Source organism: Streptococcus zalophi, from assembly GCF_016481285.1.
In the GTDB taxonomy this organism is placed as follows: Bacteria; Bacillota; Bacilli; order Lactobacillales; family Streptococcaceae; genus Streptococcus; species Streptococcus zalophi.
This window is the reverse complement of sequence record NZ_JAENBP010000006.1, coordinates 1-92,214: the sequence shown is the minus strand read 5'-3', so window position 1 is coordinate 92,214 and position 92,214 is coordinate 1. Positions and strand designations below refer to the sequence as shown.

Genomic DNA, 92,214 nt, shown 5'->3' with positions numbered 1-92,214 from the left:
TTTTTTGACCAGCTTTAAATTCTGGAAGATCTGTAAATTCATATGCCCAGTTAGTTGCTTCTGTTACTGTCGCTTTTTGTCCAGTTGGCTGACCATCTGCCAAGAGGTTAACAATGACTTCTGTTGGGCGTTTACCATCTTGGTTATTCGCATCATCCCAGATTTTTTTACCTGAGATATTTACAGTGCTTGGTGTGTGGGTATTGGTAATATCATAACCAGAAACAACAGCAACATATTCTGGAACAGCTTCTTCAGCCACAGAATATTGAATTGGTGTCCCTTGTGCATCTCTTGTATCAAGATCATCAAAGGTATAAGCCCAACCTTGTGCTTCATCTGTTGTGACCGTTTTTCCTGTATCAACACCATTAGCTAATAATTTAACAACGATTTGTGTAGGACGTTTACCGTCTTGGTTGTTGTTATCATTCCATGTTTTTTGACCACTGATAGAAGTCTTAGCTAATTTGTTAGTAACAGTCATCATAGCAACTTTACTACCATCAAAATCATTTGGTGTGATTTCAATATCATCAGTTAAAAGTTCATAACCTGCTGGAGCAGTTACTTCTCTAAGGATATAATCTGTTTTTAGAAGACCACCAACTGTTGCATTACCATCCGCCCCAGTTGTCAAAGTACCTACAACTTGATCATTTGCTTTACGAATAACATTAAAGACAGCACCTTGAAGAGGTGTTCCATCTTCAGAAACTTTATGAACACCAACAGTGTAGACATAACCTTCAGCACTACCACCAGCTTCTAAATAGCGATAAGCAGCTCTAGTTGTAACTGTGTCGTGCTGTTCCGCATCTAATTGGGCAACATTTTCAAAAATCTCTCCATCTGTTGGAACATAGGAAATATCTGCTTGATAATCTATTTTAAAATTATCCGTGGCTTCAATATCACCAAGTTCAACTGAAAACGATTGTTGGGGATCATTAAATGTGATGTTATAGTTTTGTGTCACATCTTGTTGACCAGTTAGTTGCCAATCGCCTTGAACAAAATTCCACTCACCTTTATAGATACGTAATGAATCTTTTTTGTATGATACTCCAGGATTTTGTAGAGTGTCTGTGATTACAACTTTCTTTAATTCTTCCTTAGTACGATTAATAGAAATAGAATAATTAGTTCGTTGAGGATTACCGTTCTCTGCCCAACTTGATTTTTGTAATAAATACGCAGTTGGTGCCCCGACACCTTCATAGTGAATTGTTCCAGCATTAAATGTTTTTGTTCCAACTTTAACATTAATATCAAAAGTTTGTTCAGTATCAATTACAGTAAAATCAACACGTACATAGAAAAAAAGTTTTCCAGTAATATTTGAGTGAGTTTCTACATAATCGGTATAGGTCAAAACCACTTGTTTAGTATCAGGATGGATAACAGCATTAGCCACTAAATTACCATCTGCATCCTTCACTTCAAATGCTGTTGTTTGTGGAAAGGTTAATTCAGGTGGTAATTGTATTGTAGTAGTGTCACCTGCTACGACGGTATTATCGGGTAGTGCAAAATCTGCATTGATTCGAAAGTTAGTCCATTGTTCAATAGGATCTGGTAATGGTCCTCCCGATTCACTTGTTAGCGACATACTTGTAATAACATTATCATGATCAGCAGCATCTACATGAGTCCCCCTGATAAATGAAAAAGTTGTTACCACTAGAGCCATTAAGGCAAAAACTTTCAATAGTTTTGTCTTCATTGTTTTTCCTTTCTTTCTATCTTATACACATTAAAAATAGTTAGTAACAAAATGATATTATTTACTTTTTTTAAAATATTATAAAATACACTAATTGTTTTTATGAGTCCATTTCCATTCTAATACTTTTTTAAAGAAATGACAATACATTTATGAGATTATTTAGAACATTGTACCTTTTAATCTTATAATATTATTTTTACGCTTATTATATCGTAAGTATTGCCAATACAAAAAAGGAAAAGAAAGACTTTGTTTATTTTTTATTATTAAATATTAAATTTATATTTCAAAAATTTTATGTTATCACCCATTAAAAAATGGAGTACTTGACTTTTATCCGGAATAGCCTAGAATAGAAAAAGAATAAGGAGGCTATCATGAAATTTTTAATCCCAACTGCAAAAGAGATGTCAAAACAACTAGATAAGGTTGCTCCTAATCCGTTCAATCCAAAAACAACTGCTATCCTCACAGAATTGGCAAAAATGGGACCAGAAGAACTAGCTCATTTTTATAAAATAAAGCCAGAAGCCGCCCAAAAAGAATGGGACAGAATTCAAACTATTCAAAACAAGGAGGCTAATTATTACCCCGCCATTTTTCTCTTTAATGGTTTGATGTATCGCTATATCAATCGTCTTGAATTTTCTCCTTGCGAACTTAAGCGTGTGAATACCGATGTTTTAATTACCTCTTCCTTATACGGCGTTATCCCAGCACTGACACCAATTGCCCCTCATCGTCTTGATTTCTCACAAAAACTCATAATTGATGGAAAATCTCTCAAACAGTATTGGCAAAAAGATTTTGATGCTAGTTTTAACACTGAAGACATTTTTATCTCTCTATTATCAAGTGAATTTGAAGATATATTCTCCAAACCCATCCGAGAACAGTTGATTAAAGTGGTCTTCATGGAAGCTAAAAAAGGACAATTAAAAACGCACTCTACCATCTCTAAAAAAGGGCGTGGTGCCTTTTTAGCAGCAGCCATTAAACAAGAAGCTAGAGAACTTTCAGACCTTAAAAAACTGACCTTTGATGGTTTTTCATATCACGAAGACTTATCGAAACCTAACAAGCTCACTTTTGTTAAAGAAATATAAAAAAGGCTAGGACAACAAGTCCTAGCCTTTAAATGTTTGTAATGTTCTTTCAAAAAATATTAAATTGAGTACTAACCTCTTTTTATATTAAATGATCTCTGGACACTTGTTCATAGGTGGCTTTACCATCATTGAGTTTTTCCCAAATTACGACTGAATTGGTGGCCAAGGATTTTTTGACATCAATGATGCGTTGGTTAGAAGACCCTCTAAATTGGAGCATTAAATTTTTCTTGGTGATGTCAAAACGACCATCAACTAAAATATCAACATAACTTAGTAATTCCAATTTATCAGGTGTTTCAAGCATCATTTCTTCCCATGTATAGCCTGTCCAAGACCAAATATCTTTTTCAGGCAACTCTTTTTTGATTCGTTTGACCAAAGGTAATAAAATACCTGTATTCAAGAAGGGCTCCCCTCCCAACAAAGTAAGACCTTGCACATAAGGTTGAGCCAAATCAGCCATAATCTGTTCTTCTAGTTCTTTTGTGTAGGGCACACCATTTCGAAAATTCCAAGTGGCTTGATTGTAGCATCCTTTACAATGAAAGAGACAACCGCTCACATAAAGTGAATTTCGCACGCCCTCACCATCTACAAAATTAAAAGCTTTATAATCAGAAATATAACCTTGACTATAATCTTCGCTCTTCCATTCTTTAGGTTTAGGATTATTCATCTTATCCCTCCAAATCAATCCAATAACGTTCTACATTGTCACGTGTGTCTTCATAACGCCCACCACAGGCCAAAATTGTTTTTCGACTAGCAAGATTATCCTTATGACAAGTCAATAAAACCGATTTAATGTTTTTTTCTTTGGCTAACTGCAAACCTTGTCTCAGTTGCTCTTTAGCGTAACCCTTGCCACGCTCAGTTGGTCTAATACTATAACCAATATGACCACCTTTTTGTAACAAAACATCATTCAACCGAAGGCGTAGATTTAAAAAGCCTAGCGCTCTATTATTAGCATCAAAAGACACTAACTGAATAGAAGGCACAAAGTGACTAGGAATATTAATTCCCATTTCATATTCGCAATTTTGTTGCAACCAATCATTATAGGAAAACTCACGAGGATTCCAAAAGCCACCGTCATGCTGGCTGTTATGGTCTTCAAATTCAGTAATCATCTCTAAAATAGTCGCTTCATCATCAAATCTTGGTCTTCTTAATAGCATGATATCTCCTATTTTGGCAACTGTAGTGATAATTCGCCCCAATCTTTTTGAGTGTCTACTAGCTGTTGACAAAGGTAGTGACTCAACAAACTCGACTCGGGAGAAACTGGATTGAGACCTGTTTTAACAGCATCGATAAATGCTAAAACAATGGATTCAAATCCTCTTTTATATAAAGTTCTATCCCAAGCACCATAATTTTTCTTCGTTTGACTACTTTCTTCATAAATAGTTAAATCAGACAAATCCTCAACGTGAAGAGTCTTTTTGGGCAATTGAATTTCAACGATTTCTCGTCTTGAACCAGACTGCAAATTCATGCCTACAATAACAGTTTCTGTGTTTGAAACTAGAGTTACTGTCACTTGACTTAGTAGGCCATCGGTTTTGTGATAATGAAACCAGCTTTGTTTAGGAGGATTATCCATAAGAAAAAGAGCCGTGTCTAATGGATGGATAAAGAAGTCGAAGAATTTAAACACCAAGTCTCCTGGGCGATTAATATCATTTTTTTCAACATAAATCTTTGTCTTATTGGTCTCTTCTTTTAAAGCAGCCACTCGTGGTGCAAATCGGCGATTAAAACCAACCATCAAGAAAGTCTGATGAACTCTAGCTAAATCGTAAAGAGCCTTGGTTTCTTCATAATTTTGTGTGACAGGTTTGTCCACATAAACTGGTATACCACGGCTTAGAAACAAGGCAACAATATCATGATGAGAAACAGTTGCCGTGTGAACAAAGACGCCATCCAAGGTAGCATCAGCAAGCTCTTCTAGTGATGAATATGTGTGGACATGTGAAAATAAATGTGCTGTCTGACTTAAAACCTCTTGATTTCTAGTGAATAGATGCCATTCAATCTCAGCCAACTGACGCATATAGGGCAAATAAGCTTTTTGAGCAATGGACCCTAAACCAACAATCCCTATTTTAAGCATACCTAACCTCCGACTAATCTTTTTTAATCTTTTTCCCTAAAAAACATTCTTTTAAAGCATTGACACGCGCCTTTTGATCACCTTTCGTACGAGAATGTTTCTCGTGGAAACGCTCCACCTGCTTTTGCCCCTTGTAATCCAGTTGATATTTTCCCATTAGTTTCTCTTTTCTGTCAAAATAGGTTGCTAAATAGCAACCTATTTATTATTTTTTAGTTTAGCTTGATTGTTGAACCATTCATGTGTTTCACACGTGAAGCAATTTCTTTATGGCGACCATTAACCATTGGTCTTGCTTGTGGATTTCCTAGATAACCACAAGTACGTTTCACCACATCTACTGTTTTTGGATCGGTGTTACCACAATTAGGGCATTTAAAACCACGTTCGGTTGGTTCAAAATCACCTTCAAAACCACATTCATAACAACGATCAATCGGTGTGTTAGTTCCTAAGTAACCAACACGATCATAAGCATAGTCCCAAACAGCCTCTAAAGCTTTAGGATTTTGTTGTAAAACAGGATACTCACAATAATGGATGAAACCACCACTTGCACCAGTTTCTGGATAGATTTTTTCAAAATCTAATTTTTCAAATGGTGAAGGGTTTTTACGAACATCATAATGGAAGCTATTAGTATAGTATTCTTTGTCTGTAATATTTTCAACAATACCAAATTTTTCAGTATCTAGACGACAAAAACGGTCTGTCAAGCTTTCTGATGGTGTTGAGTAAACTGAGAAATGATAACCAAACTCATCTGACCAGTCTTCACAAAGACTCTTCATTTGATGAATGATATCAATCGTAAAGTCTTTCGCTGCTGGATTCGTTTCCCACTCACCGCCATAAAAGACTGTTGCCACTTCATATAAGCCGATATAACCTAGAGAAATAGTGGCACGACGATTCTTAAAGAGGTCATCAACGTTGCCATCTTTAGGAAGACGTTTTCCAAAAGCACCATATTGATATAAAATAGGAGCATTTGCTGGTGTTGCTTCTTTAACGCGTTCTACACGATAAACAAGTGCGTCTTTAGCAATTGACATACGTTCGCTAAAGATATCCCAGAATTTTTCAATATCACCTTGAGATTCTAGGGCAATACGAGGAAGGTTAACTGTAACAACACCGAGATTCATACGACCAGATGTGACATCATTGCCATTTTCATCTTTCCATCCTTGAAGGAAACTACGACATCCCATAGGAACTTTAAATGAACCTGTTAACTCAACGATCTTATCATAAGATAACATATCTGGATACATGCGTTTTGTAGCACATTCAAGAGCTAATTGCTTAATGTCATAGTTTGGAGAATCAGGATCTAGGTTAAGACCACGTTTAACAGTGAAAATCAATTTAGGGAAGATTGCTGTGCGTTTTTCTTTCCCAAGCCCTTCAATACGAATTTTTAAAATAGCTTTTTGAATTTCACGCTCAAACCATCCTTCTCCTAAACCAAAACCAAGAGAAGTAAAGGGTGTTTGACCATTTGAAGTGAAAAGGGTATTGATTTCATACTCAAGACTTTGCATGGCATCATAGATGTCTTTCAAGGTTTTTTCACGAACATAGTCTTCTCTTTTATCTTCATCCAACCATTTTTTAGCATCCTTCATATGCTTGTCATAATTTAGTTTAGCATAAGGTGCTAAAACTTCATCAATACGATCAGCAGAACAGCCACCATATTGACTAGAAGCAACATTAGCAATGATTTGTGAGATTTGAGCAGTTGCTGTTTGAATCGATTTTGGACTTTCAACATCAGCGTTTCCAATTCTAAAACCTGTCTTTAACATGCCTTCAAAATCAATCAAACAACAGTTGGTCATTGGTGTATAAGGGCTATAATCCAAATCATGGAAATGAATATCACCTTTTTGATGAGCGTTTGCCACATGTGGTGGTAACATTTTAAGACCAATGGATTTCCCAACAATACCAGCGGTTAAATCGCGTTGGGTATTAAAGACATTACTATCTTTGTTAGCGTTTTCATTGACCACACTTTGATCCTTGTTGATTAATTTATCAATCGTATAATTAATGTCTGTTGCTTTAGAGCGGTCAAAATCACGCTGCGTTCGGTAGTTGATATAAGCTTTTGCAATCGCATATTCGTTTGCTTCTAACAGTTGGTGTTCCACAATGTTTTGAATTTCATAGATTTTAACGTCTTTATTAAAGCGTTCAAAAATTTCTGTCACAACATTCTCAGTAACTTCTTTTAGCTTTTCTTCTACAAATGGTGTTAGTGGTGTTACTTGATTGCTGGCTTTTAAAATGGCTTGAAAAATCTTATCTGGTTCAAAAGCCACCTTTCTACCATCACGCTTAATAACTGTAATGAGTGATTTGACCATTTCCTTGTCCTCTTTCCTAAATCTTAGTACAAGAAATATTATAGCATAAGCAAAATAAAAATCAATCGTTTATTGGCAAAAAAATCAATATATTGTGTCTTTTTTTAAAACTAGACACAATATATTGATTTATCAAGGGTTTAACTGATACACAGTCAAATGGTCAATATTTTCAAAAGAAATTGGTTGGTAGTGATTGTCAAGCGTATTTTTTACCAATGGAGGAAGTTCCAGATTGTTATTTAACACGACATAGCGCGCTTTATTTTGTAACATCTCGTCTTCTAATCTCTTTTGGTTTACAGAATCAGAAGTATTGATAAGAGGAAGACTCAGATGAGAACTTGACTGACGTCGACTATCTTGATAGATAGTAGCAACAGTGTCCCAAACATAAATTGAATCATTGTCTGCAGTGTTTGTTGCAATATAAGTGGCAATCATTTCTCTTTCTTGATGAAGGGGCGCATCGATAAGATATTGGTACACCGGTAGACCAAGACCATACCCCATCACCAAAATTGGAACAAGTAAATGTCTTAACATGAAGTCACCAAAACCTTTGATTTCACTATCTTTTGGTAGGTGTTGACGATGACGAAATTGTCCGGATTCTTCAATATTTACTCCATCAGAACGATGGTTTAAAAAAAGAATTGTTAGTATGAGACCAAATGGAACCATTGGTAAAACATGATAGGCTTCAAAACTTTTTGTCAGAACTGTTATAATAAAATACAGAAGAACTGATAAAAAGAATACCCATTTGATAGCATGATCTTTGGTTCCTTTCCCAAGTAATAATGGAAAAACCAAAACACCTAATAGTAGTCCTGAACCTAAGGTCACAACAAGATAAAAACCAAAACTATAAAGTAGTGTCTCTAAACTATTAGTAATAGAAGTTACTGGATAGATAAGAGTTTGTTGTAGATAAGGAACAATAATTTGCATATTAAAGGCGACAAAGCCTACTGAATAAAAAACAAGAAGTAAACCAAAGATTAGACACAATAATTGGTAAAATCCCCTGGCAAAATAATGGTGAGCTAAATTATAAATACTTAAAACAACCAGAGCAACCAAACCAAACAATAGGGCTCTTGAGTCAAATAAAATAGCAAAGGCACATAAAATACCATAAAGGATAAAGCCCTCATCTTTGGCTTGTCCCTTAAAATAGTTTAATAAAAACCACATGGCCGGTAAAAAGAATAAAAAGGAGAATTGAATGGGATAAAGACCACCAAAACCTAAAGTAACATTTAAAAAATAAAAAATAGAACTAACAGAAAGGGCAAGTCCCCTCTTTTGACTCAATGAAAAAATTATTTTATACAGATAAATACCTGAAACATAGAAAGATAGTATTTGGAAAAGTAAAATCCAAAGGTTACTTCCCACTAGATAAGTGAAAGAAATTGTCAAGTAATACAAAAATCCTCCGGTTGCAAAAAGGTCTGTATATGGTAGCTGGCCTTGTGTTATCATGAAACCAGTGTATAGGTTTTGAGTTTGAATCCCGTTAGCAAAATCTGAAAAAAAAGGAATAACAATACTAAACAAAGATATGATTAGACTAAAAACCAGTAAATAAAAATGATGAAAAAACGGCATTCTCACATTTGGGGTTTTCATCCTTGGTTTTTTGGTTGGCGTTTTTTTTGTTCTTCTACTAAGATGAGTTTCTTGATTGATCTCCTCTAAGGTAGACAAATCTGAAAACTCCTCATGATAACTTTCTAATGGGCTTGAAGACATTTATATACTCTTTCCTTCCTGAACATTCTTATTACTTAAGTATAGCAAAAACTTTTGATTAGTCAATTTCTTATTGCTATGTAAAAAGCGCCTTGAAATTTGTCAAGGCGCTTTTATAAGACTAGTATCGTCTCTGTTATTCTTCCATGAAAGTATTAAAGACTTCTTCAATCATATCCCATTCTGCTTCAGAATCAGCTGGAATTGGTTCTAGTTCCCCTTCTGTACCGTCTTCATTTTCAGTGAAGGCATAGGCTTGTATTTCAACTTCACCGTCTTCATCTTCTTCTGCACCAGCAGGAACTAATAAGACATAATTTTTACCGAATTCTTCAGTGCCATCAATGGTTAGAAGAATTTCAAACAAAGTTTCATTACCTTGTTCATCAACTAGTGTAATAACATCATGTTCTTGGTGGTTATGTGTTTCTGTCATGTTTTTCCCCTTTAATATGGATTAATCAATAGATACGGTCTAAATAATTTTGCAAAATTAGCTGGGCAGCCAATTTATCAATAACTTTTTTACGTTTGTTTCTACTTATATCTCCCTGTTCGACAAGCATCCTTTCTGCTTCTACTGTTGATAAGCGCTCATCTTGATAGATAATAGGTAAACCAAACAGTTCTTCAAGACGCTTCCCATAAGATTGACTAGCTTCCACTCGAGGGCCGCTAGTATTGTTCATGTTTTTAGGAAGACCAATCACAAATTTTTCTACGTGGTATTCTTTCACCAATTCACTCAAACGATCAAAACCAAACTCTTCTTTTTCTTCATTGATTTTAATGATTTCTAAACCCTGAGCAGTAAAACCAAGTGGATCACTAATCGCCACACCGACTGTTTTAGATCCAACATCTAATCCCATTATTCTCATTTGATATCAATACCATTTCCTTTGAGATAATAACGAACCAATTCTTCTGCTATCTCATCTCTTTCATACTTACGAATTTGATTTCTAGCATTGTTATAACGAGGAATATAAGCAGGGTCACCACTTAATACATACCCAACAATTTGATTGATGGGATTGTAGCCTTTTTCCTCGAGAGAACGATAAACCGATGTCAATGTTTCGCTAATCTCTTTCTTGTTGCTATCATCCAAATTAAAGCGAACAGTTTCGTCTGTAAAGCCCATGCTCACACCTTCTTTCGTTATTAAGTATTATGTTTTATTATACTATATTTCACATTATTAAACAAGAATAAAACACTTGTTAAACACTCATGAACTTAATAAATACCTGTACTATAATATATCATTTCAAGCGACTATTTGTTGCATCTGGGGCTAAAATTTGTGCTAACTGGTCTTCTGTAATTTCTATTGCTCCAAATGACTTTATAAAAATAGAATAGTCCTCTGAAGTCATCTGTCTAATTTCTCTATAGTCCCAAACAGGAAAAGCTCTCATAGCACTCGATGCTGCATAAGAATCCATATTAACATAAACATAGAAAGCAGTATAGTACCTTTCAACGATTACTTCCATCTTAGCACCTTCATGTTTTTGGCTTTCTTGCATTAGTTCATGAGTTTCAATTTCTTCTTTTAGTTTTCTTCTATCTTCTTCTAACTGTTGTTCACTTCTCATAGCATAGTAATCCTGTTCTTCTTTAGGATAGGCTTCAGCATAGATAATGAGATAAGCTTCGTGAATTTTTATTTTATCACCTTCAAAAGTAATTTTTTCAACTATCGTTGCATCATAACCTTCATATTCTGTATCATACTTAAAGATAGTTGACCCCACCTTTGGTATTTCAGTGGTTTCTGTTGTTTCTGTTGTTTCTGTTGTTTGAGTTTGCGTTTGGACCTGAGGCTTTTCTTTTTGTGAACAAGAACCTAATAGTAATGCAATACTGATTATAATAATAAACCAAATTTTTCTTTTTTTAAACATATTGTTCCTAACTTGTTAATCTTAACTAATTTAATAAATTTATTCTTTAAATCATCTCATAATTATGTGATATTATCAACACTTATAACTGATAATTACCGATTAATATTATTTTAAAGTCTAATTGATATAAAAAATCCATTCTTATATAGAATAAGAATGGATTTTTTATAAAATTCATTTATTTGTAGTAAGAATATTCCTTTACTTAAACTATAATGCAGCGCGTAACCGTGCTTGCTCGTTTTCGATATTACGAATAGAGCGAGGAAGAAAAGCTCTAATATCGTCTTCTTTATAACCAACTTGAAGACGTTTATCATCAATCAAGATAGGACTTTTTAGTATTCTTGGATTGGCTTGAATCACTTTAATCACCTCATTGATACTCAAGTCATCAATATTAAAATTGAGGGCTTTGGCGTATCTATTTTTAGCGGAGATAATACTTTCAACACCATCTTCAGTTTTTGATAGAATTGCTAAAATTTCTTCTTTAGTTAAAGGCTCTTTCCCTAAATTTTGTTCTTTATAGGGTAATTTGTGGGCATTTAGCCACGTTTTTGCCTTTTTACAACTTGTACAACTTGAAATCGTATAAATTTTGATCATGTCTATTCTCGCTTTCTACCACATGATACTAACATTGTATCACAAAAGACTCTAATTGAAAGTCGGTCTTTAGACTGATTTTATTCTTCTATCTCAATACTATCAAACTCTAAGGCAATATCCTCATTTACTTCTTCTTTACTTTCTGATACTTCCTCTTTAGGGGTATCATCTTCGATCAAACCAAATTTAATTCGTACTTTACGATCAATTTCATCAAATACTTCTGGATTATCAGCAAGATATTTCTTAGCATTTTCTGATCCTTGACCAATTTTAACACCTTCGTAAGAATACCAAGCACCAGCTTTTTGGATGATATCAAGTTCACTAGCGATTTTAACCAACTCACCAGTTCGTGAAATGCCTTCACCATACATGATTTCAACAAGAGCCACTTGAAATGGTGGCGCAACCTTGTTTTTAACCACTTTAATTTTAGTTTCCTTACCAATATTACTATCTTTTTGGTCTCCAGATCCTTTAATTTGTGTATTCCCTCTCACATCTAAACGAATAGAAGAATAAAATTTAAGAGCACGACCACCAGGAGTTGTTTCAGGATTACCAAACATAACACCTACTTTTTCACGTAACTGGTTGATGAAGATAGCAATCGTTTTTGTTTTATTGATTGATGCTGATAATTTTCTCATGGCTTGACTCATCATACGAGCTTGTAAACCAACATGACTATCACCAATATCACCATCAATTTCTGCACGTGGAACTAATGCTGCAACCGAGTCGATAACAACGATATCAACGGCTCCTGAATCAATCAATTTTCCAGCAATTTCTAGCCCTTGTTCACCAGAATCTGGTTGTGACAAAAGAAGTTCGTCAATATTAACCCCTAAGGCTTGGGCGTATGCTGGATCAAGAGCATGCTCAGCATCAATAAAGGCTGCAATCCCACCATCTTTTTGCGCTTGCGCAACAGCATGTAGAGCAACAGTTGTTTTCCCTGAACTTTCTGGTCCAAAAATTTCTACAATTCTGCCTTTAGGATAGCCACCAACACCAAGAGCAATATCTAGTGCTAAACTTCCTGAGCTCATAATTTGAACTTTTTGTTCAGCACGTTCGCCAAGGCGCATTACTGCTCCTTTACCAAAATCTTTTTCAATATCTTTTAGGGCATTGTTAAGCGCTTTTTGTCTTTCATCACCAAATTTTTTAGTAATTTCTTCTGTTTTCTTTGATTTTTTTGCCATTGATTTCTCCTATTTTCTATACTTGTTCCATTATACTAAACTTTAGTGCTTTAATAAAGCTTGACGCACAATATTAAAAGCATGCATGGTTGCAATATGACGAATATCTGAGCGACTGCGCCCTCCTATCATTATTTTTTGAGAAAAGACGGAATCCTTAGTTGCTAAACCGATAAAGACGGTACCTACAGGTTGACCTTCCAAAGTATCTGGGCCAGCAACGCCTGTTAGTGAAACAGCAAAATCTGAATCAGTGAGACGTCGACTATTTTCTGCCATTTTTTCTGCTGTGAAAGCACTGACAACACCATTTTTCTTTAGTTCATCTAAGGGAATACCTAACATCCGTGATTTTTCTTCAAGGCTATAAGTGACAAAACCGCCTTTAAAAACAAAGGAACTACCAGAAAAGTCTGCAAGTTGCGATTGAAATAAGCCAGCTGTCAAACTTTCTGCCGCTGTCATTGTTTTTTTCTTCTGACGAAGACTTTCAAAAACAACTGCAGCCAATGAATTCTCATCACCATAACCATAATGATAAGTTTTGAGGTTAGAGGTGCTAAGAATCTCAGTTTCTAGGACATCCAATTTCTGTTTTGCTTCTTCTTGATTGTTGGCCTTAGTTGATAGTCTAAGAGTCACCTCCCCAACTTTTGCATAAGGTGCTATTGTTGGATCAGTTTGGTGTGTAATAATATCAGCCAACTCGGTTACTAAACGACTCTCACCAATACCAAAAAACCTCAAAACACGAGAATAAAGTTTGGTATCACTTTTTAATAGAGGCAATAAAAACTGATTAACCATTGGTTTTAATTCGCTAGGAGGTCCTGGTAAAACAACATAGGTGACGCCATCAACCTCAATCATACTACCTACTGCTAAACCTGTCGGATTTTGAATCGCTTTAGCCCCCTCAATAATCTGAGCTTGGCGATCATTGTTTGCTGTTCTTGAACTATTTGGTCGATTAGCAAAAAAAGCATCTAATTTGGTCATCGCTTCTTGATTGACAATTAAAGATTTTTTCAAAAATTTAGCTAGAACTTGCTTGGTTAAATCATCTTCTGTTGGTCCTAGGCCACCACATAAAACAATTAAATCGCTACGTTTTTTGGCGATAGATAAAACCGATAATAACCGCTCTTCATTATCCCCAACGGCTGTTTGAAAATAAACGTCAATACCATTTTCAGCAAATTTTTCCGATAAAAATTGGGCATTGGTATTAACAATCTGCCCAGTTAGAATTTCTGTACCAACAGCAATAATTTCAGCTTTCATGACGAGTTGCCTCACTCTCTTATTCGTAAACTATTATGGTTTTTACAACGTATGATTAGGATTAAAAGAACACTCCACTTCATGGTCATTGACAAGACCAGCTGCCTGCATGAAAGAATAAATCATGGTAGGTCCTATATATTTGAAGCCTCGTTTTTTCAATTCTTTAGCAATTTGTTCTGATAAAGCTGTTTGACTAGGAGCGTCCTTATAATGATTAATTTTATGGTTGATAGGGTGATGTTTGACAAAAGACCAAATATAGTTATCAAAAGAACCAAATTCTTTTTGAATCTGTAAAAATTGTTGAGCGTTATTTCTTGTCGCAAAGAGCTTTCCGCGATGTCTAATAATAGCTTCATCAGATAATAAGAACTCAAGCTCTTTATCAGTCATAGCGGCTACTTTAGCAATGTCATATTGTTTAAAAACGTGATTGAAGGCTTGTCTTTTGTGTAAGACGGTTAACCATGACACGCCAGATTGATAACTTTCTAGACAAAATAATTCAAAAAGAGCTTGTTCATCATGTAATGGTCGTCCCCACTCGGTATCATGGTACATCCTGTCTAAATCATCTTGTTTTTTTACCCAACCACAACGTTTCATAGTCATCTCCTATTTAATCAGCATTTTAAGTGACGCTTTAATATAGTCTTGTGTCGTCTCACTTGTTCCTTCAAAGAAGGCACGAATTTTTTTCAATTCGCTAGCTTTATAGCCAAGAGCATTAAGGGCTTCCATTGCTTCATCTAAAGCATGGTTAGTAGTTGTTCCTTTTGTATCTCTTTTTTCCTTGTTAGTTGTTGTGTTATCAACAAATTTTCCTGCTAAATCAAGAATCATTTGTTGGGCTGTTTTTTTACCAATTTTAGGGAATTTCATCAGATAAGTAATATCTTTGTTGTCAATGGCCGCGACTAAGCCTTCATTATCATCGGCTGCAATGATGGCTAAGGCAGACGTTGGTCCAATCCCTGTCACTGAAATAAGATTTAAGAAAATCGTTTTTTCTTCTTCACTGTGAAAGCCATAAAGGAGCTGAGCATCTTCTCGAACAACTTGGTAGAGATAAATTTTTATCGTCTGATTGACCTGATTTGAAAAGCTGTATGGATTTGCCACATGAATGATGTAGCCAATACCTGATACTTCAACCACAATGTATTTAGCGGTTATTTTTGAAAGGGTTCCTTTGATATATTCGTACATTATTTCTCTCTTCTAATATTTGCCTTGTTCTCTTAAACTTTTATGATTTTCTTGAATGCGACGGAACATTTTTTCCATGTCTGAATTGGTAAAACTCACTAAAACAGGTCGTCCATGAGGACAGTTGTATGGATTTTTGCACTGTGACAATTGATTGATGAGATGTCTCGCTGAGTAATCATCTAAAGTATGGTTGGCTTTGATGCTACGTTTACAACTCATCATAATGGCTAATTCAGCACGGTAAGTCTTGATTGAGACATGATTTGTCAACAACAACATATCACACATCTCATAGACGCCAGATTCAATTTCTTCTTCCTTAAACCAGATAGGATGTTCGCGTAAAATAAAGGTGTTTTCCCCATAAGGTTCCAAGTAAATACCGACTTGATTAAGAAGAGGCATTTTTTCTTGTAGATTAAGAAAATCATCTGTTGGAAACTCGAATAGGTAAGGCATTAACAACTGCTGTAAACCTGTGTTGACATCTGCTATTTTATCACGATAATATTCGTATTTGATTCTTTCTTGGGCAGCATGTTGATCAATGATATAAAGGCCTTCTTTGCCTTGAGCAAAGAGATAAGTACCATGCATCTGACCAAAATATTCTAATTCAGGAAAAACAGATGTCTCCTCATTTTCAAGATTATCTAAGAGGGATTTTAGTTTACCACTGTTTGTTACATCAATTTCAGGATGCTCACTATTAAAATCATGCCAATGAGTGCGATTAGCAAACTTAACAGATGGAGTTGCCTTGACAGAGTTGTCAAGTGAGTTGTCAACTTTATTTTCTTGTTGAGAAAACTGGTTTTCTTCTACATAGCTATCCTTTTCTTCACCAGGACGAACAAAGAAATCTTGTTTCTCATTATCATAATAGAAATTGGTTTGTTTTAAAGAAAGACTAGTTTGAACTGGTTTAGGAAAACCTCTTGTACTTGATTTTGCTAAATTTTCAAGCGCATCTGGAATCAAATCATGTTCTTGTAAACTCTCAAAGATAGCTGTCTTAATGAGAGACATCAAATCCCCTTCTTTAGAGATGCGAACTTCTTGTTTAGTCGGATGAACATTGACATCTGCTAAATAAGGATCTATTTGAATATCAATGACAGCAATTGGAAAACGACCAACCATTAATTTACTACCGTAGCCATCTATAATCGCTCTATTGAGTAAGAAATTTTTGATGTAGCGACCATTAATTAAAATGGTTATATAGTTACGATTTGCTCTTGTTAATTCAGGCAAACTAACATAGCCTGACACTTCAAAATCAAGATTGGAGGCTGAAATGGGCACCATTTTTTTAGCAGTGCTAACACCATAAATACCTGCAATAGCTTGATGTAAATCCCCGCTCCCAGCAGTTCTAATCAATTCTCTGCCATCACTAAATAAGACAAAGGATACTTCTGGATGAGCAAGACTCAAACGATTGACCATATTAACGATATGAGCTAGTTCCGCCTGCAAACTTTTCATATATTTTAATCTAGCCGGTGTATTGAAAAAAAGATTTTCAACAATAATCTTAGTCCCAACCGGTGTTGAAATTACTTCTTCTTGTTCAATTTGGCCACCATTAGCAATCAATAAGGTGCCACCTTCTTCAGAAGCTGTCGCTGTTTTAATAGTCATTAAACAAATTGATGCAATTGAAGGAAGAGCTTCACCTCGAAATCCCAATGTTCTAATCCGAAACAAATCAGACTGGCTTTTAATTTTACTTGTGGCGTGACGTTTGATACTTAAAGCCACATCTTCTTTAGAAATCCCTTCACCATTATCGGTGACTTGGATTTTTTTCAATCCTGACTCTTCGATTTCAATGGTAATTTGGCTACTTCCGGCATCAATAGCATTTTCTATCAGTTCTTTCACAACACTACTTGGACGTTCAATCACTTCACCAGCTGCTATTTGGTTGGCGAGTGTTTCTGGTAATTCGATAATTTTAGGCATAATACTCTTCACCTTTTCTAAGACGTTTGTCATTGTTATGTTATCAAGACAAGGTTATTCATTTGTCTATAACTCTTCTTCTAGGATTTTTGCCACTCGTTTATCTGGTATAAACCACATGAGTGCTGCTATAACAAAGATAATTTCAGAGCCCGTGGTAAAAAATGGACTCATTAAAATAGAGATAATATAGAGTAAAACAGTGAATTTTCCTTTTAAATCTTTCCCAATTATTTTTTTAAGTAGGGCACTTCTTTCACTATATCTAACAACCTGATGTTGTAAAAAGAAGTAAGAGAGAGCCGTCACCAATAAAATCAAACCATAAGTCATAACTGGCACATGACTGGAATAAAAACGACTAATCCATCCTGTTCCAAAGGGAATGAGAGACATAAAAAATAGCCATAGAGAATTTGCCCATAGGATTTTGGCATTGACTCTATTAGTACTTGATAATAACTGATGGTGATTGTTCCAATAAATAGCCACATAGGTAAAACTCAGAATATAAGAAGCTATATTAGGAATTAGTCTAAACACCGCTTGAAGTGAATCTATCTCGGGACTTTTTAAATCGATCACCATGACAGTAATGATAATCGCTAAAACGCCATCACTAAAAGCTTCTAATCTTGATTTTGTCATCACTTCAACCTCCTTTAATGATTTTGGTAGGGATGATTTTAGTCTTGTTGTTGTTTTTCTATTATACCACACAAAGAAAAGAAAGAAATTGAAAGACTTGGACTATCTAATGATAATCAATAAGTCACAAAACAAGAAAAGAGAACATTCTATTTTGTGACTTATCTTCATTATTCAGTTATTACCTCTTCAATGCCTTTTGTAAATCCAGCAATTCATTTAAGGCCTCTATTGGTGTCATATTCATCACATCAAGCGAGCTTAATCGTTCTAAAACAGTTTGTTGTTCTTCCTCGAAAAGAGTTAATGGTTTAGTTTGAGCGTTTATTGTTTTTTCAGTTGATACAGGCATAACAGCATGAGACTCAAACTGGGTCAAGAGAGTATCCGCCCGTTTGAGTAGTGTTATTGGTAAACCAGCTATTTTTGCCACATGAATCCCATAAGATTTATCAGCAGGACCTTCTGCAATCTTGTGTAAGAAAGTCACTTCACCATTTTGTTCTAACGTTGAGACATGAACATTAACAAGTTGTGTCAAGTTTGTTGACAGACTTGTCAACTCGTGATAGTGAGTCGCAAACATTGTTTTAGCGCCAATATGGTTATGAATGTGTTCAATAATGGCTTGGGCAAGAGCCATCCCATCATAAGTGGCTGTCCCTCTGCCTAACTCATCAAATAAAATAAGGGAATTTTTGCTCGCTCTTTTGATAGCATGGTTAGCCTCCATCATCTCCACCATAAAGGTTGACTGTCCTGAAATTAAATCGTCTGCTGCACCAATTCTAGTGAAAATGGCATCAAAAAGTGGAATGTCAGCCGATTGAGCGGCTACAAATGAACCCATCTGAGCCAAGACAATAGTTAAAGCGAGTTGTCTCATATAAGTTGACTTCCCACTCATATTTGGGCCAGTAATCAATTGGATATTTGTTGTGGCATCAAACACAATACTATTTGGAATATATTCTTGTGTTCCCATAACTTTTTCCACAACAGCATGTCGTCCTTGCTCAATTTGAATCTGGCCTGTTTGATTAAATGTCGGACGGACATAACGATTGTTTTCAGCTACTTGAGCTAAACTCTGCAAAACATCAACTGTGGCAATTTGCTTGGCTAGTTTTTGTAACCTAGTAATATACTTTTCCACTTGACTTCTCACGCGCATGAAAATATCATATTCTAACTGTGCAGAATAATCACGCGCTTCAAGCATTTCTCCTTCAATTTTAGCCAGTTCTGCTGTGCCAAAACGCTCAGAATTTTTTAGGGTTGCTTTTCTGAAAAAATAATCAGGAACAAGGCTAAGGTTGGAATTAGTCACATGGAAATAATAACCATCTTTTTTATTGTAATCAATTTTTAGCGTTGAAATACCTGTTGCTTGTTTTTCCTTAGCTTCAATATCAGCAATCCAGCTAGTTCCTTCACGCATGATTTTACGATAATGGTCTAGCCTATCATCAAATCCTGTTCTAATAATATTGCCTTCAGTGATGGTTGCAGAAGCATTGGTATCTATCGCTAAACGAATCAATTCTTCCAACTCTGACAAAGGATCCATCGCGTTGACAAGATCTTCTAAACTAGAATGAGAAAAACTTTCTAAAATGGCTTTAATGTAGGGAACTTGAGCCAGCGTGTGCCCTAGTTGGATTAAATCTTTCGGGTTAGCTTTCCCAAAAGAAACGCGACTGGCTAATCGTTCAATATCATAGACCCCTTTGAGACTTTCTGTCAAATCACTACGCTCAATAAATTGTTCTAGAAACACTTGAATAATGTCTTGTCTTCGAACAATCTTTTGTTGATTGATGAGTGGTCGATCAATCCATTGACGCAACAAACGCATTCCCATGGCTGTTTTTGTGTTGTCAAGCAACCAAAAAAGACTGCCATTTTTTTTATTAGTTCTAGCATTTTCTAACAAATCCAAACTACTTTTTGTGGTATAGGTCATCTGAAGGTAATCTTTAATCTCATAATGGACTAACTTTTGGAGATGACTCAATTCGCGCATTTGCGTTGTTTTAATATAGTAAAGTAATTTAGACGCTGCTGATACTTCTATTGGATTAAGGTCTACATTAAGTAAAGGGTGATTTTCTTCTTGCGGTTGATAAGAAACAATCACGTTCATTTTCTTTTCAAGAAGATCTTGATTCTCCTCATCAAGTTCATAACCTACCACCACTTCTTTGGCTTTTAGGTTCAAAATTTCACTGCAGACGCTTGAAAAATCAGGTAAAACGGTCGCATAAAATTCACCTGTCGATAAATCCATATAGGATAAGCCAAAAAGATTTTGGTTGGTGTCAATAGCAATCAGATAATTGTTATTAGCATCTGGTTTTGATGAGTCAACTGCTGTTCCTGGTGTCACCACTTGAACAACTTCTCTTTTAACCACTCCCACTGCTTGCTTTGGGTCCTCCATTTGTTCAGCAATAGCCACCTTATAACCCAAATCAATTAAAACATCAATATATTGTTGCGCTGAATGATAAGGAACCCCTGCCATTGGAATAGGATTTTCAGCATTTTTATTACGACTGGTTAAACTGATTTCAAGAATTTGAGCGGCTTTAACGGCATCATCATAAAATAGTTCATAAAAATCACCCATGCGAAAGAGTAAAAAGGCATCAGGGTAATTTTTTTTGATGTCGAGATACTGCTGCATCCCTGGAGAAATTTTTTCTTTTGTCATAATAAGTCCTCATCCATCTTCTAAACAAATACTATTATTAATATGTTTCATTTTATCATAAATCAAACGTGTCATAAACTGTTAAAATGAAATCTACTTATAAAACAAAGTTTAGCAGTTACAATTTAAAAAAAAAGATATTTTATAGCTAAAATAAAGATATACTTATCATCAGGCCTTTTTTATGTTAAAATATAAGAAACAATTAACAGTTTAGGAGTCAAAGATGGATACAAAACAACTTATTGCTAAAAAAATTACCGCTGTTGCTGATTTAGAGTTTGAAACAGTCCTCAACTTACTTGAAGTTCCCAAAAATTCGAACATGGGAGACCTTGCCTTTCCAGCTTTTTCTTTAGCTAAAGTATTAAGAAAAGCACCACAAATGATTGCTCAAGAAATCGTAGAGAAAATCGATAAAGACGGATTTGAAAAAGTAGAGGCTGTTGGCCCTTATATCAACTTTTTCTTAGATAAAGAAAAATTATCTCATCAGATTTTGATGAGTGTCATTGAAAAAGGTGATAATTACGGTCAACAACACATTGGTGAAAATAAAAATATTGTTATCGATATGTCAAGTCCAAACATTGCTAAGCCATTTTCAATTGGTCATTTACGCTCAACAGTTATTGGTGATGCCTTATCTAACATCTTCCAAAAAATGGGGTACAAAACAATTAAAGTTAACCATTTAGGAGACTGGGGCAAACAATTTGGAATGCTGATTGTCGCTTATAAAAAATGGGGTGACAAAGAAGCTGTTGAAAAAGACCCGATTAATGAGTTATTAAAACTCTATGTCCGTATCAACGCTGAAGTTAAAGACCATCCAGAGTTGGACGATGAAGCAAGAGATTGGTTCCTAAGGCTTGAAAACGGAGATGAAGAAGCGCTTGAGTTGTGGCAATGGTTCCGCGATGAAAGTCTAATTGAGTTTAACCGTATTTATGATTTGATGAAAGTTTCTTTTGACAGTTATAATGGTGAAGCATTTTATAATGATAAAATGCAAGAAATTCTTGACTTACTAGCTGAAAAGAATCTCTTACAAGAGTCTAAAGGCGCACAAGTCGTTAATTTGGAAAAATACGGCATTGAACATCCAGCACTCATTAAAAAATCAGATGGTGCCACACTCTACATCACTCGTGACTTAGCAGCTGCACTATACCGTCATCGTCATTACGATTTTGCTAAAGCTGTCTATGTTGTTGGTCAAGAACAAGCGTCTCACTTCAAACAATTAAAAGCCGTCTTATCTGAAATGTCTTATGACTGGAGTGATGATATTAGCCATGTTTCCTTTGGTCTTGTGACAAGTAACGGTACTAAGTTCTCAACACGTAAAGGAAATGTTATCCTACTTGAGCCGACTATTAATGAAGCTATCAATCGTGCATTGACACAAATTGAAGCTAAAAATCCTAACCTTGAAAATAAAGAAGATGTTGCCCAAGCAGTTGGTGTTGGAGCGATTAAATTCTATGATTTGAAAACTGACCGAACAAATGGTTATGATTTCAACTTAGAAACAATGGTATCGTTTGAAGGAGAAACTGGTCCTTATGTACAGTACGCTCATGCACGTATCCAATCAATCCTTAAAAAAGCCGACTTTACACCAAGTACTAACGGCGATTACAAGTTAAATGACTCTGATAGTTGGGAAATTGTGAAATTACTGCAAGATTTCCCACGCATTATTGCAAGAAGTTCTGATAACTTTGAACCATCAGTTATTGCCAAATTTGCCATCAACTTGGCACAAAGCTTTAATCGCTTCTATGCTCATACCCGCATTTTGGACGATAGCCCAGAGCGTGATAGTCGTTTGGCCCTATCTTATGCAACAGGAGTTGTATTAAAAGAAGCCCTTCGCTTACTAGGTGTTGAAGCACCAAATGAAATGTAACAACGAGAAAAACTTCAGTCAATGACTGAAGTTTTTTTATTTCTTGGGTAATTTTAACATTGGCCGGCGATTGACAATGAAATCTGGACTGACGACCTCTTCAATAGCCATAATGGAAATGAAGGCCCTAGGATCTATCTCTTCCATTACTTTTTTAACTTCCCGAATCTCTGTCGGTGACATGGCTACATAGATAACTTTTTTCTCATGTCCAGAATAAGCACCTTCTCCTTGAAGGTAGGTAACTCCTCTTCCGATATCTTCAATGATAAATTTTGCAATTTCAGCTGATTTATCAGAAATGATAAACATGCCACGAACCGAATACCCACCATTTTCAACCAGATGAACGACCTGACTAAACATAAAACTAGCAATTAAAGCATACATCATCCGTGGAACAGAAACATAGGTTAATGATAACAACATGACAAAAATATCAAAACCAAGAAGTGCTTGGCTGAGTTGGATACCAAACTTATCTTCGATAATCCTTGCAATAATATCTGAGCCACCTGTTGTTCCGCCGTAGCGAAAGACAATTCCGCTTCCAAGGCCTGCACCAATTCCTGCTATCAAGGAAATAACAAGATAATCATGTTGCAAATCAAGATTGAGTGGTATTTTTTGGAAGATATAAACAAACAAATACATGGTACTAATCCCATAAACGGTATAAGCCATTGCTCTCTTACCAAAAATATAAGCTCCCCACAAAACAAGTGGTAAATTCAGGAGATAACCTGAATAAGAAGGGTTAATATTAAACAAATGGTGAAAAACCAAGGTTAAACCAGCCAATCCCCCTTCAGCAATTTTGTTTTGCATGTTCAAATTAACAAAACCAAAAGCATAAATAGCAGTACCAAGGGTGATAAAGAAAAAATTTTTGGGATGAAAAACATATTTTTGTTTCATTTATTCTCCTATACTATAGTAAGATTATCGATCATCTTCTGTAAAACGACCAATGATGTGAACATTTTCTGCAACTGACACAAATGCTGTTGGATCGGTTTTTTGCATAATTGTTCTGAATTCATTGTACTCAGCACGTGAAATAATCGTTATGAGCACAGATTTTTTTTCGTGTTTATAAGTGCCTTCTGCTTCATTAATCGAAGTGACACCTCGATGAAGTTTTTTGTGAATCATTCGAATCACTTTTTCAGGTTTATCAGTAATAATCATCGCTTGCATTTTACGTTGTTTCGTAAAAACAGCATCTGTCACCCGGCTAGAAACAAAGATGGCAACCATAGAATAAAGGGCATATTGCCAACCAAAAAGAATTCCTGCAAATAGCATGATAAAACCATTCACAATCATGGAAATATTACCAACTTCTCTACCAGTTCTTTTTCTAATGGTGACACTAACAATATCTGTACCACCACTAGAAATATTGGCTCTAAAACCAAGACCTATACCAACCCCCATAAAAAGACCACCAAAAATAGCATTAACAAGAGGATCGGTTGTTAAAGTAATCTGTGGCATAAAATGCACAAAGAGCGAACTTAAAGTAACTGATATAAAAGTAAAAACAGTAAACTTTCTACCAATTCGATACCAAGCTAAGATAAGTAGGGGAACATTTAAAAAGTAATAGAAAAAAGCAATAGACAATCTCAATCCAGTTGTCCTAAATATGACGGCTGAAATGATTTGAGATAGACCTGTCACACCACTTGAATAGACGTGTCCAGGTTGGAAAAAGAAATTGACAGCAATACTAAACAATAAACCAGTTAGGACTGCTGCTGAAATCTTTTCTGCATATTTTTCTTTAGAAATACTTCTTAGTGTATTAAGAAGTCCTACTTTTTTTGCCCAACGATTAATAACAAATCTAATACGTTTGCTTAAAGGTGATTTTTTAATCATGTTTTTTTACTGTTAACGATAATTCTTCTAATTGTTTCTTAGAAACAATGCTTGGTGCTTGCGTCATTGGATCAATGGCGCGATTATTTTTTGGAAAGGCAATGACCTCTCTAATATTTTCTTTTCCGGCTAAAAGCATCACAAAGCGATCAAGCCCAAGAGCTAAACCACCGTGTGGTGGGAAACCATAATCCATGGCATCTAATAAGAAGCCAAATTGTTCATAGGCGTCTTCTGTCTTAAAGCCTAAAGCTTTCAACATTCTTTCTTGAATGTCTTTTTCATTAATCCGTAAACTACCGCCACCTAGTTCATAACCATTTAAAACAATGTCATAAGCAACAGCCTTCACTTTACTCAAGTCGCCTTCTAATTCAGCAACGGTTTCTTTTTGTGGTAAGGTAAAGGGATGGTGAGCACTGGTGTAACGTTCTTCTTCTTTTGACCATTCAAACATCGGCCAATCAACCACCCATAAAAAGTTGAATTGTGATTCATCAATGAGGTTGAGTTCTTTGGCAATACGTGTTCTAAGAGCCCCTAGTGTGTCATTCACAATAGCAAGATCATCTGCAACAAATAAAACCAAATCATTATTGGTCAACTGTAAAGTAACCGTCAACTTGTCTGTTATTTCTGTTAAAAATTTTGCAATTGGACCTGTCAAGTTGTTGTCAACATACTTCACCCATGCTAATCCCTTAGCGCCATACTGTTTAGCAATCTCTGTCAACTTGTCAATGTCTTTGCGCGAATAGTTGCTTGCAGCATCTTTAACCACAATGGCTTTAACACTTGGCGCTTCAGAAAATACCTTGAAATCTGTCATACGAACAAGTTCTGACACATCTTGTAGCAGCATATCATATCTTGTGTCTGGCTTATCACTACCGTATAAATTCATAGCATCGTCATAAGACATTCTTGGTAATGGTAGTGTAAGGTCAATGCCTTTAACTTCTTTCATCACCTTAGCAATCAAACCTTCAACAATGGTTTGAATTTCTTCCTCTGATAAAAATGAGGTTTCAAGGTCGACCTGTGTAAACTCAGGTTGACGGTCTCCTCTTAAATCTTCATCACGGAAACATTTAACAATCTGATAATAGCGATCAAAACCTGAGGCCATTAATAATTGCTTGGTGATTTGAGGACTTTGTGGCAGTGCATAGAAATGCCCTTCACTAATACGACTAGGAACGAGATAATCACGCGCACCTTCTGGCGTTGATTTTGAAAGCATTGGTGTTTCAACATCAATAAATTCAAGATTATCTAGATAGTTTCTCATGATATGAGTCACTTTGGCACGTAGTTTAAAGTTTTCTAACATGCTAGGGCGTCGTAAATCAAGATAGCGATAACGAAGGCGAATATCATCATTTACTTCGATGTGGTCTCTAATTTCAAAAGGTGTCGTTTTTGCCTTATTTAAAATATTTAAACCTGTCACATGAACTTCAATCTTACCTGTCGCTAGCTTGGGATTTTCTTGATCTCTTTTTTCAACCTTACCTACAACTTCAATAACATATTCATTTCTTAAACTATCAGCAATAGACATGATTTCTTGACTAGCAATCTCTGGATTGATTACTAGTTGAACAATCCCTTCACGGTCTCTAAGGTCAATAAAGATGAGGCCACCCAAATCTCTACGTCTATCTACCCATCCTTTTAGGACGACGTCACTTCCTGCATGTTCTAGTCGAACACGTCCTGCATACATTGATCGCTTCATAAATTTCTCCATTATTTTCCTTGTGTTAATTCTTTATAAATACTTGCAAAATTCTCTTCTAGTTCATTGAGAGCCACTTCTTTTTCCTGTCTCGTCTGATTATTTTTGACAACAACTTTGTTTGATGCTAATTCTGACTCACCTAAAGTGATAACTATTTTAGCATTAAACGTATCAGCTGACTTGAATTGTGCTTTAAGTTTTCTGTCGAGGTAGTCTCTTTCGACTGAAAAACCTTGTTTTCTCAGTGATTGAACAAGAGTGAGTGCCGCTTCGTTAACAACATCACCTAAAACAACGACATAAACGTCAAGAACATTTGTAACAGGAAGATTAACCCCTTGCTTTTCTAAAATCATGAGTAATCTTTCAACTCCAAGAGCAAAACCAAAACCAGGCGTTTCAGGTCCGTTGAAGTACTCAACCAATCCATCATAACGACCACCCGCACAGATTGTCAATTCTGTCTTATCGATAGTTGTGATAAATTCAAAAATCGTGTGATTATAATAATCTAACCCACGCACCATATTAGTGTCAATCACAAAAGGAATGTTGAGCGCCTTTAGTAGCTGACAAACAGTATCAAAGTGTTGTTGACTCTCTTCATCGAGATAATCAAGAATAGAAGGGGCACCCTCTACAACTTGCTTGTCGTCTTTTTCTTTGGAATCCAACACTCGAAGAGGATTTTCTTCTAATCGACGTTGGCTATCCTTTGAAAGCTTATCTCGTAAAGGGGTGAGATAATCAATCAAGGCCTGACGATAATTTTTTCGACTCTCAGGATTGCCTAAGCTATTTAGATGAAGTGTCACATCAGAAATCCCAAGAGTTTCAAACAGTTGATAAGCCATAGCAATCGTTTCAACATCCGTCGCGGGATTTTTTGAGCCAAATGCTTCTACTCCAATCTGATGAAACTCACGAAGGCGTCCTGCTTGAGGGCGTTCATAACGAAACATAGAACCCATGTAATATAGCTTCACTGGTTTTTGCACTTCGGGAGCAAATAATTTATTTTCTACATAAGAACGCACCACTGGAGCTGTTCCTTCTGGACGAAGAGTAATATGGCGATTTCCCTTATCGTAAAAATCATACATTTCTTTAGTGACGATGTCTGTCGTGTCACCAACCGAACGACTAATCACTTCGTAGTGTTCAAACAAAGGCGTTCTAATTTCTTCGTAACGATAATTTTGAAAGGTTTCACGTGACACCTTTTCAAGATATTGCCATTTGACTGAGTCTTTAGGCAAGATATCCTGTGTGCCTTTTGGTTTTTGTAATTTCATAAGAGTCCTCTTCCATGACGTATTCCTATCTATTTTAACATAAAAAGAAAGGTTTTTTAGGGATATTGATAGCTATTTTTAAAAAAAGTTGAAAAAAACTGTCAAGTAACTTTACTTTACAAAAAAGGTATGCTATTATAGTGAAGTTGATATAAAATCAAATATAAGTATTAAAAGGAGATAAACATGGCAGTACCAGCACGTCGCACCTCAAAAGCGAAAAAGAATAAACGTCGTACACACTATAAATTAGCAGCTCCAACTGTTAAATTTGATGAAACAACTGGAGATTACTCACGTTCTCACCGCGTATCACTTAAAGGATACTACAAAGGACGTCAAATCGCCAAAGCTGCTTCAGCAGAATAATAGGAGGGAGATCACATGCGCGTAAATATCACACTTGAACATAAAGAATCTGGTGAACGCTTGTACCTTACTTCAAAAAACAAACGTAACACACCAGACCGTATCAAATTGAAAAAATACTCACCAAAATTACGTAAACACGTTATTTTCACTGAGGTTAAATAATTGAATGAAAGAAAAGCCTATGGAATCAATGTTCCAAAGGCTTTTTTGTTTTATTTTTAGCTAAATAACTGAATTTTAACTGATTTTTGTTCCACTAATTTTAAAATCATATAAAGATTTCTTAAATTTTCTTAAGAACATTTTTCAGAAAACAAACTTGCATTTTTAAGGTATAATATATTATATCTTAGAAAGGAGTTAAAAATGAAGGATTTTATTTATTTAAATACTAAATTAATTAATTCAATGTTAGCTCAACTAGACCAAGGAATCATATTAAAAAATATCTCAGATAATACTCAATCACAATCTAATCAAGAAGAGGGAGGAACTGAGAAGTCTACTGAGGTAAATATAGGTGTTAATTTACCTCTAACCGCTAGTACGAGTCATGGTGAAACGGAGATTGATAAATATTCTGTTATTTATTCTACATCAAACACTCAATTAGTAGAAACTGCTTTTGATGACTATGCTTTTGAATTGTTGTGTAAAAAACTAGAAAAAAATATAAAAATAGATTCAAAGGTAGAAGAAGGAGACTTTATTCAAAGAACTGCAAAAATTACAACCTATGATTTTTCTAAACTTAAAGAATCAATTGATGTGAATTTCATCAAAAAATTAAATCCAGAAATTTTTAATAACTACGAGAATATAAAAAAAGAGCTAAAAAAAATTTCAAAAGTAAATGCTATAAAACATAAATCGAAAATTTCTGAATTAGAAAATAAACTTTCACAAACACTCCCGTATCTATTTGAACAAATAAATAGCTTTTCCACTTATATGAATACCTTATTCGATAATTCTAAAATAATAAAAATTGGAGATTCACTTAGTATTTGTGAAAACGATTATATTAGAATTACGCCTAGTTTATTATCAATTATGAATATGGGAAATAAACATGCAACTATATTAGGAACTGTTATTGCAAAAGTAAATGAGGAGCCAAAAATCGAATTACTAGCAAAGATGGAAGCCTCAACCATTCTATCAGATACCTCTAATTCATTTATGGATTTATCAATGCAAACCTTCAAAATAATAAAACCCAACGATTACTATGTAAGACCCATTGCTATTTATTTTGAGTAAAAGACATTAATCATAAAATTGAAAAAAAGCCTATGAAATTAATATTTAACAGGCTTTTTTGTTGCGTTTTTAATGATATAATAGACTTAAACAACTAACAGTTAGGAGACAACCATGACAAGAGAAGAATTATATCAAGAGTGGAAAAAAGAGGAAGAAATGGCTCACATCAAAGGCTGGGATTTTTCACATATCAGTGATCGCTATGCTGAAGAAGATGATTTACCTTGGGATTTTTCTCACGTCATTAAAAAATATTTAACGGATGACTTGAGTCTCTTAGACATGGAAACTGGCGGCGGTGAGTTTTTACTGTCATTAAAACATCCCTATCACAAAACTGCTGCTATTGAAGGCTATCCACCTAATGTTGACTATTGTAAAGAGGTTCTACTACCCTTAGGTATTGATTTTAAAGAGGCAGATGGCACAGATCCCTTACCATTTAAGGATGACAGTTTTGATGTGATCACTAATCGTCATGGGGATTATAGACCAACAGAACTAAAAAGAGTGTTAAAACAAGACGGTTATTTTATCACCCAACAAGTTGGGGCTAAAAATGATAGAGAACTGGTTGAATTACTGTTACCAGAACTTAAAGACTTACCTTATTCGAATCATTTTTTAAAATTTAGAGAAAAAGAATTAATAGCAAATGGCTTTGACATTCTGGAAAGTGGTGAAGTCTATCAACCAATACGTTTCTTTGATATTGGTGCCTTAGTTTGGTTTGCAAGAATCATCGAATGGGAATTTGTTGGCTTTTCTGTGGATAAACATTTTGATCATTTATTAAAAGCACAAGAAATGATTGATAGAGATGGCTTTGTGGAAGGTCGTATCCACCGTTTTTATTTGGTGGCAAAAAAGAAATAGATATAGATATACAATATTTTCTTGAAGTTGTTGCATTTTTATATAATCTTATGTAAAATGTATATTAAAATAAGATTAGGAGAATAAAGATGCCCACTAATTCTGATAATGGTTATGAGATTTTAATCCAGACAATCACTGCTGCAAGTCGACTACCTTTTGTAAAAGTTGATAGAGATGAATTCCTTAAGAATGAATTTAAAAATGATAAATATCTAAAAATTATCTTAGAAAAAGGTCCACAAGCTGTCTACTCTCCAAAAGCTTTAAAGAAAAGAGCATATCGTATTGTTGATAAAACGACCAAATCAACATCAACAGTTTCATTTCTTAGTGGTTTACCATCTAATCCACTAACATCAACTATTGCTGCTGGTGCTGACATCAGTCAATATTTTGGTTTTGCTCTTAATTTATCACAACAAATCGCTTATTTATTTGGTGAAGAAAATTTATTTTCTGAAGATGAAAAAGAGCTTCCTGAAGAAATTAAAATTAGAATAATAGCCTATTTAGGCGCCATGTTTGGTGCAACAGGTTCAACGAAACTCATCACTAAAGTTTCTGAAATGGCCGGAAAAAATGTAGGGAAAAAAGTGGCTCAACAAGCATTAACAAAGACTGCATGGTATCCTTTAGTTAAAAGAGTTGGAAGTGTTTTAGGAGCAAAAATAACCAAAAAAACGGTTGAATCAGTAATTTCTAAAAGTATTCCAATCATTGGAGGTGTTATTTCTGGAAGTATCACCTATGTAACATTTAAACCAATGGGAGAGAGACTAACAGATACATTTGTTTCTTATTTAAATGGTGAGTTTGATAAAGAGGAAACAGAATTCGAACTGAATGAAGAATTTGCACAAGAGATAGAAAATAAACCTATTATTGATGCTGAATTTATTGAAAATAATTAAATAACAACCCTAGAAATAACTTTTTCTAGGGTTTTATTGTTTCAAGGGTGTTTTGTCTACTCTTATCTTTTTAGCTGATGTTTTCTATCTTTAAGCCATTTGTCAACGTCTTCTTTGTAATGATAATCATCAATAATCTTTTGTAGATAAGGACGGTCTTTGTCCTTGTTGACGCCTGTGTTTAACAGTTCCTGATATAATTCTAAAAAAGGAAGGTGAGCCGTTTCTGCAGATGAGAGCTCTTGTTCTTTATTATAATTAACCTTTCTAAAAAGAATATCAGAGTAGCCTTGTTCATCGATGGTCAGTATGGCATACTGCGCTCGCAAATCATTTCTCAATTCTTTTCTTGGGTAATAAGGTTGTCCAATGCTACCTGGATTGATGATGATTTGGTTTTTGCTGCTATATCTTAAAAGAGGTTGATGGACATGCGCAAAAATAGCGATGTCATCTTGATGAGATAAAAATAAATCATCAAACGCTTTCGTACTATTGGTCACCATTAACTCTCTGCCCCAATTTTTGGTTGGTAAATGGTGAGAGATAGAAATTCTTAAACCATTAATCGTTTTTTGAACGTTTAGTGGCATCTCTCGTATATCCTTGATGCGTTGAGGGGGTAATTTGTTTTCCAAATATTGCGCCAATCTTGATAGATAAATTTCGTCGGTAGAGTTGGTTGTATACTCTCCATCAAGAGCTTCTATCAAACAATCATCCCAGTTGCCTCTAATCTTGACTGTTACTGGTAATTGGTCTAACAGAGCTAAAATATTTTCTCCACCCGGACCAGGCATTAAAATATCTCCTAATAACCAATAGTCTGTCACTTTATTTTTCTTGGCATCTTCAATCACAGCTTTTAAAGCCTCATAATTACCGTGGATATCCGCTAGTAATGCAATTTTAAATATCATCTGTTTTCTCCATTATTATTATTTTCTCAATTATTGCTACTTTTAGCAAGTAAAATTAACCTCTAACGACTTCTTCAAACACTTTTAAAGAGAGAATCTTGTACGATAACCACAAAAGATGATACAATAAAACAACAATCAAAAAGGAGGATAGGTCTATGATATTAAGCAAACAAAAAACGCCAATTTGTGAGGATGGCGTTAAAAATTAGTCTCACAAAATCTGATATCGGAGTGTGACGAAGACATGACCATTGATTTTTACTTGGAGACAAAACGATTAATCATTAGACCTTTACAGGTTTCTGACTATCCCTCTTGGTTTGAAGGTTTCTCAAACCGTCTACCCTCTCAGCATGCATTTGATGAGGGACTTTTAGAGATGTCGATAGCGACATCAGAGTGGTTTAGCCAGTTGGTAGATCACCACCATCAGCTATGGCAAAAGGACGACACTTACATTCTTGCCATTTTTGATAAGAATAATCGTCATTTAGGAATGATTAATATTGCTACTTTGGCGCGTGCCAATTTCAATTGGGGAGAACTAGGCTATGCAGTGCATAATTACCTTTGGCGTCAAGGCATTGCTTATGAAGCCCTTTCTAATCTACTGCCTCATCTTGAAGACCACTTCAACTTTCATCGAATAGAAGCTCATATTAACCCAACAAATCACCCATCACAACAATTAATCCAAAAATTGGATTTTCGCTTTGAAGTGACCAGAGAAAAATTCAGCTTTGAAAATGGCAAATGGACTGATAAAGATATCTTCTTTCTCAACTTGCATGACAAAGAACTATAGAGAAACCCCCAAAGGAAAGAAAAATTCCTTTGGGGGTTTTTTCAAATAATAACTCTCTTAACTATTTATCAATCTTTCAACTGAAAAAGATGTTCAATCGTCGTATCAAAAACACGCGCAATTTTTAACGCCATTTCTAAAGAAGGGTTGTAGCGATTATTTTCAAGATGAATAATCGTTTCTCGTCTGACACCAACCAGATCAGCCAATTCTTGCTGAGTCATACCAACTGATTCTCTAACGGCTTTTAAATTAGTCCTAATCTGACTTTCTTTCGCCATTTTTATCCCCACTTTTCAAAGAAGAAAAAGATAGCAGCAAATAGTAGCACAAGTAAACCAACAAGTACAAAAAGATAGCCAGAAAAAACAGTGATAGAGCCTGTTAAAGCAAGAACCATAGCTAGAGTAAATAGAACAATTAGACTAATCACAAACATGATAGTTGCGGTTTTGGCTAAATTGCTGATAAAACGCTCATCTGGTTTCTCTTTGGTCTTTTTAAAGACAAAAAAGAGTAAAAAAACAAACTGTACCAGAAGTCCTAATCCTAAAAAAATTTCTTTAACATAATGTGTACCGATACTTGGTGTTGAGGCCCAAACACCAATAGTGTAGATAATGGTTGACAGTATCACCAAAATAGAATGTAATTTTTCAGCAATGCCAAACTCTCTTTTTCGACCAACATCATTTGACGTCATCATGAGAATCGTTGCGATGGAAACCCCTTCACCGATACTTATTATCCCAACAATCAACCACTTCGTAAGCCAACTTAACGCATTTTGACCAAAAAAGATTTGATAATCAATCACTAAAAAAATAATGAGCATGATTAAAATAAGGGCGGTTTTAAATTTTTTCATATTGCTTCTTTCTATCTTGTCATCAATAGTTAGTTTTGATGTTATAAATATATCACATAGATAGAGTTAAAACAAGTTTTTTTCTGTTAGTTAAAGTATAAAAGAGCTCACTTGATGAGCTCTTTTATAGTTGTAACATTTAATTAGTCTCGTTTCTCTCTCAAATAAACAATTTGCGTTTGATAGGTAAAGCCTAGTTTTTCATAGAGTCTTCTTGCGCCAACATTATCATCATCTACAGCAATTTGGAAAGAGTTTGCACCTTTTTGAATCAAGTCGTTAATCATCATCTTAACCAAGTAAGAACCAATACCTTTTCCTCGGTAGGCTTCTATGACAGCTAAGCCATAAAGATAGTAATCCTCAGAACTGATATTCACCGTACACGAGGCAAGAACCTTGTTCTCTTCTGAAAGGATATAAAGTAGGCTATCTTTATCATCATTTGCTTCTGTGACGTACTGATAGTGAACCTCTCTAGTCTCATCATCAAAAGCAGACATTTTGACAGCCACAATCGCATCAACATCACTAAGAGCTGCTTGTTTAACCTGCCATTCTTCCCTTGGTGTTACATCAAAAGGGTCACTGTTTCGTCCAAGTAAATTTTCTGTGTCTTCCAGTCGGTGTAACTGCAAATTGGTGAGAAAATCAGGATTTGAAGTCAAAAATTGGTCTTCTGTGATAAAAAGAGGTGGATCTAACTGATAGTTCTTTGTTTCTTTTTTAAACGTATCATACAAAACTGTTGCATAGCCTTGTCTTCTATGATCTGGATCCACCAAAACACTAAGCTCTGCCTCTTTACTATCAGCATAAACACCAAGAAAAGCAATTAATTTTTCTTTTTCATATCCTAAAAAGAAGCTCGGTAATTGGCTGTCAAAATTTAACATATTTGACAAGTAAGGTTCCTTAAAAGTCTTATCATAGGCTTGGCATTTTTTAATCAGGGTTTTGACGTCTTTTAATTCTTGGTCATTTAAGACTGTTCTAATCACTTGTTTCATCTGTTTCTCCTTGTTCTAGCTAGAAAGGTCTTCATTTCCATTTTCTACTAGCTTTCTTATGAGGATTATCGTCATTATTATAGCAAATTTTTTGCGGAAAAAAAGAGCTCTTAGATTACTAAGAACTCTCGATGTGATTATTTGACAAATTGTGCTGATTGTTGCCCTGCTTGACGACCAAAAATGATGATGTCTGCAACCGCGTTACCACCAATACGGTTTTGCCCATGAATACCACCAGTAACTTCGCCAGCCGCGTAAAGACCTGGGATAGGTTTTCCATCTTTATTTAGAACTTGAGCTTCGGTATTGATTTTTAGACCACCCATTGTGTGATGGATTCCTGGTGCAATTTTAATCGCATAAAATGGTCCAGTGCTTAAGTCATTTTCCATTCCAGTGGTACGACCAAAATCAGTGTCTGAAGCATCTGCCACCGCTTGATTCCATTTTTCTAAGGTGTTTTTCAATGTTTCTGGCTCTGTACCAATTTCTTTAGCTAATCCTTCTATGCTATCTGATTTAGCTACTAAGCCTTTTTCATCATACTTATCAATAGCAGGAACACGTCCTTTAAGGGCATCATCAAAGATGACAAACGCATGGTTTGGCTCTAATTGATTAATGGCTGCTGAAACCTTGTCTCTTGTTTCTAACTCATTGATGAAACGATTTCCTTTGCTATCAACCAAGATTGCCCCTTCACCACGAACAGCTTCTGTTATCAAGTAAGATGATTCTTGTTCAACTGTTGGGTGAATTTGAATTTGATCCATATCAACAGTTTGTGCTCCTTCATCTTCAGCAAGGGCAATTCCATCTCCTGTTGAGCCTTTTTGGTTGGTTGTCACATAGCCTTTCAATTCTGGTTTAAACTTCGTTACCATGTCCATATTAGCACCAAAACCACCTGTTGCTAACACGACAGCTTTAGATGAAATAGTCATTTCTTTACCATTAACTTTGACAGTAACACCCGCAACTTGTCCATCTTTTTCAATAATATCTGTTACTTCTGCGTTGACAAAGACAGGAATATCACGTTCCATAATATTATCATATAACCCATCAACTAAGTAACCACCAACAGCAGAACCATCTGAAGGACGGTGAGTACGAGTCACACTCATTCCCCCTGTTGTAGTGATGTTGTCAAGTGTAATACCCATGCTGTCAAGCCAATCAATAGCAGACGCTGAATTATCTACCAGATAGTGAAGAAGCGCTTCATCGTTAGTGCCTTTACCACCATTAAGTGTTTCTTCAAAGAATTTCTCATTGGAATCTTCAATCCCTTGTTCTTTTTGGAATTTAGTCTCTGAAGCATTCATTCCTGCAGAAGATTTAGCAGTGTTACCACCGATATATGGCATTTTTTCCAAAATAACCACATTGGCACCAGCATCTTTTGCAGCAATAGCAGCAGACATCCCCGCACCACCAGAACCGACAATAATAACATCATAGCTCTCTTCTAATTTTGAAGGATCGGTGTATGTTTTTTCTGTCGCACTAGAAACAACTTCTTCTGTTGTTGTTTCTTTTGGTTCACTCGTTTTTCCACATGCTACTAATAAGAAAAGGACTAACAAAGCAGCTAAGGAAGCAAAAATTTTCTTTTTCATTAGATTCTCCTTTTTAATTTAATATTTTCCAACCATAAATATTGTACATTTTTTCACAATAAAAAGCAATTAACTTGTAAGAATTATCTGATGTAAATTTTATTTGCTATCTTTACAGACCTGTCAACCTTTTGTCTGCTATTTTTATTAGTGAGTCCATTCAATATAATCAGTCATTATTTATCTGATGTTATCTATCAGAAAAAGCTAAATTATGATAAAATATTATTGTAAAATAACGCAATTAACAACTGATGGATAAGGAGCTAATATGACCAAAGAAGAAGTCATTCAACGTTTAAGAAAAGAATTAGGATTGCCTCGCTTCAACGCTTTTTTTGAAGACAAAAACTACAGTGAAGAGGATTACCAAGAACTCAAAAAAGACTTGGAAGACTATTACCGTGACTATGTAGATAACATAGAAGCTGATTTTCAAGGTGGGTTAAAAACAAATGACGGTAGAAAATAAACTTGTTTTAAGAATAAACGTTAGTTACTTGACTAGCGTTTTTTATTAATGCTTATAACTACTTAATAAACAAAAAAAACACTCTAGGAAAACTCCTAAAGTGCTTGGTATCAAGGCTTTTAAGCCTATCACCTGTAATAATATATTACAATTGTTTGTTGTAGTATTCAACGATAAGTGCTTCGTTAATTTCTGGGTTAATTTCATCGCGTTCTGGAAGGCGAGCTAATGACCCTTCTAATTTTTCTGCATCAAATGATACAAATGCTGGACGTCCAAGAGTTGCTTCAACAGCTTCAAGAATTGCTGGAACTTTTTGTGATTTTTCACGAACTGAAATCACTTGTCCAACTTCTACGCTGTAACTTGGAATATCAACACGTTTACCATCAACAAGAATATGACCATGGTTAACAAATTGACGTGCTTGACGACGAGTTGTTGCTAAACCAAGACGGTAAACAACATTATCCAAACGACGTTCTAAAAGAAGCATAAAGTTAAAACCTGAAGTTCCGTCAGCAATTTTTGTTGCTTTCACAAAGAGTGTACGGAATTGTCTTTCACCTAAGCCATAAGTAAAACGAAGTTTTTGTTTTTCTGCCAATTGCAAACCGTATTCAGATAATTTGCTACGGTTGTTTGGTCCATGTTGACCTGGTACATAATTACGGCGAGCAAGCTCTTTACCTGTACCTGTAAGTGATAATCCTAAACGACGCGCTTGTTTCCAAGATGGTCCTGTATAACGTGACATATAAATGTCCTCCTCTATTTATTTAAAATATGAGGAAATAGATGCTTGAAAAATCCTGATTCGTGCAGATGGTTTTCGCCTAAACAGCAAAGGTTACTTTTTAGCTAACCACCTGTTGACGAGCTTCATATTTTTCTGCTGCTATTTCACACAAAGGATAGTATATCATAAAAGCCTAGAGTTGTAAACCCTAAGCTTGCTGAAAATATCTTTATTCTTGAGTTTCTAACGACATTTCTTGGGAGTCTTGCTCGCTATTTTCTTCTTTCTCATCAGAAGTGTTTTCATTGTCGTCATCAAGGTAACGAATAAGTGTTTTTTCTGTTAAAATATCTGAATAAGTGTAGGATTCAACATAAGAGTTCTCCAAAGAGCCATCATCTTGAGGGCGATCATTATATTCAACGATAAATAAAGAAGAATACACTTCAATTAAACGTCCTTGCTTATTTTTTTCTCTTTTACGACCATTTTCTAGGGTTAATTCAACCATTTTCCCTTCATGGGCCTTAATATCTTCTTTGATTTTTTTCATTTTTGCAACATCAGTAAATGCATCACTCATTTAGCCTTCTCCTATCTTTCATCAAACTGGGCTATACTTGAAAACTTATTGTATTCTTTTTGGAACATTAATTTAACTGTACCACGCGCACCACTACGGTTTTTTTCAAGAATAACTTCAACAGTATTATCAACAAGTTTATCGTCTTCATCTTCTTTATTATCACGATTATAATAATCATCACGATATAAAAACGCAACAATATCAGCATCTTGTTCAATAGATCCTGATTCTCTAATATCAGACAAAACGGGACGCTTGTCTTGACGTTGTTCAACACCACGAGAAAGCTGACTCAAGGCTAATACTGGCACCCTTAACTCTTTTGCTAAAATCTTAAGCTGACGAGAAATTTCAGAAACTTCTTGTTGGCGATTTTCTGATTTGGAACCAGAAATCAATTGTAGATAGTCTATGACGATAAGTCCTAGATTGTCATCAACTTCCTTGGCTAACTTTCTTGAACGGGCACGAATCTCAGACATTTTAATGCCTGGTGTGTCATCAATATAAATTGGTGCTTCTGCAAGATTGCCTTGCGCAAGGGTTAAACTTTGCCACTCCTGATCAGATAACTGACCTGTTCTTAAATTATGGGAATCAACCATTCCTTCAGAAGCAAGCATTCTGTCAACCAAACTTTCAGCACCCATTTCTAGTGAAAATACGGCAACTGCTTTTTTCTGCTTGGTACCAATATTTTGTGCAATATTTAGGGCAAAAGCTGTTTTCCCCACACCTGGACGAGCAGCTAAAATAATCAATTGATCTGGGTGAAGACCGGTTGTCATTTTATCAAGATAGGTAAAGCCAGTCGCAAGACCCGTCACGTCTGTTTTGCGTTGGGAACGACTTTCTAAGTTTTCATAGTTAATCTTTAAGACATCAGATATTTTCCGAAAACCATTATGATTATTATGCTCATTAACAGCAATTAGGTCTTGTTCAGCTTTTGCAATCAAATCTTGAGAAGGAAAAGAGCCATCGTATGCTTTATTAACCGTATCTGTTAATCGATTGATAATATTTCTTAACAGTGATTTTTCAGAAACAATTTTAGCATAATACTCAGCATTGGCACTCGTTGGAACACTGTTAACAAGTTCAACTAGGTAGGAAATACCACCAATATTTTGTAAATCTCCTTGACTGTCCAAAATATTTCTAACCGTTGTGGCGTCAATAGCATCATTTTTATCACTGAGTGCAATCATCGCTTTGAAAATAATACGATGAGAATATTTGTAAAAATCTTCTGGTTCAATGTATTCACTGACAACAATTAATTTATCCGGTGATAGGAATATTGAACCTAGGACAGATTGTTCGGCAACTACATCTTGTGGCTGAATTCTCAATTCTTGAGCATCTGTCAAAATACGGTACCTCCTAGTTTACAATAATGTCAATATCATTTACAGTTCTTTAACATGTAATTTTATTTGACCCATTACTTCTTTGTGCAGTTTCACTGGTACTTCAATCAGACCAATAGCTCTAATCGGATGGTCTAGTTGAATATGACGCTTGTCAACTTTTAGACCAAACTGTGCTTCTAATTCTTCTGCTATTTTTTTAGTCGTGATAGAACCAAATGTTCTACCGTCTGGTCCAACATGTTCACCGAAGACAACTAATGTTGCTTCTTTATCAAGATCTTTTTTAAGTTGTTGGGCTGCCTCAAGAATTTCTGCTTGGTGTTTGGCTTCTGATTTTTGTTTTCCTTTTAATTCACTAATAGCTTTTGCTGTTGCTTCTTTTGCTAGGTTCTTTTTAATTAAAAAGTTTTGGGCATAGCCCGTTGGAACCTCTTTAATTTCGCCTTTTTTCCCTTTACCTTTGACATCTTCTAAAAATATAACCTTCATTTTAGTACTCCTCTTGACGACTTCTTTCTTTTTGTATTTTTTCAATCAGCATGTGGTAAACTTCTTTAATAGAATATTCTGGTTTTTGGCAAGCAGCAACATTAAAGTGTCCTCCCCCACCCATTTCTTCCATAATTTTTTGAACGTTTAATTTATTACGACTTCTCGCTGAAATTGCAGTCTGACCTTTAAGATTTTTAAATATCACAAAAGTAGCCTCAATACCTGCCATGGCAAGCATTGTATCAGCAGATTTACTAGCAATCACATTCGAATAACATTTATCTTCATCACCACAAGAAATGATGATATCACGCTTAAAGAGGTCACCTTTTAAAATCAATTCATTGATTTGTCGATACTCTTCAAATTCAGTTGCTGCAATAGTTTGAATTTCAAAACTATCACTCCCTAAAGTGACAAGATAGCTTGCCACATCGAAGGTTCTACTGGTCACTCTATTTGAAAAGTTTTTGGTATCTTGCATGATACCAGCCATTAAAACACTAGCTTGCACTTTGTTCAATTGTTTATTTCGAGCATTTTGAAATTGGATGAGTTCTGTTACCAACTCACAAGCACTGCTGGCACCACTTTCAATGAATGATAAAACAGCATTTTCAGGGAAGTCTTCATTTCGACGATGATGGTCGACAACAATGACCTCAGAAAACTTATCATATAACTCTTTTGAGAGTGTCAAGTTGGTCTTAGAATGATCTACCATGATTAAAATGGAATTCTTAGTGACAAGTTTTTCGGCTTGTTCCAACGTAATTAATGGAAGCATGCTATCTTGTTGTAAACTTGTTACAGCTCTTTTGATATCAGGATTCATGTTTTTATCATCATAGACAGCAAAAGCATCATCAATGATATTACTTGCAAAAAATTGCATACCAATTGAAGCTCCTAAGGCATCCATATCAAGGTTGCGATGGCCCACAACAAAAACAGAATCTGCTGTTTTAATCTTATCGGAGATGGCTGTCATCATGGCCCTTGTACGAGTTCTTGTTCTCTTAACAGTTGAAACACTACCCCCACCAAAGTATTGGAATTCTTTGTGTTCACCATTTTCTCTAATAACAACCTGATCACCGCCTCTAACGAGAGCCATGTTCAAGTTTTTTTGGGCAACATTCCCAATATCATAATAATTTTGGTCGCCATAAGAAATACCCATACTGATGGTTAAGGATAGCTCTTTTTCTTTGGCTACTTCTTTAAATTTTCTAAGAATATCAAATTGAGACTCTATTAGCTTTGATAAAACATTATAATCAGTAAAGAAATAGAAACGGTCCATATCAAAACGACGATAAAAAATGTGTCTTGATTCTGCAAACTCAGTAATAAAATTAGCAATGAAAGTATTAACTTGAGAAACCTCAGCATCTTGCAAACTATCAGTTATGTCATCATAGTTGTCAATTGAAATAATTCCAATAACGGGACTTGTTGAAGGCATAACATTATTATGATAAACAGAAGAGACATTGTCAAAAAAGTAAAAAACACCCTCGTCTAAGTCAACATTAAAGAAATATCTCTTTTCATCAATCATAATGGATTGATCAATTGAGCCATTTTCTTTCTCTTTTATCGCATTTTTGATAATCTTATCATCAAATTTCCCAGACGCATCAGTAAAAACTAACTCAGCATAAGGATTATACCAATCAACAGTATAACTAGATTGATTGAATTTTACGACACCAACAGGCATTTGGTCTAATAAATTTTTAAGACTAACTTCTGTCTGTTTGTTTAAAAGACCAATCTGCTCTGTTTCGGACAATTCATAGGTTGTTTTTTGATAGATAAAGATAGCCACTACAAATGACATGATTAAGAAAAGTGCCAAAAAAAGCATGACTTTTGATGTTAGAAAACTAATAGAAATAGCAACTAAAACTAGTAAAAGTAAGCCAATAATGACAAAGTGAGTATTGGTTAATCGAAATCTTTTCATATTATAAACCTCTTAATACATCATTATAGCATAAAAACACTTTAAAACATAGACATAGCCTAGTTAATTCCACGCATATTCCTATTTCCTTGTAGATCTATTTTTTCCTTCTAAATAAACCATTAAAATACTAATATCAGAAGGATTGACACCTGAAATTCTACTTGCTTGTCCAAGTGTTTCAGGATTAATCTTCTTGAATTTTTGACGAGCTTCAGTTGCAATGGAATCAAGGACATCCCAGTCCATATTTTTAGGAATTCGTTTTTCTTCCATTCGTTTCATCTTGTCAACCTGATCTAAAGCCTTTTTGATATAGCCTTCGTATTTAATTTCAGTTTCTATAAACTCAATCTGCTTGTCATCAAGATCAACATCGCCTGAACCAATAAATTGGGTAATAACGTCATAATTAACTTCAGGACGTCGCATAAACTCTTTGGCTGTCAAGGCATCTGTCAACGGCTTAAATCCTAAAGCAACAATTTTTTCATTGGTTTCTGAAACAGGTTTTAATTTAACACTGTCAAGCCTTGTCAACTCTTTGTCAATGTTATTTTTCTTATTTGAAAATTCTTTATAACGTTCATCATCCACTAATCCAATAGAGCGTCCTAGCTCAGTCAGTCTCATATCAGCATTGTCATGGCGCAAAATCAAACGATATTCTGCGCGACTGGTTAGAAGACGATAGGGTTCTACGGTTCCTTTCGTTACAAGGTCATCAATCATAACACCAATATAACCATCACTACGCTTCAAGATAAATTCAGGTTTATTTTGCACTTTCAAAGCAGCATTGATTCCTGCGATAATCCCTTGTCCTGCTGCTTCTTCATAACCACTTGTCCCATTTGTTTGACCCGCTGTAAATAAGCCTGAAATTTTCTTTGTTTCAAGTGTCGCACGCAATTGATGAGGTAAAACAATATCATACTCAATCGCATAACCTGTTCTCATTAATTCAGCATTTTCAAGTCCTGAAATAGAATGAAGCAACTCTTTTTGCACATCTTCAGGTAAACTAGTTGACAGTCCTTGAACATAAACTTCTTCAGTGTCTCTACCTTCTGGCTCTAGAAAGAGTTGATGACGGTCCTTATCTGAAAAACGAACAATTTTATCTTCAATAGATGGACAATATCTTGGTCCAACACCTTTAACCATACCGGAAAATAGAGGTGCACGATGAAGATTACTATTAATAATTTCATGACTCTCTTCATTAGTATAGGTTAACCAACAAGGTATTTGGTCTTTAAGATAGTCTTCGTCCCTAGAAAGAAATGAAAAATGATTTGGTTTGTCATCTCCCGGTTGTATTTCTGTCTTATCATAGTTAATAGAGTTCGCTTTTACTCTAGGAGGGGTCCCTGTTTTAAATCGGTCAATTTCTAACCCGAGTTCACGTAAGTTGTCAGCCAATTTAACTGAAGCAAGACTATTATTTGGACCAGAAGAATATTTAAGGTCACCAATAATAATTTCTCCTCTAAGAGCTGTTCCTGTTGTGACAATCACAGCCTTAGCCGCATAGGCCTGTTTAGTAGCTGTTTTAACACCAACAACTTTATCTTCTTCTACCAATATCTCATCAATCACTGTTTGGCGAAGAACTAAATTCTCTTGCTTTTCAACGGTTTGTCTCATATTTTTAGAGTAAAGAGCTTTGTCAGCCTGGGCTCTCAGGGCTCTAACCGCCGGTCCTTTCCCAGTGTTTAACATTTTCATCTGAATATAGCTCTTATCAATATTCTTAGCCATCTCACCGCCAAGAGCATCAATTTCTCTTACAACAATCCCTTTGGCAGAACCACCAATAGAAGGATTACAAGGCATAAACGCTAACATATCAATACTTATCGTTGCTAATAAGGTTTTACAACCCATTCTACTGGTAGCAAGAGCTGCCTCAACACCAGCGTGTCCTGCTCCTATTACTATAATGTCATATTCTTCTACAAAATGATGTGTCATATTATCCTCTCAAAATAAAAAAATGATCAAAGCTTTGAAAGTGTAAGCAAAAAGGCTTACAACATCCATGAGCTTTGACCATCATAGTTATTGTTACTGTTATTCTATCAAAATCTTAAAAATTGTCAACAAGAGCTATCATATATTCCTTTACACTACAAACAATATAGTTGACACAATTGTCAATTTTTAAATATATTGACAAACTTCACCGTTCTTATAAGCTTTATCAATAATTCCACCACCAAGGCATTCATCGCCATCATAGAAAACAACTGCTTGACCGGGTGTAATAGCTCTTTGTGGTGATTCAAAAACAACTTCTGCTTTATCACCCTTAACATGGACAGTCACCTTAGAATCAGGTTGACGATAGCGAAACTTGGCTGTACACTCTAGTGTAAACTCATAAGGCATTTCTTTTGTAAAGTGAACACTACTTGCGTCAAGACTAGTTGACATTAGAGAGTCGTGGTAAAATCCTTGTCCAACATATAAAATGTTTTTTGAAATATCTTTACCAACAACAAACCAAGGTTTATTGTCACCACCGTGTTGTCCACCAATACCTAGACCACCTCTTTGACCTATTGTATAGTACATTAAGCCAGCATGTTCGCCCATATCACGACCATCAACTGTCATCATTCTACCTTTTTTAGCAGGTAAATATTGGCTTAAAAATGATTTAAAGTTCTTTTCACCAATAAAACAAATACCCGTTGAATCTTTCTTTTTAGCTGTAGCAAGATGTGCTTTTTCAGCTAATTCTCGGACTTGTTTTTTCTCAAGGTGACCTAGAGGAAACATTGTTTTTTGTAATTGTTCTTGTGATAATTGGCTAAGGAAATAAGTTTGATCCTTACCATTATCAACACCTCTCAACATATGAACAAAGCCATCTTCGTCTCTAGCAACTTGTGCATAGTGGCCTGTGGCCACATAATCTGCACCCAAGTCCATAGCATAATCAAGAAACGCTTTAAATTTGATTTCTTTATTACACATGACATCCGGATTTGGTGTTCTACCAGCCCTATATTCGGCCAAAAAATATTCAAACACACGATCCCAATACTCTTTTTCAAAATTCACCGAGTAATAAGGAATCCCGATTTGATCTGCAACAGCAGCAACATCTTTATAGTCTTCTGTCGCTGTACAGACACCAAATTCATCCGTGTCATCCCAGTTTTTCATGAAGACGCCAACAACATCATACCCTTGCTCTTTTAATAATAGAGCAGTGACTGATGAATCAACACCTCCACTCATACCGACAACGACACGAGTTTTAGAGTTATCTACCATCTTTTCTCCCATCTTTTCCTAGAAATACGGATTTGAAGGTCCATTTTCTGTAATATTTAAAAAACGATTTGAAGGTCGATTTTAAACCCTGTTAAACAGGTAAACATTATTATAGCACTATTTAGAGAGAAGTCAAAATCTTACTTTTTGTCTTGTTAAACTGACTTTTTAAAAATAAACACTATAAATGTCTTATCTTTGGTATAATAAAATGTAGCTCATTTTAGAGGAGAAAATATGAAAACATTAAAATTTCAATCTGTTTTTGATATTATTGGTCCTGTTATGATTGGTCCTTCAAGTAGTCACACTGCTGGAGCAGTTAGAATTGGCCGTGTCGTTGGTTCCATTTTTGGTGAAGAACCGTCAGAAATTACCTTCCATCTCTACCATTCTTTTGCTAAAACCTACAAGGGCCATGGCACCGATTTAGCTTTGGTTGCTGGTATTCTAGGAATGGATACTGATAATCCAGATATTAAAAATTCCCTCGAAATAGCCCATCAAAAAGGGATTAAAATCTATTGGAATGTTTTGAAAGATAGCAACGCCCCTCACCCAAACACCGTTAAAATCATTGTTAAGAAAGATGCAAAAGAAATGAGTATAACAGGTGTTTCTATCGGTGGCGGAAACATTGAAGTGACTGAATTGAATGGCTTTTCTGTTTCTTTAACCATGAACACACCAACACTAATTATTGTCCACAAAGATGTTCCAGGTATGATAGCTCGAGTCACAGATATTCTATCAAGTTTTGATATTAATATTGCCCAAATGAATGTGACCAGGGAAAGAGCTGGAGCAAAGGCCATTATGATTATTGAAATTGATTCTAGAGACTGTCAAGATGCTGTCAAGGTTATTGAAGAGGTTTCTCACATCTACAATGTTAATTATTTTGGCTAGGAGGTTTTGAATGTTTTATAGTATTGCTGAACTTGTTGAACAAGCAACAGAACAATATCATGGTAGTATCGCCGAACTAATGATAGCAACAGAAGAAGAACTCACTGGCAGAAGCCGTGAGGAAATTCTTTCTATTATGACCAAAAATCTTGACGTTATGAAATCTTCTGTCAATGACGGCTTAAATGATAGTAAGTCAATTAGTGGTTTAACAGGAGGAGATGCTTTAAAATTAGATAATTATCTCAAAAAAGGAAAGACTCTCTCTGGCCATTTTGTTTTATCCGCTGCTAGAAATGCCATTGCTGTAAATGAACAAAACGCGAAAATGGGACTTGTTTGTGCCACTCCAACAGCAGGCAGTGCAGGCTGTTTACCCGCTGTTTTAACCACTGCCATTGACAAATTAAAACTAGGGGAAAAAGAACAATTAGATTTTCTCTTTACAGCAGGTGCAATAGGTCTTGTCATTGCTAACAATGCTTCAATTTCTGGAGCAGAAGGAGGTTGTCAAGCAGAGGTCGGATCTGCGTCAGCAATGGGGGCTGCTGCATTAGTCATGGCGGCAGGAGGAACACCTTTACAAGCTAGTCAAGCAACAGCTTTTGTTATTAAAAATTTATTGGGTTTAATTTGTGACCCCGTTGCTGGACTAGTAGAGGTTCCTTGCGTCAAACGAAATGCCATGGGAGCTACATTGGCTCTCGTTTGTGCTGATATGGCTCTTGCTGGTATTACCTCAAAAATTCCTGTTGATGAAGTCATTGATGCCATGTATCAAGTTGGATCTAGTCTGCCTGTAGCGCATAGAGAAACAGCAGAAGGAGGGTTAGCTATAACCCCTACAGGTCGTCGTTACGCTCAAGAAATTTTTGGGGATTTTTAACATGAATGAACAACTGACTACTATTTACTTTATTAGACATGGCCAACCTAATTTTGACAATCATGATGATAGTCTACGCAAACTGACAAGAAAAGGTTTACAAGACAGTAAACTTGTTACAATGTTTTTAAAAGACAAGGCGATTCATAGTATCTATTCAAGTCCGTATAAACGTGCCATAGAAACCATTGAAAACTTTGCTAATCAACAACAAATGACCATCACCACAGAAACACTTTTTCGCGAAAGGAAAATTGACGATGTCTGGATTGAAAATTTCAATCAATTCAGTAAAAGACAGTGGCAGGATTTCAATTATAAGCTTCATAACGGAGAATCTTTAAACGACGTATCAAGACGAATGCTTATTGGTCTTGATAAAATTTTAAAAAATGAAAAAGGAAACACTATCGTTATTGCTTCCCATGGAACAGCTATTTCAAGCCTTATCCATCATTTTTCAAAAGACTTTACTTATCATAGCTTTGAACAGATTAAATCTTTAATGCCTTTTGTCGCTGAATTTATTTTCAAGGACAAAACATGTTTGTCAATTAAAGTTTACAACTTATTTACAGGAGAAATTTATGACTACCCTATTATTTGATTTAGATGGCACACTTGTCAATTCAAGTAAAGGAATTATCAATGCTTTTCAATACACGATTAAAACTCTTGATTTGCCCACACACTCAAATGAACAACTTTTAGATTTTATAGGACCACCTCTTGAAGAAACTTTTAGAAAATTTTACACCACTAGTCAAGATATTGACATTGCTGTCAAGACCTTTCGAGAGTACTACAATGAAAAAGGTGTTTATGAGGCAGAACTTTACAGTGGCATTTTGACAGTATTAAATGATTTAAAAAAATCTACTTACCCAATCTATGTTACAACCAGTAAAAATCAACCCATGGCCTGTCTTATGCTGGAAAATCTTAAGATTAAAGATTACTTTAATGGTATTTATGGTGCTTTGCCAGATCGTTATCATAAAGCTGATGTTATAGATTTTGCGATTAAATCACATAGCCTTGACAAGAAACAAACAATCATTGTTGGTGATACTAAATATGATATGATAGGTGGTAAAGAAACAGGTATAAAAACGATTGGTGTTACATGGGGATATGGTAAAAAAACAGAACTTATTGCTAGTGGAGCAGATATTATTTGTCATCATCCTAAAGACATAAAAAAACACTTGAAAATTTAATTTCAAGTGTTTTTTCTTATTGCATACCCCAAGCTGATAAGCCTTGAGTGTTATATACTTTTATTGCTGTTTCAATTTGTTGATCAACAGTAGCAGTAGAACCCCATCCTGGCATCGTTTGGAATAAACCTGATGCTCCTGATGGATTTGCTGCTGAAGGATTTCCATTTGATTCACGAGCAATAATATATTCCCATGTTTCTTGAGGAACACCCGTTGCTGCTGCCATTTGAGCTGCCGCTTGTGAACCAATTTCTCCAGCTGTATTTCCATTAGGTAATACAACAGGATAAGCTGACGGAGCAGTTTGTTGTACTGGTTGAGTCACAACAGGTTCCTCAACAATTGTTGTTGAAGGTTCAGTAACTAACTGTGTTTCTTCAACCGTAGATTCCTGAGTCGTTGTCTCCTCAGTTGTTTCAACAGTCTTTGTTGTTGTCTTAATTGCTTTTTTGATATTAGCCTTAGAAGTTAAAGTCTGTTTTAATTTTTTCTTTTCGAAATCACTAACAGATAAAAGTTTTTCTTTTTTAACTTCTGTTTTAACCGAATAAGAATCAGTGTTTACAGGTCTACTTGTAAATATAGCTGTCAAGCTAACAACTATAGCAAGCATCACCAATTGTAGCAACTTTCTTCTACGTTTTAACATATTTATCTTACTTCTACTATACACGAAGTTTGTCTCCTTTTTTAGAATACATCTTATCTTACCTTTTTTATGTTACAGTTTGATTAAAAAAAGGTTTCCAAAAAATTATGAATAAAAGTCTAAAGTTTACAGTTTACTTTATTGACAATAACGTTAATTAATCTATTTTTTGTCATTGAAAATAGTTGAAAAATCAGTAATTTTCTATTTTTTTATCCATAATTTATCATATTCTATTTTTAGATAATTGTCAACTATGTCAAATCGTGTCAACAAATTTAATCATTTAATATTAAGTGGATTTTAACAAAAAGAGTGCCAGTGTCAATCCTAGTAAAGCAATCATTAAGAGTGTATCTTTTAACCCCCAGTGTAGAAGACGGTATTTTGTCCTTCCTTCGCCACCTTGATAGCCTCTTGACTCCATAGCGGTCGCTAAAGCGTCTGCTCTTTTTAAACTAGAAGCAAATAATGGGATTAAAATAGGAATAATTGACTTTACTTTTTGAACAATATTGCCTTCTCCAAAATCAACCCCTCTTGCTCTTTGTGCGTTCATAATTCTTGTTGTATCATCCATTAATGTTGGAACAAATCTCAAGCTTAATGAGAGCATCAAACCAATTTCATGAACCGGTACTTTAAAAGGTTTTAAAGGTGTCAATAAAGATTCAACGGCATCTGATAAACTGAGAGGTGTTGTCGTTAGGGTTAATAGGGTAGAGAAAAAAATGATTAGTACAAATCTTACAAAAATCATTGCAGCTTGTCCTAAACTATAGTCTGTGATTTTTAGAAAACCAAACTCAAAAATAATATTACCACCTTGGATGAAAAACATTTGAAAAAAGGTAGTAAACAAGATGAGTCCTATCATTGGTCTCACACCTCTGATAAAAAATCCTATGTTAACTTTTGAAAGTAAAATGGCTACTAATGTAAAGCTAAAAAGAATGACATTGGTAATCACATTATTTGCCCAAAAAATAATCGAGATGAATAGAAACATGGCTAGCAGTTTACTTCTTGGATCCAATTGATGAACAATTGAATTTCCAGGAATGTAGCGTCCTAAAATAAGTTTATCCATTTGTTACTGCCTCCACAAATTCCTCTATCGTGATTGGTAGTTTCTCAAGATTAAGACCTCTTTTCATCAAATTTTGGGCAAATTTGGTGATTTTAGGGACACCTAATTGGATATCTTCTAAAAAATCCACTTGTTGAAAAACATCTGTTGGTTTACCTTTTAAAACAATTTTTCCTTCTTGTAGTACGTAAACATAATCAGCAAAATTAGCAACATCATCCATTAAGTGGGTCACTAAAACAATTGACATACCTGATTCATGTAATTGTTTAAACAAAGTCATTAATTCACGTCGACCCTTTGGATCAAGACCTGCGGTTGGTTCATCTAAAACAAGAACATTAGGTTCCATGGCTAAAATACCTGCAATTGCAACGCGTCTCATTTGTCCACCTGATAGCTCAAAAGGGTTTTTTTCAAATAGGTCTTCAGAAAGGCCAACTAATTCTAGTTTTTCTTTAGCAATCTCTTCAGCTTTTTCTTGTGAAACTCCAAAGTTTTGTGGACCAAAAGCAACATCTTTTAAAACAGTTTCTTCAAACAACTGACTTTCTGGAAATTGAAAGACTAGACCAACTCTTTTTCGAACGGACTTAATATCTTTTGTCTTAGAATCTGGTGATATCGTTGTGTCGTCAACCATAACCACACCTTCTGTTGGAACGTGTAAACCATTCAGTAATTGCATAATGGTTGATTTGCCACTGCCAGTATGACCAATAACAGCTGTAAACTGCTGATTTTCAATGGTTAAATTGATATCAAAAAGAGCCCTTCCTTCAAAAGGGGTTCCTTCTTGATAAGTAAAATTTACATTTTGGAGAGTGATTCCCATAGGTAGTCTTCTAACTCCTTTTCTGTATAATAGGCATCTTGGCACTTGAATCCCTCTATTTTTAGGGCTTTGACAAGAGAAGAAGTGAAGGGAATATCTAATCCAAGTGTTAGTAACTCTTCTCCTCTAGCAAATAATTCTCTTGGTGTTGCTGTTGACTCTATTTGTCCTTGCTTCATCACAAGAACACGGTCACTTAGGGCAACTTCTTCTAAATCATGAGTGATAGAAATAACAGTGACACCATATTGATCTCTGATGTTTTTGATTGTTTTGATTAACTCTAGACGGCCTTTTGGGTCTAACATGCTGGTTGCTTCATCCAAAATAATGATTTCTGGCCTCATGGCAACAGCACCAGCAATGGCTACACGTTGTTTTTGACCACCAGACAATCTGGCTGGTTCTTTAGTTTTAAATTCACTCATGCCGACTAAATGAAGAGCTTCTTCAACACGTTTTGTCATTTCATCATGAGAAACACCCTTGTTTTCAAGTGAAAAAGCAACATCATCTTCCACAGTAGAACCAACAAATTGGTTGTCAGGATTTTGAAAAACCATTCCTATTTTTTGTCTGATATCCCAAATATTGTCCTCCGTTAATTTTTGATTTAACACAAGAATGTCACCGGATTCGGCCTCTAATAAACCATCAATCAATCTCACCATGGTTGATTTCCCACTACCGTTATGACCAATAATAGAAAGCCATTCACCATGTTTCACGTGAAACGATACATTATTTAATGTTAGATTTTCTTGTTCTTTATCATATCTAAATGTCACATTTTTTACTTCAATTATATTAGTCATTATTATTTAAATGTATCCTTAAATAGGAAACTCGCTCCTTTAAAGTAATCATATCCCGAATAGATGGTAAATATGAGAGAAATATATAAGAATATTGTTCCCAAAAACACAAAGTGGCTTAATAAAAAGATAATAGCTAGCATTTGTGTCGCTGTTTTAATTTTTCCTGGAAGAGCAGCAGCTAAAACACTACCACCGTTTTCTATTAACAACAAACGTAAACCCGTGACTGCTAGTTCACGACAGATAATAACAGCAGCTATCCATGCGGGTACTAACTGTAATCCCACCAACATAATAAAGGCACTCATAACCAATATTTTGTCAGCCATAGGATCAGCAAATTTCCCAAAATTTGTCACAACTTTCCACTTCCTTGCCAAATAACCATCAAAATAATCAGTCAAACTAGCTAAAGCAAAGATAATAGCAGCAATTCTATGTGATAAAATACTAGTTGGAAAGCTTGCTAACACTACAAACAAAGGAATTACAAAAATACGTGCTAGCGTTAATAGATTTGGGAGGTTTTCTTTTTTTATCATTTTTTCCTCTTATTCAATCGTAAAAGTAATATAACTTGGACTTCCTTCTAAAAGAGAAGTGTCAAGCTGTTCGCCATTAACAGTGACTGTAACCCCTCGACTAACTCCAAGAGTTAATTCAGCAGAAGTAGCACCCTCTGTTAAAGTTGCGGTATAACTAGTGTTTTGAGCATCAAGCAAAATTCCACCTTCACCTAACGATGAATTAGTGAGAGAAACCCAGCTACTCTCAACACCATCTAAGGAAATAACCACTTCGACAGGTCTTGTCCCATTGGTAACATTAACACTTAACGAGTCTCCTCCACCAGTTACAACTAAGTTGGTTTGAGTAGAGCTATTTGTTGGTTCGTTGCTTGCTTCTGTTGTCGTTGCTTGCTCATTTGTTTCTGTTGTCTCACTAGAACTTGTTTCAGAAACACTGGTTGATGGATTGTTATCAGTGCTTAGAAACGGAATATGTACTTGATTGATGACAAAATAACCAATAAAAACAACAATTCCGATAGCCAAAATGCTTAGTAAAACGATAGGTAAGAAAGAACCAGATTGTTTTTTCGCTTCTCGCTGACTTTTAGAACGATATCTTCTTCTTGATTCTGATGAAATCTTGGTTTTTGCTGTTTCATCGTCCGATGTTTTTGAAAGCACAGGAGGGGCAATCACTGTATCTTGATTGCTTAATGTATCATTTTCAAAAGAATTTTCTTCAATCAAAGGTGTAGAAGGTTCTTCTTCGACAATCAAAGGTGTAACTGTTTCTTCAATAGGATTATTTTCCTCCATGTGATTATTTCTTTGATCGTGATTGTCTTGAACCTGATTATTAAGACTATCTCTAAAAATAGTATATATAGCTTCACTTTCAACAGCAGAAGAGTTATCTTCTTCTGATAAATCGTTACCATTGACATCAGTTGTTTCATCAGGAACACCTGCTACAGGTTCCTCACTTGACAACTCAGTAGTTGTTTGAATCGTTTCTTCTGCAGGTAATTCAGAGATGGTGTCATCAATTTCTTCTTTATTGTAATACTTATTTAATAATGATTTGCCATCCAAATCAACAGCAGTAGCATAACGTGTTAGATACTCTTCTAAGCGATCTGACGGGATTAAACTGAACTGGCTCAATTCCATGATTAATAAATACTGTGCATCAATATCTAAATCTTTAGCAATGTCAACCAATTGCAAACCTTTTTTGACACGAGCCTCTGTTAGAAGGTCACCTATACTTTTTTGCATCATAATTTATTCCAACCTTTCTCTAATACATCTATTATATCAAATTAAAATCAATATTTTTAACTATTTTGGGAATATCATAAATTCTGTTAATTCAGAATGATTTAAAAATTCTTGTCCTGCTTCAATAACCTCATTTAAACCAATTGACATTAAGATATCAGGATAATCAAAATAAAAAGAATCATCAGCTTCAATTAGTTGTTGTGTTAAAACATCTAATGCATCTAAACTTCTAATAAATTCGCCATATCTTTCCTTTTTTAGCCGATCAAGTTGTTGACTTGTAAAATCGGTTTTAGAAGAAACCATTTTTATTTTCTTTTTAATATGACTAGACATCGCTATAGGATGATTTGTATCAAGTGAAATAACAACAAATTGATAACGATTAGATAGTGTGGTCTCAATAGAAAAAGAATCGTCTATCATTCCTTTATCATACCACGTCTGATAGTCTTTAGAAGTCCAACCAAACAGAAGAGAAAAAAACAAATCAATTTTAATTTTTTCTTTCATTGAAAAAATCTTATTGGAAACAGTTCTCCTTATACCAATAGCTAATTTTGAAATAGAAATCGGCATCATGATAGAACTTTTTTTAACCACTGGCTGTAAAGATAGAGGCAATCTGTCAATCGTTTGTTTTTTATCAATCGCCCATTTTTTTTGAGCAGTTGATACACTACTGTAAACCTCATTAATATCAAAATCACCTATGACAACCAACTCTAAATGAGAGGGTTGATAAAAAAAGGAAAAACAATCTTGAAGATGCTTTACAGTAATTTTTTCGATACTGTGGTTTGTTCCAACAATATCTTCAGCTAAGGCTGTCTTGGGATACATATTTTTTAAAACACCTTCGTAAAGACGATTATCAGGATCATCTTGATAAAGAGCTATTTCTTTTTTGATAATCTCTTTTTCTTTTTTAATTGACTCATCTGTAAAGGTATGCTTGCTAACAAGTGTCAACAACAAATCAAGTGAAGCTAAAAGATTGTTGCTGCCTGAAAAATAATAGTGTGTTTTTTCAAAACCAGTAAAGGCATTACTCTCAGAACCTAACTTAGAAAATTGCTGAGCTATATCTTCTTGACTCCCATTATCAAAAAGTTGATGTTCCAAAAAATGAGCTATACCCAGGGGAAAATCTTTTTTCTTGTCATTCACTGTAAAGTGGTTGTCAATAGAACCAAAATGACAAGTCATCATAGCATAAACTTCTTGAAAGTCTTTTTTTGGTATTAAATACAAGCGTAAACCACTTGAAAGTTCTGAGAAGAAAATATCTTCATCAATACTACTATAAGCTATTTTTTTTAAATCACTCATGATGAAGCTCCTCTCATAAAATAAACTGATTTCATTTTTATTGTGCTAGAAACTTCCAGAATGTCTTCTTTACGAATACTGTTAACACTGTCAATAAATGTTGACAGATCTTGGAAAGCTTCTGGTAAAATTTGATTGTAACATTCTTCAATTAACATCTTGGGGTTGTCGGATACAATTTTTCTTTGAGTAATTAAAAATTCCTTAGTTTGATTTAAAAAAGCATGCGAAAATCTACCTAGTTTAATTAAATTTAACTGGCGATTAATCATTGCCATCACTTTATTTCTTTGATGACTATCAATTGCTGCATATATATATAAGGCACCTAAAAAAAGGTCTAACTCACTACCGATACTATAGGCCAACCCCTCTTTTTGTCTAATTTCGGTAAATAATTTTGAATGCGAAAAAGCCCCTAGCATGCTATTTAAAAGAAGTAGTGATGAATTCTCTCTATAGTTTTTTGGTGTTGAAAAAGAATAACCAATTTGTAATATGGACTGGCTAGTATCTCTTTCTTCAATCTTTTCATTGGTAATATTTGAAGCTTTTTGTTGATGGAAAAAAGAGAGATTGTTGTGTCGATTTTTTAAAGGAAATTGATTAAATAAATTAGTTGCTTTAACATCATCAAAGCGACCTAGTAAAAAAATATCAATGTTATCATCACTTAACATCCGTTTAAATTCTTGATAAGTTGTAAAAGCATTTTCTTTTTCTAACATCTCTTTTGAGCCACTTTGAGCTAATTGAAGCTCCTCTTTTTCAAAAAAAAGAGAATCAAGTGCTAATTCGCTGTAATAAAAAGAATCCTCTAAATCAAATTCTAACTGACGAATAGCATTTTGTTTGACGACCTCAAAGGATTTTAACTCAAATTGTTCTACGGTAATCAACGGTTCAAATAGTAATTGCGATAGAAATTGAATAATATCTTCTAAAACAGATTCTTCAGACAGCAAAAAACGGTCTGGTAAAAAAGTAATATCAATATCGATAATATTAACCAGACCTTTCGTCCAAACTGATGTGTTGAGAGTTGCACCGTGCAAATCTGCCAATTTTTCTCTCATCTTTGTGGCATTAGGAAAGTTAGCACTCGCCATCTCAATCATTTTGGCAACTAAAAAACGACTAGCCATATTTTTCTTGTTTAACTGACTTGAAAAACGAAAGGTGAGATGATTGGTTTTAAACTGATTGGTTTTTATAAAATGTAGTGTTACACCATCTGTTATTTTCATGTATTTTCCTTTAAAAGTCATTTATTAACACTCATTATAACACTTTATAACAATATAATCATCCGTAAAATCTCTTATTAAAAATGATTTTAACAAGGGATAATAAAACAAATAAAAATATTTTTTTAAGTTTAAAAGACCTTTACAACTATGTAAACCATTTTTTAATAATTAAAAAATAGAAACAACCGTTTTCAGTCTCTTTTGTGCTATAATATATGAATAGAAAGGTGAAAATCATGGATTACAAATTATTTGATGACTACATTACTTTACAGTCTTTATTAAAAGATCAAGGGATTATTCAAACTGGAGGAGCTGTTAAACAATTTTTAGCTCAGCATACTGTTTTATTAAATGGTACTGAAGAAAATCGCCGCGGTAAAAAATTATATAGAGGAGATGTAATAGAAATCCCTGGCATTAATACCAGTATTTCAATCTCATCACCAAGTGTTGATGAGATGAAAGAGTACCAAAAAGATCTCATTGAAAAAGAACGCCTGGCAAAAAAAATTAAAGAACTTAACAAGGAAAATAAAAAACAGAAAACAGCTATTCGTTTTCCAGGAACCTAACTATGCAACTTGAATCATTGAAACTTCTAAATTTTCGAAATTACACCAATGCTAACCTCGATTTTTCACCTCATCTTAACGTTTTCGTAGGTAAAAACGCACAGGGCAAGACCAATCTCATTGAAGCCATTTATTTTCTCTCATTGACAAGAAGTCATCGTGCTAAATCTGATAAAGAATTAATTGCCTTTTCACAAAATCATTTAAACGTTTCTGGTAATGTCAATCGTCTACAAGGAAAATTAACACTTGATATTAGCTTGTCAGATAAGGGGCGAATCACAAAAGTTAATCATTTAAAGCAATCAAAATTATCTGATTATATTGGTCACCTTCCTGTTGTTTTATTTGCACCTGAGGATTTACAACTGATTAAAGGTTCACCAAGTCTAAGAAGAAAATTCATCGATATCGATCTTGGACAAATTAAACCTCTGTATTTAACAGATTTATCAAATTACAACCATGTTTTAAAACAACGTAATAGTTATCTCAAAACAACGGCTAAAATTGATCCTGTCTTTTTGAGTGTTCTAGACGAACAATTGATAACTTATGGAAGTCAAGTTATCCGTCAACGACTATCATTTATTAAAAAATTGGCAACAAAAGCCAATCAACATCATTTACAGATTTCCAACCAACAAGAACACCTGTCGATGTCTTATCAATCTTCTGTCAAGTTTACAGATGAAAACACTGTTGAAGAAGCCTTTCGTAAACAATTAAAAAAACAGCTTGACAGAGATTTATTTAAAAAGAATACCAGTATAGGCCCGCACAGAGATGATATCTTGTTTTTGATTAATAATATAGAGGCTAACTTTGGCAGTCAAGGCCAACATCGAAGCCTTATATTATCTTTAAAATTGGCAGAAATAGATCTGATTAAAGAAACGATAAATGATTACCCTATTTTACTTTTAGATGATGTTATGAGTGAACTTGACAACCATCGTCAACTTAAATTATTAGAAAACATTCATGAAAGTGTTCAAACATTTATCACGACAACAAGTCTAGATCATCTCCACCAAATTCCTGATGATATCCAACTATTTCTTATCGAAAGTGGTGGGATTAAACAAAAAAAAGCAGTTCATTAATGAACTGCTTTTTAGTATGACTTGACAATACCTAATAAAGTGGCTCCAACTAGAAAACAAAGTATGCCAATAAGAACCCACTTCATTTCTTTCTTGGTTTTCTTTTCACCAAGAACAACAATACCACCAATAATTGAAATAATAGCACCTAATTGTGAAAAACTAAAAGCAATAGCTAAACCAGCAGAAGAAGCAGCCAACAACATAAAAAGATTACCAAACCCCCATAAAATACCCACCAGGGAATTTTTCAAAACAAGAGGTGAAAAATCTAATTGAAATTTTAGAAAATAACTAGAGCCAATAATCATCCCAACAGCCATAGGCAAAATAACAGATAAAACATCAAACGCCATGATATTATTAAATAAAATAGTATAGGCAAGGTAACCAAATGTTGAAAAAGCAAGAGCAATAAAACCTTTATTAAAATTAGTTAACTTACTTTCTTTTTCTTCTCTAGAAGGATCAACTTTACTTAAAAAATAAAAGCCAATGACTAAAAAAAGTAAAGCTAACCCACCTAATGAAAAATGAACACTAGTGGTCCATTCATGAAAGATAAAAGCACCAATTAAACTACCAAAAACAAGTTGACTGCCACTTGACAATGGATTGGCAACAGAAACTCCCATATGTTTCATTGCAGTAAACTGTCTATTTTGACCTAATGACCAAAGAATACCACCTATGATTCCAAACACCCATAGTTGAATAGATAATTGGGGTCTAGCGATTAAATAAACAACAATTCCAAAAAACAAGGAACCAATTGTCATTCCAAAGGTTTGTTGGTTTGCTGTTCCTCCAATTTTATTACTAACAAAACCAATGCTCCCCCAAGCAAACATCGGAACGAGGGCAAATAATATTCCTTCCATTTTTCTCCTTTACAGAAACTTTACATAGTTGTAAATTAAATTTACAACTATGTAAATATATAAAATTAAGAGACACCACTACCATAGACTGATAGTGGTGTCATTTAGTCACTAATTATTTTACTTGACAGAATAGTTTGGTGCCTCATTGGTAATTTGTACATCATGAGGATGACTTTCTATTAAGCCTGCACCTGTCATCTCAATAAATTGAGCTTTTTCATGTAAGTCTGTTAAGTCAGCTGCACCTACATAACCCATACCAGATTTAACTCCACCTAGCATTTGGAAAATGATATCAGCTGCTGCGCCTTTATAAGCGACACGACCTTCAATACCTTCTGGAACAAGCTTGTTGGCTTCATTAACAGCCCCTTGGAAATAACGATCACTAGACCCTTTTTTCATTGCTGCAATACTTCCCATACCACGGTAAGTTTTAAATTTACGACCTTGGAAAATTTCTGTTTCTCCAGGCGCCTCATCTGTTCCAGCAAAGAGTGATCCTAACATAACAGCATCTCCACCAGCAGCTAAAGCTTTTACAATATCACCTGAATACTTGATACCACCATCAGCAATAATCGTTTTTCCATACTCTCTAGCAACACTGGCAGCATCATAGATGGCAGTAATTTGAGGAACACCTACTCCAGCAACAACACGAGTCGTACAAATTGAACCTGGTCCAATTCCAACTTTAACCACATCAACACCTGCTTCAAATAAAGCACGCGCACCTTCTGCTGTAGCAATATTTCCTGCAATTAGAGTTTTATCTGGAAAATGTTTTCTAATTTCTGCGATTTTTCTAAGAACACCCGCAGAGTGACCATGTGCAGTATCAATAACTATCGCATCTGCTCCTTTTTCAAATAAAGCTTCTGCTCTTTCAAAGGTATCAGAAGTGACACCAACTGCACCTGCTACTAGTAATCGACCAAATTCATCTTTAGCAGCATTTGGAAATTCTATCACTTTTTCAATATCTTTAATTGTGATTAAACCTGATAGACGGCCGTTATCATCAACAAGTGGTAATTTTTCAATACGATGTTCTTGAAGAATTTTTTCTGCTGTTTCTAAGTCTGTTCCGATTGGAGCAGTAACAAGATTTTCGCTTGTCATATGATTAGAAATAGGTTGATCAAAGTTTGAAATAAAACGTAAATCACGATTGGTTAAAATCCCAACTAATTTGCGATTTTCTAAGGTTTCAACGATAGGAACACCGCTTATACGGTATCTTCCCATCAACTCATCAGCTTCTGCAATGGTATGTTCTGGTGTTAAGAAGAATGGATCAATAATAACACCATTTTCTGAACGTTTTACTTTTCTAATTTCTTCTGCTTGTTGCTCGATACTCATATTTTTATGAATAACACCCAAGCCCCCTGCACGTGCTACCGCAATTGCCATTTGGCTCTCAGTAACAGTGTCCATAGCCGCTGTAATAATAGGAATGTTCAATGTTAAATTGGGCGCAAGTGTTGTTTTCATACTGACTTCATTTGGCAGTACATGGCTTTCTGCTGGAATTAATAAAACATCATCAAAAGTGTATCCTTTTTTTAAAAATTTCTTTTCCCAATTTGACATGGTTCAGCTCCTCTTTTCTAAATGTAATAATGCTTAAAATGGATTGTTACTATCATATCATGCTAAGATAATTTGTCAATCAATTTAAACTGAAAAATGTTATTTTTCTATAACTTGTTAAAATAGTTGATTCCCATGGCTGATTTTACTTCAGATAGGGTTTGTGCTGCTTTTTCACGCGCTTTTTCACTGCCTTTTTCCAACATGCGATAAACTTCACCCATATCTTTAGCAAATTCGAGACGTCTATTTCTTATTGGTGCTAATTCTCTTTCCATAATATCTAAAAGGAATCGTTTTGTTTTCACATCACCTAGACCACCTTTTTGATACTGTTCTTTCATACGTTCAATTTCTGCTTTATCCTCTTTTTTACCAAAGACATCTAAATAATGAAAGACCATATTGCCTTCAATTTGACCTGGATCTTCCACACGAATATGATTTGGATCAGTATACATGCTCATAATTTTTTTCTTAAGAGTATCTGGATCATCAGCTAAATAAATCCCATTATTTAACGATTTTGACATTTTAGCATTACCATCTAACCCAGGTAAACGTCCAGCAGCTTCATTTTCTGGAAAAAGACCTTCTGGTTCCACCAAAACATCGGTTTTGTATGTGTGGTTAAAAGAGCGAACAATTTCTCTTGTTTGTTCAATCATTGGTTTTTGGTCAGAGCCAGCAGGAACAAGATTGGCTTTAAAGGCAGTAATATCTGCTGCTTGAGAAATTGGATAGACTAAAAAGCCTGTTGGAATGCTTTCGCCAAAACCTTTTTGCGCGATCTCAGTTTTAACGGTTGGATTTCTTTGAAGACGTGCTACAGAAACCAAATTCATGTAATAAACTGTTAATTCTGCTAATTCTGGAATTTGACTTTGAAGAAAAATGGTTGCTTTTTTAGGGTCTAATCCCACTGCTAAATAATCTAGAGCCACTTCTCCAACAGATTCAATAATTTTTTCAGGATTTTTAGCATTATCAGTAAGTGCTTGTTGATCAGCTAAAAAGATAAACATGTCATATTTATTTTCATTTTGTAGAAGCACACGATTTTTAACACTACCAACGTAATGCCCAACATGTAATTTACCTGTTGGTCGGTCTCCTGTCAGAATAATAGGTTTTCCCATTTTGAACTCCTTTGATATAAATTAATAAAATTATAACATATATCTTGACGTTGTGCCTGTTAAATAGGATAATAGAGTTTGTCACTCTTTTGAAAGGAACTAGCAATGAAAAATAGAATTCGTGATTTATTATTTGTTACCGTTGGTGCTTTTATCGCTGCCATTGGTATTAACGCCATGTTTTTAGAAAACCGTATTGTTTCTGGAGGACTAGGAGGTTTATCTATTGCCACCAATGAATTATTTGGCTGGTCCCCAGGTATTTTTGTCATGGTTGCCAATATTCCACTTTTAGCCTTGTGTTACTTTTTTCTAGGAAAAGCAACCTTTTTAAAAACAGTCTACGGCTCTCTCATCTTCCCAGTTTTTATCAGTTTAACAGAAAAACTACCAACAATTACTCACAACCCTCTTTTAGCCTCTATATTTGGTGGTGTCATTATGGGAATTGGTCTTGGTATTGTCTTTTTAGGAAATTCTTCTACTGGTGGAACAAGTATCATTACACAAATCATTTACAATTATTCTTCTCTTTCTTTAGGAGTTGTTATGACTATTGTTGATGGTATTGTGGTTATAATTGGTTTAATCGCCTTTGATGCTGATACTGTGATGTTTTCAATCATTTCACTCATTACGATTGGCTATGTCATAAACATTATGCTTTCTGGTCTAAAAGCTTCTAAAAATGTGATGATTATTTCACGCAAACAAGAACAAATCAAAGAATTAATCACAACAACAATTGAACGTGGGGTAACAGAAATTCCTATCACTGGTGGTTTTACCGGTCAACAACGACACATGATTATGACTACTCTTTCAACCAATGAGATTCCTAGATTACAAAAAGAAATCCAAAACATTGATGAAGCTGCGTTTGTTATCGTCATGCCAGCCTCTCAAGTTATGGGAAGAGGGTTTAGTTTGACAAAAGATCACCATACAATGGATGAAGAAGTTTTATACCCAATGTAATCATTCTCTATAATCGTTGAAAAACGACCAATTTTCGTGTAGAATGAAGAAAACAAGAAAGAGATAATGAGGTAGAAAATTGCTTACAGTTTCAGATGTATCCCTTAGATTTAGTGACCGTAAACTTTTTGATGAGGTCAATATCAAATTTACTGCGGGAAATACTTATGGCTTAATCGGGGCCAATGGTGCAGGAAAGTCAACATTTTTGAAAATACTAGCCGGTGATATCGAACCAACCACTGGAAGTGTCTCGCTTGGACCAGATGAACGCCTCTCTGTTCTTCGTCAAAATCATTATGACTATGAAGATATTAGAGCTATTGATGTTGTGATTATGGGAAATGAAGAGCTCTATCGCATCATGAAAGAAAAAGATGACATCTATATGAAACCAGATTTTTCTGAAGAAGATGGGGTTCGTGCTGCAGAATTAGAAAGTGATTTTGCAGAATTAGGAGGATGGGAAGCTGAAAGTGAAGCTGCTCAACTACTCCAAAACCTTAATATTCCTGAAGAATTACACTATCTTAATTTGAGTGAGTTAACTAATGGTGATAAGGTGAAAGTCTTACTAGCCAAAGCTTTATTTGGTAAACCAGATGTGCTTTTACTTGATGAGCCAACTAACGGTCTTGATATTCAATCCATCAGTTGGTTGGAAGATTTCTTAATTGATTTTGAAAATACCGTTATTGTTGTTTCCCATGACCGTCACTTTTTAAATAAAGTTTGTACTCACATGGCCGATCTTGATTTTGGAAAAATCAAAATCTTTGTGGGGAATTATGATTTCTGGAAAGAATCAAGTGAATTAGCCCTTCGTTTACAATCAGACCGTAATGCTAAGGCAGAAGAAAAAATCAAAGAATTAAAAGAATTCGTAGCCAGATTCTCAGCCAATGCTTCTAAATCCAAACAAGCAACGTCACGTAAAAAAATGCTTGAAAAAATTGAATTGGAAGAAATTGTTCCTTCTAGCCGTAAATATCCCTTCATTAATTTCAAATCTGAACGTGAAACTGGAAAAGAGTTACTAACTGTGGAAAACTTAAAAGTCACCATAGATGGGGAAGTTATTCTAGATAATATCAGCTTCATTCTTTATCCTGGTGATAAAACAGCTATTATTGGTCAAAATGATATTCAAACAACGGCACTTATTCGTGCTTTAATGGGAGATATTGACTATGAAGGAACCATTAAATGGGGAATTACAACCAGCCGTAGCTACCTACCAAAAGATAATTCCCGTGAGTTTGAAAGTAAAGACTCTATTTTAGATTGGCTCCGCCAATTTGCTAGTAAGGAAGAAGACGACAATACTTTCCTTAGAGGTTTCTTAGGACGCATGCTCTTTAGCGGAGAAGAAGTTAACAAGCCTGTTAATGTCCTTTCTGGTGGTGAAAAAGTTCGTGTCATGTTGTCTAAGTTAATGTTATTGAAATCAAATGTTCTTGTTCTTGATGATCCAACTAACCATTTAGATTTGGAGTCAATTTCAAGCCTTAATGATGGTTTGAAAAAATTCAAAGAAAACATTATTTTTGCTAGTCATGACCATGAGTTTATTCAAACACTCGCCAACCATATTGTTATCATTTCAAAAAATGGTGTCATCGATCGCATTGATGAAACCTATGACGACTTCTTAGAAAATCAAGAAATCCAAGAAAAAGTAAAAGCTCTTTGGCAATAAACAAAAGCCCTCTGAAATTCAGAGGGCTTTTCTATTATTTAGAAATAAAAAAATCCTAAGAAAACTTAGGATAAGTCTTATCACTCCGGCAGTAGGACTCGAACCTACGACATCATGATTAACAGTCATGCGCTACTACCAACTGAGCTATGCCGGAATATAACTCATTAGAGTAAAGCTAAAAATAGTCCGTACGGGATTCGAACCCGTGTTACCGCCGTGAAAAGGCGGTGTCTTAACCCCTTGACCAACGGACCAAAAGTCATAAGATTTTTCTTTGACACTCTTAATATTATATCAAATAATTCTGTTTTGTCTACCTTTTTTTCAAAATATGTGATATTTTTTACTGAAAGCATTGATTTGTCATCTTCTTATTGACAAATAGATGGTTTTTTTGATAGAATGAAATGGTTGAAATGGTCTCATAGCTCAGCTGGATAGAGCATTCGCCTTCTAAGCGAACGGTCGCAGGTTCGAATCCTGCTGAGATCATACTTTAAATAAAAGCTCTTGGTAAAAACCAAGAGCTTTTATTTATGATAAGGACTACCTTGTTGAATCATGAAAGAACGATAAATTTGTTCAACTAACACTAAACGTATTAATTGATGTGGAAGTGTGATTCTTCCAAAACTGACTAGTAAATTAGCCCTTTTTTTCAAATAATCACTCAAACCAAGACTACCACCAATAATAAAAGTAATCGTAGAATAGCCGTTAAGTGTGATTTGTGAAAATTTCTGACTCAACTCTTCTGATGAAACTTGTTTTCCTTCTATAGCAAGCGCAATAACATAATCTCTTTCACCAATTTTAGTCAACAAACGTTGTTTTTCTTTTTCTAAAATGTTACGATTTTCGGCTTGACTAGCCTGGTCTGGTGTTTTTTCGTCTGAAACCTCAATGATTTCAACCTTGGTAAAGCGTTCCAGACGCTTCACATACTCTGCAATGCCTTCTTTAAGGTATTTTTCTTTTAGTTTTCCAACAACTAATAATTTAATTTTCATAATGACATTATAGCACAACTTTCAGAAAGAAATAAAAATGACAATGCTAAGTTTTATCAATTTTCATCTTTTTCAAAAAGTTTTCAACAACCTGTGGATTACTTTCTTTTTACTGTGATTTAAGGTATAATTAAGCAAACTCCCTTAGAATGTAAGAAAAGTTTCGGAGGTTACAAAAGTGAAAAAAAAATCTAGCTTTTTCAAAAAAATTATTAATTTCTTATTTATTATCTTATTTGGTTTCCTAGGAGGTTTTGTGGCCACCTTTTTCGTCTTACAAATGAATGGTGGAAACTTATTTTCTAATACCACACCTGTCTCGCAGGTTAAAACAAGCAACACCAAGTATAATACCGTAACATCAACAACAGATGCTGTTAAAACAATTCAAAACACTGTTGTTTCAGTCATTAACTACCAAGTAAATCAAGATGATTTTGGGTATTATGATTATTTCACGTCTGAAAATGAAGATCGTTATGTTGACGACTCAGGACTCACTGTCTTTAGTGAAGGGTCAGGCGTTATCTACAAAAAAGATGGCAAAGATGCCTACTTAGTGACCAATAATCATGTTATCAGTGGGGCTCAAAAAATTGAAATCTTGTTAAGTAACGGTAGTAAAGTTGTTGGTGAACTTGTTGGAGCTGATACTTATTCTGACCTAGCTGTGGTGAAAATCCCTTCAGAAAACGTTGATGTTGTTGCCGAATTTGCCAATTCAGACAATCTCAATGTAGGAGAACCTGCTATCGCTATTGGTAGTCCTCTAGGAAGTGAGTATGCCAATTCTGTTACCGAAGGAATTGTCTCAAGTCTTAGTCGCACTGTCACATCACGAAATGAAAATGGCGAAATTATTTCCACAAATGCTATCCAAACAGATGCTGCGATAAACCCTGGGAATTCAGGCGGACCACTTATTAACATTCAAGGTCAAGTCATTGGTATCAACTCTAGTAAAATTACTGTCAGTGGCGACTACACTAACAGTGTTGCTGTTGAAGGGATGGGATTTGCCATTCCATCAAACGATGTTGTTTCTATTATTAATCAATTAGAAGCAAATGGCTCTGTTAATAGACCAGCTCTTGGTATCTCTATGGCTAGTCTAAATGAAATCCCAACGTCATCATTTAGTAAATTAGATATTCCTGATTCAGTGCTTAGTGGTGTTGTCGTTATTTCAACCCAAGAAGGAATGCCATCAGATGGTGTCTTGGAAAAAAATGATGTTATTGTTTCAATTGATAAAGAAACAATTGAAACAACGAGTGATTTACAAAGTGTTCTTTATAAACATCAAATTAACGATAGCATCGAAGTAACTTTCTATCGTGGTCAAAAGAAAATGACAGAAACAATTCAACTAACAAAAACAACTGAAGATTTAAAGAAAAATGAATAACTAGCTATTACCCCTATTTCTAGGGGTTTTTAGTAGTTTTGAGAGAAAAAATGAAAGAAATATTAAAATTAATTCCAATAAAAGATGTTCATAAAAATCCCTACCAACCAAGAATTCATTTTAATCAACAAGCTCTTGAGGAATTGAGCTTATCAATCAAGGAAAATGGTCTAATTCAGCCAATTATCGTCAGAGAATCTGATATATTAGGTTATGAGTTAATTGCTGGTGAGAGACGCTTAAGGGCGTCTAAATTAGCAGGTCTAGAAAGAATTCCAGCTATTATTAAATCAATTAGTGACGAAGATAGCATTAAACAAGCCATTATCGAAAATCTTCAACGTTCTGATTTAAACCCTATTGAAGAAGCAAAAGCTTATCAAAATGTTATCAATCAACAACAACTCACACATGATGAATTGGCTTTATATATGGGAAAATCTCGTCCTTATATCACTAACATTTTACGTCTCTTAAATCTTCCACAAGAAATCATTACAGCAGTAGAAGAAGGAGTTATTTCTCAAGGTCATGCAAGATTACTAGTTGGCATAAAATCAAAAAACAAGCAATTTTATTGGTTTGAAAAAATTCAAACAGACTCTCTTAGTGTTCGTGAATTAGAAAAAAAAGTTAATGCCACTAAATCTCCCAAAACAAAACGACCCGATATCTTTATCCTTGAAAAAGAAAAAGAATTACAAAAAAGTCTTGGCCTTCCAGTTGCCATAAAATACAAAAATGGCAATGGCTATCTAAAAATAAACTTTTCAACAGAAGAAGATTTCAACAGAGTTATCAACAAATTAAACTAGGGTGTTAAAAAACATTTTTTCCTATCATAATTATCAACAGAAAAAAATACTTTTAAAGTCAGTAATATCAAATAAAATAACACTTATCCACATGTTGTGGATAAGTGTTATTAATATTGTTTATAGTTTATTAACACCTGTGGATAACTTTCCTTCTAACTTGCTATTTTGATGGCTTTCTTTCTGTTTTTGTGTTAAAATAGAAAGAACTGAACAATCTTTTAGGAGGCGCTGTGATGAGCAATGAGCAGATTTTTTGGAACAGACTGATAGAATTAGCTCAAGAAAAATTAAGACAAACTGCTTTTGATTATTATATTGCCGATGCAAAACTAATCAAGGTTGAAAATAATGTAGCCACTATCTTTATCGAAGAAAAAAATAAAAAACTATTTTGGGAAAAAAACTTAAAACCAGCTATTTTAACTGCTGGTTTTGAAATCTATGATGCTGAAATAACAGCAGAATATGTTTTTGAAGACTTTTTAACAAGGACAGAATCTACTAAACAACCCGATTTTTTATCACAACCAACACGTCCTTTACAGGAATTAACGCCTGTTGAAAACGACTTAAATCCTAAATATCGTTTTGATAATTTCATCCAAGGACCAGGTAGTCAATGGGCATTTGCTGCTGCAAGAGCTGTGGCTGAAACACCTGGTATTACCTATAATCCTTTATTTATCTGGGGTGGTCCAGGACTTGGAAAAACACATTTGTTAAATGCGATTGGCAATTTTATTGTTGAAAACGATCCTAAAGCACGAATAAAATATATAACCACCGAGGAATTTATCAGTGAGTATGTGACTCATATTCGTTTAAAAACCATTGATGAGTTGAAAAATCAATTCCGTAATCTAGATGTGCTATTAATCGATGATATTCAATCACTAGCTAAAAAACCTGGTACTCAAGAAGAGTTTTTCCACACCTTCAATGCCCTAAGAGATAAAAATAAACAAATTGTCTTAACAAGTGATCGGTCTCCTGACCAATTAAACGACTTGGAAAATCGTCTTGTTACTAGATTTAGTTGGGGATTAACACAGGACATCACACCTCCAGAATTTGAAACACGTGTGGCTATCTTACAAGAAAAGATAAAAGAATATACCTATGATTTCCCACAAGAAACTATTGAATACCTTGCTGGACAATTTGACTCCAACGTTAGAGAGTTAGAAGGGGCTTTAAAAGACATCAACTTAGTGGCTAGTACGAAAAAAGTATCAACAATCACCATTGAATTAGTCGTAGAAGCCATTCGAGCTAGAAAACAAGAAAAACCAATCATTAAGGTTATCCCGATTGAAATGATTCAAGAACAGGTTGGAAAATTTTATGGTGTCACCACTAAAGAAATCAAGTCGACCAAACGAAATCAAAACATTGTTCTCGCAAGACAAGTTGCCATTTTTTTAGTCAGAGAGATGACTGATAACAGCCTTCCTAAAATCGGTAAGGAATTTGGTGGGAGAGATCATTCTACCGTTCTTTATGCCTACAATAAAATTAAAAATATGTTAGCTCAAGATGATAATCTAATGATTGAAATTAAATCAATTAAAAATACTATCAAACAGAGCTGTGGATAACATCAACATTAATTGGTAACTTTTTCCACAGGTAATCAACATAGGCTAACCTTAGACAAATAAAGAATTAGATGAGTTATCCTCATTATACACAGGCCTTATTACTATTACTATATATAATACTTATAAAATAAAGGAGTTTTCCATGATTCATTTTTCTATCAATAAAGCTTTTTTCCTTCAAGCTTTAAATGCTACTAAAAGAGCCATTAGTTCTAAAAATGCGATTCCTATTCTTTCAAGTTTTAAAATTGAAGTCAATAAAGATGCCATCACCTTAACAGGTTCTAATGGTCAAATTTCGATTGAAACCATTATCTCATCTAACAATGAAGATGCTGGTTTATTAGTTAGCCAAACTGGAGCTATCTTATTAGAAGCTAATTTTTTCACTAATATTGTATCAAGTTTGCCTGATATTATTTTTGAATTTAAAGAAATTGAACAGCAACAAGTCTTGCTTGTTAGCGGTAAGTCTGAAATCACCCTAAAAGGAAAAGATGTTTCTCACTATCCAAGATTACAAGAGATGGAAACGTCTCAACCTCTTGTTTTAAAGACAGAATTGTTTAAAACCCTAATCAGTGAGACAGCTTTTGCTGCTAGCCATCAAGAAAGTCGTCCTATTTTAACAGGTGTTCATTTCACATTAACCAACAACAATGAGTTGAAGGCTGTAGCTACCGATTCACATAGGCTTAGCCAACGAAAAATGACGCTTGATAAAACATCAGCTAACTTTGACGTTGTGATTCCAAGCAAATCTCTTCGTGAATTTAGTTCTGTTTTTTCAGATGCTGTGGAAACGATTGAAGTTTTCTTTTCTGACAGTCAAATGTTGTTTAGAAGTGATACCATTAATTTCTACACCAGACTATTAGAAGGCAATTATCCTGATACTGATCGTTTACTAACCAATCAATCTGAAACAACATTGGTCTTTAGTACAGGTGCTTTAAGACAAGCCATGGAAAGAGCTTTTCTAGTTTCTAATGCTACTCAAAATGGTACTGTTAAACTGGAAATCACATCACAAAAAGTAACCGCTCATGTTAATTCACCAGAAGTTGGTAAAGTCAACGAAGAATTAGATGTTTTAGAATCATCTGGCTCTGATTTAACCATTAGTTTTAATCCAACTTACTTGATTGAATCCTTAAAAGCTTTAAAAAGTGAAACAGTTGAAATACATTTCATTTCGCCAGTAAGACCATTCACTCTACTTCCTGCAGATGACAAAGAGAATTTTATTCAATTAATCACTCCTGTACGTACTAACTAAAAAATGAAAAAGACGACTAACTAATGAAAATACACTTATTAGCTAACCCTAATTCAGGAGATAAGTCTGCTCTTGAAAAGTATGAAAAATTAACTCACGCTTATCCCAACATTGATTTTAAACTTTATATTACGACTAAAGTGGATGATGAGAAAAATCAAGTTACTGCCATCTTATCTTCTTTCAACAAAGAAGAGGATGCCATTTTAGTCATTGGAGGAGATGGGACTTTGTCAAAAGTCCTATCACACTTACCAAAAGACATCCCTTTTGCTTATTATCCATCAGGTTCGGGAAATGATTTTGCTAGATCACTAAACATTAATTATATTGATAATATTATTTCAGCAATCAAACAAAAACAAAAACAGACCATCAATGTCATTAACTATGATAATGGCATCATTATCAATAGTCTTGATTTTGGTTTTGCGGCCAAAGTGATAAGTTTTTCTGAAAATTCACCATTAAAAACGATACTAGGAAAGGTTAAACTAGGTAAACTGATTTATCCTTTATATGGTGTTGTTTCTTTGTTTTGTACACCAACTGCTACTGTTTTTCTAGAAACAGAACAAGAAAAATTCACACTGTCTGATATTTTTTTCTTATCCTTTGCTAATAGTCGTTATTTTGGTGGAGGAATAGTGGTTTGGCCGGATGCTAGTCCTTTTGAACCTAATATTAACTGTGTTTATTTTAAGGATGAAGGATTGTTGAAAAACGTGATGACTCTGCTAGCAGTTCTTTTCAAAAATCACAAAAACACACCTGCCATTAACCATAAGATTTTTAAAAAAGTCACTATTACTAGTACTAAAGAAAATTTAGTCCAAGTAGATGGTGAAGTGATTGAAACAAACCAATTATCACTTTGTTGCGAACAAAGAGAGATTTATCTCTAGAAAGGATTAACAATGTATGCCTTAGGCTCCATAGTAGAAATGAAAAAACCGCATGCCTGCATTATCAAAGCGACAGGTAAAAAAGCTAATCGTTGGGAAGTGGTGAGAGTTGGAGCTGATATCAAGATAAAATGCACCAATTGTCAACATATCGTGATGATGAGTCGCCATGATTTTAATCGTAAACTAAAAAAAGTTTTAGAAACTTAAATATAGTAAACAAGGTACTGGACCCTTATCAAAGGAGAAAAAAATGGAAAATAGTCAATTAATCATTTCAGATAACTATCAAGGGAAAGACTTTAGTTTTAGAAGATTAGGATTAGGAACCATGAGAATGTCCACTAATCCTACATCAGATAGAAAAGAAAGCATTGCAACGATTCATAGAGCTTTAGATTTGGGGATTAGTTTTTTTGACACAGGTGATTTTTATGGTATCGATGGTCACAATGAAAAACTACTAGGTGAAGCTCTTAAAGGACAAAATAGAGATAAAGCTTTTATCTCCGTAAAATACGGTACTTTTGGAAATCTCTTTTCAGGTGGAAATACAGTTGATGTTGGTCCAAAAAATGTCAAAAAATACATCACCTCAACCCTTAAAAATCTCAATCTTGATTATATCGATTTATATCAACCTGCTAGAGTTGATATTGGTATTCCTATTGAAGAGACGATAGGTGCCCTCTCTGACCTGGTCAAAGATGGTTACATCAAACATATTGGTCTATCAGAAGTCGATAGTGAAATCTTACGAAAAGCTAATACAATTCACCCCATCAGTTTAGTAGAACTTGAATATTCTATCACCAATAATAGCATTGAAAAAGATATTTTACCTGTTGCTAGAGAGTTGGGAATAGGTGTCGTCGCTTTTGGTTTATTAAGACTAGGACGTCTTTTTGATACAGAAAAAGATCCTTTAACGGATGTGATGGCTACTATAGCAAAAGAAAAAAATATTTCTATTGTTCAATTAGCACATGCTTGGATTTATAACAAGGGTGAAGATATCATTCCCCTCACTGGTGCAAGAAAAATAGTTCAGTTAGAAGAAACTGTTGAAGGACTTACTATCACTTTAACTGAAAATGATATTACTAGAATTAATGAAGCTATCAAAATTAGTAATATCGTTGGTCCAACCATGTCTAAATTCACTATTAAAAATGGTGTTGTTAGTTATTAAGAAAAGATACTAAGATTAAACTAAGTTGTAAGGATTTATAAAAAAAGACCTTCAAAACATCATCACTGATGTTTTGGGAAAAAAGATTTATAATAAATAACGGCAATTGAATGACATTTGCCGTTTTATAATTAGTATCATTTTTAAAAAGAAGGTCGTATCATATGGAAACAGAAAAATATGAAGTTCATGAACGGTTAGAATTTGGACTTACTCTAGCTGCAGTGGCAGGTGGTTTAGATGCATACACTTTTTTAGCTCATGGTGAAGTGTTTGCTGGGCTTCAAACAGGTAATTTTATTTTACTAGGCATCCATTTAGGACAGGCTAATTGGTCTATTTTAATCAATCATCTTATTCCAATTATTGCTTTTTTCTTTGGGGTTTTAATCGCAAGACAACTACAAAAGAAAATTAGCAAAAATCAGCAATTATGGTTTTTACTTTTTGAAACTGTATTGTTACTATTTGTAGGAGTTTTTTCATCATTTCTCCCAAATCTACTAGCAAATGCATTACTATCCATTGCTGCAGCGATGCAACTACAAGTATTTGCTAAATTAAAAGGAAAACCTTTTACATCTTTAATGATGACTGGAAATTTACGCAATCTTGCCACTTATTTTTTTGAAGCTTATATTGATCATGATACAACAAAGAAAATAGCTTTCAAAGATACACTATTTATATTAGTTAGTTTTGCTTTTGGTGCCTTATTAAATGGTTTTTTTGTTACTTATTTAGGACAAGCAACCATATTACTTAGTTTGATTTTTTTAGGAATGGCTATTTTTTTACTTGTGAAAGACAAACAAACTTTTTTATGAATGATTTATTTTGTTTTTTACAAGGATTTAGAAGTTTCTTGTGTCAGGACATGTAAGATTAACATAGCCACTGTTTTTTGTGATTAGTATTTAAAATTTGTTTGCAACCATGAAAACCTTTTTAAATAAGCTTTTAGAAGATTTTTGCAACTATTAGTTGCGTCAAAAAGTGCTAGTGAAATCAAAACAAAAGAGCTAAGATAAAGGTATAAAATAAAGAAGGGAGCTCTAGTAATGACTCTATTTGCAGAACAATTAAAAATACATCGCAATAAAAGAAAACTATCTCAAGAAGATTTGGCAAGAGAATTATTTATCTCTAGACAAGCCATTTCAAAGTGGGAAAATGGTGAAGCTACTCCGGATTTGGAAAATCTTGTTAGTCTGTCCGAATTATTAGAACTTAGTTTAGACGAATTAGTGACAGGTAAGAAACCACCTGTACAAATCATTGATAAAAGTATGAATGGTTGGGAGTTTTTCACTAGACTAGGACAATGGTTTGTTAAGGTTTTTAGTCCGTATAAATGGTTTTATATTCTTGTCTTTCTTTATTTATTTTACTGGTTCTTACGTTCTAAAGGAATTGCTCCTTAAGAATAATCATCAGCTTGCAATCTTGCAGGCTTTTTCCTTTGATTTTATGCTATAATAGTGATGATTGAATTTTTGAATGGAGAATAGAAATTTTATGGCTTTAACAGCAGGCATTGTTGGTTTACCAAATGTGGGAAAATCAACCTTATTTAACGCAATAACAAAAGCAGGTGCAGAAGCTGCCAACTACCCTTTTGCAACTATTGACCCAAATGTTGGAATGGTAGAAGTTCCAGATGAACGCCTCCAAAAAATTACTGAAATTATTGTTCCTAAAAAAACAGTTCCAACAACTTTTGAGTTTACAGATATTGCAGGGATTGTCAAAGGAGCTTCAAAGGGTGAAGGTTTAGGAAATAAATTTTTAGCCAATATCCGTCAAGTGGATGCTATTGTCCACGTTGTACGTGCCTTTGATGATGAAAATGTTATGCGAGAACAAGGACGTGAAAGTGATTTTGTTGATCCTATCTCTGACATTGAAACCATCAATTTAGAGTTGATTTTAGCAGACCTTGAGTCTGTTAATAAACGCTATGCGCGTGTTGAAAAAATGGCTCGTACACAAAAAGATAAAGAATCTGTGGCAGAATTTAATGTTCTCTCTAAAATAAAACCAGTTCTTGAAGAAGGAAAATCAGCTAGAACAGTTGCTTTTGATAAGGAAGAAGAAAAAGTTGTCAAAGGGCTCTTTCTTCTCACAACAAAACCAGTTCTTTATGTGGCTAATGTTGACGAAGATAAGGTTGCTGATCCAGATAGCATTGACTACGTTAAACAAATCAGAGCCTTTGCTGAAACTGAGAATGCTGAAGTTGTTGTCATCTCTGCGCGTGCAGAAGAAGAAATTTCTGAGCTTGATGATGATGAAAAAGGGGAATTCTTAGAAGCTATTGGGTTGACTGAATCAGGTGTTGATAAGTTAACCAGAGCTGCTTATCACCTTTTGGGTCTTGGTACCTACTTTACAGCTGGTGAAAAAGAAGTGAGAGCTTGGACCTTTAAACGGGGAATGAAAGCACCACAAGCAGCAGGCATTATCCACTCTGACTTTGAAAAAGGTTTTATCCGCGCGGTTACTATGAGTTATGACGATTTAATGACTTACGGTAGTGAGAAAGCAGTTAAAGAAGCTGGTCGCTTGAGAGAAGAAGGAAAAGAGTATCTCGTTCAAGACGGCGATATCATGGAATTTAGATTTAATGTGTAGTTAACAATTAAAAAGGTTGGAAATACTATTTCCAACCCTTTTAGTGTTTAAGTAGAGGGAAATAAATGACAAAAATGATTGTTGGATTAGGAAATCCGGGTAGTAAATATCACGAAACAAAGCACAATGTTGGTTTTATGGCAATTGACACCATTGTCAAGGAAATTGACACAACCTTTACAGCTAATATCATCTTTAAAGCTGATATCGGAAGTTTTTTCCACAATGGTGAAAAAGTATATGTTGTGAAACCTACTACCTTTATGAATAATAGTGGTATTGCTGTGAGAGCTCTATTAACCTACTTTAATGTGTCAGTTGATGATCTGTTAGTGATTTATGATGATCTTGACTTAGCCGTTGGAAAAATCAGACTACGTCAAAAAGGTTCAGCAGGTGGACATAATGGTATCAAAAGTATTATAGAACATATTGGAACTAAAGACTTTAAGCGTATTAAGGTTGGGATTGGTCGTCCAGTAGGAAAAATGACTGTTGTTAAACATGTCTTAACACCATTTTCCACAGAGGATAAGATAACCATTTTAAACACGCTAGATAAGGTTGACACCATTGTCAAGGACTACTTACAAGAACAAAATTTTGAAAAGATGATGCAAAAATATAATGGATAAGATAACACTTTTAGACTTAATTGGTCAAAACACAACCATCACCAAATGGTTAAAAACAATTAAACAAGAAAAACGTCAACTTATCATGGGATTATCAGGTTCTGCTAAAGCACTAGTAATGGCTAAGGCTTACCAAGAACAAGATGGTAAACTGGTGATTGTGACAGCAACACAACATCAAGCAGAAGAATTGATTGCAAATCTCTCAAGTGTGATTGAGGATACTTTTATTTATCATTTTTTTGCTGATGATGTGCCAGCAGCAGAATTTATTTTTTCATCTTTAGACAGAGTTTCTTCTCGGCTAGAAAGCTTAAAATTCTTACGAGATAGAAACAAAAAAGGCATTTTAGTCACAACCATTGTTGGTCTTAGGGTCTTGTTACCTAGTCCCAAACAGTTTAAAGAAGCTACCATTTCTCTAGTGGTTGGAGAAGAAAAAAATCCCGAGGAGTTGGTTAATCACCTTCATCAAATGGGTTATGATCGTGTGTCTCAAGTTTTAAATCCAGGTGAGTTTAGTCAAAGAGGCGATATTCTTGATGTTTATGACATTACTCAGGAATTTCCCTATCGATTTGAATTTTTTGGTGATGAGCTTGATGGGATAAGACAATTTGACAGTGAGACACAAAAATCACTTCATTCTTTAGAATCTCTTGACATCAATCCAGCAGATGATGTCTTACTAACAAGAGAAGATTATTTGAGAGCTTCTTCTAAGATTGAAAAAGCGATAAAGGTAGCTAATCAGGAACAAAAACCATTCTTGGAAGATTTTTTAAGAGAAATCAAACAATTTCATAAACCAGAGCGTCATCGCCAGTTTTTATCGCTCTTTTATGAAAAAGAATGGACACTAAAAGACTATTTTCCAAAGGGTACGCTTGTTTTCTTTGATGATTTTCAAAAAATTAACGATCAAAACACGCGTTTGACGCTTGAAAGTGCACAACTATTAACAGATGATTTGCAAAAAAATCAGTCACTTTCAACAGTGACTTACTTTGCTGATCATTTTCAAACATTTAAAAAGTATCAACCTGCAACTTTTTTCACTTCTATTCATCGTGGCTTGGGGAATCTGACGTTTGATGACTTATATCAATATAATCAATATCCGATTCAAGAATTTTATAATCAATTACCTTTATTGGTTGATGAGATTAATCGCTATCAAAAACAAAAAACAACGGTTATTATTCAATCAAGCACAAAAAAGGAACTAGTCAAATTACAAGAAACGCTTAGAGAATATGGTTTAGATATTGTTATTACTGAAAACAATCACATTGTCCCATTTCACATTCAATTAATGCAATCGTCTTTATCTAGTAGTTTTTATTTTGCTGATGAAAAACTGGTTTTAATCACAGAAAAAGAAATTTTTCATAAAAAAGTGAAACGTCAAAGACGAACCACACAAATGACAAATGCGGAGCGTCTCAAAAACTATAATGAGCTTGAAAAAGGTGATTATGTTGTTCACCACATTCATGGGATTGGTCGTTTTTTAGGTATTGAAACCATTGAAGTCTCAGGTGTTCATAAAGACTATATCACCATTCAATACCACAATTCAGATCGCATTTCTATTCCAGTCGAGCAGATTAATCTCATTTCTAAATATCTTGCAAGTGATGGCAAAGAGCCTAAAATCAACAAATTAAATGATGGTCGTTTTCAACGCACCAAACAAAAAGTATCTAAACAGGTTGAAGATATTGCTGATGATTTAATCAAACTTTATGCCCAAAGAAGTCAGTTAAAGGGGTTTGCTTTCTCGCCAGATGATGATAGTCAAAAAGAATTTGATGCGGATTTTCCTTTTGTCGAAACTCCTGATCAACTTCGCTCTATCAAAGAAGTTAAAAGAGATATGGAAAACTCTCAACCAATGGACCGATTACTTGTTGGTGATGTCGGTTTTGGTAAGACAGAAGTTGCTATGAGAGCAGCTTTTAAAGCTGTCAATGATGGTAAGCAAGTAGCAATATTAGTCCCAACGACCGTCCTTGCTCAACAACACTATATGACTTTTAAAGAACGCTTTGAAGCTTATCCAGTGACGGTTGATCTGGTTAGTCGTTTCAAAACAAAAAAAGAGCAAGAAATGACTCTTGATCAGTTGAAGAAGGGCCAAGTTGATATTTTAATTGGTACTCATCGCATCTTATCAAATGATGTTGTTTTTTCTGATTTAGGATTAATTGTCATTGATGAAGAGCAACGATTTGGTGTTAAGCATAAAGAAAAATTAAAACAATTAAAAGCAAAAGTCGATGTTTTAACCTTAACAGCAACACCCATTCCTAGAACCTTACATATGTCAATGTTAGGAATTAGAGATCTTTCTTTAATTGAAACACCACCAACCAATCGCTATCCTGTTCAAACCTATGTTACTCCTTCAAATCCTGATATTATCAGAGAAGCCATTCTAAGAGAAATTGATCGTGGTGGCCAGATTTATTATGTCTATAATCGTGTTGAGACGATTGAGAAAAAAGTTTCTGAGTTAAAAGAGCTTGTACCAGAAGCAAGTATTGGTTTTGTACATGGTCAAATGAGTGACATTCAGTTGGAAAACACGCTCTTTAGTTTTATTGAAGGTGAGTATGATGTCTTAGTAGCAACAACAATCATCGAAACTGGTGTTGATATTTCAAATGTAAACACCTTATTTGTTGAAAATGCTGATTATATGGGGTTATCAACCCTTTACCAATTACGAGGTCGTGTTGGACGAAGTAGTCGCTTAGCTTATGCTTATCTCATGTATCATCCTGATAAAATATTAACAGAAGTCTCAGAAAAACGTTTAGAAGCCATCAAAGGCTTTACAGAACTAGGGAGTGGTTTTAAAATTGCCATGCGTGATTTAGCCATTCGTGGTGCAGGAAATATTCTTGGTGCTTCTCAAAGTGGTTTCATTGACTCAGTTGGTTTTGAAATGTATTCACAACTCCTTGAAGAAGCTATTGCAAGTAAACAAGGTCAATTGCCAGAAAGACAAAAAGGAAATACTGAAATTGACTTAAAAATAGATGCTTATCTTCCTAATGATTATATTGCTGATGAACGTCAAAAAATTGAAATTTACAAACGCATTAGAGAAATTAATAATCAAGATAGCTACCAAGAATTACAAGAAGAAATCATCGATCGCTTTGGCGAATACCCCGATCAAGTGGCTTATCTTCTAGAAATAGGACTCGTTAAAAGTTATATGGATAAAGCGTTTGTGGAGTATGTTCAAAAAAATAATGGCTATTTGACAATTCGATTTGAAAAAAAATCACTAAGCATTTATCTCACCCAAGACTATTTTGAAGCTATTTCGAAAACTCAGCTAAAAGCTCGCATTAGTGAACATCAAGGAAAAATTGAGATTGTTTTCGATGTTAGAAACAAAAAAGATTACATGATTTTAGAAGAATTAAAACAATTTGGAGAAGCACTAGATGACATTAAAGAAAGAAAGTCTTAATCATACTCAAAAAGCTAGTTTTATCATTGTTCTAGCTGGTTTGATATCAAAAATTTTAGCTGCCATCTACCGTATTCCTTATCAAAATATTGTTGGTGACAGAGGCTTTTATGCCTATCAACAAATCTATCCTTTGATTGGTATCATCTCAACCTTAGGATTAATTGCTTTTCCTAATATCATTTCTAGTTTGGCACAAAAACAAGAGAAAAAAACACTCGGTACCTTATTTCAACTAGAGTGTCTTATTTCAGGGATAGGATCACTTATTTTAATCCTTTTTAGTGGTTTTTTAGCAGAATTAATGGGAGCTAGTCCCTTAAAAACAGCTATTCAGATTGTAGGTTTAACCTTACTCTTGGTCCCTTTTATCTCTTTTTATAGAGGGTTGGCTCAAGCAAGAGGAAATATGCGACCAACAGCAGTTAGTCAAGTTGTTGAACAGACGATTAGAATTTCTGTGATTATTTTAGCAGCAATCATTTATGGAATTTGGCATCTAACCATTTACCAGGCTGCTACTATTGCTGTTTTAGGTAGTTTTTTAGCCAGTGCTATCACATTAATCTATTTAATAAGAAAAGCACCTGTTTCTCTGAAAAAAATCATACGAAATGGCTCTTTAACCCTAACAGCCATTAAACATATAGGTTTTCCAAGTCTTGTTTTTATCTTTTTTTCCATTTACTTACTCTTGTTTCAATTGATTGATGCGTTTTTAGTTAAAAATGCACTGGTTACGCAAGGACTATCAAATAATTTGGCAGAAATTGAAAAAGGGATTTTTGATCGTGGACAACCCTTAATTCAATTTGGTCTTATTTTTTCAACGGCTTTATTTACTACTTATCTTCCTAAATTGACGCGATACTATCATCGACAAAAAGAAGATTATCAGAGAGAGAATAAATTATTCTTAGCTTTCATTTTTTATTTTAATAGTGTGATAACTCTAGGTTTTCTAGCCATTTTACCTGAGATGAATCGTTTTTTATTTAAAAATAATCTTGGTATTGAAGCATTGATGATTTATCTTTTCATCATCTTTTTAACTAGTCTTATCCAATTTTTTCATCAGACCTTATTTATTGAAGGTCAAAATAAACAATCGTTACTTTATCTTCTTGTTGGAATTGTGGTAAAAGGACTTATCACCTATCCTTTAACCGTCATTTTTGGAATTGTGGGAGCTAGTTTATCAACAGTTTTTGCTTTAATTCTTGTTTTAAGTTGTTATCTCAAAAAAGAAAAAGTGAATTTACTATCTCTTTTAACACCCAAATTTGTTATTTCTGTCCTTGTTATGATTAGTTTTACTTTGGCAACTAGTTATCTTTTACCAAGTACTAATCGCTTAGCTTTATTTGTTAATATTGTTCTATCAACCCTTGTGGGTGCTGGTATTTTTCTTTTTCTAAGTAAGAGTTGGCAAATTTTTGATAAAAGATTATTTACTTTTCTACCATTCTACAAAGAAAAGTGATAAAATGAAGAGATGTGAGGGTTATTATGAGATTAGATAAATATTTGAAAGTATCGCGTTTAATAAAAAGACGACCAGTTGCTAAAGAAGTAGCAGATAAAGGTCGCATAAAAGTTAATGGCATTTTGGCTAAAAGCTCTACCAAATTAAAATATAACGATACCATTGAAATAAGATTTGGAAACAAATTATTAGTGGTACGTGTGTTAGAGATGAAAGACAGCACCAAAAAAGAAGATGCTAGCAAAATGTATGAAATCATTAGTGAAACAAGGATAGATAAAGATGAAGAAGCCTAATATTGTTCAATTAAATAATGACTTTATCAAGGATGCTAATCAAAAAAAACGTTTTGAAGAAGAAGAAATTCGTAAACGTCATCGTTTTATCGGTTTAGTATTGATTGTCATTACTTTGCTGTTTATTTTACCAACCTATAACTTAGTATCAAGTTATGTCGCTTTGGAAAATAGAAAGCAGCAAATCATTGAATTACAAAAAGAATTCAATACTCTAGAAGAAGAAACCAATCAAAAAAAAGAACTGGCTAACCGCTTAAAAGATACAGATTACGTTGAAAAGTATGCGCGTGCCAAATATTCCTATAAATTTGAGGGAGAAGTTATTCTTCAAACCCCGGAATTACTACCAAAATAATGAAAAATTTAATTAATACTATCGAAAAATTTTTGACATACTCAGATGATAAACTAAAAGAACTATCTGAGAAGAATCAACAATTAAAAGAAAAAACAAAGAAGGGAGAGGACAAAACAAAATGAAAAAAGTATTCGCATTCTTTTTAGCAATGTCTGTCTTTTTGTTACCTCTCTCCATCATCAGTACGGAAAAAGAGGCTTCTTTGTCTAACGGATTGCAATACCAACTATTACAAAATCCAGCTAGTCAAGTAGACTATTTTTCTTATTTCCCTGAAAATCCCGTCTTAAAACAAGACGCCCAAATTTATGAAGATGTGAATCTATCAAAACCTTTAAACATTTTAACTGCAAATACCCAAATTAGTTTAAATCGTTTTCTCATTAATGATACCAATGTGCCAGTGTTTGAATTATCAAATGGTGGCTTTATTAGTGCTAGTTATGATGTGATTTTTGATGATGTCATTTTAAGTCAAGAACCTATTGACGCTACATTTTGGGTAGGGAAAAAAGCTGTTTTTTACCCACAACCTTTTGTAACGGGTGTAAAACCGTCAGAGAAAACAGTTACTGATTTTACCAGTGTTAAAGTGTCACAAAAAGCAACAACCAATCATGGGACTTATTATAAAGTTGAAGAAAAAGGATGGATTGATGCTACCACACTTTCTGAAAATGATAATCGCATGGCACATGTTCAAGATATTTTGAATGAAAAATATCAAAATGCGGACATTTCAGTTTATGTTAAGGATCTTGACAGCCAAGAAGTGGCACAAATCAATGCGGACAAAGTCATGTATTCTGCGAGTATTACCAAACTTCCTATTTTATACTACGCTCAAGAAAAACTTGACACCAAGACTTTTTCTTTAGACAATCGTTTCAAGTACAATGAAGCTTCAATGAACTTTGAAGGTGCCTATGACACAGATGGCAGTGGTGATATGAGTAAACTGCCCGATGACAAGGAATATAGTCTTGAGTCTCTTTTAAAAGCAGTTAGTCAAAATTCAGATAATGTTGCTAGTAACTTACTAGGTTATTATGTTGATGATAAATACGATGCTAATTATCAAACAAGTATTTCAAAGGCCATCGGCACTAATTGGGATATGGTTGGTAGAAATAGTACAGCTCAACAAGCCGGACTCATGATGGAAGCCATTTATTATCAAAATGGTACCATTATTGATTATCTCTCTCAAACAAAATTTGATAATGAGCGCATTTCAAAAGATATTGATGTTCAAGTGGCTCACAAGATAGGCGATGCTTACGATTTTAGACATGACGTTGCGATTGTCTATGCAGAAAAACCGTTTATCCTATCAATTTTTACAGATCACGCTTCTTATGATGATATAACAGCTATTGCAAATGATGTCTATGGTGTTTTAAAATGAACAATCAACAACTATTAAAAATCATTCAAAAAAAATCTTATTTTTCTTCACACAGTAAGGTATTGATTGCAGTTTCAGGTGGTTCAGACTCCATGGCACTTTTGCAATTTTTATATGCTTATAAAAAGGTATTAGAGATTTCCATTGCCATTGCACATGTTAATCATAATCAACGTTTGGCTTCAAAAGAAGAAGAAAATTATTTGAAAGAATGGGCAACCAATCATGAAATCCCCATTTATATTAGTCATTTCAAAGAAGCATTTTCAGAAGAAAGAGCAAGAAATCATCGGTATACGTTTTTTAAACAGATAATGTCAGAACATGGCTATACTGCTCTTGTCACTGCTCATCATGCAGATGATCAAGCAGAAACAATTTTGATGAAATTACTTCGTGGGTCTCGTTTGATGGATTTAACTGGCATAAAAGAAAGACAGCCCTTTTTTAATGGTGAACTCATTAGACCGTTTTTAACCATTAAGAAAAAAGACCTGCCCCAGGTTTTTCATTTTGAAGATGCTTCAAATAATGAAAATACATTTCTTAGAAACCGTATTAGAAATGTGTATCTTCCTTCCTTGCAAAAAGAAAATCCTCAAATATCTCATCATCTTATTGAGACAGCAAGAGAGGTCAACTTATTAAAACAAGCGTTACAGTCGTTAACAAAAGACATTTCTACACAAGATTGTCAAGTTTTTTTAAGACAAGATGCTGCAGTGCAGTATTTTTTATTACAGACTTACTTAGAACAATTTGCAGATTTAAACTTGTCTAAAAATCAATTTGAAGACGTTTTACACATTATTAAAACAAAAGCTAATTACACCCATCATTTAAAAAACAATTATTATCTCATTAAAGATTACCAACAGTTTACCATAAAAAAAATGGACCCAAAGACCGATAGTAAAAGCCTTGAAAAAGTGTTAGAATATGGAAACAATGTGACCTTTGGTAAGTATCGTTTTTCTTTTTCCGATAAACCAGGCAATATTTCTCTAACTAGTCAGTCTCCAATGATTCTAAGACATCGCAAACAAGGAGATAAAATTCAGCTTGGCAACCACTCTAAGAAAATTAGACGTCTTTTTATTGATGGAAAGTATTCTTTCTTGGAACGTCAAAATGCTATTATTGGTGAACAAGATGGTTTTATTGTTTTTATTATGGTTGGCGGTGATACATATTTGAGAAATCACTCTAATAATGATATAATGATTGCTACATTACATATTGAAAAAATAAAAGAATAAAAGAGTGGTAGAAGATGTTAGAAAAAGATATTAAAAAGGTTTTATATACTGAAGAAGACATTACGAAAAAAGCTAAGGAATTAGGACAACAATTAACAAAAGACTATGATGGAAAAAATCCATTATTGGTTGGTGTTTTAAAAGGCTGTATTCCTTTTTTAGCTGAGCTTATTAAACACATTGATACTCAAATTGAGTTAGATTTCATGGTTGTTTCAAGTTATCATGGTGGGACAACAAGTAGTGGAGAAGTAAAAATCTTAAAAGATGTCGACACTAACATTGAAGGTCGAGATGTCATTTTTATTGAAGACATTATTGACACTGGAAGAACACTTAAATACCTAAGAGATATGTTTAAATATCGTCAAGCTAAATCAATCAAAATTGCAACTCTATTTGATAAACCAGAAGGAAGAGAAGTTACTATTGATGCTGATTATGTTTGTTATGATGTTCCAAACGAATTTATCGTAGGTTTTGGATTGGATTACAGAGAAAACTACCGTAACCTTCCTTATGTAGGTGTCTTAAAAGAAGAAATCTATTCAAAATAATCATAGAAAGTTTATTATCAAGAAATGAAAAATAACAATAATGGATTTGTTAAAAATCCTTTTCTCTATATTTTAATTATTATCTCTATTATTTTTGGAGTTCAATATTTTTTGCGTGGTTCATCTACGCAAGCCCAAAAAATTAATTATTCTACCCTTGTTTCAGAAATAAAAAATGGTGAGGTGGCTTCCATTTCCTATCAACCAAATGGTGGTATTATTTCTGTTGAAGGAGAATACAAATCTGAAAAAACGATTGAAAATAAAAATGATTTAGCCTTTTTTGGTAATTCAAGTACAACAGTTAAAGAGTTTACGTCCATCATTCTACCAAGTGAAACTTCCATTAAAACATTACAAGATGTTGCTGATGAAGCAGGAACAGAAATAACTGTTAAACCTGAGAGCTCTATTGGCACATGGATATCATTGATTGTTGGCTTTTTACCCATCGTTATTTTAATCTTCTTTTTCACTATGATGATGAATCAAGGTGGTGGCGCTCGTGGCGCTATGAATATCGGTAAAAATAAGGCGAGAACAGCAAGTAAAACCACTGTTAAAGTTCGCTTTTCAGATGTTGCAGGTGCTGAAGAAGAAAAACAAGAACTGATTGAAGTTGTTGATTTCCTAAAAGACCCAAAACGTTACAAGGCGCTCGGTGCTAGAATTCCTGCAGGTGTTCTTTTAGAAGGACCCCCAGGAACAGGTAAAACCTTACTAGCAAAAGCTGTTGCAGGAGAAGCCGGTGTTCCTTTCTTTAGTATTTCAGGTTCAGACTTCGTTGAAATGTTTGTTGGGGTTGGTGCAAGTCGTGTGAGATCTTTATTTGAAGATGCTAAAAAAGCTGAACGTGCCATTATCTTTATCGATGAAATCGATGCGGTTGGTCGTCGTCGTGGTGCAGGCATGGGTGGCGGAAACGATGAACGCGAACAAACCCTTAACCAACTATTAATTGAAATGGATGGTTTTGAAGGCAATGAAAATATTATTGTCATTGCTGCAACAAACCGAAGTGATGTCTTAGACCCAGCTCTTTTAAGACCAGGACGTTTTGATAGAAAAGTTTTGGTTGGTCGTCCAGATGTTAAAGGACGTGAAGCTATTTTGAAAGTCCATGCTAAAAATAAACCTTTAGCAGATGATGTTAATTTGAAAGTTGTTGCACAACAAACACCGGGATTTGTTGGTGCCGATTTAGAAAACGTCCTCAATGAAGCTGCTTTAGTCGCTGCTAGAAGAAACAAAACCAAGATTGATGCTAGTGATATTGATGAGGCAGAAGACCGTGTGATTGCTGGTCCATCTAAGAAAGACAAGACGATTTCTGAACGTGAGCGTCAAATGGTTGCTTACCATGAAGCAGGACATACCATTGTTGGTCTTGTCTTATCAAATGCTCGTGTTGTTCATAAAGTCACTATTGTTCCTAGAGGCCGTGCTGGTGGTTATATGATTGCTCTTCCAAAAGAAGATCAAAATCTGCTATCTAAGGATGATTTAAAAGAACAATTAGCAGGACTTATGGGTGGTCGTGTGGCTGAAGAAATCATCTTCAATGTTCAAACAACAGGTGCTTCTAATGACTTTGAACAAGCCACACAAATGGCACGTGCTATGGTTACTGAATATGGTATGAGTGATAAACTTGGGCCTGTTCAATATGAAGGAAACCATGCCATGATGCCAGGCCAATTGACGCCAGAAAAATCTTATTCTGCTCAAACCGCCCTATTAATTGATGAAGAAGTTAGGGAACTCTTAAATGAAGCGCGTGATAAGGCGGCTGATATTATCAATCAAAACAGAGAAAAACATAAATTGATTGCAGAAGCTTTACTTAAATATGAAACACTTGATGCGCATCAAATTAAATCAATCTATGAGACTGGCGAGATGCCTAAATCATTAGAAGATGAACAAGAAGAAACTCATGCTCTTTCTTACGATGAAATCAAAGAAAAATTAGTAAAAGAGTAATCAAAATATTCATAAAAGGACGATAACAGTCCTTTTTTTGTTTATATATTCTATTAATATATTGTTTTTTAAAAATAAAAGTAGTATAGTATAGTCGGGTGTTTTTATCATGGAATAAGAAACGGCTTAAAAATACACAAATAATGAGTTTTGAAGAAATAAAGTGTTTTTTTTATCCCAAAAATAACTGAAAGGAGAAAATTATCAATCTAAAATATTATTGAATATAATAAATAAAACATTAGAGAAAAAAACAAGCAAATAACTATTTTTTTTAAAATACTATGTTTAAAATTCATTGCTCATTTTTAATGATGCAAAAGAACTTTTATTTTATATCAGAGTATAAAAAGGAGTAATATATGAAAATAAAGAGTAAAAGATGGTTATCTTTTCATCAGATAATCATTCATTATTTTATGGTATTTTCTATTGTACTGGGTCAATTAGCCACTCCTATGGTAGCGCTTTCGGACACAATAGAAGAACAAACAAATCCTTCTGTAACAATGGTTGAAAGATCGCAAGATGATTTAGTTGCTATAGAAGCGCCTCAAATCAATGAGGAAAGCAATGCTATTGTGAGTAGCGAAAATAATCAACCTTCTTCTGTAAATATTGATGAAGGGAAGCTTAAAATTGATGCTACAGAAAAACAAATGACCCCAACACCAATTTCACCAAACAATTCAGGAATTGTTTTAGGTCAATTTGATTTATACGATACTACAAAAGGAAACGAAAACATTGATCTTTATTCAGGAAAACAAACAACTACATATGTTAGTTTTTCAACAACAGCAACTCAAGGCACTCAAAATTACACGGTTAAACTAAAATTTAATAAAAATTTTATTGATAAAGATGATATTATTACCTCTAATCCAACTTCTTTGAGTGCTCCAGCGATTATAGAAGAAGATAATGAAGGAAACTATATAGTTACCTATCAATTCAATGATTTGACTGGGGGAACAGATTTAAGTTTTCCTACAAAATTTATTGCTAAATCTGGACCAACACCCAATGGCTATCAGCTTCCAGTCACTGCAACTATTTATGCAGACGATTTAAGTAATCCTATAGACACTAAGACAATAAATTATACTTACAAAGTAAAAAATATAGTTACAGAAAAACAAATAAAAAAAGATGATTTAACATATTCTAATTTAGATCAAGAAATTATTTCTGCAGGAGAAGAGAGTGATACACACTCAGGTTTTCTAAGTGAAGATGTGACAAAACTAAAACCAGTTACTTTCCGTTATCATAGTGGAATTGGTTTGGACGCAGACAGTAATCTTGGAAATAGAAATCTTGAAAAAGTCATTTATAGAGATACCCTCCCAACGGGAGCAGTTTTTTTACCTGAAAAAAATCCAGGTTGGACTTACGATGAAACATCAAGAGTTGCAACCTATGAATATACTGTTCCAGAAGATATTAAATTTGGTTCTAGTGCCTTTAATTCTCCAGTGATTAATCTACTTTTTCCTGATGGAGAACTATATGATATAAATGATTCTAATAAAGGAGTCTACACCAATAAAATTCAGGCAGAATACATTCCCAAAGATAAAGCAGATTATGAAAATACGATTGTTTATGAAGACAGTGTGGATTTTAGATTAGCACCTTCAGAAGATGGTTTTTCTGCTGAAAAAACTGGTTGGGAACGAATTTACAACACTGAAAAATATTTAGAAAATTGGGAGGGTCCGTGGTATTTTTCTATAGCTAATCCCTTAGATGAAAATATTGAAAATTTTCAGATTAGTGATGATAAATTAGATGAACACCTTTATTTCTCGAAAGTTTATTTCCCACAAATGTCAAGTGATATTTTTGAAGGAACAGTAGATATCTATTCAGAAATTGAGGGAGGACAAAAAACTCTTGTAGCAGAAAATGTTGATTTTTCAACAAGCGAGCAAACAATTAAATTGACAGGTCAAGTTATAAAGGTTTATGTCGAAGCACATAACACTTCCTCTCACAAGAGTGTTTTAAAACCAACAACTTCTGATGCAAAAAAATTTAAAATGACTCTTTTTTCAAAAATAAAAGATCCAACAGTCCAATTATCCTCGGGGTATGTTTTTAAAAATGAAGCCACCTTAAAAGGAAACAAGGATGGAAAAGACACATTTGAGAAAATAGTTATCGCTCAGGATAAAGTATTAATTGATCCAAATCAAACCTTCCATATTAGAAAAAATGTAAAAACAGAAAACCGAACTTTTGGTGCTGGTGAGAAAATCCCAGTAACTCTTGATTTAAATTCTAATGGTGTGTTACCAAATACTGAGATTAAATTTACTCAAGTAGTTGATTTATTACCAATAGGAGTTAACTATGTTCCTAATTCTTCAACTTTAAATATTGATTACGGTAAAAATACTTATCAATTTGACCCTAGCCTTGCCAATGGAACTTATGAACCAAAAGTTGTTCCAAATTATAAAGGAACAGGACGTACAGCGCTTGTTTGGGAAATATTACCCGTTATTGCTTTAGAATTAGAAACAGCTTCTGATAGTTTTCCCTATCAAATAAATTATCAAATGGAAGTAACTAAGTATGCTTCTATCGGTGAAAATATAAATAATGTTTTTGTTGGTTGGGAAAATAATGATGAAATTATACCAATAAGGGCATCAAATACTTCTACTGTAGAGACCGATATATATGACTTAAATAATAATGGCAGAACTGATGATTTAATATCGGGAGCACAAGGAAACTTTACTCATTCACCGGTGAAAGAATTAATTAGTCGAAAAACAGTTAAAGGTAGTCTAGATACAGGATATACTTTAGATACAGGAGATACTTCTAATCCAGGCGTTGCCACATCAGAAATTGCGTCAGATGGTTCATATGAACTATCAATTTTAAATAATTCTGACAATGATTATCAAACATTTGTTCTTTTAGATATTCTTCCATATGTTGGAGATAAAACTGTTGGTATTAATAAATTAACTGGAGAAAGGATTGCTAGAAATTCACAGTTTGAAATACACTTGTCAGGACCAATAACGGTTCCAGAAGGGTATAAGGTATATTATTCTCAAGATTTACCAACAGGTAATGATATGGGAACTTATGTTAATGGTGCTAATTGGGAAGAAACACCAACAAACTTCTCACAAGTTCGTGCTTTTAAAATTGAACTACAACCAGGATTTGTTTTAAATGTAGGCAAAAATGTTAATTTTGGAGTTCCTTTTGTAACGCCTAACAATGATATATTGGGACGATATGGAAGAGACGATGCCGTTAATAAACAACTACTTGCTGTAAACTCTTTTGGAGTAGCTACAGCAGCGGATTTAAACTTTACAGAATCTAACAATGCTTCTATTGAACTCTTTAAATATAAAGTTGAAGGTTATGTTTTTGAAGACTTAGATGAAAAAGATGCTCTTAAAGGAGACAATGATAAACCATTTAAAAATTATGTTGTCAAATTAATAGATAATAACGGAAATCCGGTTATTGATTTAGATAATCAGCCAATCCAAACCACAACAGATGATAATGGGTATTACACAATGGATGTGTTTAGACACGGAGATTATAAAGTACAAATTATTACACCAGATGGCTACACTTTGGTAACACCTAAAAATGAGAATTTAGGGTCTCATATAACAGATGAAAACAATGGCACTACAGATAGTTTTAATCTCTCACTGAATAACCCAATTGCTAAAAAAAATGCAGGATATTCAAAAAACACGATATCTATTAGTGGCCAAAAAATCTGGGATGACGCTAACAATCAAGACAATCTTCGCCCTAAAGAAATTACTGTGAAACTAGTAGCAGATGGCGTAGACACAGGGAAAACTCAAACTACAGATGCTACTAAAGATTGGAAATATAGTTTTGATGGTTTGGCACCTACTAATGCGCAAGGCCAAAATATTGTTTATACGGTTGAAGAGGCAGATGTGATTAATGGTTATACTGCAAAAGTTACTGGTTATGATATTACCAATACCCACACACCAAGCACTGTAAATATCTCAGGTAAAAAAATCTGGGATGATGCTAATGACCAAGATGGTAAACGCCCAACAGAAGTTGTTGTCAACCTTTTAGCTGATGGTCAGCCAACTGGACAAAAAGTGACAGTAACAGAAGCAACTAACTGGGCATATGAATTTACAGATCTTCCAGAATTCAAAGATGGTCAAAAAATTGTTTATACTGTAACAGAAGACGCTGTTGCAGAATATACAACAAACATTAATGGCTTTGATATTACAAATAGCTATCAACCTGGTAAAACAAGTATTAGAGTCACTAAAGCATGGATTGATAACAATAACCAAGACGGGTTACGTCCAGACAGCATTAAAGTACAACTCTATGCTGATGGGCAAAAAGTAGGTGCTGCTGTTGATGTTACCGCTGCCGACAACTGGTCATATACATGGTCAGATTTACCAGAAAAAGCTGCAGGTAAAATTATTAATTACTCTGTTGTAGAAGAAGATACTGTTGCTGGTTATACGTCAGCAACAAGTCCACTAATTTCTGGTAATGTTACTATTACAAACTCACATATTCCAACTGTGACACAAGTTTCAGGTAAGAAAATCTGGAATGATGCGAACAACCAAGATGGTAAACGACCAACAGAGGTTGTTGTTAATCTTTTAGCAGATGGGCAACCAACTAGCCAAAAAGTAACTGTTAATGAAGCAAGTAACTGGGAATATCAATTTACAAACTTACCAGAATACAAAGCTGGTCAAAAGATTATCTATACAGTATCAGAAGATCCTGTAGCAGAATATACCACAGACATTAATGGTTTTGATATTACTAACAGCTATACTCCGGGTAAAACTAATATTACAGTTTTCAAGATATGGGATGATGGAAATAATCAAGACAATCTACGCCCAGATAGTGTCAAAGTTCAACTTTACGCTAATGGGCAAAAATTAGGAGAAGCTGTTGAATTAACGGATAAAAGTATAATAGGCTGGACTTACACTTGGTCAGATCTTGATATAAAAGCTAATGGTCAAGACATTGTCTATACTGTTGAAGAAGTCGGAACAATTGATGGTTATACAACAACTGTAGGACAGCTGATTTCAGGAAGTGTAACCATCATCAATAAACACACACCAAGCACAATAAGTGTTAAAGGTCAAAAGACATGGGATGACGCTAACAATCAAGATGGCATTCGCCCAGATTCTGTAACCGTTCATCTCTTTGCAGATGGAGTTGATACAGGCAAAACTGCTGTAGCAAGTGCTGAAACCAATTGGACTTATGAGTTCACTGACCTTCCAGAATATAAGAAAAAAGAAAATGGAAATTCTCAATTCTGGCGTTCAGCTACTACAACAAGAGCAGCGAAAAATCCAAAAGTTGTCTACACTGTAGTAGAAGATGCAGTTCCTGGCTATACCACAGACATTAATGGTTTTGATATTACTAACACCCATACTCCAAGTCTTGTTTCTATCTCAGGCACTAAGACATGGAACGACGCTAACAACCAAGATGGTGTTCGTCCAGCAGAAATTATTGTTAACCTTCTAGCAGATGGTGTTGCGACTGGTCAAACTAAGACCGTTACAGCCGCAGACAACTGGACTTATGAATTCACTGACTTACCAGAATTCAAAGACGGTCAAAAGATTGTCTATAGCGTGACAGAAGAAGCTGTTCCTGGCTATACCACAGATATTAATGGTTTTGATATTACTAATAACCATACTCCAAGTCTTGTTTCTATCTCAGGTACTAAGACATGGGATGACGCTAACAACCAAGACGGTGTTCGTCCATCAGAAATTATTGTCAACCTTCTAGCAGACGGCCAACCAACTGGTCAAACAGCAACCGTTAATGACGCAAGCAACTGGACATATGAATTTACTGGCTTACCAGAATTCAAAGATGGTCAAAAGATAGTCTACACTGTGACAGAAAACAAGGTAGATAACTACACAGTTGCTATCGATGGTTATAACATTACTA

The 92,214-nt window shown here is 34.5% G+C and carries 84 protein-coding genes, 3 tRNA genes and 1 pseudogene; 39 read left to right on the top strand and 49 right to left on the bottom strand.

What is annotated here, in order from left to right:
• Positions 1–1,726 (bottom strand): Cna B-type domain-containing protein (locus tag JHK64_RS05755; RefSeq protein WP_199568050.1); only part of this gene is annotated, 1,726 nt, incomplete at its 3' end.
• A gap of 380 nt (positions 1,727–2,106) precedes the next feature.
• On the opposite strand from JHK64_RS05755, the gene yaaA (JHK64_RS05750) reads away from it, so the two are divergent.
• On the top strand, positions 2,107–2,835 hold the full coding sequence (gene yaaA, locus JHK64_RS05750) for a peroxide stress protein YaaA (RefSeq protein ID WP_199568049.1): 729 nt from the start codon (positions 2,107–2,109) through the stop codon (positions 2,833–2,835).
• A gap of 82 nt (positions 2,836–2,917) precedes the next feature.
• On the opposite strand, the gene nrdG is transcribed toward yaaA (JHK64_RS05750), so the two are convergent.
• The 18 genes from nrdG to mutS form a co-directional block, all read right to left on the bottom strand.
• Complete coding sequence (gene nrdG, locus JHK64_RS05745; protein ID WP_199568048.1) at positions 2,918–3,517, bottom strand: anaerobic ribonucleoside-triphosphate reductase activating protein; 600 nt, start codon at positions 3,515–3,517, stop codon at positions 2,918–2,920.
• Position 3,518: 1 nt separating this feature from the next.
• On the bottom strand, positions 3,519–4,022 hold the full coding sequence (locus JHK64_RS05740) for a GNAT family N-acetyltransferase (protein WP_199568047.1): 504 nt from the start codon (positions 4,020–4,022) through the stop codon (positions 3,519–3,521).
• A gap of 8 nt (positions 4,023–4,030) precedes the next feature.
• On the bottom strand, positions 4,031–4,963 hold the full coding sequence (locus JHK64_RS05735) for a Gfo/Idh/MocA family protein (RefSeq protein WP_199568046.1): 933 nt from the start codon (positions 4,961–4,963) through the stop codon (positions 4,031–4,033).
• Between the two features lie 13 nt (positions 4,964–4,976).
• Entirely contained in the window at positions 4,977–5,120 is a 144-nt protein-coding gene (locus JHK64_RS05730) for a hypothetical protein (RefSeq protein ID WP_199568045.1), read from the bottom strand.
• A 55-nt stretch (positions 5,121–5,175) separates the two neighbouring features.
• Entirely contained in the window at positions 5,176–7,341 is a 2,166-nt protein-coding gene (gene nrdD, locus JHK64_RS05725; protein WP_199568044.1) for an anaerobic ribonucleoside-triphosphate reductase, read from the bottom strand.
• A gap of 132 nt (positions 7,342–7,473) precedes the next feature.
• On the bottom strand, positions 7,474–9,102 hold the full coding sequence (locus JHK64_RS05720) for a glycosyltransferase family protein (protein WP_199568043.1): 1,629 nt from the start codon (positions 9,100–9,102) through the stop codon (positions 7,474–7,476).
• A gap of 136 nt (positions 9,103–9,238) precedes the next feature.
• Positions 9,239–9,538 (bottom strand): DUF1292 domain-containing protein, encoded by a 300-nt coding sequence (locus JHK64_RS05715; RefSeq protein WP_199568042.1) that lies wholly within the window; start codon positions 9,536–9,538, stop codon positions 9,239–9,241.
• 25 nt (positions 9,539–9,563) lie between these two features.
• Positions 9,564–9,983 carry a Holliday junction resolvase RuvX gene (ruvX, locus tag JHK64_RS05710; RefSeq protein WP_199568041.1) on the bottom strand — a complete coding sequence of 140 codons (420 nt, stop codon included), beginning with the start codon at positions 9,981–9,983 and terminating at the stop codon, positions 9,564–9,566.
• Positions 9,980–10,249 carry an IreB family regulatory phosphoprotein gene (locus tag JHK64_RS05705; protein ID WP_199568040.1) on the bottom strand — a complete coding sequence of 90 codons (270 nt, stop codon included), beginning with the start codon at positions 10,247–10,249 and terminating at the stop codon, positions 9,980–9,982. Before JHK64_RS05705 ends, ruvX begins: the two co-directional genes overlap by 4 nt.
• A gap of 121 nt (positions 10,250–10,370) precedes the next feature.
• Positions 10,371–11,015, bottom strand: coding sequence for a hypothetical protein (locus JHK64_RS05700; RefSeq protein ID WP_199568039.1), 645 nt, complete (start codon positions 11,013–11,015; stop codon positions 10,371–10,373).
• A 213-nt stretch (positions 11,016–11,228) separates the two neighbouring features.
• Positions 11,229–11,627: a transcriptional regulator Spx gene (gene spx, locus JHK64_RS05695; protein WP_199568038.1), complete on the bottom strand. Its 399-nt coding sequence runs from the start codon at positions 11,625–11,627 to the stop codon at positions 11,229–11,231.
• An 80-nt stretch (positions 11,628–11,707) separates the two neighbouring features.
• Entirely contained in the window at positions 11,708–12,844 is a 1,137-nt protein-coding gene (recA, locus tag JHK64_RS05690; RefSeq protein WP_199568037.1) for a recombinase RecA, read from the bottom strand.
• Between the two features lie 42 nt (positions 12,845–12,886).
• Positions 12,887–14,128 (bottom strand): competence/damage-inducible protein A, encoded by a 1,242-nt coding sequence (locus tag JHK64_RS05685; protein WP_199568036.1) that lies wholly within the window; start codon positions 14,126–14,128, stop codon positions 12,887–12,889.
• A gap of 42 nt (positions 14,129–14,170) precedes the next feature.
• Complete coding sequence (locus JHK64_RS05680) at positions 14,171–14,737, bottom strand: DNA-3-methyladenine glycosylase I (protein WP_199568035.1); 567 nt, start codon at positions 14,735–14,737, stop codon at positions 14,171–14,173.
• Between the two features lie 9 nt (positions 14,738–14,746).
• Positions 14,747–15,340: a Holliday junction branch migration protein RuvA gene (gene ruvA / locus JHK64_RS05675; RefSeq protein WP_199568034.1), complete on the bottom strand. Its 594-nt coding sequence runs from the start codon at positions 15,338–15,340 to the stop codon at positions 14,747–14,749.
• Between the two features lie 12 nt (positions 15,341–15,352).
• Positions 15,353–17,314, bottom strand: coding sequence for a DNA mismatch repair endonuclease MutL (mutL, locus tag JHK64_RS05670; RefSeq protein WP_199568033.1), 1,962 nt, complete (start codon positions 17,312–17,314; stop codon positions 15,353–15,355).
• A 66-nt stretch (positions 17,315–17,380) separates the two neighbouring features.
• Entirely contained in the window at positions 17,381–17,962 is a 582-nt protein-coding gene (locus JHK64_RS05665; RefSeq protein ID WP_199568032.1) for a TMEM175 family protein, read from the bottom strand.
• Between the two features lie 181 nt (positions 17,963–18,143).
• Positions 18,144–20,678 (bottom strand): DNA mismatch repair protein MutS, encoded by a 2,535-nt coding sequence (gene mutS / locus JHK64_RS05660; protein WP_199568031.1) that lies wholly within the window; start codon positions 20,676–20,678, stop codon positions 18,144–18,146.
• Positions 20,679–20,904: 226 nt separating this feature from the next.
• On the opposite strand from mutS, the gene argS reads away from it, so the two are divergent.
• Positions 20,905–22,593 carry an arginine--tRNA ligase gene (gene argS / locus JHK64_RS05655; protein ID WP_199568030.1) on the top strand — a complete coding sequence of 563 codons (1,689 nt, stop codon included), beginning with the start codon at positions 20,905–20,907 and terminating at the stop codon, positions 22,591–22,593.
• Positions 22,594–22,629: 36 nt separating this feature from the next.
• Here the strand turns inward: argS and JHK64_RS05650 are convergent, their stop codons facing one another.
• The 4 genes from JHK64_RS05650 to hisS are packed head-to-tail and all read right to left on the bottom strand — an operon-like array spanning position 22,630 to position 27,519.
• The gene (locus tag JHK64_RS05650; RefSeq protein ID WP_199568029.1) at positions 22,630–23,511 is read right to left on the bottom strand and encodes a YitT family protein; all 882 of its coding nucleotides are present in this window, start codon (positions 23,509–23,511) and stop codon (positions 22,630–22,632) included.
• A 24-nt stretch (positions 23,512–23,535) separates the two neighbouring features.
• Positions 23,536–24,480, bottom strand: coding sequence for a YitT family protein (locus JHK64_RS05645; protein WP_199568028.1), 945 nt, complete (start codon positions 24,478–24,480; stop codon positions 23,536–23,538).
• Positions 24,473–26,221 (bottom strand): aspartate--tRNA ligase, encoded by a 1,749-nt coding sequence (aspS, locus tag JHK64_RS05640; protein ID WP_199568027.1) that lies wholly within the window; start codon positions 26,219–26,221, stop codon positions 24,473–24,475. Before aspS ends, JHK64_RS05645 begins: the two co-directional genes overlap by 8 nt.
• 11 nt (positions 26,222–26,232) lie before the next feature.
• Positions 26,233–27,519 (bottom strand): histidine--tRNA ligase, encoded by a 1,287-nt coding sequence (hisS, locus tag JHK64_RS05635; protein ID WP_199568026.1) that lies wholly within the window; start codon positions 27,517–27,519, stop codon positions 26,233–26,235.
• A 186-nt stretch (positions 27,520–27,705) separates the two neighbouring features.
• On the opposite strand from hisS, the gene rpmF reads away from it, so the two are divergent.
• From rpmF to JHK64_RS05610, 5 genes are all read left to right on the top strand, one after another.
• Positions 27,706–27,888, top strand: coding sequence for a 50S ribosomal protein L32 (gene rpmF / locus JHK64_RS05630; protein WP_018370480.1), 183 nt, complete (start codon positions 27,706–27,708; stop codon positions 27,886–27,888).
• Between the two features lie 15 nt (positions 27,889–27,903).
• Positions 27,904–28,053, top strand: a complete 150-nt coding sequence (gene rpmG, locus JHK64_RS05625) for a 50S ribosomal protein L33 (RefSeq protein WP_018370479.1) — start codon at positions 27,904–27,906, stop codon at positions 28,051–28,053.
• 204 nt (positions 28,054–28,257) lie between these two features.
• The gene (locus JHK64_RS05620; RefSeq protein ID WP_199568025.1) at positions 28,258–29,154 is read left to right on the top strand and encodes a DUF6414 family protein; all 897 of its coding nucleotides are present in this window, start codon (positions 28,258–28,260) and stop codon (positions 29,152–29,154) included.
• A gap of 114 nt (positions 29,155–29,268) precedes the next feature.
• Positions 29,269–30,033 (top strand): class I SAM-dependent methyltransferase, encoded by a 765-nt coding sequence (locus JHK64_RS05615; protein ID WP_199568024.1) that lies wholly within the window; start codon positions 29,269–29,271, stop codon positions 30,031–30,033.
• Between the two features lie 89 nt (positions 30,034–30,122).
• Positions 30,123–30,947: an ABC transporter ATPase gene (locus tag JHK64_RS05610; protein ID WP_199568023.1), complete on the top strand. Its 825-nt coding sequence runs from the start codon at positions 30,123–30,125 to the stop codon at positions 30,945–30,947.
• A 62-nt stretch (positions 30,948–31,009) separates the two neighbouring features.
• Here the strand turns inward: JHK64_RS05610 and JHK64_RS05605 are convergent, their stop codons facing one another.
• Complete coding sequence (locus tag JHK64_RS05605; protein ID WP_199568022.1) at positions 31,010–31,867, bottom strand: metallophosphoesterase family protein; 858 nt, start codon at positions 31,865–31,867, stop codon at positions 31,010–31,012.
• A gap of 247 nt (positions 31,868–32,114) precedes the next feature.
• Here JHK64_RS05605 and JHK64_RS05600 point away from each other — a divergent pair, with 247 nt between their 5' ends.
• A complete protein-coding gene (locus JHK64_RS05600; RefSeq protein ID WP_199568021.1) occupies positions 32,115–32,675 on the top strand; it encodes a GNAT family N-acetyltransferase in 561 nt (186 codons plus the stop codon).
• A 68-nt stretch (positions 32,676–32,743) separates the two neighbouring features.
• Here the strand turns inward: JHK64_RS05600 and JHK64_RS05595 are convergent, their stop codons facing one another.
• The 4 genes from JHK64_RS05595 to JHK64_RS05580 all read right to left on the bottom strand — a co-directional run bounded on the left by JHK64_RS05595 (position 32,744) and on the right by JHK64_RS05580 (position 36,178).
• Complete coding sequence (locus tag JHK64_RS05595; protein WP_199568020.1) at positions 32,744–32,956, bottom strand: helix-turn-helix transcriptional regulator; 213 nt, start codon at positions 32,954–32,956, stop codon at positions 32,744–32,746.
• A gap of 2 nt (positions 32,957–32,958) precedes the next feature.
• Positions 32,959–33,543, bottom strand: a complete 585-nt coding sequence (locus JHK64_RS05590; protein ID WP_199568019.1) for a hypothetical protein — start codon at positions 33,541–33,543, stop codon at positions 32,959–32,961.
• A gap of 143 nt (positions 33,544–33,686) precedes the next feature.
• Positions 33,687–34,553: a GNAT family N-acetyltransferase gene (locus JHK64_RS05585; protein ID WP_199568018.1), complete on the bottom strand. Its 867-nt coding sequence runs from the start codon at positions 34,551–34,553 to the stop codon at positions 33,687–33,689.
• Between the two features lie 137 nt (positions 34,554–34,690).
• Positions 34,691–36,178: a flavocytochrome c gene (locus JHK64_RS05580; protein WP_199568017.1), complete on the bottom strand. Its 1,488-nt coding sequence runs from the start codon at positions 36,176–36,178 to the stop codon at positions 34,691–34,693.
• Between the two features lie 271 nt (positions 36,179–36,449).
• On the opposite strand from JHK64_RS05580, the gene JHK64_RS05575 reads away from it, so the two are divergent.
• On the top strand, positions 36,450–36,650 hold the full coding sequence (locus JHK64_RS05575; RefSeq protein ID WP_199568016.1) for a hypothetical protein: 201 nt from the start codon (positions 36,450–36,452) through the stop codon (positions 36,648–36,650).
• Between the two features lie 145 nt (positions 36,651–36,795).
• On the opposite strand, the gene rpsD is transcribed toward JHK64_RS05575, so the two are convergent.
• The 7 genes and pseudogenes from rpsD to mnmA all read right to left on the bottom strand — a co-directional run bounded on the left by rpsD (position 36,796) and on the right by mnmA (position 45,103).
• Entirely contained in the window at positions 36,796–37,407 is a 612-nt protein-coding gene (gene rpsD / locus JHK64_RS05570; RefSeq protein ID WP_018370470.1) for a 30S ribosomal protein S4, read from the bottom strand.
• Between the two features lie 286 nt (positions 37,408–37,693).
• A pseudogene (locus JHK64_RS05565) lies at positions 37,694–37,972 on the bottom strand (Veg family protein); the annotation flags it as partial.
• Positions 37,973–37,983: 11 nt separating this feature from the next.
• On the bottom strand, positions 37,984–39,348 hold the full coding sequence (gene dnaB, locus JHK64_RS05560; RefSeq protein ID WP_199568014.1) for a replicative DNA helicase: 1,365 nt from the start codon (positions 39,346–39,348) through the stop codon (positions 37,984–37,986).
• A 39-nt stretch (positions 39,349–39,387) separates the two neighbouring features.
• Positions 39,388–39,840 (bottom strand): 50S ribosomal protein L9, encoded by a 453-nt coding sequence (gene rplI / locus JHK64_RS05555; RefSeq protein ID WP_199568013.1) that lies wholly within the window; start codon positions 39,838–39,840, stop codon positions 39,388–39,390.
• Between the two features lies 1 nt (position 39,841).
• Entirely contained in the window at positions 39,842–41,815 is a 1,974-nt protein-coding gene (locus JHK64_RS05550) for a GGDEF domain-containing protein (protein WP_199568012.1), read from the bottom strand.
• 81 nt (positions 41,816–41,896) lie between these two features.
• Positions 41,897–43,792 carry a tRNA uridine-5-carboxymethylaminomethyl(34) synthesis enzyme MnmG gene (gene mnmG, locus JHK64_RS05545; protein WP_199568011.1) on the bottom strand — a complete coding sequence of 632 codons (1,896 nt, stop codon included), beginning with the start codon at positions 43,790–43,792 and terminating at the stop codon, positions 41,897–41,899.
• Positions 43,793–43,981: 189 nt separating this feature from the next.
• Entirely contained in the window at positions 43,982–45,103 is a 1,122-nt protein-coding gene (mnmA, locus tag JHK64_RS05540; RefSeq protein WP_199568010.1) for a tRNA 2-thiouridine(34) synthase MnmA, read from the bottom strand.
• 237 nt (positions 45,104–45,340) lie between these two features.
• Between mnmA and sdaAB the strand changes: the two genes are divergently transcribed.
• From sdaAB to JHK64_RS05520, 4 genes are read left to right on the top strand one after another with little or no spacing between them, the layout of a single operon-like run.
• Positions 45,341–46,012, top strand: a complete 672-nt coding sequence (gene sdaAB, locus JHK64_RS05535; protein WP_199568009.1) for an L-serine ammonia-lyase, iron-sulfur-dependent subunit beta — start codon at positions 45,341–45,343, stop codon at positions 46,010–46,012.
• A gap of 10 nt (positions 46,013–46,022) precedes the next feature.
• Positions 46,023–46,898, top strand: coding sequence for an L-serine ammonia-lyase, iron-sulfur-dependent, subunit alpha (gene sdaAA / locus JHK64_RS05530; RefSeq protein WP_199568008.1), 876 nt, complete (start codon positions 46,023–46,025; stop codon positions 46,896–46,898).
• A gap of 1 nt (position 46,899) precedes the next feature.
• Entirely contained in the window at positions 46,900–47,505 is a 606-nt protein-coding gene (locus tag JHK64_RS05525; RefSeq protein WP_199568007.1) for a histidine phosphatase family protein, read from the top strand.
• Entirely contained in the window at positions 47,486–48,118 is a 633-nt protein-coding gene (locus JHK64_RS05520) for an HAD hydrolase-like protein (RefSeq protein ID WP_199568006.1), read from the top strand. The genes JHK64_RS05525 and JHK64_RS05520 overlap by 20 nt, the downstream gene beginning before the upstream one ends.
• A 16-nt stretch (positions 48,119–48,134) precedes the next feature.
• Here the strand turns inward: JHK64_RS05520 and JHK64_RS05515 are convergent, their stop codons facing one another.
• From JHK64_RS05515 to yfmF, 8 genes are all read right to left on the bottom strand, one after another.
• Positions 48,135–48,770 (bottom strand): transglycosylase family protein, encoded by a 636-nt coding sequence (locus tag JHK64_RS05515; RefSeq protein ID WP_199568005.1) that lies wholly within the window; start codon positions 48,768–48,770, stop codon positions 48,135–48,137.
• A gap of 292 nt (positions 48,771–49,062) precedes the next feature.
• Positions 49,063–49,860: an energy-coupling factor transporter transmembrane component T family protein gene (locus JHK64_RS05510; protein WP_199568004.1), complete on the bottom strand. Its 798-nt coding sequence runs from the start codon at positions 49,858–49,860 to the stop codon at positions 49,063–49,065.
• Complete coding sequence (locus JHK64_RS05505) at positions 49,853–50,695, bottom strand: energy-coupling factor transporter ATPase (protein WP_199568003.1); 843 nt, start codon at positions 50,693–50,695, stop codon at positions 49,853–49,855. Before JHK64_RS05505 ends, JHK64_RS05510 begins: the two co-directional genes overlap by 8 nt.
• On the bottom strand, positions 50,671–51,510 hold the full coding sequence (locus JHK64_RS05500) for an energy-coupling factor ABC transporter ATP-binding protein (RefSeq protein WP_199568002.1): 840 nt from the start codon (positions 51,508–51,510) through the stop codon (positions 50,671–50,673). The genes JHK64_RS05505 and JHK64_RS05500 overlap by 25 nt, the downstream gene beginning before the upstream one ends.
• Positions 51,511–51,512: 2 nt before the next feature.
• Positions 51,513–52,055 carry a CDP-diacylglycerol--glycerol-3-phosphate 3-phosphatidyltransferase gene (gene pgsA, locus JHK64_RS05495; RefSeq protein WP_199568001.1) on the bottom strand — a complete coding sequence of 181 codons (543 nt, stop codon included), beginning with the start codon at positions 52,053–52,055 and terminating at the stop codon, positions 51,513–51,515.
• 9 nt (positions 52,056–52,064) lie between these two features.
• Positions 52,065–53,306 (bottom strand): helix-turn-helix domain-containing protein, encoded by a 1,242-nt coding sequence (locus JHK64_RS05490; RefSeq protein WP_199568000.1) that lies wholly within the window; start codon positions 53,304–53,306, stop codon positions 52,065–52,067.
• A 60-nt stretch (positions 53,307–53,366) separates the two neighbouring features.
• Positions 53,367–54,641, bottom strand: a complete 1,275-nt coding sequence (gene yfmH / locus JHK64_RS05485; protein ID WP_199567999.1) for an EF-P 5-aminopentanol modification-associated protein YfmH — start codon at positions 54,639–54,641, stop codon at positions 53,367–53,369.
• On the bottom strand, positions 54,638–55,888 hold the full coding sequence (gene yfmF / locus JHK64_RS05480; protein WP_246450906.1) for an EF-P 5-aminopentanol modification-associated protein YfmF: 1,251 nt from the start codon (positions 55,886–55,888) through the stop codon (positions 54,638–54,640). The genes yfmH and yfmF overlap by 4 nt, the downstream gene beginning before the upstream one ends.
• A 239-nt stretch (positions 55,889–56,127) precedes the next feature.
• Here yfmF and yaaA (JHK64_RS05475) point away from each other — a divergent pair, with 239 nt between their 5' ends.
• Both yaaA (JHK64_RS05475) and recF read left to right on the top strand, forming a co-directional pair.
• Positions 56,128–56,466 carry a S4 domain-containing protein YaaA gene (gene yaaA / locus JHK64_RS05475; protein ID WP_199567997.1) on the top strand — a complete coding sequence of 113 codons (339 nt, stop codon included), beginning with the start codon at positions 56,128–56,130 and terminating at the stop codon, positions 56,464–56,466.
• A 2-nt stretch (positions 56,467–56,468) separates the two neighbouring features.
• Entirely contained in the window at positions 56,469–57,572 is a 1,104-nt protein-coding gene (gene recF / locus JHK64_RS05470) for a DNA replication/repair protein RecF (protein ID WP_199567996.1), read from the top strand.
• A gap of 11 nt (positions 57,573–57,583) precedes the next feature.
• Here the strand turns inward: recF and JHK64_RS05465 are convergent, their stop codons facing one another.
• The 3 genes from JHK64_RS05465 to trpS form a co-directional block, all read right to left on the bottom strand.
• Positions 57,584–58,453 (bottom strand): GRP family sugar transporter, encoded by an 870-nt coding sequence (locus tag JHK64_RS05465; RefSeq protein ID WP_199567995.1) that lies wholly within the window; start codon positions 58,451–58,453, stop codon positions 57,584–57,586.
• Positions 58,454–58,573: 120 nt separating this feature from the next.
• Positions 58,574–60,055, bottom strand: coding sequence for an IMP dehydrogenase (gene guaB, locus JHK64_RS05460; protein ID WP_199567994.1), 1,482 nt, complete (start codon positions 60,053–60,055; stop codon positions 58,574–58,576).
• Between the two features lie 107 nt (positions 60,056–60,162).
• Positions 60,163–61,194 (bottom strand): tryptophan--tRNA ligase, encoded by a 1,032-nt coding sequence (trpS, locus tag JHK64_RS05455; RefSeq protein WP_199567993.1) that lies wholly within the window; start codon positions 61,192–61,194, stop codon positions 60,163–60,165.
• Between the two features lie 105 nt (positions 61,195–61,299).
• Here trpS and JHK64_RS05450 point away from each other — a divergent pair, with 105 nt between their 5' ends.
• Positions 61,300–62,172 (top strand): YitT family protein, encoded by an 873-nt coding sequence (locus JHK64_RS05450; RefSeq protein ID WP_199567992.1) that lies wholly within the window; start codon positions 61,300–61,302, stop codon positions 62,170–62,172.
• 79 nt (positions 62,173–62,251) lie between these two features.
• On the top strand, positions 62,252–63,871 hold the full coding sequence (locus JHK64_RS05445) for an ATP-binding cassette domain-containing protein (RefSeq protein WP_199567991.1): 1,620 nt from the start codon (positions 62,252–62,254) through the stop codon (positions 63,869–63,871).
• An 83-nt stretch (positions 63,872–63,954) separates the two neighbouring features.
• Here the strand turns inward: JHK64_RS05445 and JHK64_RS05440 are convergent.
• Positions 63,955–64,028, bottom strand: a tRNA-Asn gene (locus tag JHK64_RS05440).
• Positions 64,029–64,056: 28 nt separating this feature from the next.
• Positions 64,057–64,128 (bottom strand) — tRNA-Glu (locus tag JHK64_RS05435).
• A 164-nt stretch (positions 64,129–64,292) separates the two neighbouring features.
• On the opposite strand from JHK64_RS05435, the gene JHK64_RS05430 reads away from it, so the two are divergent.
• Positions 64,293–64,366 (top strand) — tRNA-Arg (locus tag JHK64_RS05430).
• Positions 64,367–64,404: 38 nt separating this feature from the next.
• Here JHK64_RS05430 and rlmH read toward each other — a convergent pair.
• Entirely contained in the window at positions 64,405–64,884 is a 480-nt protein-coding gene (rlmH, locus tag JHK64_RS05425; RefSeq protein ID WP_199567990.1) for a 23S rRNA (pseudouridine(1915)-N(3))-methyltransferase RlmH, read from the bottom strand.
• Positions 64,885–65,062: 178 nt separating this feature from the next.
• Between rlmH and JHK64_RS05420 the strand changes: the two genes are divergently transcribed.
• The 21 genes from JHK64_RS05420 to JHK64_RS07550 form a co-directional block, all read left to right on the top strand.
• Positions 65,063–66,292 (top strand): S1C family serine protease, encoded by a 1,230-nt coding sequence (locus tag JHK64_RS05420; protein ID WP_199567989.1) that lies wholly within the window; start codon positions 65,063–65,065, stop codon positions 66,290–66,292.
• Positions 66,293–66,342: 50 nt separating this feature from the next.
• A complete protein-coding gene (locus tag JHK64_RS05415) occupies positions 66,343–67,107 on the top strand; it encodes a ParB/RepB/Spo0J family partition protein (protein ID WP_199567988.1) in 765 nt (254 codons plus the stop codon).
• 236 nt (positions 67,108–67,343) lie between these two features.
• Entirely contained in the window at positions 67,344–68,708 is a 1,365-nt protein-coding gene (gene dnaA, locus JHK64_RS05410; RefSeq protein WP_213086836.1) for a chromosomal replication initiator protein DnaA, read from the top strand.
• 145 nt (positions 68,709–68,853) lie between these two features.
• A complete protein-coding gene (dnaN, locus tag JHK64_RS05405; RefSeq protein ID WP_199567986.1) occupies positions 68,854–69,990 on the top strand; it encodes a DNA polymerase III subunit beta in 1,137 nt (378 codons plus the stop codon).
• 23 nt (positions 69,991–70,013) lie between these two features.
• Positions 70,014–70,895: a diacylglycerol/lipid kinase family protein gene (locus JHK64_RS05400; protein ID WP_199567985.1), complete on the top strand. Its 882-nt coding sequence runs from the start codon at positions 70,014–70,016 to the stop codon at positions 70,893–70,895.
• A gap of 12 nt (positions 70,896–70,907) precedes the next feature.
• Positions 70,908–71,105 (top strand): DUF951 domain-containing protein, encoded by a 198-nt coding sequence (locus JHK64_RS05395; protein ID WP_199567984.1) that lies wholly within the window; start codon positions 70,908–70,910, stop codon positions 71,103–71,105.
• Positions 71,106–71,148: 43 nt separating this feature from the next.
• The gene (locus JHK64_RS05390) at positions 71,149–72,087 is read left to right on the top strand and encodes an aldo/keto reductase (protein ID WP_199567983.1); all 939 of its coding nucleotides are present in this window, start codon (positions 71,149–71,151) and stop codon (positions 72,085–72,087) included.
• Between the two features lie 164 nt (positions 72,088–72,251).
• Positions 72,252–72,914: a YoaK family protein gene (locus tag JHK64_RS05385; RefSeq protein WP_199567982.1), complete on the top strand. Its 663-nt coding sequence runs from the start codon at positions 72,252–72,254 to the stop codon at positions 72,912–72,914.
• 234 nt (positions 72,915–73,148) lie between these two features.
• Positions 73,149–73,511 carry a helix-turn-helix transcriptional regulator gene (locus JHK64_RS05380; RefSeq protein ID WP_199567981.1) on the top strand — a complete coding sequence of 121 codons (363 nt, stop codon included), beginning with the start codon at positions 73,149–73,151 and terminating at the stop codon, positions 73,509–73,511.
• A gap of 94 nt (positions 73,512–73,605) precedes the next feature.
• Positions 73,606–74,721, top strand: coding sequence for a redox-regulated ATPase YchF (gene ychF, locus JHK64_RS05375; protein ID WP_199567980.1), 1,116 nt, complete (start codon positions 73,606–73,608; stop codon positions 74,719–74,721).
• Between the two features lie 65 nt (positions 74,722–74,786).
• A complete protein-coding gene (gene pth / locus JHK64_RS05370; RefSeq protein WP_199567979.1) occupies positions 74,787–75,356 on the top strand; it encodes an aminoacyl-tRNA hydrolase in 570 nt (189 codons plus the stop codon).
• Positions 75,349–78,846, top strand: coding sequence for a transcription-repair coupling factor (mfd, locus tag JHK64_RS05365; protein WP_199567978.1), 3,498 nt, complete (start codon positions 75,349–75,351; stop codon positions 78,844–78,846). The genes pth and mfd overlap by 8 nt, the downstream gene beginning before the upstream one ends.
• On the top strand, positions 78,821–80,329 hold the full coding sequence (locus JHK64_RS05360; RefSeq protein ID WP_199567977.1) for an oligosaccharide flippase family protein: 1,509 nt from the start codon (positions 78,821–78,823) through the stop codon (positions 80,327–80,329). The genes mfd and JHK64_RS05360 overlap by 26 nt, the downstream gene beginning before the upstream one ends.
• Before the next feature lie 26 nt (positions 80,330–80,355).
• A complete protein-coding gene (locus tag JHK64_RS05355) occupies positions 80,356–80,628 on the top strand; it encodes an RNA-binding S4 domain-containing protein (protein ID WP_199567976.1) in 273 nt (90 codons plus the stop codon).
• Complete coding sequence (locus tag JHK64_RS05350; protein ID WP_199567975.1) at positions 80,615–80,986, top strand: FtsB family cell division protein; 372 nt, start codon at positions 80,615–80,617, stop codon at positions 80,984–80,986. The genes JHK64_RS05355 and JHK64_RS05350 overlap by 14 nt, the downstream gene beginning before the upstream one ends.
• Positions 80,986–81,111 (top strand): SP_0009 family protein, encoded by a 126-nt coding sequence (locus JHK64_RS05345; RefSeq protein ID WP_199567974.1) that lies wholly within the window; start codon positions 80,986–80,988, stop codon positions 81,109–81,111. The genes JHK64_RS05350 and JHK64_RS05345 overlap by 1 nt, the downstream gene beginning before the upstream one ends.
• Positions 81,108–82,397, top strand: coding sequence for a serine hydrolase (locus tag JHK64_RS05340; RefSeq protein WP_199567973.1), 1,290 nt, complete (start codon positions 81,108–81,110; stop codon positions 82,395–82,397). Before JHK64_RS05345 ends, JHK64_RS05340 begins: the two co-directional genes overlap by 4 nt.
• Positions 82,394–83,656: a tRNA lysidine(34) synthetase TilS gene (tilS, locus tag JHK64_RS05335; protein ID WP_199567972.1), complete on the top strand. Its 1,263-nt coding sequence runs from the start codon at positions 82,394–82,396 to the stop codon at positions 83,654–83,656. The genes JHK64_RS05340 and tilS overlap by 4 nt, the downstream gene beginning before the upstream one ends.
• 14 nt (positions 83,657–83,670) lie before the next feature.
• A complete protein-coding gene (gene hpt, locus JHK64_RS05330) occupies positions 83,671–84,213 on the top strand; it encodes a hypoxanthine phosphoribosyltransferase (protein ID WP_199567971.1) in 543 nt (180 codons plus the stop codon).
• A gap of 24 nt (positions 84,214–84,237) precedes the next feature.
• The gene (gene ftsH / locus JHK64_RS05325; protein WP_199567970.1) at positions 84,238–86,196 is read left to right on the top strand and encodes an ATP-dependent zinc metalloprotease FtsH; all 1,959 of its coding nucleotides are present in this window, start codon (positions 84,238–84,240) and stop codon (positions 86,194–86,196) included.
• Positions 86,197–86,558: 362 nt separating this feature from the next.
• On the top strand, positions 86,559–92,214 hold a 5,656-nt coding region (locus JHK64_RS07550), incomplete at its 3' end, for a Cna B-type domain-containing protein (RefSeq protein WP_199567969.1).

Coding starts and splice junctions, on each gene's coding strand:
- yaaA (WP_199568049.1), top strand. CDS start 2,107: ATGAAATTTTTAATCCCAACTGCAAAAGAGATGTCAAAACAACTAGAT.
- nrdG (WP_199568048.1), bottom strand. CDS start 3,517: ATGAATAATCCTAAACCTAAAGAATGGAAGAGCGAAGATTATAGTCAA.
- JHK64_RS05740 (WP_199568047.1), bottom strand. CDS start 4,022: ATGCTATTAAGAAGACCAAGATTTGATGATGAAGCGACTATTTTAGAG.
- JHK64_RS05735 (WP_199568046.1), bottom strand. CDS start 4,963: ATGCTTAAAATAGGGATTGTTGGTTTAGGGTCCATTGCTCAAAAAGCT.
- JHK64_RS05730 (WP_199568045.1), bottom strand. CDS start 5,120: ATGGGAAAATATCAACTGGATTACAAGGGGCAAAAGCAGGTGGAGCGT.
- nrdD (WP_199568044.1), bottom strand. CDS start 7,341: ATGGTCAAATCACTCATTACAGTTATTAAGCGTGATGGTAGAAAGGTG.
- JHK64_RS05720 (WP_199568043.1), bottom strand. CDS start 9,102: ATGTCTTCAAGCCCATTAGAAAGTTATCATGAGGAGTTTTCAGATTTG.
- JHK64_RS05715 (WP_199568042.1), bottom strand. CDS start 9,538: ATGACAGAAACACATAACCACCAAGAACATGATGTTATTACACTAGTT.
- ruvX (WP_199568041.1), bottom strand. CDS start 9,983: ATGAGAATAATGGGATTAGATGTTGGATCTAAAACAGTCGGTGTGGCG.
- JHK64_RS05705 (WP_199568040.1), bottom strand. CDS start 10,249: ATGGGCTTTACAGACGAAACTGTTCGCTTTAATTTGGATGATAGCAAC.
- JHK64_RS05700 (WP_199568039.1), bottom strand. CDS start 11,015: ATGTTTAAAAAAAGAAAAATTTGGTTTATTATTATAATCAGTATTGCA.
- spx (WP_199568038.1), bottom strand. CDS start 11,627: ATGATCAAAATTTATACGATTTCAAGTTGTACAAGTTGTAAAAAGGCA.
- recA (WP_199568037.1), bottom strand. CDS start 12,844: ATGGCAAAAAAATCAAAGAAAACAGAAGAAATTACTAAAAAATTTGGT.
- JHK64_RS05685 (WP_199568036.1), bottom strand. CDS start 14,128: ATGAAAGCTGAAATTATTGCTGTTGGTACAGAAATTCTAACTGGGCAG.
- JHK64_RS05680 (WP_199568035.1), bottom strand. CDS start 14,737: ATGAAACGTTGTGGTTGGGTAAAAAAACAAGATGATTTAGACAGGATG.
- ruvA (WP_199568034.1), bottom strand. CDS start 15,340: ATGTACGAATATATCAAAGGAACCCTTTCAAAAATAACCGCTAAATAC.
- mutL (WP_199568033.1), bottom strand. CDS start 17,314: ATGCCTAAAATTATCGAATTACCAGAAACACTCGCCAACCAAATAGCA.
- JHK64_RS05665 (WP_199568032.1), bottom strand. CDS start 17,962: ATGACAAAATCAAGATTAGAAGCTTTTAGTGATGGCGTTTTAGCGATT.
- mutS (WP_199568031.1), bottom strand. CDS start 20,678: ATGACAAAAGAAAAAATTTCTCCAGGGATGCAGCAGTATCTCGACATC.
- argS (WP_199568030.1), top strand. CDS start 20,905: ATGGATACAAAACAACTTATTGCTAAAAAAATTACCGCTGTTGCTGAT.
- JHK64_RS05650 (WP_199568029.1), bottom strand. CDS start 23,511: ATGAAACAAAAATATGTTTTTCATCCCAAAAATTTTTTCTTTATCACC.
- JHK64_RS05645 (WP_199568028.1), bottom strand. CDS start 24,480: ATGATTAAAAAATCACCTTTAAGCAAACGTATTAGATTTGTTATTAAT.
- aspS (WP_199568027.1), bottom strand. CDS start 26,221: ATGAAGCGATCAATGTATGCAGGACGTGTTCGACTAGAACATGCAGGA.
- hisS (WP_199568026.1), bottom strand. CDS start 27,519: ATGAAATTACAAAAACCAAAAGGCACACAGGATATCTTGCCTAAAGAC.
- rpmF (WP_018370480.1), top strand. CDS start 27,706: ATGGCAGTACCAGCACGTCGCACCTCAAAAGCGAAAAAGAATAAACGT.
- rpmG (WP_018370479.1), top strand. CDS start 27,904: ATGCGCGTAAATATCACACTTGAACATAAAGAATCTGGTGAACGCTTG.
- JHK64_RS05620 (WP_199568025.1), top strand. CDS start 28,258: ATGAAGGATTTTATTTATTTAAATACTAAATTAATTAATTCAATGTTA.
- JHK64_RS05615 (WP_199568024.1), top strand. CDS start 29,269: ATGACAAGAGAAGAATTATATCAAGAGTGGAAAAAAGAGGAAGAAATG.
- JHK64_RS05610 (WP_199568023.1), top strand. CDS start 30,123: ATGCCCACTAATTCTGATAATGGTTATGAGATTTTAATCCAGACAATC.
- JHK64_RS05605 (WP_199568022.1), bottom strand. CDS start 31,867: ATGATATTTAAAATTGCATTACTAGCGGATATCCACGGTAATTATGAG.
- JHK64_RS05600 (WP_199568021.1), top strand. CDS start 32,115: ATGACCATTGATTTTTACTTGGAGACAAAACGATTAATCATTAGACCT.
- JHK64_RS05595 (WP_199568020.1), bottom strand. CDS start 32,956: ATGGCGAAAGAAAGTCAGATTAGGACTAATTTAAAAGCCGTTAGAGAA.
- JHK64_RS05590 (WP_199568019.1), bottom strand. CDS start 33,543: ATGAAAAAATTTAAAACCGCCCTTATTTTAATCATGCTCATTATTTTT.
- JHK64_RS05585 (WP_199568018.1), bottom strand. CDS start 34,553: ATGAAACAAGTGATTAGAACAGTCTTAAATGACCAAGAATTAAAAGAC.
- JHK64_RS05580 (WP_199568017.1), bottom strand. CDS start 36,178: ATGAAAAAGAAAATTTTTGCTTCCTTAGCTGCTTTGTTAGTCCTTTTC.
- JHK64_RS05575 (WP_199568016.1), top strand. CDS start 36,450: ATGACCAAAGAAGAAGTCATTCAACGTTTAAGAAAAGAATTAGGATTG.
- rpsD (WP_018370470.1), bottom strand. CDS start 37,407: ATGTCACGTTATACAGGACCATCTTGGAAACAAGCGCGTCGTTTAGGA.
- rplI (WP_199568013.1), bottom strand. CDS start 39,840: ATGAAGGTTATATTTTTAGAAGATGTCAAAGGTAAAGGGAAAAAAGGC.
- JHK64_RS05550 (WP_199568012.1), bottom strand. CDS start 41,815: ATGAAAAGATTTCGATTAACCAATACTCACTTTGTCATTATTGGCTTA.
- mnmG (WP_199568011.1), bottom strand. CDS start 43,792: ATGACACATCATTTTGTAGAAGAATATGACATTATAGTAATAGGAGCA.
- mnmA (WP_199568010.1), bottom strand. CDS start 45,103: ATGGTAGATAACTCTAAAACTCGTGTCGTTGTCGGTATGAGTGGAGGT.
- sdaAB (WP_199568009.1), top strand. CDS start 45,341: ATGAAAACATTAAAATTTCAATCTGTTTTTGATATTATTGGTCCTGTT.
- sdaAA (WP_199568008.1), top strand. CDS start 46,023: ATGTTTTATAGTATTGCTGAACTTGTTGAACAAGCAACAGAACAATAT.
- JHK64_RS05525 (WP_199568007.1), top strand. CDS start 46,900: ATGAATGAACAACTGACTACTATTTACTTTATTAGACATGGCCAACCT.
- JHK64_RS05520 (WP_199568006.1), top strand. CDS start 47,486: ATGACTACCCTATTATTTGATTTAGATGGCACACTTGTCAATTCAAGT.
- JHK64_RS05515 (WP_199568005.1), bottom strand. CDS start 48,770: ATGTTAAAACGTAGAAGAAAGTTGCTACAATTGGTGATGCTTGCTATA.
- JHK64_RS05510 (WP_199568004.1), bottom strand. CDS start 49,860: ATGGATAAACTTATTTTAGGACGCTACATTCCTGGAAATTCAATTGTT.
- JHK64_RS05505 (WP_199568003.1), bottom strand. CDS start 50,695: ATGGGAATCACTCTCCAAAATGTAAATTTTACTTATCAAGAAGGAACC.
- JHK64_RS05500 (WP_199568002.1), bottom strand. CDS start 51,510: ATGACTAATATAATTGAAGTAAAAAATGTGACATTTAGATATGATAAA.
- pgsA (WP_199568001.1), bottom strand. CDS start 52,055: ATGATAAAAAAAGAAAACCTCCCAAATCTATTAACGCTAGCACGTATT.
- JHK64_RS05490 (WP_199568000.1), bottom strand. CDS start 53,306: ATGATGCAAAAAAGTATAGGTGACCTTCTAACAGAGGCTCGTGTCAAA.
- yfmH (WP_199567999.1), bottom strand. CDS start 54,641: ATGAGTGATTTAAAAAAAATAGCTTATAGTAGTATTGATGAAGATATT.
- yfmF (WP_246450906.1), bottom strand. CDS start 55,888: ATGAAAATAACAGATGGTGTAACACTACATTTTATAAAAACCAATCAG.
- yaaA (WP_199567997.1), top strand. CDS start 56,128: ATGGATTACAAATTATTTGATGACTACATTACTTTACAGTCTTTATTA.
- recF (WP_199567996.1), top strand. CDS start 56,469: ATGCAACTTGAATCATTGAAACTTCTAAATTTTCGAAATTACACCAAT.
- JHK64_RS05465 (WP_199567995.1), bottom strand. CDS start 58,453: ATGGAAGGAATATTATTTGCCCTCGTTCCGATGTTTGCTTGGGGGAGC.
- guaB (WP_199567994.1), bottom strand. CDS start 60,055: ATGTCAAATTGGGAAAAGAAATTTTTAAAAAAAGGATACACTTTTGAT.
- trpS (WP_199567993.1), bottom strand. CDS start 61,194: ATGGGAAAACCTATTATTCTGACAGGAGACCGACCAACAGGTAAATTA.
- JHK64_RS05450 (WP_199567992.1), top strand. CDS start 61,300: ATGAAAAATAGAATTCGTGATTTATTATTTGTTACCGTTGGTGCTTTT.
- rlmH (WP_199567990.1), bottom strand. CDS start 64,884: ATGAAAATTAAATTATTAGTTGTTGGAAAACTAAAAGAAAAATACCTT.
- JHK64_RS05415 (WP_199567988.1), top strand. CDS start 66,343: ATGAAAGAAATATTAAAATTAATTCCAATAAAAGATGTTCATAAAAAT.
- dnaA (WP_213086836.1), top strand. CDS start 67,344: ATGAGCAATGAGCAGATTTTTTGGAACAGACTGATAGAATTAGCTCAA.
- dnaN (WP_199567986.1), top strand. CDS start 68,854: ATGATTCATTTTTCTATCAATAAAGCTTTTTTCCTTCAAGCTTTAAAT.
- JHK64_RS05400 (WP_199567985.1), top strand. CDS start 70,014: ATGAAAATACACTTATTAGCTAACCCTAATTCAGGAGATAAGTCTGCT.
- JHK64_RS05395 (WP_199567984.1), top strand. CDS start 70,908: ATGTATGCCTTAGGCTCCATAGTAGAAATGAAAAAACCGCATGCCTGC.
- JHK64_RS05390 (WP_199567983.1), top strand. CDS start 71,149: ATGGAAAATAGTCAATTAATCATTTCAGATAACTATCAAGGGAAAGAC.
- JHK64_RS05385 (WP_199567982.1), top strand. CDS start 72,252: ATGGAAACAGAAAAATATGAAGTTCATGAACGGTTAGAATTTGGACTT.
- JHK64_RS05380 (WP_199567981.1), top strand. CDS start 73,149: ATGACTCTATTTGCAGAACAATTAAAAATACATCGCAATAAAAGAAAA.
- ychF (WP_199567980.1), top strand. CDS start 73,606: ATGGCTTTAACAGCAGGCATTGTTGGTTTACCAAATGTGGGAAAATCA.
- pth (WP_199567979.1), top strand. CDS start 74,787: ATGACAAAAATGATTGTTGGATTAGGAAATCCGGGTAGTAAATATCAC.
- mfd (WP_199567978.1), top strand. CDS start 75,349: ATGGATAAGATAACACTTTTAGACTTAATTGGTCAAAACACAACCATC.
- JHK64_RS05360 (WP_199567977.1), top strand. CDS start 78,821: ATGACATTAAAGAAAGAAAGTCTTAATCATACTCAAAAAGCTAGTTTT.
- JHK64_RS05355 (WP_199567976.1), top strand. CDS start 80,356: ATGAGATTAGATAAATATTTGAAAGTATCGCGTTTAATAAAAAGACGA.
- JHK64_RS05350 (WP_199567975.1), top strand. CDS start 80,615: ATGAAGAAGCCTAATATTGTTCAATTAAATAATGACTTTATCAAGGAT.
- JHK64_RS05345 (WP_199567974.1), top strand. CDS start 80,986: ATGAAAAATTTAATTAATACTATCGAAAAATTTTTGACATACTCAGAT.
- JHK64_RS05340 (WP_199567973.1), top strand. CDS start 81,108: ATGAAAAAAGTATTCGCATTCTTTTTAGCAATGTCTGTCTTTTTGTTA.
- tilS (WP_199567972.1), top strand. CDS start 82,394: ATGAACAATCAACAACTATTAAAAATCATTCAAAAAAAATCTTATTTT.
- hpt (WP_199567971.1), top strand. CDS start 83,671: ATGTTAGAAAAAGATATTAAAAAGGTTTTATATACTGAAGAAGACATT.
- ftsH (WP_199567970.1), top strand. CDS start 84,238: ATGAAAAATAACAATAATGGATTTGTTAAAAATCCTTTTCTCTATATT.